This is a genomic window from Streptomyces sp. NPDC087270, from assembly GCF_044744625.1.
Lineage (GTDB): Bacteria > Actinomycetota > Actinomycetes > Streptomycetales > Streptomycetaceae > Actinacidiphila.
Genome location: NZ_JBIUYR010000008.1, coordinates 226767 through 342109 on the forward strand (window position 1 = coordinate 226767; position 115343 = coordinate 342109).

Here is a 115343-nt window from a genome sequence, read left to right on the forward strand (position 1 = left end):
GCCGCTCCCGGTCGGCCGCGGACACGCCCTCGGCGCCGGCGCAGAAGGACGCCGCCGCGGCGAGCGAGGCGATGGTGGCGTTCTCGCCCTGCCACCAGTAGCCGGTCTCGTTGGCGTGCGGGAAGAAGAACGCGTCACGGTCGGTGCCGCCCGAAGGGCGCACCCGCTGCCGCGGATAGCCGAACGGGTTCGGCACCGCGGAGGTCCGGGCGAGCGTGTCGAGCATCGCCCGCACCGCCAGCGAACGGGCCTCGCCGGCCTCGGGGGAGTCGGGGAGGACGGCCGCGAAACGGAGCAGGGCGAGGACGGGCAGGCCGGCCTCCACCGCGTGGAAGAAGGGCCGCCCCTCCGCGTCGGCGGTGAACCAGCCGGGCCCGTCGCCGTCCGGCCGTACGTACCGGCGCACCAGCAGCCGCGCCCGGCGCCGGGCCGCCGCGACCACCGGGGCGCCGGCCGCGACCAGTTCGCAGGCCGCCAGCAGCGCCGCGTAGTCGTCGACCACCGTCTCGGTGCCGTCGTCGAGGTACTCCAGGTTGTGCGCTTCGAGGTGCGCGAAGCCGCCCAGCGCCGCGTCCAGGTACTGCGCGCCGGTGAAGTCGCCGTGGTCGTCGAGGGTGGAGGCGCGGGCCAGCGCGGCGATCGCGAGGCCGCCGCCCTGCCGGTACGCGGCCTGGTAGTCGTCGGTACGGACGCACTCCGCCAGCGGCGCCGTCACGAACCGCTCGTCCAGCCGCTTGGTGAGCGCGTCGAAGACGCCGGTGTAGAAGTAGCCCTCGGGGGCGCGGAAGCGGACCAGGAAGTCGGCGCCCCACAGGGCCTCGTCGCGCAGCCGGGCGCCGAGCGAGCGGACCAGCTCGGGATGCCGCTCGGCGAGCACGTCCCCGGCCGCCGCCAACGCCCAGGCGCACAGCGGGATCTGTTGCGGGCTCATGGTGCGGGTGTAGGTGAGGTGGCTGAGGAACTTGCTCGGGTCGCCGCTCGCGTCCAGCCAGCCGCCGCTCGCGTCCACCTCGCGCCCGCTGTCGTCGGCCCACAGCCGCGCGTGCCGGTCCTTGCGGTCGATCTCGCCGCTGGAGCGCATCGCCCGGAAGTACGCGAGCACGTCGGACATCGTCTGCCGCTGGAGCCGGTCCGGGGCGATCTCGAACGGCTCCGAGACCGTCTCGCGCCCGTCGCCGTCCACGATCCGCACGGTGTACGTGCCGGCGGGCAGGTCCCGGGGGAGCGGGACGCGGGCGAAGGGCCCCGCCCGCCAGCCCGGGACGGCACCGACCGGGCCTGCGGTGAGCGGGCGGGGGCCGCCGGGGCCCAGGAGTTCGGCCACGCGCGGCGCGCGGCCGTCGGGCAGCACGGCGACCACGGCCTTGGCGGCGGCGAGGCCGTGGCCCAGGTGCGCGGTCAGGATCGTCGCGGAGTCATCGGTCGAACGCACCCTCGGGTACCGCCCCTTCCCTCGTGCCGCCCGGACGTTCCGGGCGGCGGTGGTTGTCACACGTACGCAGTTGCGCCGTCAGGCGACCATCGCCGCCATCGCGACGATCATCGCGGCACTGCCCGCCTCGTGCAGCAGCGCCGCGGCCGGCCCGCGCCCGGCCCGGCCGGGATCGGCCGGCCCACGCGCGGGGGCCGGGCCCGCGCCGGAGCCCGCCAGCGCGGCGACGTGGACGCCCGTCCGCGCCACCAGCCAGCAGGCGACGACGAACACGAAGAACCGCACGTCGTACGCCCCCTCGCCGCCGGGCATCCGCATTCCGGGGCGGTGGCCCGCCGCCCCGGTGAGCCCGGTCAGCCCGGCGTGCCCGGCGGACCCGGGCCGGGCGACCGCCGCGGTCAGCAGCGCCATCGTGGCCAGGTCCACGACGGCCGCGGTCCGGCCGCGGCACGGGCCGGCCAGCGCCGTCCACACCCCGGCCCCCGCGACGGCGCAGGCCCCCGCCACCAGCGGCGTGCCGCACACCCCGCAGGCCATCAGCGCCATCACCACCGCGACGACCGCGGCCGGCCCCCAGGCCCGGGCCCGGGCGGCGAGCCGCTCGGCCAGGCACATCCCGGCTCCCACGAGCCCGACGGCCATCGCCACTTCACTCATCGTGCCTTCCGCTGGGTGGGAGGGACCGGCTGCGCGGACGGCGGACCGCCCGCGCACGCGGAACGTCGGAACCGTCGACGTCGTGACTGTTGACGTCGCGGTGGCCCGGAACTCACCGGTGCCCGACCGACGGCGGGCCCACGCCTGACCTACGGCGGGCCCACGCCTGACCTACGGCGGGCCTCCGGGTGGGCCCGTGCCCGTGGTGGTGCGAAGGGCCGGGCCCGGACGACGCGTCGGCCGGGCCCGGCACTAGGCCGTGGTGTGGAAAGCCCTCCCCCCTGCCTTCGGCGGGTGAGGTGCCCCCATCCCGTGGTGCCTGGCACGCACGCTCGCTTCGTTGTCGGGCTGGTCCGAGCAGGCCCACTACGAGGACGCCCTCCGCCGTGCGATCTGGGGGCACCTCCCGCGCCGAAGGCTGTGGGGGAGCACCAGACGTCACGGGCCCCGCCCTTCGGGCGGACGGCGCTCCTTCCACAACACGGCCTAGTACGGGTAGTGGACCGGTTCGCTCGCGACCGTGCGCCAGCGGCGCTCGGTGAACTCCTCCAGGTTCGCGTCGCCGCCGGCCCGGCCGCCCAGTCCGGAGTGGCCGATCCCGCCGAAGGGGGCGAGCGGTTCGTCCTGGGGCGTCGCGTCGTTGACGTGGACCATCGCGGAGTTCAGGCGGCGGGCGACCTCGGTGGCCCGGTGGATGTCGGAGCCGACGACCGAGGAGACCAGGCCGTAGCGGGTGTCGTTGGCGAGTTCGACCGCCTGCTCGGCGCCGTCGACGACCGCGACCGGCGCGATGGGCGCGAAGATCTCCTCGGTCCACAGCGCGGAGGCCGGATCGACGTCCACCACGACGGTCGGGCGGAAGAACCGGCCCTCGTTCGTGCCGCCGGTCAGCACCCGGGCACCGCCGGCCACCGCCTCGTCGAGCAGCCGCCTGGCGCGCGCCAGTTGGACGTCGTTGATGATCGGACCCAGACCGGTCCGGTCCCGGAAGGTGTCGCCCACGGTGATGGCCGCGGCGCGCTCCGACAGGTTGCGCAGGTAGGCGTCGGCGACCGCGCGATCGACGATGTGCCGCCCCGCGCTGATGCAGGTCTGCCCCTGGTAGTGGAAGCTCGACCACGCCCCGATCATCGCGGCCTGATCGGCGTCGGCGTCGGCCAGGACGACGAGGGCGTTGTTGCCGCCGAGTTCCAGCGAGGTCTTCTTGAGCAGGGACCCGGCGGTGCTCGCGATCTGCCGGCCGACCGTCGTCGAACCGGTGAAGTGCACCATCGCCACGTCCGGGTGCTCGACCAGCCTCCGCCCGACCTCCTCGCCGCCGGGCAGCACCTGGAAGACGCCGGCCGGCGCCCCCGCCTGCTCGAACAGCTCCGCTATCGCCAGGCCGCCGGACAGCGGCGTCTCCGGCGAGGGCTTGAGCAGCACGGTGTTGCCGAGCGCGAGCGCGGGTGCGATGACCCGCATCCCCAGCACCAGCGGGAAGTTCCACGGCGTGATCGCGGCGACCAGGCCGACCGGCACGCGCTCGCCCACCGAGAAGCGGCCCGGGTGCCCGGTCTGCAGCACCTCGCCGACCGGCCGGGAGGCCAGCGCCGCCGCCTCGGTCAGCTCGCCGACCGCGGAGGCGATCTCGTAGTCGGCCTTGCCGGCGATGCTGCCGGTCTCCCGCACGATCAACTCGCGGAAGCTGTCGGCGTGTTCGAGAGCCGTTGCGACGCCGCGGAGGATCGCCGCACGCTCGGTGTACGGGAGCGCCGCCCAGGCGCGTTGCGCGGTCACCGATGACGCCACGGCGGCGTCGACGTCGGAGGTGGCGGCGTCGCCGGCGACCCCGAGCAGCTCACCGGAGGACTTGTCACGGACCTGGAGGGTGCCTCCGGCGGCGGGCGGGTGGAATCGTCCGTCCGTGTAAATGGCTTTCGACCATGGGGGGTTGTGCGTTGCCATGTTCAGCTCCATTCAGGATTCCTAGGTGCTCCGGGGGGCGGGTGCCGTGACGTCCTGGGGTGCCCCTGACCCTCCGGGGCGCCCCCTTCTGTCGGTTCCGGGACCTTGCGCCCGGCGGGTGGCTCGTCGCGCGGCTCTCCCCCTGCCTTCGCCGGGAGGTGCCCCAGCGCCCCTGGTGAGTGAGGCTTCCTCCGCGAGCGGTCCTGGAACCGACAGCACGGGCACGCACCTGGGGTCAGGGGGCCGTCAGCCGGGACTTGGCCAGCGCCACCGCGCCGGCGACCGGGGGGACTTCCAGCAGGCGTAGCGTCAGATCGGGTTGGGCCGCGGCGAGGTGGGAGCGCAGGCCGTCGGCGAGGAGGGGTTGGGCGAGGACCACGCCGCCGGCGGCCACGACGGTGCGGCCGGTGGCGCCGCGCGCACGCAAGCGGTAAACGAGCGCGGCCAGTTCGGCCGCGGCCGCGTCCACCACCTCGGCGGCGAGCGAGGAACCCGCGGCGGCCGCGGCGAAGACCGCGGGCGCCGCCGGGCCCCAAGTGGCGGGCGTGGGGGAGTCGTTGACCGCGCGGGCGAGCCCGGGGGCGTCGGCCACACCGTAGTGGGCGAGGAGCGCGGAGAGCAGCCCGTCGTCGGGCAGGCCCATGTCGTGTGCGGCCAGCGCCGCCTTCGCCGCCTCCCGTACGATCGCCGGCGCGCTGCCCTCGTCGCCGAGCACCCAGCCCCAGCCGCCGGCGAACAGCACGGTGCCGTCGGCGCCGGTGCCCACCGCGATGGAGCCGGTGCCGGCGATGACGCCGATCCCCTGCGCCAGACCGGCGGCCGGCACCAGCAGCGCGGCGTCGTTGACGACGCTCGCGGGCACCGCGAGCGCTTCGAGGGCCGCGCCGAGGTGCGCGCAGTGCTCCTGCGTGTCGCAGCCCTGCGCGCCGACGCCGAGGGCGGCGACCTCGTCGCCCGCGGGCAGTACGGTGCGCACCCGGTCCAGCAGCCAGCGCGCGGCGTGCCGGACCGGGGCGGCCTCCCACCCCGTGGAGGGCAGTTCGACGTCGGCGCGGACCGTGCCGTCCGGAGCCGCGACCCGGATCGCGACCTTGGTGCCGCCGATGTCGGCGCCGACCAGGACCCTCATACCGTCGGCCCCCCGGTCACCTTGATGTCGGCGTTGTGGAACACGAACTCCTCGATGTCCACGGCGCGGACCTCGGCGACGGCCTCGACGAGGATCTGCGCGACCAGGATCTCCAGCACCGCGCGCTGCGCCGCCGGCAGCCGCGGCACCCGCACCGGGTGCAGCATCGGCCGCTTCTCGGGCGGCGCCGAGGTGACCAGCACCACCGGGTGCCCCGCGGCCGCGAGGGTGTCGGCCACGGTGTGCTCGCGCTCGTCGCCGAAGACCACGTGCACCCCGCCGCCGGCCGACTCCATCGCGCCGTGCAGGTACTGGCGGGTGCTCATCCCGGTCGACGGGATGCGGACGACCTCGCGGAAGAGCAGCGCGGACGCCTCGGCGGAGCCCACCGCGGGGCCGGCGCCGACGAAGTCCGCGGAGGTGGCGGTCGCGAAGAGCGGGGCCAGGGCCCGCACCTGCTCGCGCAGTTCCTTCTCCGTCGCGGCGAACAGCGCGCCGAGCCGGGCCCAGCCCTCGTCCGGCGCGCCGCCGTCCCACGCGTCGGCGAGCATGCCGAGCGCGGCGACGGTCGCGGTGTAGCCGATGGTGGAGGCGTAGCTGTCGGGCACGCTGCCGATGTCGAGCACGCCGGTGGCGATGTCCGCGATCGGCGAGGGGGTCATGTTGACCACGGCGTGCCGCAGCGACGGGTCGACGGATTCGAGCACGGCGAGCGTCTCGGAACTGCGGCCGCTCTGCGAGACGCCGAACACCGGGTGCCGGCTGGCGGGGAACGGCAGCGGGTGGTCGCCGGCGCCCAGCCGCCAGGAGTGCACGCCCCGGCTGCGCAGCGACCACACCGGCGCGCAGGCGGCCGCCAGGCTGGCGCCGATCCCGACGAACACCGGTCCCGGGCCGGTGAGCAGCCCGGCCGTGGCGAGCGAGGCCACCGACGGGGCCAGCCGGGCGATCGCGGCTTCCAGTTCCTCGGCCTGGGTCGCGCGGGCCGTGGCGTAGGGGAGGTATCCCTCGCTCATGTCTGCTCCGTTCCGTCGTAGGTCCGTGTGGTGGGGTCCCACTGCGGTGGGATCGGGGGCACCTCTGGTGCGCTGCTCGCCACCCGGACGGGTGCGCCGAGGTCGACGGACTCCTCGACCGCGAGCATCACGTCGAGCACGTGGTACGCCAACTCGCCGCTGGCGCGCGGGCGGGTGCCGGACCGCAGGGCGCGGGCCAGTTCGAGGACGCCGACGCCCCGGCCGCTCGGGACGCCGACGGCGGGCACCGTGGTCCACGGCGCGCCGGGCGTGGTGTCGGTCAGCAGCCGGGTGTCGCCGTCGAAGCCGCTCACCGGCACCTCCATGACACCGTCGGAGCCGGTGATCTCGAAGAGCTGGCGGCGCAGCGGCGAGTCGAAGCTGTAGACGGAGGTGCCGACCGCCCCGGAGGCGAAGGTGGTCACCACGCTCACGTGGGTGGGCACCTCCACCGGGAACGCGGCGCCGGCGTCCGGCCCCGCGCCGATGATCCGCTGCGGGCGCGGGCTCTGGCCGCTCGCGCTCACCGACACGACCGGGCCCAGCAGTTGGACCAGGGCGGTCACGTAGTAGGGGCCGATGTCGAAGAGCGGGCCCGCGCCCTTGGCGAAGAGGAACTGCGGCCGCGGGTGCCACAGATCGGGCCCGGGGCCCTGCATCAGGGTGAGCACCGTCCTGGGCGTGCCGATCGCGCCCTCGGCCAGCAGCCGGTGGGAGGTCTGCACGCCGGGGCCGAGCACGGTGTCGGGGGCGTTGCCGACCACGACGCCCGCGGCGGCCGCGGCGTCCAGGACGGCGCGGGCGCTCGCCCGGTCCAGGGCCAGCGGCTTCTCGCCCCACACGTGCTTGCCGGCCGCGATCGCGGCCAGCGCGACCTCGGCGTGGGCGGCGGGGACGGTCAGGTTGACCACCAGGTCCACGTCGTCGCGGCGCAGGACCTCGTCGGTGGTGCCCCAGGCCGGCACGCCGTACGCCTCGGCCTGCGCGCGGGCGCGGGCGGGCACCAGGTCGGCCACGGCGGTGACGGCGAGGTCGGGGTAGCCGGTGAAGGCGTCGAGGTACTGGGCGGAGATGTCGCCGGCGCCGACCACCGCGACCCGCACGGGCGCGCTCATGCGGCACCCCCGGCCAGGAAGTACGCGGCGTTGCGTTCGACGAGCGGCCAGACGTCGCTGTGGTGGGCGACCACCTCGACGACGGGCAGCTCCACGTGCGCCGCGGTCAGCGCCAGCACCTCGTCCATCCGGCCGGCCGTGTCGACGCCCAGCACCGGGCGGTCGTTGCCGGGCTCCCGCTCGTGCACCACGTGCAGATGGCGCACCCGGTCGCCCAGGCGCGGCAGCAGCTCGAACACGTCGGCGCCGCCCACCCCTGCCCAGTAGACGTCGACCTCCAGCACCACCGCGGGATCGAGCAGCGCGGTGAGCACGTCGTAGGCGGGCACCCCGTCGATACGCTGGGCGAACTCGAAGTCGTGGTTGTGGTAGCCGATCCGGATGCCGCGCGCGGCGGCGCTCTCGGCCGCGGCGTTGAGCGCGTCGGCGAGGCGTTCCACCCCCGCCCGGTCGGCGATGCTGCCCGGGTCGACGTACGGCGTGATGACGCAGCCGATGCCGAGCGCCTGCGCGGCGTCCAGGATGTCCGCCACGTCGTGCCGGAGCACCGACGCGTGGGCGGTCGCGGCGCTCAGCCCGGCGTCCCGCAGCGCGGCGCCGAGCCGCTCGGTGTCCCCGAGGATGTCGTACGGCTCCGCGTGGGTGAAACCGAAGCCCGCCAGTCGCGCGAGGGTACGGTCGAGGTCCGCGGGTCCGATGTCGTCACGCACGCTGTAGAGCTGGATTCCCAGCGGCTGCGCGGTCGTCATGCGCCGGCCTTTCCGTGGTCGTGGTCATGGTCGTGCTCGTGGTCGTCGTGGTGGGTTCCGCGGTCGTGGTGCGGGTCGTGCCGCTGGCCCGGACCGCCTTCCCCGGGCGGGTGGTGGCCGCCGGCGTGGCAGTGCGCGGCGGTGGGGGCCGGGATGTCCAGCGTCGGGTTGCGGTCGAAGAAGCCGTACGGCTTGAGCGCGAACCCGGCGGAGTCGACGGGCATCACCGGCCAGTCCTCGGGCCGCGGGAAGTGGGTCAGGCCGAAGGTGTGCCACAGCACGATGTCGGTGTCGTCCACCGACCGGTCGGCGGCGGTCCACGCGGGCAGCCCGCCACCGCCCTGGTGCATGTTGACCAGGTCGCCCGCCGGGTACCGCTCGTCCGGCGCGTACGGCGTCACCCACAGGTGCCGGGTGGCGTACGTGGCCCGCCGGTGGATGTCGGAGTCGGCGTCGGCGAGCAGCACCGGCCGTCCCTCCGGGTGGAGTTGGTAGCCCACCGGGTTGCCCAGCCGGTTGGTGACCGAGGGGTTGGTGACCACCCAGGACCGGTTGCGGGTGTTGTCGGCCAGGCGCTGCGCGCCGGACTCGGTGCGCAGCCGGGTGACGGTCTGGGTGAAGCCGGTGCCGGTGGGGTTGCCCGGCCCGCGCGGCACCGCGGCGGACTCCACCTCGTCCACGGCGTTGCCGGTGCCGTCGACCGCCATGTCCAGCCGGGCGCTGAACAGGTGCTGGTGGTACGGCGCGCCGAGGCCGGGGGCGAGTTCGGAGGCGTAGGCGTAGCCGGGGCCGGGATAGCCGGAGGTGAAGACGACACCGGTCGCCTTGACCTCCAGCTCGATGGCGCCGTCGAGCGAGAAGTACCAGTAGAAGCCGTAGTCGTAGTTGCCGACGGTGACGAAGAAGGAGATCACCAGGCGCCGGCCGCGCCGGGACTGGGTGGAGCCGTTCCAGTTGTCGGAGTGCTTCCACAGGATGCCGGTGTCCTCCTCGTGGATGCAGATCGCCTGCGGGACGACGTGGACGCCGCCCTCGCTGTCGGCGAGCACCGCGTCGAGGTAGGTGATGTCGCCGACGCAGTCGCAGCCCAGTTCCAGGGAGTTGGCGAACCCGCCGAGCAGGTACTCGCCGCAGTCGAAGAAGTTCTGGAACCAGCGCTGCGGGCTCGGGTCGCCGTAGGGGACGACCATCTCGGCCAGGGAGGCGCGGTAGAGCACGGGACGGCGGCGGCCGGCGTCGTCGATGCCGATGTTGTGCAGCACCAGGCCCTCGCGCTGGTCGAAGCCGACCTGGAGGGACCAGCCGAGCCAGTCGATGACGCCGTTCTCGTCGATGGTGAAGCTCGGGCCCTCGGGCTGGGTGATCTCGATCGGCTTCAGCCCGGCGCGCGGCGGCTGCCCGACCCACCGCGGGTCGTGGTAGTTGCCGTCCTCCTGCGGTACCGGCAGGTGCGCGACGTCCAGCACGTCGAGGACCTCGCGGGTGACCACGTCCACGACGACGGTGACGCCGTCGACCGGGTGCGCCCAGCCGAGGTCGTCCGGCGTCTTCTGCACGAAGGTGAAGCAGCGCTGGAGGCGGCGGCCCTCCTCACCCGCGCCGGGCACGCCCGCGGACAGCGGGTTGACCCGCAGTCGCGTCACGTCGGTCAGGCCGCGCCTGCGCATCGCCGCGAGCCAGCGCTCGTCGCGGTGCACGATCTCCTCCACGAGCGGGAACTCGGCGAGCACCACCGGGACATGGCCGTCGGTGGCGGTGTCCAGCACGCGGGCCGACACGATCCGGTCCTCGCCGGGGCAGGCGACGACGTCGTGCGACAGGCCGGTGCGCAGGTCGATCAGCATGGCGCGGAAGCGGCGCGGGGCGATCGCGCCGGAGAGCAGCTCGCGCTTGTCCTGCTCGGCGAGGCCGAAGTAGGACACGTGGGTGTCGGGGCCGATCAGGCCCTCGCGCCGGAGCAGCGCGGTGCAGGCGGTGATCTCGTCGGGGCGCGGCGAGGCGAGGGCGACGGCCAGGGCGGGCGCGTCGTAGGCGTCGGCGCGGCCGGTGGCGCCGGCGGCGGCACTGCCGTCGTCGCCGCCGTGCGCGGGCGGTGGTGTTGCTGTGGTCACGGGGGCTCCGCTTCTGCGAAGGGGGTTCGGGGGGCGCCGGGTCATTGGCCGGCGTTCCGCATGAAGGAGGTGCGCAGGCGGTAGCGGTCGCCGGCGTAGCGGATCGACGAGGACAGCAGCGGCCGCTGGGCGCGGTCGCGGACGATCTGCCGCATGTCGAGGACGGGGGTGCCCGCCGCGATGGCGAGGTGGCCGGCGAGCGCGGCGTCGGCGGGCCGGGCCTCGATGGTGGTGTCGGCCTGGGCGAGCTCGAAGCCCGCGTCGGCGATCGTGTCGTAGAGGGACCGGACGGTGAAGTCGACCGTGTCGAAGCCCGCGGCGACGTCGGTGGGGACCAGCGAGTGGTCGACCGCGATGGGTACGCCGTCGAGCATGCGGACCCGCTCCAGCCGGTACAGCGGGGTGCCGGGGGCGATCTGGAACGCCTCCGCCTCGTCGAAGCTGGCCGGACCGGTCTCTCGGCGCAGCACCTGCGAGGTGGCCAGCAGGCCCATCCGGCGGGCGGTCTCGGAGAACGACTCCAGGGTGTTGGGCCACTCCTTGCGCTCCGCCGCGGAGACGTACCAGCCGCGGCCCTGCGCGGCGCGCAGCACTCCCTCCTCCACCAGCGCGGTGAGCGCCTTGCGCAGCGTGACCCGCGAGATGCCGAGCATCCGGCACAACTCGCGTTCCGGGGGCAGCCGGGAGCCGGGCTTGACCTCGCCGACGGCGATCCGGTTCTCCAGCGCCTCCTTCGCCTGCATCCACAGCGGCTCCGGGTAGCCGCCGGTCAGCGCGGCCGGCACCGCAGGCAGCTCCGGTACCGCCGGCGCCGGTGTTCGCGGTGCCGGTGCCTGGCCCGCCGGTGTCCGCGGTGCCGCCGCGGGGTCCGGCCGGCGCGCGCTCATGTGATCCGTGCTCATGCCGGCGCCTGGACCTTCGGCTCCTGGACCTTCTCCCACGTGCCCGAGCGCATCGAGGCGTAGCAGGCGTCCAGCACGTGGTTGACGACGACGCCGTCCTCGAAGGTCTCGCGGGGCACCTCGCCGCGGGCGAAGCAGTCCACGAAGTGCCGCATCTGCTGGCTGAACCCGTAGGCGCGGGCCTCCTCCGGCACCGGGTAGACCCAGCCGGTGTCGGCGTCGGCCTTCTCCACCAGGTAGCCGGCCGGGCGCTCGATGAAGCCCCACACCGGTGTCGCGGAGGTGTCGGTGACCAGGCGGCCGGCGCTGCCGACGAGTTCGTGCCGCAGTTGCATGCCGCCCTTCTCGATCCACGACGACTCCACGGTGGCCAGCTGGCCGCCCGCGAACTTCAGCAGCGCGATCGCGGTGTCCTCGCCGGTGGTCCGGTCCGCGTGGGCGAGGGTGGCGCCCCACGCGAAGACCTCGGTGATCGGGTTGTCCTTGCCGAAGAAGTGCCGGGCGGACTCCACCGTGTGGCACCCCATGTCGAGCAGGGCGCCGCCGCCGGCGGTCTGCGCGTCCCAGAAGTGCGGGGCGTGCGGCCCGGAGTGGGCCTCGCGGGCCCGCATGGTGAGCAGATCGCCGATCGCGCCGGCCGCGACCATGTCGTGCGCCTTGGCGATGTTGGGCGAGAAGACCGAGCTCTCGGCGTAGCCGTGCCAGACGCCCGCCTCGCGGACCACGTCCAGGATCTGTGCCGCCTCCGCGCCGGTGCGGGCCAGCGGCTTGGTGCACACCACGCCCTTGCCGGCGGCGGCGACGGTCCGTACCGCGTCCAGATGCGCCTCGTTGGGCACCGCGACGACCACCAGGTCGACAGCCGGATCGGCGCACAGGGCGGCCATGTCGTCGTAAGCGCGGGCCTCCGGGGCCCACTTGGCGGCCAGCGCGGTGGCGCGCGCGAGGTCGCGCGAACAGGCTGCCACCAGCGTCGCGTTCCTCACGTCCTGGAGCGCGTCCGCGTATGTGTCGCCGATGAATCCCGAACCTATGAGACCGACGCCGATCACGCGTTCCTCTTCCCTCGTCCTGCGGTGGCCGGCCGCGGGCGGTGCCCGCAGCCGGACTCTCACGTTAGTTCTTTGGTCTGCTTATGGTATGTCAGGGGTCCACTAAATATAGACCACGCAATACCACTGGGGGAAAGCGGGCGGTCCCCATCAGCCCTCCAGCAGTACGTCGAAGGCCCGGGACAGCTCCTCGTCGACCGACTTCAGCTCCGGGTGGGCGTCGTAGTGCGCCAGCACCTCCCGGGCGCCCTGCGAGAACGACACCTCGGGTGCGAACCCCGGTACCAGCGCGCGCAGTTTGGAGGTGTCGAAGAGCATCGAGTGCCGGAAGTCGTGCTCCAGCACCTCGCCCCAGCCCGGCACCCGCTCGGCGATCGACTCGCTGGCCCGGTGCCGCAGCAGGGGGTCGCGCACCCCGGCCGCCGTGGCCAGGGTGAGATGGATCTGGTCCCAGGTGAGGATGTCGCCGCTGACCACGTTGACGCTCTCGCCGACCGCGTGGTCCAGGCCGAGCAGCGCCACGAAGGCCCGCGCGAAGTCCCGGGCGTGGGTGAGGGACCACAGCGACGTGCCGTCGCCGTGCACCACCACCGGCCGCCCCGCGCGCATCCGCTCGATCGCCGTCCACCCGGCGAGCACCGGGACCACCGTGCGGTCGTAGGTGTGGAAGGGCCGTACGATCGTCAGCGGGAAGCCGGTGTCGCGGTAGGCGTCCTCCAGCAGCAGCTCGCAGGCGATCTTGTCCCGCGCGTAGCCGAAGACCGGCTGGCGGCGCGGGCTGGACTCGGTGATCGGCAGGTGCGGCACCGGCCGGCCGAAGACCGAGCAGGTGCTGATGAAGACGTACTGCCCGGTCCGGCCGGTGAACAGCTCCGGATGCGCCCGCACGTCGTCGGGCGTGAAGCCGACCCAGTTGACGACCGCGTCGAACTCCTCGTCGCGCAGCACCGCCTTCAGCGCCGCCGGGTCGCGGACGTCCGCCCGCAACTGCCGTACGCCGTCGGCGACCGCCCGCACCGGCTCCGAGCGCGTCACGATCGTCACGTCCGCGCCCTGGGCCGCGGCCCGCGCGGCCGCCGCCGAACCGATCATCCCGGCACCGCCGAGGAACAGCACCCTCATGCCTGCTCCTCGGTCGGCGCCGGGACGACCGCGCCACGGGACAGCCCGTGGCCGACCAGATGGGCGTAGGAACGGCGCAGCGCCTCGAACGTGTCGATGTGCAGCCGCTCCAGCTCGACGATGTGCCAGCGCGGACCCGACGGCGTCGTCAGGGTGCGGGTCCAGTCGATCCGGCCCTCCCCGATCGGCACCATCACGTCGTCCTCGTAGGAGAGCGCCGGGCCGTCCTTGACGTGCACGAAGCGCGCCCGCTCGCCGAGCCCGGCCAGCACCTGCGCCGGGTCGGCGCCGCCCATCACCGTCCAGTAGGCGTCGAGTTCGACCAGCACCCGGTCGTCGAGCAGTTCCAGCAGCAGGTCGTACGCCGACCGGCCGCCGAACTCCTGGCTGAACTCGGCGAAGTGGTTGTGGTAGGCGATCCGCATGCCGCGGCCGGCCGCGCGCTCGGCGGCCTCGTTGACCCGCGCCACGCCGTGCCGGATCGCGTCGGGGGAGTCGAACTCCTCGCGCTCCATGCTCCACACCAGGACCTCGGCGCCGAGCTCCTGGTTCTGGTCCAGCAGCCGCTCGGCGTCCGCCCCGGCCGGGAACGGGGTGTGCGCGCTGGTGAGGGTGAGCCCGGCCGCCGCGACGGCGTCCCTGACCCGGGCCGGCCCGAAGTGCTCCACCAGCCCGTAGGTCTCGATGCCCAGGTAGCCCAGCTCCGCCAGCCGGGCCAGGGTGCCCTCCAGGTCGGCGCGTGCCTGGTCCAGCACCGTGTACATCATGACGCCGATACCGGCTGCCATGTCTCCTCCTCCGGCCGGCCGCGCGGGGCCGGCGCTCGTCGTCTCAGTCACGGCCGGCCGCCCACAGCAGCGCCTGCCGGACCAGGGCGCGCACCGGCGGCTCGCCCCAGGAACGCATGTCGTGGCCGAGCGCCAGGTAGACCACCCGGCCGGCCCCGACCTCGCGGGCGTACAGCACCGGGATGACCGCGCCGTCCGCCCGGTGCCGCTGCGCGAGCACCGTCACGTCCTCGTCGGCGAGCTCGAACTCGTAGTACTCGTCGAAGAGTTCGAAGTCCGTGACGCCCTCGGTGATCGGGTGCTCCGCGACGATCTCGATGGTGTGCCGGCCCTCGTGGTGGCCCGGCCCGTGCGAGAGGTAGCGGTTGCCGAGCAGCTCGAACATCGGGCGGTCGGCCGGGTCCAGGCCGTCGCCCTGCCAGCCGAGGATGTTGGCGCCGTGCACCCCGACCAGCCCCTTGCCGGCCCGCACCGCGTCGGCCAGCGCCTGCTGCTGGCCGGTCGCGAAGTGCCCGCCCGCGGTGTAGAAGAGGTAGACGTCCGCCTCGGCCGTCTCCGGCCGCGGATCGGTGAACCGGCTGGTGCCCATGGCCTTGCGGGTGGCGAACCCGGCCTCGACACCGAGCTGCTGGAAGACTCCGGCGGCACTGAGCAGGTCGTGGTGGGTGTCGTCGCCGTTCACGACGACCATGGCTCTCGGCGTCGTCAGGTGGGACATGGCTCTCCTCGCGGGGGTGCGGCAGAAAACGGGATCGGGGTGCCCGGCGCCAGCGCACGGGGCGGGTGGATCGGACCGGGCGCGGGGTGCGGGCCGGGTGGGCGGTGCGGACCGGGCGCGCGGTGGGGGTGCGCGGCCCGCGGTGCGGTGCGCGGGCCGCGGCGGATCAGACCGGCTTCAGCCGCAGCGCGACCACCGGGTTGGGCACCGGGCTGAAGTAGGGGTCCTGCGGCGTGGGGAAGCCGGTCGCCTTCGCGGTGCTCCAGTTGCCGTAGCTGCCCCAGTAGAACATCGGTATCCACGGCAGGTTCTCCACGAAGATCTTCTCGATCCCGTCCAGGATCTGCTGCCGCTGGGCGTCCGTGGTCGCCTTCGGGTACTCCTTGAACAGCTCCGCCGCCTCCGCGTTCCGGAACCGCTCGATGTTCTGGTACGTCGGCGTCGCCTTGCCGAGCGGGAAGTACAGATTCGGGTTGATGGTGTCGTAGTAGTAGGAGAACGCCCGCGGCGCGGAGTTCACCGGGTAGCCCATCGTGGAGTCGAAGTCACCCTTGGCGGTGCGGGTGTTGATGTCGTTCACCGTGGTGGTGTCGATGGTGAGCTTGATGCCGATGTCCTTGAGCTGGGAGATCAGCACCTGCACCCGGGAGGCGATGTCGGTGTACGCCGACGGGAAGGTGATCGAGAACTCCAGCCGCTTCCCGCCCTTGCGGTAGTAGCCGTCGCCGCCCTTGGTGTAGCCGGCGTCGGTCAGCGTCTGGTGCGCCTTGCCCACGTCCTGGGTGAAGTCGAGGCCCTTGTACTGCGGCGCGATCGACGAGGTGTACGCGGGCATCGGCAGCCCGGTGACGCTGGTGGCCGGCGGCGAGGCGGTGGCCGCGCCGACCTGCTTGCGGTTCACCCCGAGGCTGATCGCCTTGCGCACCGCGATGTCGCTCAGCGGCCAGCGCTCCAGGTTGGGGATCAGGCCGTCGGTCCCGGCCAGCGGCGCCCAGTAGTTGTTGTGCTTGCTGCGGCTGAGGTACGTCCGGTCGGCGTTGGCGATGTACGTGCCGCCCCAGTCCGCCAGACCCTGGACGAGCGCGTTCGTCATGCTCTCGTTGTCCTTGTACGCGACGAACCGCAGCGACTTGATCTGCGCCTTCGGCTGCCAGTAATCCTCGTTGCGCACCAGCGTGAAGCTCTGCGGGGAGAACTGGTCGAGCTTGTACGGGCCGGTGCCGACCGGGTTCTTGTCGGTGTACGTGACCGGGTTCTTCACCGTCGACCAGATGTGCTTGCTGACGATCGGGACCGACACCACTTCGGTGAAGAACTGCTCGGAAGGCACGTCGAAGGTGAAGACGATCTGCGTGGGGCTCGGCGAGGTGACCGTGCTGAACTTGACGCCGCCCAGGTTGAGCGCCCCGTTCTGCTTCAGCAGGGTGTAGGTGAAGATCACGTCGTCGGCGGAGAACGCCGTGCCGTCCGTCCACTTCACACCGGTCTGCAACTCCAGCGTCAGCGTCTTGTTGCTGTTCGACCAGCGCCAGGACTTCGCCAGCCAGGGCAGGTCATGGCCGATGTTGACGGTGTTGATCTGGACGAGCGGCTCGTAGATGAAGCCGCCGGACCCGGGGCTGGTGTAGGTCAGTCCCTGGGCGGTGTTCTCCAGGAACGGGTTGAAGACCTGCGTGAGGTTGTCGGCTTGGGCGGCCACGGTGAGCGTGTCGCTGCCGCCCGAGCTGCCGCCGCCGGACGGCTGGCAGGCGGACAGCGCGAGGGTGCCGGCGCCTGCCAGCGCACCTGCGAGGACGCCGCGTCTGGTCATGCCGGACGCGAGGGGCGACTGTGAAGTGGTCACGTGCGTCTGCTCCTTGGAAGTAGGGACAGCGGATGAGCTACGTGCGGGCCGGCGGGGTGCGGCCCTGGGGAGATCAGGAGGCGGGTGCGTCCGGAGTGTCGGATGCGTCCGGCGAATCGGGCGTGGCGGCGGTCGCCGGCGCCGGTGCGGTGGCGGGGGTGGGCGCGGTGGCGGTGGCGGTCGCGGTGGCGACCTCGGCCACGGGTGCGGTGAGGTTCGCGACGGCCTCCGCGTTGTCCGCGCGCCTGGCGCGGGCCTCGGGGTCGTCGGCGTACAGCCAGCACCGGGCGGTGTGGCCGGGGGAGAGCTCGAACGGCTCCGGCACCTGGCCGGCGCACCGCTCCATCGCGTACGGGCAGCGCGGGTGGAACCGGCAGCCGGACGGCGGGTTGATGAGGCTGGGCGGCTGCCCGATGTCCCGGACCCGGTCCGCCCCGACCCGCGACGGGTCAGGCGCGGACGCGATCAGCAACTGCGTGTACGGGTGCGCCGCCTGCTGCGTCACCGCCTCCGACGGGCCGGACTCGACCACCTGGCCGGCGTACATCACCGCGGTGTCGGTGGCGAAGTAGCGGGCGGAGGCGATGTCGTGGGTGACGTAGAGCATCGCCGCGTTGCGTTCCTCGGTGAGGCGGCGCAGCAGGTTGAGGATGCCCAGCCGGATGGAGACGTCGAGGCTGGAGACCGGCTCGTCGGCAAGGAACACCTCGGGGTCGGCTGCCAGCGCGCGGGCGATGGACAGCCGCTGCAACTGCCCGCCGGACAGCTCGTGCGGGTACTTCGCGGTGAACTGCCGCGGCGGCACCAGGTTGATCTGGGTCAGCAGGTCGTCGATGACCGCGGTCCGGTCCTTGCCGTGCTTGCCCGGGTGGTGCAGCGCGACCGCCCGCTTCAGGGTGCCGGCGATCGTCGCGACCGGATTGAACGAGCCGAACGGGTCCTGGAGGATCAGCTGGACCTTGCGCACGTGGTCGCGGAAGGCCCGGCCGCGCAGCGCCCGGACCGGCTCGCCGTGCAGCCGCACCTCCCCGCTGGTGAGCGGGTAGAGCTGGGCGAGCAGCCGGGCGAGGGTGGACTTGCCCGAGCCGGACTCGCCGACCAGCGCGGTGATCCGGCCCGCGTACAGCCGCAAGGACACGTCCTCGACGGCGTGCACCACCTTGCGCTCGGCGCCGCGCACCGGCAGTCCGCCGCGGACCGGGAAGTGCTTCGTCACGTGGACGGCTTCCAGCACGGGCCGCTCGGCGGCGGTGCCGCCGGTGCCGCCGGCGCCGGTGGCCGCCGTGGCCGTGGTCTCAGCGCTCATCGGGTCTCACCTGTCGCCAGTTCGTTCGGGGTCGTCTCGGGGTGCGCGGGCCGCGCCGTGCCGGGGCCGGCGGCACCGGGTTCCGCGCCGGCCTTCGCCCCGGGTGCGGCGTCGGCGTGCAGCAGGCAGGCCGCCAGCCCGGTGCCGCCGCCGGGTCCGCCCACCTGGTACAGCGGCGGCACCTGCGTGGCGCAGGCGTCGAACGCGTGCGGGCAGCGCGGCCGGAAGGCGCACCCGGTCGGCAGCCGGCGCAGGTCGGGCGGGGAGCCGGGGATGCCGGTCAGCTCCCGCTTGGGCCCGCCGAGGGTGGGGAAGGACGCCAGCAGCCCGCGGCTGTAGGGGTGTTGCGGACGGCGGTAGAAGTCGTCGGCCGGCGCCATCTCGACGACCTTGCCGCCGTACATCACCGCGATGGTGTCGGAGAGTTCGATCAGCAGCGACAGGTCGTGGGTGATGAAGACGACCGAGAAGCCGAGCCGGTCCTTGAGCTCCATGATCTTCTCGATGATCTGGCGCTGGATCACCACGTCGAGCGCGGTGGTCGGCTCGTCCATCACGATGATCTCGGGGTCCAGTGCCAGCCCGACGGCGATCATCGCGCGCTGCCGCATCCCGCCGGACAGTTCGTGCGGGTAGGAGTTGGCGCGGTCGGCCGGGATGCCGACGATGCCGAGCAGCTCGATCACCCGGGCGGCGCGCTCGGGCGCGTTCATCTTCGGCCGGTGGGCGACGATGACGTCCTCGATCTGCGCGCCGATCCGCAGCACCGGGTTGAGCGCGTGCATCGCGGACTGGAAGACGATGGACAGCTCCTCCCAGCGGAATCCGCGCAGTTCGGCGTCGTCCATGGCCAGCACGTCGACGGTGTCGCCGTCCGGGCCGGTGTAGTGGACCTCGCCCTGGCTGATCTCGGCCGGCGGCTTGTGCAGCCGGGTGATGGCGTAGGCGAGGGTGGACTTGCCGGAGCCGGACTCGCCCGCGATGCCGAGCACCTCGCCGCGGCGCAGCCGGAACGACACGTCGCTGACCGCCGGGGTGCGGCTGCCGCCCTCGCCGACGTACTCCACCCGCAGGTTGCGCACGTCCAGCACGACGTCGGTGCTGTCCTGGGTGAACGGGGTGGGGGCCGGCCGGCTCACCCGCGGGCCCTGGTGCTTGACGCGGCGGGTCCGCTTCGCCGACACCTGGCCGCGCTGGGCCTTCTTGGTGCCGATGCCGGCCTGCCGCAGCCGGGGGTTGATGAACTCGTCGATGCCGAAGTTGACCAGGGACAGCGCGGTGCCGAGCACCGCGATCGCCAGCCCGGCGGGCACGAACCACCACCAGGCACCGGTCAGCAGCGCGCTGCCGGTCTGCGCCCAGTACAGGATCGTCCCCCACGACCACTGGGTGACGTCGGCCAGGCCCAGGAACGCCAGGCTGGCCTGGGTGAGGATGGCCATCGTCACCGTGCCCAGGAAGGACGCGGCGATCACCGCCACCTGGTTGGGCAGGATGTCCTTGACGATGATCCGCCAGGTGGGCTCGCCGGTGGCGCGCGCGGCCTCCACGAAGTCCCGTTTGCGCAGCGACAGGGTCTGCGCGCGCAGCACCCTGGCGCCCCAGGCCCAGCCGGTCACGGTGATGACCAGGATGATGCCGAGCGAGCCGCTGTGCGGCAGGTACGCGGCCAGGATGATGGTCAGCGGCAGGCTCGGCAGCACCAGGAACACGTTGGCCAGCAGCGACAGCACCTCGTCGCCGAGGCCGCCGACGTAGCCGGCGGTCACGCCGACCGCCACCGACAGCACGGTGGTGAGCACGGCGGCGCCGATGCCGACCAGCATCGAGGCGCGGGCGCCGTAGAGCATCTGCGACAGGACGTCCTGGCCGTTCTGCGTGGTGCCCAGCCAGTGCGAGCCGGACGGCCCGGCGAGGGTGGTGTCGCTCACCGACGACGGGTCGTACGGCGAGATCCACGGCGCGACGATGGCCAGCACCACGAAGATCAGCACGATCACCAGACCGGTCAGGGTCAGCGGTGAGCGCAGCAGGCGCAGCCAGAGACGGTCGGGACCGGCGGAGGACTCGGCCGCGGGGCCGGTGCCGGCGGTGTCGGGGACAGCGGCGTCGGACTCGGCCAGGGCAGCGGGTTGCAGGGCCATGATCAGCTCTCCCTTGTCCTCGGGTCGAGGAAGACGTACGCGATGTCCGCGACGAGGTTGGCGACGAGTACCAGCACGGTGATCAGCAGGAAGATCGCCGACATCAGCGGGTAGTCGGCCGCCTGGGCGGCCTTGAAGAGCACCGATCCGATGCCGGGGTAGTTGAAGACGACCTCGGTGACGATGGAGCCGCCGATGACGAAGCCCAGGGACATCGCGAAGCCCGACAGCGACGGCAGCATCGCGTTGCGCGCCGCGTAGGTGTACATCACCCGCCGCTTCGACAGGCCCTTGGCCTCGGCGAGCCGGACGTAGTCCTCGCTGAGCGTGGTGACCATCATGTTGCGCATGCCGATCAGCCAGCCGCCGATCGACGCCACGGTGATGGTCACGGCCGGCAGCACCGCGTAGTTGATCGCGCTGCCGATGAAGCCGCTGTTCAGTCCGATGTGCTGGTCGAGCGCGTAACCGCCGGACAGCGGGAACCACTTGAAGGTGATCGCGAAGAGATAGACCATGATGATCGCGAACCAGAAGTACGGGATCGACGACAGGAACGTCGTGATCGGCACCAGCGAGTCCAGCCAGCTGCCCCGCTTCCAGCCGGCCAGCATGCCCAGCGCGGTGCCGATGACGAAGCCGAGCACCGTGCAGATCGTCACCAGGATCAGCGTCCAGTACATGCTCTGCCCGAGCACCGTGCTGACCTTCGACGGGTAGTAGGCGTAGGAGGTGCCGAAGTCACCGGTGAAGACGCTGTGCCAGTAACTGACGTACTGCTGCCAGAGGTTCTGGTCGGACTGGCCGAACAGCACCCGCAGCGCGTGCACCGCGGAGGGGCTGAGCTTGCCGTGGAACTGCTGGATCAGGTTGTCGGCCGGGTTGCCCGGCATGATCCGCGGGATGAGGAAGTTGAGGCTGATCGCCGCCCAGGCGGTGAGCAGGTAGAAGGCGATCTTCCGTAGCAGCGTGCGCACCGGTCACTCGCCTTCACGATCGGGTCGACAGGCCCAGCGGGCGGCGCGCCGCACCAGCTCGCGCATCGCGGGCTCGCCCCAGATCCGCATGTCGTGGCCGAGTTGGAGGTAGCAGACCCGGCCCTGGCCGTACTGCCGGGTGTGCAGCAGGGGTTCGGTGCCGGTGGCGGTCCCCCGCCAGGCGACCACCTGAGCGTCGTCCGCCGTCGCCAGTTCGTAGTGCTCGTGGGTCACCTCGAACGGCGGTATGCCCGCGGTCAGTTCGTGGTCCGGGTCGAGCCGCACCTCGAACCGGCTCTCGTGCGGCAGCGGCCCGTGTGAGAGGTAGCGGCCGCCGATCAGCTCGGCGAGCAGCCGGTCGCCCGCGTCCAGCCGGTCCGGCGGCGAGGCGAGGACCGTGGTGGAGTGCAGCGCGACCAGGCCGCAGCCGCCGTGCACCGCCCGCGCCAGCGCCTGGCGCTGCCCGGTGGTGAAACGGCCCAGCGCGGTGTACAGGACGATCACGTCGGCGTCGGCCGCGCCGTCCAGCGGGGCGGTGCCGAGCCCGGTGCGGGTCGCGAAGCCCTCCTCGGTCAGCGTGCTCTGCAGCACGGAGGCCGCGGTGAACAGGTCCTCGTACACGTCGTCGCCGCTGATCACGGCGAGGGCGGACGGCCCTGCGGGGCGGCCGGCCGGGGCCGCGGCACGGGCGCGGTGCCCGGCGGCCCGGGCGGCGGGCCTCGCGGGGTGGCCGGCCCGGACATGGCGGGGCTGGGATATCTGCATGCGCAGGCTCGATTCAGTAGGTGGAGCGCAATTCACCGGTAGGGCTCCAGAAGCCCTCTGCGCGCCCGCTGGTCAGGGCGTTGTCCATCCGGTCCAGCGGCAGCACCACGCGCCGCCTGGACCTGCTGCTCTCATAGGTGGCGAAGATCAACTCGGCGCCGCGCAGCGCGTGTTCGGCGTGCAGCGCCGGCCGGCTGCCGGTCCGCAGCGAGGCGACCAGGTCGCGTATCGCGTCGGCGGTGCCGGCCACGATCGCGGGGTCCACACCGCGGTCCCAGGTACGGGAGTCGGTGTCGAACGGCGACTCGCGCAGCAGGTCGTCCTTGCCGAAGCGCCGCAGCAGGGTGCGGGCGCCGCGGATGTCGGCCCGCCCCCGGGTGCCCTGGACGATCAGTCCGAGGCCGTTCTCCAGGTTGAGCGCGGAGGTGTGCGGTTCGCGGCCGGTGGAGACCACCGCCCGTACCCCGTCCGCCCAGCCCACCTGGGTCAGTGAGGCGGTCTCGGTGAAGACGCCGTACACGTAGCGGTTCACCGAGACGTCGATCTGGCCCAGCACCCACTCCGGGGCGGCGTCCTGCCGGTGGAAGAGGATGAGGTCGAGGATGTGGGTGCCCCAGTCGAAGAGGTTGGGGCAGTACCCCTCGACGGTCACCACGTCGCCGATCTCGCCCTGCGCGATCCACTCCCGGGCCTGCCGCTGCACCGCCTCGAAGCGCCGCTGGAGGTTGAAGGTGAGCTGCACCCCGGCGTCGGCGGCGGCGGTCACCATGGCGACGGCGTCGCCGTAGCTGAGCGCCATGGGCTTCTCGCAGTGGATCGCCCGGGCGCCCGCCGCGATCGCCGCCCGCACCACGTCGAGGTGGAGCGCCGGCGGCGTGCAGACGCTGACCAGGTCCGGCCGGGTGGCCGCGAGCAGCTCGCGGAAGTCGCGGTGGACGGCGGGCACTTCGAGTTCTGCGGCCAGCGCCTCGGCGGACGCGGTGTCCACGTCGGCGAGACCGGTCAGCGCCACCCCGGGGGTGGCGAGATAGCCGAGGGCATGCACCCTGCCCTGCGAGCCGGCCCCGACGACAACCGCCGACAGGTCCGCACTGGAGACCCGCATGGAGTCGTCCATGCATACCTCACCTTCTCCGGACGCTAGTGATGGTGTGCCAAACGCATACCACTTGGCGACATCTTATTCCGAAGAGCGGCTCTGTCTAGGGGTCGAACAGCAGGTAGCGCGGCGGAAACTCGACCCATAATCATGATGTTTGGTCGAAAAACCGGACAAGTGGGATGGTGGATTCGGCCATGATCGCCTTGCATGGGGGCTTACCACTTAGAACCAGATGGCTACACTGACCCGCACCACTCAGACAGGAGACTCGTATGAAGTTCAGTCAACTGATCGGCCCCCGCACCTCCGAGGTCGTCACCGCCGACGACCCGGCCCCCGGCGACGGTCAGGTGCTGGTGGACGTACTGGCCTGCGGAGTGTGCACCTCGGACATCGGGCCGTGGCTCACCCACGACCCGGCCGCGCCGCCGGTGCGGCTCGGCCACGAGATGGTCGGCAGGGTCGTCGCCACGGGACGCGACGCCGCCCGCTGGCAGCCCGGCGACCTGGTGACCGGGCTGGGCGGCGACGGATTCGCGACCCGCGCGGTGCTGGACGCGAACGCGGTCCTGCCGGTGCCGGCGGGCATCGAACCGGCGCACGCCATCGGCGAACCCGTCGCGACCCTCGAAGAGGCCCTGTCCCGCACCCCGATCGCCCCCGGCGCGCGCGTCGCCGTGGTCGGCCTCGGCTTCATGGGGCTCGGCCTCGTCCAGCTCGCCAAACGGCACGCCCCCGGCCTGCTCGTCGGCGTGGACCCCGACCCGGCCCGCCGCCGGCGCGCGCTCGCCCTCGGCGCCGACCTGGTCTTCGCCCCCGACGAACTGCCGGCGGAATACCGCACCGATACCAGCCGTGCCACCGACGCGCGGCCGGACATCGTCCTGGAGGCGACCGGGGCCACCGGCGGGCTGAAGACCGCGGGCAGCCTGGTCCGCCCGTTCGGCACCCTGTGCGTCGTCGGCTACCACCACACCGGCGACGCGAAGATGGACATGGACCTCTGGTACAAGGCCGTCACCGTCGTCAACGGCTTCTGCCCCGACCGCACCCGCCTGCTCGCCGCGATGCGCCAGGCCCTCGACCTGGTCGCCGAGCGCCGCTTCAGCTACGAACCGCTGATCACCCACCGGTTCGGGCTCGATGACGTGGACGAGGCGTTCCGGATGATGGAGGAGGCCGGGCCCGACTTCGTCAAGGGCGTCGTGCTGTTCTGACCCCGGCAGCCGTGGCCGGGCCGCGCCGGCGGCCGCGCGGACGACGTACGTGTGACGGCCGCGCGCACGACGTACGCGGCCACGTCCTCGTGGCCGAGGCGCGCGCGGCGGGCGCCGTTACGACCGGGCGAACGACGTGCGCAGCCGGTAGCGGTCGCCCGCGTACTGGATCGTGGAGACGAACAGCGGCTCCTGCTGCGCGCTCAGCGCCAGTTGCCGCATCACGAGCACCGGGTCGCCGGGCGCCAGATCGAGGTGCTCGGCCGCCCGCTCGTCGGCCTTCGTCGCCTCGATCGTGCTGTCCGCCCGCACCGGCTCCACCCCGGCCGCCGACAGCGTCGAGTACAGCGACCGGTCCTGGAAGTCGACCTCCTCGATGTCCGGCACCAGCGCCCGCCGCAGCCGGGTCAGGTCCAGCGCTATCGGCACGCCCTCCAGGAACCGCACCCGCTCCAGCCGGAACAGCGGAGTGCCCGGGGCGATGCCCAACTGCTCCGCCTCGTCGATGCTGGCCGGACTGGTCTCGGCGCGCAGCACCTTCGAGTGCGGGGTGAGGCCCATCCGGGTCGCCGTCTCGCTGAACGACTCCAGGCTGTTGGGCCACTCCTTCTTCTGCGCGTTCCGGGCGACGTACCAGCCGCGCCCGTGCGACGGGTTCAGCACACCGGCCTCGACCAGGCTGCCCAGCGCCTTGCGCAACGTCACCCGGCTGATACCCAACTGGCGGCACAGCTCGCGCTCGGGCGGCAGCCGGCCGCCGGGTTGCAGCACCCCGCGGTCGATCTCGCCGCGGATCACGTTGACCGCCTGAATCCACAACGGCTCGGGATAGCCGGGCAGTACGGCGCCGGAGACCTCAGGCGAGTCAGTCATACGGTGAAGCCCCCATGGTGATCTGCTCCGGTGAACAAGCGCGGATCACCTTAGCTTCACCGGCCACTCTCTGGCCAGAAGCCACCACGCGGGGTGGCGAAGCCGGTCCGGCACCCTTCGGCGGTCGGCGCCGTCCGGATCGCCGCCCCGCGCCGCGGCTACGACAAGGTCGCGGACGTCCCGGCGAGGTGCCCGCGCAGCAGGCCGAGGATCGGCTCGATGTGCCGGGTCAGGAAGAAGTGCCCGCCCGGGTACACCTCGAACTCGAACCCGCCGGTGGTGTGCCGCGCCCACTGGCGCGCCTCGTCGAGCGTGACCTTGGGGTCCTGGTCACCGGTGAGCACCGTGATGGGGCAGTTGACGCTCGCCGCCGTATCGCAGGTGTAGCACTCGACGGCCTGGTAGTCGGCGCGCAGCGCCGGCAGCGCGGCCCGCATCAGCTCCTCGTCGTCGAGCAGGACGGACAGGGTGCCGCTGGTCGCGCGCAGCTCGGCGATCAGCCCGGCGTCGTCGAGCAGGTGCAGCGCCTCGTCCCGGTGCGTGCACGGCCCGCGGCGCCCGGACAGGACGATCCGCGCCACCGGCCGGCCCTCGGCCTCCAGCCGGCGGGCGGTCTCGAAGGCGAGGACGGCGCCGAGGCTGTGCCCGAACAAGGTCAGCGGGAGCCCGTCGTCCGCACGCAGGATCTCGGCCATCCGGTCGGCGAGCACGGACATGTCGGTGATCGGCGGCTCGGTACGGCGGTCCTGGCGGCCCGGGTACTGCACCGCCACCACGTCCACCTCGCGGCCGAGCGCCGTCGCCACCGGGTGGAAGAAGGGCGCCGATCCGCCGGCGTGCGGAAGGCAGACGAGGCGCGCGGTCGGGTTCTGTGCGGGGACATAGCGGCGGCACCATTGACTTTCCACGGAAGACATGCTGCTCCAACGTCGAGTTCGGCTTCCGCCGAACATAACAAGACGGTCCTCGGTCGCACACTGGGCAGTTGACTGGACATTGCCGCGGCGCTCCGGCGTGGTCTCACCGTGGTCTACCCCCTCACCACCGGACCCTGGGGCATCCGGCGCTTCTTCGTCCGAGCAGCGGACGGAGCCGTCATCAACGTCCACGGCCACGCGTGAGCCGGAGCCGGAGCGTGGGCCGGAGCCCCACCTGGACCCGGCGGCCTCATGCGCGGGTGCGGACCTACGTACGCTCGGTGGCATGTTGCGATGCGGCGTGTGCGGGGCGGGGGAACTGGGGCCGCTCGGTGAGTTGATGACGGACAACAGGGTCGGCGACCAGCGCCACCCCACCTTGCGGTTCCGGCGGCCCGGGGTGCTCAGGCGGCGCCCGGAGTACACGGCGCGCCGGGGCCGGGCCTGCCTGTCCTGCGGTGCCCTGACCGCCTTCCTCGATCCGGAGGACCTCAGGAGCTACCGGGCGGAGGCGGATCGGCTCATCGAGCCGGAGCGACCGGAGTGACCGGAGGGGCCGGGGTGGCCGCGGCCCGCTCGTCGGATTTCCGCTGCCCGCCGCCGTGTTGGGCCGCGTCGGTGAAGTGGCGGACGTGCGGTCGGGAACTCGCCTAGTGTGTCGGGCGGGACACCGGTGGAATCTCGGTCATGGGGGGCAGAGGATGGCTGTCGGTCGGGTGATCCGGTTCGACGGGACGCGCGGGTACGGCTTCATCGCCCCGGACCGCGGTGGCGACGACGTCTTCCTGCATGTGAACGACCTGCTGATTCCGGAGTCGTCCGTGCACTCGGGGCTCGCCGTGGAGTTCGAGGTCGAGGACGGCGAGCGCGGGCCGAAGGCTTCCGAGGTGCGGCTCGCGCGGGAGGCGGGGAGCCCGCCGGTGCGGGCACTCGTGCCGGGGCAGCGGACGTCGCCCGCGCAGGCGAGCGCGGCGACCGCCTCGCCGGCCGAGGACGGCGAGGACGGCGAGGAGAAGACCTGCGACGTGCTGGGCGCGACCGAGTACGGCGCTGAGCTGACCGAGCTTCTGCTGGGCTGCGTACCGGAGTTGACGGGACGTCAGATCGTCGCGGTGCGGGAGAGCCTGGTGCGGTTCGGCAAGCGGCAGGGCTGGGTCGAGGGCTGACCGTACGACCGCCCGACCTTCCGCCGACCGGCCGCTCGACCGGCTGACCTTCCGTCGACCGCTCGACCCGGTGGCCGGCACGTTCGTCCCGCTCGGGCGGTCGACCCACCGACTGCCGGCGCAGCTCCAGCGCGTGCTGGAACCCGAAACCGGCGACGGGGGCCGACCCGGCGACGGGGACGGACCCGGCGCGAGCAGCGTGGCCAGGGTCGTGCGCGCGGTGCTCGCGCCCCGGCTCCGCCGGTGGACCAGGTGGCCGGCCGGCACCCGGCGGCGGATCTCGACCGAGGCGGAAAACGGGATGCGGTCGGTCCTGGCGGGCGCGGACACTGGACCATGCTGATGGACCACTGGCCCCTGCTGGGCCTGCGTCTGACCACTCCCCGGCTGGAATTGCGGCTGCCCTCCGAGGAAGAGCTCGGTGAACTGGCCGACCTGGCGGCCGGGGGCATCCACGAGCCTGACAGGATGCCGTTCATCGTGCCTTGGACGGATCTGCCGCCTGCCGAGAGGGCGCGTTCGGTAGTGCAGCACCACTGGCTGCGGCGGGGGAACTGGACCGGGGACAACTGGGATCTGAACCTCTCCGTCTTCAAAGACGGCCGCGTCGTCGGCCTTCAGGCCATCGCCGCCCGTGACTTCGCCGCGCTGAGGCAGGTCAGCACCGCCTCCTGGCTGGGCATCCGCCATCAGCGGCAGGGAATCGGCACCGAGATGCGTGCCGCCGCGCTGCATCTGGCATTCGTCGGGCTGGGTGCTGCCGACGCGCTGTCGGGGGCTTTCGAGGACAACGCCTCCTCGTTCGCCGTGTCCGGGAAGCTGGGATACGAACCCGACGGCGTTGACCAGCTGGCGGTTCGAGGTCGCCGCGTGACGATGCGCCGCCTGCGGCTGAGCCGGGCCAGGTGGGAGACACACCAGCATGTCTCTGTCACCGTCGCCGGTCTCCGGCCCTGCTTGCCGCTCTTCGGCCTGCCGGACAAGGCAACGGCCTGAGCGCTGGACCTGGGGTTCGTGGCAGGCGGAGTGGGCCGGCGAGTCGAGATGCCGAGCGCCCCACCCACGGCACGCCCCTTTTCGCCGCCGCACGGACCCATGGGGGCGCCCTGGCTCGGTCGGGGGCGGATCTTCGGCGGCCGCTGAGCGATTCGGACGCGATCCGGTGTGCGGTGTGGCTAGGGTGGGCGCGGAGGTGAGTCCTGTGCCCACGGAGAACGAGCTGTTCAGCGCGGTCGACGCGCTGCTGGAGCGTGTCCCCTCGGACGATCTGCCGCCGCCCGCCGAGCGGAAGCGGCTGCGGGAGGCGGCCGGGCTGAGCCAGGCACAGATCGCCGGGGCGGTGGACACCCGGCGTGAAGCGGTGGGCCGTTGGGAGGCCGGGCTGAGCGAGCCCCGGCCGCCGCAACGTGCCGCGTACGCCCGGCTGCTGGAGGGCCTCGCGGCTCGTTTCCCCGCACCCGCGCCGTCGGGCGACGCGGAGGCGTCCGCAGGCGCGGAGGTCGCGGCCCCGCCGCCCACCCCGTCGCCCGCGCCGGCACCTGCCCCGGCCCCCGCCGCCCCCGCCCCCGCGCCGCGTACTCCCATGGCGCGGTCGGCGCCCGCGCGGCGCCCCGCGCCGAAACGGCCACCCGCCACCCCCGCGGCGGCCCCGGCCCGGGCCGCCGCCGACCCCCGCTTCGCGCACGGCCCGCTCGGCGTCCTGGACGGCGACGGCCAGTTGTACTGCGCCGGCGGCCTGGTGCTGCAGTGCCCTGCGGGCACGCTGCCCGAACTGGTCGAGTGGACCCTCGCGGAGGCCAGGCTCGGCGCGGCCCGACTGCACCACTCGGGCAAGGACTCCGACCCGCTGGTCGTGCTCACCACCGAGGCGGCCGGTCGACTGGGCCTGCCCGAGCGGCTGGAGGACCGGCGCTCGATGCGGCTGCCGGAGGACCACCAGGTCGTACGGCAGATCGGCAAGGCGAAGTGGCGGCTCACCCAGCGCGGCTTCGGGCCGTGGGCACGCATCTACCGGCCGGCCGTGGGCGGGCAACGGCAGTGCGTGCAGTTCGCGGTGCTGCCGTGGGGCGCGCTCGACGCGCGTGCCTGGGGCGAGGCCGACCAGTTGCCGCCGGCGGAACTCGCCCGGGCGCTCTCGGCGTACGCGGCCCGCGTGCTGACCCCGCGCGGGTCCACCGCGGTCGCCGGCCTCGAACTGATGGCGGCGCTGCGGCCGCCGACGCGGGCGGTCCGCGACGACGCGACCGGCACATGGGTGTCGGGTCCGGTACCGGGCTCGCTGACCGTGGCGGTGGACCCGGCGCCGCCGGAGGCCCCGGACGAACACCCGGTCGTCGCGGCGCTCCACCCCCGTACCCACGAGCGCACCCCGGCCGAGGTCCTCGACGAGGAGGCGTACGACTGGGTCCGCGCCACCGAACTGCTCACCGACGCCGAGTGCGCGCGGCAGTTCGCGGTCGGCATCGACGTGAACACCGCGTTCCTCGCCGCCGCCAACCGCCTGGTCGTGGGCCTGTCCGGACCCGAGTACGTACGCTCGCCGCGGTTCGACAAGACGGTGCCCGGCTGCTGGCTGGTGGACCTGTCCGGGATCGAGCTGGACCCGCGGCTGCCGTCACCGTTCACCCCGCACGGCCGGCGCCCCGAGGGCCCTGCCTGGTACGCCACCCCGACGGTGGCGTACGCGCAGGAGCTGATCGACACGTACCGGCTGCCGGTGCGGCTCGACCCCGTCGAGGCGTGGCTACGGCGCGCGGCGGGCCCGTACCTCGACCCCTGGTACAAGCACCTGGCGGAGGCGTACAAGGCGACGATGGCAGACCTCGGGGTGACCGCCGACCTGGCGCCCGGCGACTTCCTCGCCGCGATGGCGACCCACAAGGCGGGCGACCCGGGGATGGCGGCGGTGCTGTCCGCGATCAAGTCGACGGTCAAGGGCGGCATCGGCAAGCTCCGCGAACGCCCCCAGGGCGCGAAGTACCGGCCCGGCGAGCGCTGGCCGGCGCTGGAACGCCCGAGCTGGCGGCCCGACATCCGGGCCGCGGTCATCTCCACCGCCCGCGTCAACATGCACCGCAAGCTCGTCAGGACCGCGCTGGCCACGAGCGGCGGCCCGCCGCCGTCGGGGGCGGTGGTGTTCGGCGCGGACGCGGTGCTGCCGATCGCGGTGCTGTCGGACTGCGCCGTCTACCCGTCGGCCGGGCCGTCGCCCCTGGACGTGCTGTCCTACGATCCTGCGGGCAAGCCCGCGCCGGGCACCTTCCGGCTCGGGGTGTCCCCGGGGATGGTCAAGCACGAGGGCACCCAACCGCTGTACTGGGCAGTGGAGTTGCTGGAGCAGCAGCACAACCCGGCCCGGCACGTCAAGGGCGGGGACGCGGTCCTGGACGAGGGGGAGTAGCCGGTGGGCGTCATCCAGGACAGCCTGGACCGGGCGAGCGCGGCCACCGCGACCCGCCCGCTGCCGAAGAGCGCGGGCGCGCGGATGCGGTTCCTGCTCAGGACGGAGAAGGGCTCCACCCGCGCGGTCGCCGCCCGGCTCGGGATCTCCCAGCGCACGGTGGAGCGCTACGTCAAGGGCACGCTGCGCCGGCCGCGCAAGGACCTCGCGGCGCGGCTGGAGCAGGAGGTCCGCAAGGACTGGCAGCCCCGCGTGCGGCAGCGGGCGCGGAAACGGGCCGCCACGTCGGGCGGCATCGTGATCGAGACCCGTGCCCGGTTCGGGTTCACCGCGGCCCCCGGCTCGACCGACGACGGCCGGATGCGCCGCCTCACCCAGCACCTGCCCCCCGCCTACGCGGCCCGCCTGTTCGACGCGCAGTCCGCCGGCGCCACCGAGCAGCAGCTCCAGGCGATCGCCGCCGAGGGTCTCCAGGAGGTCTACTTCAAGGACCGCGGCCGCCGCGCCCACGACCTGGAGGTCGAGTTCACCGACATCGACTACGTCGAACTGGACTTCTGAGCCCCCGTCCGGTCAGGGCGCGGGCGTGGGCGCGTGTTGAGCCGAAGCACGATGGTTGTCATATAGGCGGGATTGCTATCACCGGCGGGCTGTGAGTGCATGGAGGGTTGATCCGCCGTTTGCGGCTTCACTTTCCGGCCTGGCGGGCGCAGTGGCGGGCGACGGTGTCGGCGAAGGCGCGGGCCAGTGGGGAGAGGGCGTCCCAGCGGCGGACGGCCCAGCCCGCGGTGAGCGCGGGGAGGGCGGGGATCGGGATCAGCCGCAGGTCGGGGTGGCCGGGGCCGGTCCACTCGGGCAGGGTCGGGACGAGCGCGTGGCCGAGCCCGAGTTCGGCCAGCAGGATCGCGGTGTCCCAGTCGGTGACGCTGGTGTCGAAGATCGGCCGGATGCCCGATTCGGCGAGCCATGAGCCGAGTTGGATACGCGCGGTCGAGTTTTCTGGCAGGCCGATGAGCCGGGCATCTTGCAGGTCAGCGGGTTCGATGAAGGATTTTGCGGCGAGGGGGTCGCCGGCCGCGACGGCGAGTGACCAGGGCAGGTGGACGACGGGGCGCTGCTCCACGGCGCTGCCTGCCGACCGCAGGGTGATCCAGGCGAGGTCCACCGCGCCGACGGTGAGCGCGTCGAAGCAGCCGCGGCTGGAGGTCTCGGTCTGGAACTCGAGACTGGCTCGGGGGAAGCGCCGGCGGAAGTCGACCACCGCGGCGGCCATGAAGTGCCGGACGGTCGTGGCGCCGGTGGTGACCCGTACTGATCCGCCCTCTGCGCGGGCGAGTTCCTCGATCCGGCGCACTGCCTGGTCGATGCGCCCCAGGCCCTCGGTCACCGCCGTGTGCAGCAGCCGCCCTGCCGAGGTCGGCGCAATCCCGCGCGGGTGGCGTTCGAGCAGGCTGAGTCCCAGTTCCCGCTCGAGTCGCTTCACATGCTGGCTGACGGCCGACTGCGTACAGCCCAGGTCACGGGCGGCACCGCTGAGCGAACCGGTTCGGCAGGCGGCGGCAAAGGCACGGAGATCGTCAATTGTCACGGGACCCAAGTTATTGCTTGGGTATGCCCTAGCAAACCCGTGGATTGACTTGGGTCCCGGCAGGTTTGATCATCGTTCCGGGCCCAGGGCGGCAACCCGCCCGCTGTCTCTTCCGCGATCCGGACGCGGTCCTGCATGCGGGCGGGTGCCGACCCACCACGGGCCCGACCGGCTTCCCGGCCCCCGCCGCCCCACCTCTCGACTCATTGACTTCCCGGATAGGAGCACACATGAGCACCAGCAGGACGACCGTGGCGGTTCTCGGCCCAGGCGGCGTCGGCGGGCTGGTCGGCGCGCTGCTCGCCCGTGCCGGACACCGCGTCGTGTGCCTGGCGGGGGAACAGACCGTTGCCGTGCTGCGCCAGGACGGGCTGCGCGTCGACAGCAACCGGTACGGGGAGTTCACCGCGGCGGTGGAGTCCGACACCGAGTTGCGCGAGCCGGTAGACGCCGTCTTCGTGACGGTCAAGCAGACCGCGCTCGCCGAGGCGCTCGACCGCATCCCGGCCGAGGTGCTCGGCACGGCGGCCGTGGTACCGCTGCTCAACGGCCTCGACCATCTCGCCGTACTGCGCAAGCGCTTCCCCTCTGCCCAGGTCGTCGCGGGCACCATCCGGGTCGAGGCCACCCGCACGGCGCCTGGCCGCATCGCCCACACCAGCCCTTTCGCCGACCTTGAACTCGCCGCCCCCCTGGAGGACTTGGTGGAGCTGCTGCGACAGGCCGGTCTGGGCGTGACCGTACGCGAGGACGAGAGCGCGATGCTCTGGGACAAGCTGGCCTTCCTCGCTCCGTTCGCCCTGCTGACCACCCGCCACCAGTCCGACGTCGGTGCCGTCCGTGACCGGCACCGGCCCGAGCTGCTCACCGTCCTCGACGAGATCGCGGCCGTAGCCCTCGCCGCCGGCACGCCGGTGAGCGCCGAGGGGCTGCTCTCCTTCTTCGACCGCGTCCCCGCGACGATGAGGTCCTCGATGCAGCGCGACGCCGAGGCCGGCCGTCCGCTCGAACTCGACGCCATCGGCGGAGCCGTCCTGCGCGCCGGAGCCGCTCACGGCATCGCGGTCCCGGCCACCGCCCGACTGGTCGCCGAGGTGGCGCAGTCCGCACAGCGGGTGGCCTGATGAGGCGGCCCGCCCCGGCACGACGGCCCCGGGCCGAGGAGTTCCTGGCCGCCCGCGGCGCCGCCCGGACAGCCCATCCGGGCGGAACGCTCCTGGACCACCTGCACCGCGTCGCCCGCTTGCTCTCCGCCTGGGACGCCGACCCGGACGTCCAGCTCGCGGGGCTGTGCCACGCCACCTACGGAACGGACGGATTCGACGGGTCGCTCCTGGGCATCACCGAGCGCGGGGTGCTCGCCGAACTGATCGGCGATCGCGCGGAGGCCCTGGTGTACCTGTACGCAAGCTGCGACCGGTCGGCCGTCTATCCGCTCCTGGGCACCGGACTTCCGGTGGTCTTCCATGACCGCTTCACGGGCCGGGAACACACTCCGGCCGAGGCGGACCTGCGCGCCATCGTGGAGATCACGGCCGCCAACGAACTCGACGTGCTGGCCCACCACGTCGGGCTGGCCGAACGCCACGGCCCGGCCCTCTACCGCCTGTTCGCCCGCTCACGCGATCTGCTGTCCGCGCCCGCGTGGAACGCCTGCGCCGAACATCTGGCCCGGTACGCCCCCGAGCCGGGGTCGTGATCAGCGGCCTGGACCACCTGGTGCCGACCGTCACCGACGTCGAGCGGACCACCGCCTTCTACCTTCTACCAGCAGGTCCTCGGCATACGGCCCGTCACCTTCGGGGAGGGGCGCCGCGCGCCGAGCTTCGGCGGCAGCAGGATCAACCTCCACCGGGCAGGCCGCGAACACCTTTCCCACGCCGCCCGACCCACCCCCGGCAGCGCCGACCTCTGCCTGGTCACCAAGACCCCGCAGGAACAAGTGCTGGCCCATCCGGCCGCCTGCGGGGTACCCGTGGAATTCGGCGCAGCGCGGCCTCGGTGCGCCGAAGCTCAGGAGTCGTCACCGGAGACGCCGGATGAGCCCGCGCTCCCGGGCACCTTGGCCGTGCCCTGCTCAGGGCTGAGCCCTTCCACCGCGAGGCGGAAGAGGCGGCCGGCCTGGGCATCGGGGTCCTGGTGGTGCTCGGTGGCCAGGGCGATGCCGACGGACAAGGTCAGCAGGTCGTGGAAGGTGACGTGCGGCGCGACCGCCTTGTCGCGAATGGCCCGCTGGAGCAGGGGAGTTCCGGCCGCTTCGATCCTGCTGCCACAGCTGCTCGGGGCGGGATTCTCGGTGGGGGGCTCGTAGCTGAGGATATGGGCGAAGCCGCGGGCCGAGACGGCGTAGAGGACGAAGGAGTGGAGCCACTCCAGGAGTGCGGTCCGGCCGTCCTCGGTCGCACTCAGCCGCTGGGCGCGCTCGCACAGCCCCTCGATGCGCTCCTGGAAGACCGCTTCGAGAAGGGCACGGCGGGTGGGGAAGTGACGGCGCACGGTCGCCGAACCGACGCCTGCGGTGCGGGCGATCTGCTCCTGGGATGCCTCGGCCCCGTGCGCGGCGACCTCGGCCTCGGCGACGGCGAGGATGCGCTGGTAGTTGCGTCGGGCGTCCGAGCGCTGTCCGGTCATGATCCCTCATTGCTAAACGGCGGGCCACGCCATATCTTAGCGGTACGCGAAACGGCGGGCCCCGCCGTTTTCTCTCTCCGGTCCGCGAGGAGCACCTCCATGCCCAGCAGCAGCGAAATCGTCCTGGTCACCGGCGCCACCGGCCAGCAAGGCGGGGCCACGGCCCGCGCACTTCTGGCCGCCGACGTGCCGGTACGTGCGCTCGTACGCGATCCGGGGTCGCGGCCCGCCCAGGCGATCGAGGCGCTGGGTGCCGAACTGGTGCGGGCGGATCTTTCCGACCGGGCCTCCCTCGGCCCGGCGGTCGAGGGGGTCCGCGCGGTGTTCTCGGTGCAGATGCCGCCCATGACCGAGACCAGCGTGGACTTCGCGGGCGAACTCGCCCAGGCCACCAACCTGGTGGACGCGGCGAAGGCCGGAGGAGTACGGCAGTTCGTACAGTCCTCGACCAGTGGGGTCGGTGAGCACACCCGGGTCGCCGGCTGGGCCGAGGGCCGCTGGGCGGCGATGGCGGACTACTTCGACACCAAGCAGGCGATCATGGAGGCGGTACGGGGTGCGGGTTTCGCCCGCTGGACGGTGATCAAGCCCGCCTTCTTCATGGAGAACCTGCCCATGCTGGCGCCCAAGGGGCCCCGCGGCGGACTGCTGACGGTACTGAAGCCGGACACCGAACTGGCCCTGGTGGCCGTGCGGGACATCGGCACGGCCGCGGCGCACGCCCTCCGGTACCCCGACCGCTTCCACCAGGTGGAGCTGGAACTGGCCGGTGACTTGCGCACGATGGAGCAGATCGCGCAGACCTTGTCCGCGGCCTGGGGCGTGCCCGTGACCGCGCCTTCCATGACCGTGGAAGAGGCCCTCGACGCGGGCATGCCGAAGTGGGGAGCCGGACACGAGTGGAACAACGCGGTCCTGCAGCCCGCCCGGCCCGCATTCGCCCAGGAGTTGGGCATCCCGCTCACCACCTTCGCCGAGTGGGCGGATGAGCAGTTGGCACCCGTGGCCGGCTAGGGACCTGCCGGTCGTCACCCCGGAGTCGGTGACGACCGACCACGGATGCGTCCACCGCAACCGCCACCAGGTCGAAGCCCGCGGTGACGGCGAGCCTGCCTCTGTGGCAGACAACGTGCCTCGGCGCAGTCCGTGAGGGACGTCCACTGCCGTACGGTCCCCTGGTGGGAACCGGTCGCCGTGCTCGCGGCCACGGCCTCGGCGTCCGCGTGGGAACACGGCGCCCGGTCGCGGGTCAACAGGATGAGCGGCCACTCGGGGCCCGCTCCGGTCGGCGCGCCGTCGAAGGCGAGCCGGTTCCAGGGTCCCTCGAAGCGCCAGGCTCGCCCTGCCGTGTCGGCGACCTCGTCGCCGAGCGAGAGGGCCGCGGGCGGCCGCCCACGGCATGGAGTGGCCGGCGCCCTTCAGCCGGAGTCGCGCCCAGCTCGTGGCCGGCAACGAAGGGGCACCGCGGGCTCGGTGCGGGCTCGGTGCGGGGCTCGGGCTCCGTGCCGCTGGAATACGCGCACCCGGTGGCCGGTTGGGGCAGGACGTGAAGGGACCTCTCCAGCCGAGCGGGGGCATACACCCGCTGCTTGCCGGGCGCTTCAGCCCCTACGGGTTCGACCCCTCGGCTGCCGTCGACGACCACGCTCTCGGGCTGCTGCTGGAAGCCGCGCGGTGGGCGCCGTCGGCGGGGAACTCCCAGCCGTGGGGGTTCTTCACCGGCAGGCCGGGTGAAGCGGAGCACGACCGGATCGTTCCGCACCTCGCGCCGAGTTCCGCACGGTGGGCGACGGACGCGGGCCTGCTCGTCGTCACCTTGACGCGCCGCCACGTGGACGCCACGCAGCAACTGCTCTACTCCGAGTTCGCGGACTACGACCTGGGCCAGGCGGTGGCGCACATGACCATCCAGGCCCAGGCTCTGGGGCTGGACTCGCACCAGTTCCGGGCCTTCGACCTGGAGGGGCTCAGCAAGGAGCTGGACCCGCAACCGGGCTGGGCGATCGTCTCGATGGTCGCGGTGGGCAAGGCCGCCGGCGGGGCGCCGGAGGGCCGCGAGCGGCGAAGCGTCGCGGAGCTGCGTTCCGGTCCGTGGTCGGCGGCGCGGTAGCCGAGCGCGGGAGCGGGGTGGCAGGCGGGGCAGGCGCACCGGGCCGGGGGCGGTGGGCGCCGGTCCGGCGGGGCCGTGCCCGCGGCCGTCCGCGCGTGGACCGTGGATAGGATCGCCGGATGGCGCTGCGACCTGTGCAGGTGAACTTCAAGGCCCTTGACGCCTCGGCGGTCGGCCGGTTCTGGGCGGAGGCGCTCGGCTGGAGCGCCCACAGCGGCGGCGTGACCACGTACGCCGGACCGTCCGGCGACCTGGTCTGGCCGGACCCGGTCGTGCTCGGTGTCGAGGTCGTGCCCGTGCCGGAACCCAAGACGCCGACGAAGAACCGCGTGCACCTCGATCTCGCCAGCACCTCCTGGGCCCATCAGGCGGAGCTGGTCGCGCGGCTGCGGGCGCTCGGGGCGACGCCCGCCGACGTGGGCCAGGGCGAGGTGCCGTGGACGGTCCTCGCCGACCCGGAGGGCAACGAGTTCTGCGTGCTGGAGCCCCGGGAGGTCTACCGGGACACCGGCCCGATCGCCGCGGTGGTGGTCGACTGCGTCGATGCGCGGGCCATGGCCGGGTTCTGGGGCGCGGCGACGGACTGGACCGTGCACGAGGTGGACGACGACCACGCGGTGCTGCGTTCGGCCCGGGGCGGCGGACCGTATCTGGAGTTCCTGCGCGGGCCCGACGCCAAGACCGTGCCGGACCGCGTCCACCTCGACCTGCTGCCGTACCCCGGTGACGACAAGGCCGCGGAGGTGGCCCGGCTGCGGGCGCTCGGCGCCACCGACCTCGACCTCGGGCAGGGCGACGTCCCGTGGACGTGCCTGGCCGACCCGGAGGGGCACGAGTTCTGCGTCCTCGCCCTGCCGGACGCGGACGCGGAGTCGTGACGGCGCCGGGTACGCGGGAGCCCCGACACCCGGGCGTCCCGGCACGTCGGCGGGTGCACGCGTGGCGGGGTCCGTTCGGCCCGGACGGTTTGACCTTGACACGGTGACAAGGTCTTCACTCCTTGCCGAGGAGGTGGTCGCGGTGACGATCACGGCAGGGGACGCGGATGTCGTACGAGCCATCGAGGCGCTGGCGGACGGGCGTTCGTCGGTGCGGCTGCGCGCCGCTCTCGCGGCCGGCACGGCGCCGGACCCGCGCTTCGTCGGCCCGCTCGTCGAGCGGTGCGCGGTCGAGCCCGAGTTCTTCGTCCGCGACACGCTGACCTGGGCGCTCACCCGGCACCCGGTGTCCCTGACGCTTCCCGGGCTGCTCCGCGAGCTCCGCTCGAAGCGTGCGCAGGCGCGGAGCCAGGCGCTGCACACGCTGTCCAAGATCGGCGACCGGCGGGCGTGGCCGGCCATCACCCGCGAGCTGCTGTCCGACGCCGACGACGAGGTGGCGCGGTGCGCCTGGCGGACCGCGGTCGTGCTGGTGCCGGAAGGCGAGGAGGCCGCGCTGGCCGCGGTGTTGGTGACGCAGTTGGGGCGCGGCGGGCGGGAGACCCGGCTGAGCCTGAGCCGGGCGCTGGTCGCGCTGGTCGCGCTGGACGAAGCGGTGCTGCCGGCGCTGCGCGTCGCAAGCGCGGACCCCGACCCGCGCACGCGTACGCACGCCCTCGCCACGGAGGGGCTGCTGCGTGACCCGGAATCGGGGTTCGAGTTCGCGGTCGAGGAGGCGAAGCGCGCGGTGGCGCTCGGCGAGGCGGGGCAGGCCGGTCAGGCGGGCGAGGCGGGTCCGTCGGGTCGGTCGGGTCCGTCCGGTGATTCCGGCGACCCCGGCGTCTCGGGTCGGGCCGGCCAGGAGGGACCGTAGGACGTGCTGATCGGTGAGGTGGCGCGGCGCTCCGGGGTGAGCGCCCGCATGCTGCGGCACTACGAGTCGCTCGGGCTGCTGCGCCCGACGGGCCGCACCGGCGCCGGTTACCGGGAGTACTCCCGGGAGGACGTCCGGCGGGTCCTCGACATCGAGAGCCTGCGCTCGCTGGGCCTGCCGCTGCGCGAGGTCGGCCGCGCGCTCGACGACCCCGGCCTGACCCCCTCCGCGCTCGTCGGCGACCTCATCCGCCAGACCCGCGAACGCATCGCGGCGGAGACCGAACTGCTCACGCGGCTGCGCCGGATCGATGCCGCGGAGCCCGCCGGCTGGGACGACGTCCTGCGGGTCATCGCGCTCCTGCGGTCCCTGGGCTCGAAGAGCGCCGACGCACGCCAACGCGCGGCGCTCTCCTCGGCCGGCGAGGTCCAGGTGCCGGTGGAGGCCCTGGTCCAGGCGGTACTGAGCGAGACGGACCCGAACGTCGCGGGGGCCCTTCGATGGGCGCTGGCGCGATCGGACGACGGCGCTCCCGCGCTGCTGGCGGAAGGGCTCGATTCGCCGCTGGCCGCGGTGCGGGAACGCGCGGTCCGGGCGCTCGCCGAGCTGACCGGCGCGGAGGCCACCGACCGGCTGCGGGAGGCGCTGGCGAGTCCCGACCCGGCGGTCCGCGGGCACGCGGCGCTGGAACTCGGCACACGTGGTGAGGCCGACGCCGTCCCGACGCTCGTCGACATGATCGTGGCGGGTCGCAACGACACCGACGCGGCCGACGCGCTGAGCAGGTTGAGCACATCGGGCACGGGCACGGGCGACACCGCGACGGCCGACCGGATCGCGACCGGCCTCGTCGACCGCCTCGCCCCGGGCGCCGAGCAGGCACCCGCACGCGGACGGCTGACCCAGGCGCTCGCGGGCATCCCCGGGACGACGGTGACCGCGGCCTTGAGGGAGCTGTCGCATGACGCGGACCGCGCCGTCGCGCTGACCGCGGTGTACCTCCTCCAACGGCGCGACGCGCCATGACGGTTCGCGCCGAGCTATCGGGTCTGCGCTGAGCTGCCGGGTCCCCGCTGAGCTGCCGGGTCCCCGCCGAACTGCCGGCTCCCCGTCGGGCTGATGGGTCCCCGCTGAACCGGCCTGGGGCGACGGGCTGTTGCGCGCGCTTGAGCCGTGGCGCGGTGACCGCCGACCGGGCTCGACCCTCGGGACCGCCGCGGGCGTCGAGGACTCCGGTTCCGCCCGGGAACGGGTCGGCCTCGCCTCGGACACCTGATCGAAGGCCACCCGGTTCGGCGACCTCACCGCCACCGCGATACGCCGGGCGCCGCAGCCGCCACGCGCGAGCGCCAACCGGCGCTCCGCGATTCCGCTTTGGGCCCCGCGTTCCGCGGACGACTCCGGTTCGACCGCCGGTTCCGCCTCCGGTTATCGGTCGGGTGGCTTGCTCCGCTCTTCGGCGTCCGCCCACAATTCCGGTGACCATCCGCGATCGCGCGGTCGCCGTGCGGTCGGCGAATTGCCGCCGCCCGACCAAACGTCCGGTCGTCAGGAAAGTCGGTTGACGGTACACGCTCCTCACCGCCCGCCCGGCGCAGAACAATTGGTACGGACCCCGCGCCGGACGGCGGCCTTACGAGCGGGCGTGGCCGCGGTGGAGCGAGGCGGCGCCCGGGCGCGCGGTCCGATACCGGCCGGTACGCCGCTGCCTGCGAGGACGCCCGAGCTCTGCCGTTCCGCCGCGCGGTGACGGTTCCCGAGAAGCGGCATCTCGGCGGGCGGTGGCCGGCACCGTGAAATCCCGGCATTGACGGCGGCCGAATCCCGTACGCAACGCGGAATGTACGGGGGAGGCGGGAGGAATCCATCGCCGACCCTGACGGCCTTTCGGAAAGGAAAAGCGCGTTGTTCCGGAAATGGTGACCTCCCGGCCGTCGTGGCGTTTCCCCGATGGTGTCCTGTTGGGGCGTTCCGGCATTCGGCGAAGGGGAATTCGAGGTGCGCGGGGGCGACGGCGCCGTTCGCCGCGCGGGGCGGCCGGGGCGCGGACGGCGGGGCGCTGCCATGTAACGGCGCTCGGCTCCGATCGCGTAGCGCCGCCCGCCCCCGGTGCGAGCGGCGCCCCGGCGGGCCCCGCCGCCGTGCGGCCCTACGCGGGCCCGCCCCGACGGCTCGGGGCTGCTCGGGCCGCTCCGACCGCTTCGACACCGATCGCGCGGACCGCCCCTCTTTGTCCTGGCTGCGGCCTTGGTCGCGGAACATGCCGTTCGGCGGATCTTCCCGCGTACGCGAGAGGCGGGGGAGCGCGGGGGAGCGGTGACGGGGGCTCGGCAGATCCCACCCGATTCGGACCCGGGGTTGCCCGTTCCGCTCCTCCCGGCTGACCGGTTGCAGGATGAAACGGTCGATGAAACGGCGGGCGCCGACGGGCCGCGTGGCGGCGGGCATTGGCCGTCGCGGTGTCCTCGCCGGCCCTCGCGGCGCCGTGCGGGCGCGGGGCCCGCGCCGCCGTGCTCGCCGTGCCATGCCCGTCACCTGCGGCAATGCGTCGGGCGGGAACGCGGACGATGCCGGGCGCGGCGGATCGTGTCCGCTTCGTTACCGGGAGGCTCCGAGAAAACCGACGCGTGAAGGACTAAAGATGAATTGGCGGGGAATAATGGACCGCCGCAAACAGCGGGTCTTCACCTACGGGACCGTAGGAAATGGCGTTCCTTCGGCCCGATGTCCCTGTGCCGGTGCGGCTCGCACGATCGGGGAAGCGGTGCCGCGACCGGTTACCGTGGCCGGGCGCTGCGAACGGAAAGGAAAATGGGGGCTGTTGCAAGGCGGGGAGGATTCCCTATAGTCGCTGCGGTAACGAGTGACATGCACACTGCATCGGGAGTCACCGCTTTGAGCATTAAGCCGGTGAAGCGCTCACCTCGCCGCGACGGGCCGCCGATGCCCGACGGGCAGGTGGAGTTGGCCGAGCCGCCGGTACTGGGTGAACCCGCCGGCGTGGACTTCGGTTCCGCGCTGCTGTACCTGCCGATGGGGCTGGGTGCCGGTGCGATGGTGCTCATGTTCAGCGTCCGCAGCATGGGCCCGACCACCTACATGATGTCCGGGATGATGGGCGTCGCCATGATCAGCATGACGCTGACCCAGGTGGGCCGCAGCAGCTCGGAGCGCCGCCGCCGGATGAAGGCCGAACGCCGCGACTACCTGCGGTACCTGGCGCAGCGTCGGCGCCAGGCCCGGACCGCCGCGGCCGAGCAGCGCGCCGCCCTGCTGTGGGACAACCCCGACCCGCGCGCGCTGTGGGCGTTCGCGATGGGGCCGCGGCTGTGGGAACGCCGCCCCAGCCACGAGGACTTCGGCCGGGTCCGGATCGGCATGGGCATCCGCCGCGCCGAACTGGTCTTCCTGCCGCCGCAGACCAAGCCCGTCGAGGACCTCGAACCGCTCACCGCGATCTCGCTGCGCCGCTTCACCAAGGCCCACCAGACCGTTCCCGACCTGCCCATCCCGGTGGCGCTGCGCCGCTTCACCCGGGTGGAGTTCGCCGGCGACGGCCAGGAGGCGCTGGCCCTGATGCGGGCGATGGTCGCCCAACTCGCCGTGCTGCACGCCCCCGACGAGCTGCGCGTCGCGGTGCTCGGCAACCCGGCCGCCCGCGCCGAGTGGGACTGGGTCAAGTGGCTGCCGCACAACGCCCACCCCGACGAGCAGGACGACGCCGGCGCGCTCCGGCTGGCCGCCGGCGACCACGACGAGCTGATGGCGCTGCTGGGCCCCGAGGTGCGCGACCGCCCCGACCACGACCCGGACGCCTCCCCGAACGTCACCGAGCCCTACCTGGTGGTCATCGCCCAGGGTGCCCATCTGCCGGACGGCTCACGGCTGTTGGGGGAGGGGATGCGCAACACCCTGCTGCTCGACGCCACCGGCGCCCTGCGCGGCGGCGACGACGTCCTGCGGCTGACCGTCCGCGACGGCACCGTCAGCTTCCCGGCCGGCGACGACGCCTCCGCGTCCGCGACCGCCGACGCGCTCAGCGCCACCGCCGCCGAGACCCTCGCCCGGGGCCTGGCGCCGCTGCGCACCGGCGGCAGCGTGGACCTGACCGAACGCCCGCTGGAGTCCGACTTCGACCTGACGTCCCTGCTGAGCATCCGCGACCCCCGCACCTTCGACGTGGCCGCCAAGTGGCGCCCCCGGCAGACCCAGTCGGCCCGGCTGCGCGTTCCGCTCGGCGTCACCGACGAGGGCGAGGTCGTCGAACTGGACCTCAAGGAGTCCGCGCAGGGCGGCATGGGCCCGCACGGCCTGCTGATCGGCGCCACCGGCTCCGGCAAGAGCGAACTGCTGCGCACCCTGGTGATGGGACTGGCCGCCACCCACTCCTCCGAGGTCCTCAACCTCGTGCTGGTGGACTTCAAGGGCGGCGCGACCTTCCTCAACATGGACCGGCTGCCGCACACCTCGGCCGTCATCACCAACCTCGCCGACGAGATCCACCTGGTGGACCGGATGCGGGACTCCATCAACGGCGAGATGATCCGCCGCCAGGAACTCCTGCGCGAGTCCGGCCACTCCTCGCTCTTCGACTACGAGAAGGCGCGTGTCGCGGGCGCCACCCTCGCCCCGCTTCCCTCGCTGCTCATCATCGTCGACGAGTTCTCCGAACTGCTCGCCAGCAAGCCGGAGTTCGTCGACCTGTTCGTCTCCGTCGGCCGGCTCGGCCGAAGCCTGGGCGTCCACCTGCTGCTCGCCTCGCAGCGGCTGGACGAGAGCCGTATCCACAAGGTCGAGGGCCACCTGTCCTACCGGCTGGCCCTGCGCACCTTCTCCTCGATGGAGTCCCGCAGCGTCATCGGCGTCTCGCACGCCTACGAGCTGCCGTCGGCACCCGGCAACGGCTACCTGAAGGTCGACACCACCAACCTGGTCCGCTTCAAGGCCGCCTACGTCTCCGGCCCGGCCCCCGAACCCGCCGCCGAGAACGACCCGGCCCAGCAGCAGCGCGCCGCCCAGGAGGTCACCGTCTTCGGGCTCGACCGCAGCGGCGAACTGCTCTCCGCGCGCGCCGAGGAGACCGCGGCGCTCGCCGAGGCGGCCCGGGCCGCGCAGGCGGCCCGCGGCGCGGCCGCCACCATCGGCCCCGACGGTGAACCCCTCAGCGAGGAGAGTCTGTTGGAGGTGCTCGTCGGCCGGCTGGAGGACGCCGGCCCGCCGGCCCGCCAGGTGTGGCTGCCGCCGCTGGACTCCTCCGTCAGCCTCGACCAGGTGCTGCCCGCCATCGTGCCGGACCCCGACCGGGGCATGAGCGCGGCCGACTACCCCCGGCTCGCCTCGCTGCGCTTCCCGCTCGGCATGGTGGACAAGCCCTACGAGCAGTCCCGCGACCTGCTCACCGCGGACCTGTCCGGCGCCGACGGGCACATCGGCCTGGTCGGCGCGCCGCGCACCGGCAAGTCCACGATGCTGCGCACCTTGATGCTGTCCCTCGCGCTGACCCACACCCCGCAGGAGATCCAGTTCTACTGCCTGGACTTCGGCGGCGGCGGCCTGGTGTCCACCTCCGGGCTCCCGCACGTCGGATCGGTCGCCACCCGGCTCGACCGGGACCGGGTACAGCGCACCGTCGCCGAACTGACCCAGCTCCTGGAGCGTCGCGAGGCCGAGTTCGGCGCGCGCGGACTGGAGTCCATGGCCGGCTACCGCGCGCAGCGCGCCACCGGCGAACTGGACGACCCGTACGGCGACGTGTTCCTCGTCGTGGACGGCTGGGGCACGCTGCGGCAGGACTACGAGGACATCGAACCGCGCGTCATCGACCTGGCCGCCCGCGGACTGTCCTTCGGCATCCACGTCATCGGCTCCGCGGTGCGCTGGTCGGAGTTCCGGCCGCGGCTGCGGGACCTGCTGGGCACCAAGTTCGAACTGCGGCTCGGCGACACGCTGGAGTCCGAGGTCGGCGCGCGGGCCGCGGCGGCCGTGCCGCACCAGCCCGGCCGCGGCCTGACCTCCGCCGGCCACCACTTCCTGGCGGCACTGCCCCGGCTGGACAGCTCCCCGCACACCGAGGACCTCACCGCGGCGACCAAGGAGGCCGTCGCGGAGATCGACACCTTCTGGACCGGCCGCCCCGCGCCCGGCGTGCGGCTGCTGCCCGGCCGGCTGTCGACCGCCCAACTCCCGCCGGCCGAGGGCGACCTGCGGGTCTGCCTGGGCTGGGACGAGCAGCGCCTGGAACCCGCCTGGCACGACTTCTCCGTCAACCCGCACCTGATGGTGTTCGGCGACAACGAGACCGGCAAGACCAACATGCTGCGGCTGATGGTCGCCGCCATCACCTCCCGCTACACCCCCGAGGAAGCCCGCATCATGGTCGCCGACCCCGGCCGCGGCCTGCTCACCGCGGTCCCCGAGGCGTACCGGGTCGGCTACGTCGTGGACAGCGACGCGCTCGGCCAACTGGCCGCCAGCGCCGCGGTGTCGGTCGGCAAACGGGTGCCCGGCGCCGACATCTCGCCGGAGAACCTGGCCCGCCGCGACTGGTGGAGCGGCCCGCTGCTGTTCGTGCTCATCGACGACTTCGACCTGTTCTCCGGCGCACCGGGCTCGCCGTCCCCGATGACGCCCCTGGTGCCGCTGCTGGCCCAGGCCCCGCACATCGGACTCCACCTGGTCCTGTCCCGCAGCACCTCGGGCGCGATGCGGGCGATGATGGACCCGGTGCTGCGGCGCCTGTGGGAGCTGGGCAACCCGGCCCTGCTCTTCTCCTACCCCAAGGAGGAGGGCAAGTTCATCGGCGAGGCGAAGCCGCGCACCCTGCCGCCCGGCCGCGCCCAGCTCGTCACCCGGCGCTCGGTCAAGCTCATGCAGACCGGACTGGTGGCCGCGGAATGAGCCGATCCCGTCCCGCCGCCGCCGAGTTCCACGCCGCCACCGGACGTACGACCGGTCAACGTACGACGGGCGAACGTACGGCCGCTGCCCGTGCGATCACCGTTCGCGCGATCACCGTCCGTACGACCGGCGCCCGAACCACCGCTGCCCGTACCACCGTTGGGCGCGCCGGCGGCGGCCGTACCGCCGCCGCGCGCGACCGAGCCCCCCACCGCACAGGAGCGACCCGATGACCACTGCCTCCGTGGTTCCCGGAGCCGGGACCGGCACCGAGGTGTGCCGGATGACCGTCGTCGGCCCCGGCGGACAGGCCGACCTCGCGATCCCGGTCACGCTGCCGGTGTCGGCGCTGCTGCCCGTCCTCGTCGAGCACGTGGTCTCCGACGTGCGCGACCGCGGCGCGCCGTGGGCGCTGCAACGCCTCGGCGAGGCACCGCTCGACCCGGACGGCACCCCCGCCGGACTCGGCCTGCGGCACGGCGACGTGCTCCACCTGCGCCCGGCCGACGACCCGCTGCCCACCCTGCACTTCGACGACGTCGCCGACGGCGTCGCGCACGTCGTCGGCTCGCTGCCCGGCCGCTGGCGGCCCGAGCTGACCCGCGCGCTGTCCCTGACCATGGCCGCCCTGGCCGTCGTCATGCTCGCGCTGGCCCTGCTGAGCGCCGGCCCCGGCGACTTCGCGGGGGCCGGCGCGGGCATCGCCGCGGTGCTGTTCGCCGCGGCCTGCGCCACCGGCGCCCGGCTGGCCGCCGACCGGGCCGCGGTGGTGACCGCGGGAATCGCGGCGATGGCCATGGGCGGACTGGCCGGACTCGCCTTCCGCGCCGGCCCGCACGGCGGCTTCGACCCCGGCGTGCCGGGCCTGCTGGTCGCCGCCGGCTGCGTCACCGCCGTCGCCGTCGCGCTGGTCGCCCTGCGCGCCATGCCGTTCCTGCTGCCCGGCACCGCGGTCGTCGTCGCCGCGGCCGCGGCCGCCGCCATCGGGCTGCGCGCCGCCTTCGACTGGCGGGCCGGCCAGGCCGTCGCCGTGGTCGGGGTCGGACTGTTCGTCCTCGGCCACTTCGCCCCCCGGCTCTCGCTGCGCGTCGCCCGGCTGCGGGTACCCCAACTCCCGCACAACGCGGAAGAGTTGCAGGAGGACGTCGACCCCGAGCCGCAGGAGCGGGTGGAGCGCCGGGTACGGGCCGCCACCTCCTACCTGGACGCGCTCAGCCTCGGGTTCTCGCTCGCCTTCGCCGTCGTCTTCTGGTTCATGATCCGCGAACACGGCTGGATCGGCTGGGCGTTGCCGCTCGTCCTCGGCGCCGCGGTGCTGCTGCGCGCCCGCGGCCTGGCCGGCACCCTCCAGCGGGTGCCCACCGTCATCGCCGGCGGCGTCGGCCTGGCCCTGCTGCTCCTGCAGCAGTGGACCACCGGCGGCCCCGGCGAGCGCGGCATCGCCGCCGCGCTCCTGGTGCTCACCGCCGTCGCCCTGCTGGCCGGCGCCTGGCGGCTGCCCTCCAGCCGCCTGCTGCCGGTCTGGGGCCACAGCGGCGACATCACCGAGATGCTCGTCGCGATGTCGCTGCTGCCCCTGCTCCTCCAACTCCTGCACGTCTACTCGCATGTGCGCGGACTGACGAGCTGACGGACCGGAACCGAGAGGAGGACCCCCATGCAGACCCGACGGGACCACGTCCAGGCGTACCAGTTCGCCGTCGGCCGGCTGGCCACCGCACTCGTCAGCGGCGACCCCGGCCGCGGCGACAGCCCCACCCGCCGCGCCTCGCTCGGCACCTTCTTCGGCGTGGGCATCGTCATCCTGCTGTGCGTGGGCTTCGGCGTCTACGGCCTGATCGCGCCGGCCCCCGACCACTCCTGGCGCGCCTCGGGCGCGTACATCGTGGAGAAGGAGACCGGCAACCGCTACCTGTACGTCGACGGCGAGCTGCGCCCGGTCCGCAACTACTCCTCGGTGCTGCTGCTCGCCCGCAACCCCACCGCGCACACCGTCTCCCGCCAGGACCTCGAAGGCATCCCGCACGGCACCGCGGTCGGCATCCCCGGCGCGCCCGACGAGGTCCCCGCCCCCTCCCAGGTGATCGGCGACGCCTGGACCCGCTGCCTGCGGCCGCAGTTCGCCGGCGGGCAGAGCATCGACTTCAGCCCCGCCGGCCGGACCACGGCCTTCCCCGCCGACCGGCAGACGCTGCTCGTCGCCGCCGACGGCACCCGCTACCTGCTGTGGAAGGGCACCAAGTACCGCGTCCCGGACCAGGCGACGCTGGTCGCGCTCGGCCTGGACACCGACCAGCCGACCGCCGCCCCCGGCGACTGGCTCGCCGCGGTGCCCACCGGCCGCGCGCTGACCGCGGTCCGCCCCGCCGGACAGGGCAAGCCCGCCGGCACGGTCGCCGGACACGCCGTCACCGTCGGCCAGCTGTTCACCACCACCACCACGGCCGGCGAGCGGCACTACTACGTGATGACCCGCGGCGGGGTGTCCCGTACCAACGCCACCGAGTCCGCGCTGCTGGCCGCCGAGCCGCACGTTCCCCCACCCCTCCAGGTGCCCTCCTCCGCGCTGGCCGCCGTCCGCCTCACCGACGACCCCGAGATGGCCGGCGCGCTGCCGGACGTGGCCGGCGCCCCCGCGGTGTCCGCCGACGGCCAGACGGTGTGCCTGGCCCAGCACGTCGACGGCAGCGCCCTGGGCACGCAGGTCGTCCTCGAACGCGGGGACGCCGCCACCGGCAGCCGCGCCGTCCTCGTCCCGCCCGGCCACGGCCTGGTGGTCAGCAGCCGCGAGCAGACGCTCAGGAAGGCCACCCACCCCAGGACCTACCTCGTCACCGACGACGGCACCGCCTACCGGCTGGCGAGCGACGACGTCACCGCCGCCCTCGGACTGTCGGGACTGGTCTCCCTGCTCCCCGACGACATGATCGCCCTGCTGCCGACCGGCCCCCTCCTGACCATGCCCGGCTCGACGAGCGCGGGAGGCGGCCGTGTTTAAGGGCATCCGCGCGCTGCTGCCGCCCGGCCCCTCGCTCCAGTGCCGCGCCGTCGGCGACGCCCTGCTGATCCAGCCCAAGGGCAGGACCGACCAGTCCGCCTGGCGGTTCGCCAACGCCCTGGCCCACGACGACCAGCACACCGTCGTGGTCGTGGACGTCCCCGGCGTCGCCCCCGACACCGCTGCCGACGCGATGGCCCGGGCACTGGCCGACAGCACCGGCAGCCTGCGCCTGGTCTTCGGCAGCGGCACCTCCGCGGAGATCCGCAGGGCCGGGCAGCGGATCGCCGAGGAACTCGGCACGGTCGTGGTGGTCCCCGACGGCGAGGTGCTGCCCACCGCGGGCGGCGGCCTCTACATCCCCGGCGGCCACGGCTCCGGCTGGCTGCGGCTGCGGCCCGGCCGCCCCTTCGAACACGACTCCATGGGATTCCCCAAGCCCCGCTGGCAGTTCTCGATGATGGACCGGCCCTGGGTGACCAGCCCGTACGCCGTCGTCGAGCCGCTGCCCTGCGGAGTGTGGGTGCGCGGCGCGCTGCCGGACGCGGCGGAGGACAACCGCCGCCGGCTCTTCGGCCGCCTCGCCATCGACCCCGACGTCATGACCGTCGTCCTGGGCTGCCCCGGCGGCCCGGCGGTACCGCTGGCGGACGTCGTACGGTTCTGGGACACCGTGATGCCGACGACCCGCTCGCGCATCCGCTTCGTGCACTTCGGCCCCGTCGCCCTGCCCCAGGAGGGCGAGGCGCTCGGCCAGCAGCTCGCCGACGCGCTGGAGCACCAGGTCGTCCTCTACACCGGCATGACCGACGACGACCGCGCGCCGTCCGACCCGGCCGGCCCCTCCGACCAGTCGGGCACCTCGCCGAACGGTGCCGCGCCGGACGGTGCCGCGCCGGACGGCGCCGAACGCACCGGCGGGCGCTCCGCCTTCGTCCGCGAACTCCTCTACAGCCCGCGCGGCACCGAAGGCGCGCCGCCGCCCGCACTGGTCGGAGTGCGCGAACCGCTGCCCGGCTTCCCACCGGTCGCCCCCGGTGTCTACGAGTACGCCTTCGACGCCGTGCTGGAGGTCGTCCAGAGCGGGCTGTGGATGCGCCCGCACACCGAACCCGACGACGGCGACGACGTCCGCAGGATCGCCGCCGCCCCCGGCGACCGGCTCTTCCTCTACCACCGCGGCTCCCCGGACATGGCCGCGCGCATGCGGGCGCTGGCCGAGGACGCGCTGTGGCGGCTCGGCGCCGACGCCCGCGGCGACTTCGTCCTGCGGCCCGCCGACGACCCGGCCGTCGACACCGGCGCCTGGTACGCCGAGCCGATCGCCGTGTCCGACCCGCACGAAGCGGTGACGGCGGCGATCCCGCCGACCACCCGGCCCGCCGGCAGCGCGCCCTGGGCGGCGCCTGGCACGGCGGCAACCGGTGCGGAGGGCAGTGCGGTTGATAACGTTGTCGGGGGTGGCGGCGGGCTCGGGGGCGGGGTAGGGGTCGGGGCCGGGGTCGGCGAGAGCGTTCCTGGGGCTGTGGCGAACGGGTCCGCCGCGGGTCCGGCCGCCGAGCCGCGGCACGCTCCGGTCGCTCCGGCCACTCCCTTCCAGGCGGAGGTGTGGGCGTCCGCTGCCGAGGATCTGTCCGCACCTGCGTCCGTACCCGCACCCGCACCCGTGTCCGCCTCCGTGTCCCGGTCCGTCGCCGAGGAGCCGTCGAGTCCGCGGCCGTTGAGCGGCCTGACCGCCGAACTCGCCCTGCCCGACGGCTGGGTCACCTCGACCGCCACCGGGTCGGCCACGGCCGAGGCGGCGATCCCGGCGATGCCCTCCGCGCCTCCCGTCGCGGCGGGCCCCGAGGCGACGGTGACGGCCGGGGCCGCCGCGACCTCTTCGGGTGCCGCAACCGCCGACGGGGCTCTTCAGACGGCCACTTCCGTGTCGGCTGACCCAACGGGCAATGGGGTCGCGGGCGTTGGGGCTCCGCAGCAGGCTGCCGCTGCTCCCGTTCCTACGGTCACGCGGCCGGAAGCTTCGGTGACGCCTCTGCTTGCGGGGCACACGGGTTCGGGCGTGGCGGGCGCCTCGGTGGGTGGAGTTGGTGGTGGCGGTTGGGGTGTGCCTGGGGGTGTGGGGGTTTCGCGTTCCGGTGCGACGGAGTCGGGGTCGGGTGCGCACGCGGGGGTTGGTGCGGATTCGGAGCGTGGGTCGCTTGCGGGTGGGGGTGCTGGGCCCGAGGGGTTTGCGGGCGGGGCTGCTGGTGCTGTCGCGGTTCCGCGGTCGTCGGGCTCGGAACAGGGGCCGCGTATGGAGGGGAGCGCTGGGCCCGAGGGGCCAGCCCACCCGGCCACCGGACCCGCCGCTGTACCGCCGGCACCGGTGCCGTTGCCGGACCCGTTGCCCGCTGCATCCGGGGCGGACGGTCACCCGTCGGTGCGCCGGCTCGCTCTTCCGCTGGCCCACCCGACCACGATCTTCCCGCCGTCGAGCGACAGCCCGGCGCTCGCCGCCGCCGGACCCATGCCTCCGGCGATGCCCTCGGCGACGCAGCCGGCGCCGGCCCCGCGGCACGCACCCGTCCCCCCTGTAGCGCCCTCGACTTCCGGTGCGCTGCCCGCGCCTGGCGCCGCACCCGTGCCCCCGGCCTCGGGCCCGTCCGTGAGTACGTCCCGGGGCGCAGTGCCCGCGCCGGGAGCCGCGCCCGGGTTCGTACCGCCGCCGGAGCCCACCCCGCCGGGTACACCAACTGCCGTGCTGCCAGGTGCTGCTGGGTCCCCTCCGGTGGCGCCGGAGGCCGCGGCACCTGTGCCGGTCGCTTCGAACGTCGGTGGGTCGGGGTCGTCAGCGCCTGTGCCGTCACGTGCGTCAACTGCGTTGCCGCCGACCGCTGCCGGCCCGGAGTCCCGGGTGGCGCCGTCGGTGCCGCCCGCCGCGGCACCCGTGCCGTCCGCTCCCTACGCCGGTGAGCCCACGCCGGGGTCCGCCGTACCGCCTGGGACGTCAACCGCTCTGCCACCAGCCGCTGCTGGGCTGCCCCCGCGGCCCGGGGCGACTGGACCGGGCGCCGTGCCTCCATCCGTGGCGGCGCCTTTGCCGCCGGGGTTGCCGCAGCCCGTGTCCGGTGCGCCGTCGCGGGTCCCGGCGGCGCCGGGAGCATCGCAGCCCGCGGGGACCGCGCCGTCCACCTCGGGCGCGCCGACTCCGCAGCCGTCGGGCGCCGTTGGGCCCGCACTCGTACCGCCGCCTGCCGCGCCGCCGCCTGCCGCGCCGCCGCCTGCCGCGCCGCGGCCGGTCGGGCTGCGGTTGGAGTCCGCTGGGGTGTACCCGGCGGCTCCGGTGGTGGCCGAACCCCCGCCCGCCGTCAGCGAGTTGGCGCCGCGGGTGACCGTCGCGGCCGCCCCCGTACAACCGCCCGCCGCGCAGGCGCCCGTGGGGGTTCGCGTGCAGCCCGTGCCGAAGGGGGCCGCGTGTGCGGTGCCGCCGGAGCGGGGGATCGAGCGGGAGCGGGACTGGGTGCGCAAGACGTTCCGGGCGCAGTACGACGTGGCCGCGGGAACGGTGGCGCGGGTGATGTCGGAGGTGCCCGGGCTGCGCAGCGCGAGCCGGGAGAAGGCGTCGGACGCGCTGATCGACCTGGTCGCGGTGCGCCTGTACCTGACCGGGAACAGCGCGGGTGTGGACGAGTCCGTGCGGTCCGCGCGGGTCGGGCCGCATGTGCCGCTGGCGCGCTGCGTGGCCTCGGGGCTGCGCAGGCTGCCGTCGTACCGGGGCGCGGCCGTGCTGGGCGCGGAGCTGACCGACGCGGAACGGGACTGGTACCGGGACGGGCGGCTGGTGACGGAGTGGTCGTTCTGCCCGGCGTTCGCGCTGCCGACGGCGGACCTTCCGGCGGAGCCGCGGTTCGTGATCTGGTCGATGACCGCGCGGCGCACCGGCCTGCTGGACGCCGCGGTGCCCGACCGGGTGGTGTTCCTGCCCGGCACGACGTTCAAGGTGCTGCGCCCGGCCGGCACCGCGGGCGACCCGGTCCTGATCCGGGAGATGGCGGCGACCGAGATCGGCGCGGACGGACGGGTGAAGCCCGGGCGCTCGGCGCTGGACGACCTCGCCCTGGAGAGCCTGGAGCGAGCCGCCGCCGCGCTGGCGAAGGCAACGGCGAGTACGCCGGCGGGAGCATCGGCGAAGTCTCCGGCCGAGGCGGGCCGGGCCCCGGGGCCGCGGACCCCGCAGCCGCAGACCCCGCCCGGCCTGATGGCCACCGCGCCCCGGCCGCGCGCCGGGGCCGGCCCGCACGCACCCGCGCAGGGCGCGACTCACGAGGGAGCGACGCTGTGAACCGGCAAGTGCTAGTGGTCTCCCCGGACCGGCCGGGCGCGTACCGGTCGCTGACCGAGGCGCTCGCGGACGCCGCGGAGGGCGCGCTGATCACGGTGGGCCCCGGCCGCTACGAGGAGGCCCTGCACCTGGTGCGCACGGTCACCCTGGCCGCCGACGGCGCCGGCGGCACGGCCCAGGTGCACGCCCCCGCCGGCAGCACCGTCGTCGTGGACGCGGAGGCCGTGCAGATCTCCGGGCTGCTGCTCAGCGGCGCCGACCCGGAGGCGCCGGTGCTCGACGTGCGCCGCGGGCAGGCCGCGCTGGACGGCTGCCGGGTGGCGGGTCAGGCGTGGACGGCGGTGCTGGCGTGGGACGCGGGCACGGTGGCGCTGCGCGACTGCCAGGTCACCAACTCCCGTGGCGCCGGAGTGGTGTTGACGTCCGGTGGCGGCAACGTCGTGGAGCGGACCACCATCTCCGAGGCCGGCTCGTCGGCCGTGGTCGTCGCCGAGCAGGGCCGGCTCACGCTGCGCTCGTCCACCCTGGACCGCGCCGCGGGCAACGGCCTGTGCGTCAACGGCCGCGGCGCCGTCGTCGTCGAGGCCACCCGGATCACCGGCAGCGGCAAGCCCGCGCTCGCCGTCGAGCAGGACGGTCGGGCCGAGTTGAGCCGCGTGGAGGTGACCGGCAGCGCCGGCCTGGACGCGTACCTCGCCAGCACCGCCGACGTCACCTTGGCCGACTGCGTGTTCACCGGGTCCCGGGGCGAGTCGGTGTACATCAAGGAGTGCGCGCCCGTCCTGCGCGACTGCGTGATCACCGGAGCGGCCCAGGTCGCCCTGCACGCGGCGGACGGCGCCCGGCCGGTGCTGGAGCGCTGCCGGATCGACGACACCCCGGTGGGCGTGCTCACGGAGGACGGCGCCGAGGTCACCGCGACCGAACTGGCCGTGCGGAACGCCGCGACGGCCGCGGTGCGGCTGGGCGGCGGCGCGGCCCGGCTGACCCGGCTGTCGGTCGCCGACGGAGGCCCCGCGGTGCAGGCGCTCGGCGGCGCCCGGCTGGACGTCGACGAGGCCGACGCCACCGCGAGCGGGACCGTGGGCATCGAGTTGGGGCAGGGAGTACGGGCCCGGCTGTCCGAGGTGCGGCTGCGCGTGGGCGGCGGCTGCGCGCTCGCCCTGGCGGACTCCGCCCACGCCGAACTGGACGGCTCGACCGTCGAGGGGGGCGGCGTCGTCATCGGCGCGGACAGCGAACTGACGGCCCGGGACAGCGAGTTCAGCGGCTCCGACGGCGACGGCCTGCGGGTCGCAGGCGGCACGCTCACCGCCGTCGGCTGCCGGGTGCACGGCGCTCGCGGTCACGGCGTGCACCTCGCCGCCGCCTCCCGCGCGGAGCTGAGCAACTGCACCGTCTTCGACAACACCGGCGAGGGCATCCGCTCGGAGACCGCCGAGCCGGTCGGCGTCCACGACTGCGAGGTGCGCGACAACTCCGGTGCGGGCGGACGCCGTTCGGCCGCCGGGCGCGGTGGCGGCAGCGGACCGGACGCGGGCGGCAAGGAGCTGACGGCCACGTCGGCCGCCGGCGGCGGCGCCGCGGGCCCGGGTCCGGCCGTGACGGCCACCGGCGGCACGGGCGCCGGCCCGCTCGCCGAACTCCAGTCGCTGGTCGGCCTGGAGAGCGTCAAGCGCGAGGTCACCGGCCTGATCGACCTCAACAAGATGACCAAGCGGCGGATGGAGATGGGCCTGCCCATGCCGCCGATGAGCCGGCACCTGGTCTTCGCCGGCCCGCCCGGCACCGGCAAGACCACGGTGGCCCGCCTCTACGGCGCGGTGCTGGCCGAGTTGGGCATCCTGCGGCAGGGCCACATCGTGGAGGTGGCCCGCGCCGACCTGGTCGCGCAGATCATCGGCGGCACCGCCATCAAGACCACCGAGGTCTTCATCAAGGCACTCGGCGGCGTGCTCTTCATCGACGAGGCATACACCCTGACCAACCAGTCCCGCGGCTCGGGACCGGACTTCGGCCAGGAAGCCGTCGAGACGCTGATGAAGCTGATGGAGGACCACCGCGACGAGATCGTGGTCATCGTCGCCGGCTACTCGGCGCAGATGGACCAGTTCCTCGCCTCCAACCCCGGCATGGCGTCCCGCTTCGCGCGGACCATCGAGTTCCCCAACTACGAACCGGACGAACTCGTCACCATCGTGCGGGGGTTGTGCGGCAAGCACTACTACGAACTCGACGACGGCGCCCTGGAGGCGCTGAACCGCTACTTCGTGGACGTGCCCAAGGGCGACACCTTCGGCAACGGCCGGGTGGCCCGCAAGATCTTCGAGGAGATGATCGGCCGCCAGGCCACCCGGCTGTCCGCCCAACCCCACCAGGACGACAGCGCGTTGAGCGTCCTGACCGGCGAGGACGTGACCGAGCTGCCCGGCACCCCGACCGCCGCCGACAGCGACCCCGAACTGCCCGAGCTGCCCGGACTGCGCCGGCTGGCCGCCATCACCGGCCTGGACACCGCCCGTTCGGCGCTGCGCACCCGGCTGCGCGCCCTGTCGGCCGCGCAGCAGCGGCCCGGCACGCGCCCCGAACCGCTGTCCGCCCGGGCCAACGTCGTGCTCGAAGGCCCGCCCGGCAGCGGCCGCCGCGCCCTCGCCGCGCTCTACGGGCGCTGCCTGGCCGAGCTGGGGCTGCTGCCCACCGGCGCCACCCGGCACATCCGGCTCTCCTCGCTGCCCGCCCGCTGGGCCGAACAGCCCCTGCTGCGGCTGGCGTCGGCGCTGGAGGAGAACGCCGGCGGGGTGCTCGTACTGGAGTGGACCGAGGCGTTCGAGCAGCGCAGCCCGCAGTCCCGCGAGGCCGTGCTCAACGCGCTCGCCCGGATCGTCACCGTGCCCGGCGACACCGTGCTGGCGCTCATCGGCACCCCCGAGCACCTGATCGGCCTGATGCGCGAACGCACCGACGTCGCCCAGGGGTTCGCCGAATACGCCCGCCTGGAGCCGTACACCCCGGAGCAGACCGTGGAACTGGTGCGGCGCCGGCTGCGCGGCTACGGCTTCCAGATGGACGAGGACGTCGCCCAGGCACTGGCCGAGACCTTCGCCCGCTCGCCCGAACAAGCCGGCGCCTACCGCGCGCACCGGCTCGCCGAGAGCCTCGCCGCGAGCGCGCGGGCGCGCACCGTCACCCCGGCCGACCTGCCCCGCCAGGCCCCCGAGCAGGCGGCGGTGCTCGCCCCGGACGAGAGCGCCCGGGACGAGAGCGCCCCGCCCCCGGCCGCGCCCCCCGAACCCCCCGAACCCCCCGAACCCCCCGAACCCCCGTACCAGCGGCCGGAACCGCTGGCCCGGCTGTGAGCTTCCGGCCCGCCGTGACCACGAGCGGCACCCGCGGCGGACCGGGACGGAAGAGCAGACGCACACCGACGAGAGGACAGCCCGACCATGGCACTGACATCAGTCGAACTGCAGGGAATGACCGCCGCCCAGGGCACCTTCCAGACCGCCCTCGACGACGGCGCCACCTCCTACGCCCAGATGGCCGGCCAGATCGACGGCCTGCGCGGGAGCTGGACCGGTGACGCCTCGACGATCTACGGCAACGCCATGCAGGCGTGGCTGGACGACTTCAACAAGGTGAACCAGGCGCTGCGGACGATGCTGGAGAAGCTCCAGCAGAACACGCAGGTCTACGCCAACACCCACGAGGAGACCCAGCAGACCGCCCACACGGTCGCCCAGAACATCGCCTCCGGCGTCACCAGCCTCCCGGGCTTCTGACCCGCACCGGCCGCACCGCACCACCGCCCGTTCCCCCTCTTTCCTCCAAGGAGCCCCCCGTGGCGACGTACACCGTCCAGATGGAGCAGGTCGACGTCATCGTCGGCGAGATGAACGCCATCACGCAGCGGATCAACCAGGCCCTGGCCGACCTCGACAACCAGGCCAGGATCAACCTGAGCGAGTGGACCAGCGACGCGCAGGCCACCTACGCCGAGGTCAAGGCGCAGTGGGACGCCGCTGCCGCGGACATGACCCAGAAGGCCGCCCTGGCCACCCAGCAGCTCGGCAACATCAACGAGTACTACTCCCTGGGCGAGCGCGCAGGCGTCCAACTCTGGGGCTGACCCGCCATGACCTACGGAACCCTCGACGGCACCCTGCCCCCGTCGCCCCCGGCGCCGAAGCACACCGCCCAGGCGTACGACGGCGGTACGACGCTGCCGGCCGGGCAGGGCACGTACAGCAACGACACGCCGTTCACCCCGCCGTCGGTGCCGGGCGGCACCGACGGCGGCAAGGGGACGAGCGTGGACACCCCGTCGATGGACGTGTTCGCTGACAACATCGACAAGCTCATCGCGCCCACGCAGGCCGCCGCGAAGAAGCTGGACCCGGTCAGCACGGCTCCGGGCGCCTTCTACCACGCCGACCAGATCCGCTCGAAGGTCAACGGGCTCAATGCCGACTCCGGGCTGAAGGCCCAGTACGGCAAGGTCCTGGCGGATCTGGTGCAGGGGCTCGGCGACCTGCGGGACGGAGTCAGGCAACTGGCGTCGCGCTACTCCACGTTGGAGGACGCCAACAAGATGACGTCCCAGGATCTGCAGACCGCCATGCAGTCGGCGGACGGCGACTTCTCCGTCCTGCTGACCGACTCGGGCGGGGCGTCGTCCGGCGGGGGCGCGTAACCGCGCGCGGCAGCAGCCGCGTTCACCGTACGCGGTGGCTCACGCGGCAGCACACGCGTCACCCAGCGGATGGCACGGCGGGTCGAGGACGACAGGTCGTGCGTAAGTGTGCTGTCCGGCGGGGCGGTTCGGATCACCGGACGCCCCGCCGGCCAGGACCGGCGACCAGCGACGGCGCAATGACGGAGGACTTGCTCACATGGGCACCGACTACGACAGCAACGGATTCTCGCAGGGCGACGACGGCGCCATCTACGGCGACCCGTCCGACACCGGCCAGATCTCCGACTACGACAGTTGGGACTGGAAGCAGATCGAGGCCGCGATCCGTGGCATGTCCGCCGGCACGGACGACCCCGACAACGTCGACCGTGCCGCGGCCGTCGCGTCGCCGCAGAGCCTCCAGGACGCGGCGAACGTCTTCTACCACGTCCAGGTGGTGCTGTCGGGCGTCGCCCAGGCCCTCCAGGACCAGGCCAAGGCGCTCGCCGGTGACGACGGCCCGTGGAAGGGCGACGCCGCCGACGCCTTCTACGACATGATGAGCACCTTCTCCAAACAGGTCGCCGCGACCGCCGACGTGCTGTCCGGCGGCCAGACCGCCGACGGCGGCAGCGGTTCGGGCAACTCCGTCCCGCAGCAGCTCGCGGACAACTCCGTCAACCTCCTCAACGCGCAGAACAAGATCGGCGAGATCGACGCCTGGTACGCCAACCAGGCCACGCTGATGGGCGTCACGCCGATGAGCAACGGCCTGATCCCGGTGAGCAAGAAGCCCGAACTGGTCAAGATGCTCAACCACGACATGCGCGCGGTGCTGAAGAGCCTGGCCGCCGACTACCAGGTCACCATCGACTCGGTCCGCCCGCCCGGCACCATCACCGGGCCCGCCGCGACCGACCCGCCGCCGGTCGACGAGCCGCCCGCGGACGCCCCGCCGGACGACTACCAGCCCGCCGACTACGCCCCGTCCGATCCCGCGGACCTGTCGAACTCCGATGGCGGCGGCCTCGACACGCTCGCGCCCGACGCCGCGCTGACCAGTGCCGCCGGATACGACCCCGCCCAGGACGCGATGCCCAGCCCGTACTCCGGCAGCCTGGACACCAACGGGCCCGGCTCCGGCCTCGGCGGGGACAGCGACCTGGGCGGGCAGGGCGGCCTGGGCGGCCTGGGACCGGACGGCGGCCTCGGCACGGACAACAGCACGCTGGACCCGAACACCTTCGACCGGATGCTCAACCCCACGGCGTTCAGCGGCGGAACGGGCGTCGACGGGAGCGGCGGCCTGGGCGGTGACACCGGCCTGGGCGGCGACAGCGGCCTGGGGAGCGACACCGGCCTCGGCGGCGACAGCGGCGGCCTCGGCGGCCTGCCCCTGGCGAACCCGTCCGCGTTCGGCGGCGGCACCGGACTGGGCGGCACCGGCACCCTGCCCGAGTCCGACCTCGCCGAGGACCCCAGCACCTGGAAGGACGGCGCGACCGCGGCCGACTTCCCCGGCGACACCGGCATCGGCGGGACCTCGGGCCTCGGCGACGGTTCCGGACTCGGCGACGGTTCCGGGCTCGGCGGCCTCGGCGACACCAAGGGCCTCTCGCCGTCCGCCTTCCCGGGCAGCACCACCACGGGCGGCTCGGCGCCCAACGCCGCCGACCTCGGCCTGGAGACGGACACTCCCGGCTTCTCCCCCTCCGCCTTCCCCGGCTCCACCGGCCTGTCCGCGAACGGCGGCGGCCTCACCGGCGGCACCAGAAGCGGGACGCCGTTCACGCCGGGGATGGGTGGGGGCGCGCAGTCGGCAGCGGGTGGGTTGGATCGTAGTGATGCGTCGGGGTTGTTGGAGGGGGATGCTGAGCCGTGGTCGGGGGATGCGGGGACGGCGGGGGAGGGGTTTTTGCCGTCGGGTGGTGTTCCGGTGGGTGCGGGTGGTGGGTTGGATCTGCCGGGGTTTGAGCCGTCGGAGTTTCCGGGTTCGTCGGGGTTGGGTGGTGCTGGTGGCGGGACGCCGTTCATGCCGGGGATGGGTGGGGGTGCGCAGTCGGCTGCGGGTGGGTTGGATCGTAGTGACGCGTCGGGGTTGTTGGAGGGGGACGGTGAGCCGTGGTCGGGGGATGTGGGGACGGCGGGGGAGGGGTTTTTGCCGTCGGGTGGTGTCCCGGTCGGTGCTGATGGTGGGTTGGATCTGCCCGAATCCGAGGCGGCGGCCTTCCCGGGTGCGTCGGAGTTGGGTGGCACCGGAGGCGGGACGCCGTTCATGCCGGGGATGGGTGGGGGTGCGCAGTCGGCTGCCGGTGGGGCGGACCGCAGCGACGCGTCGGGGTTGCTCGATCCGACAGCCGAGCCGTGGACCGGGGCGGACGACCCCGCGTCCGGTGAGGTCGCGGCGGCCGGGACCGTACCCGGCGGGCAGGAAGGGCTCGACCTGGCCGGCGCCCTGCCCGAGGAGCAGGAGACGGCCGCGCAGGGTGGAATGCCCGGGATGATGATGCCGGGGATGGGGGGAGCGCCGGGTGGGGCGGCGGGTCGGGAGGAGGGTGCGTCCTCCGACGCGTCGGGGCTGCTCGCGCCGAGCGCCGAGCCGTGGACGGAACCGGGAGTGCCGGTGGCCGAGGTGTCCGGATCGGCGCCGGCCGGTACCGGAGCGGCCACGCTGTCCGGGCTGCCGAACGGCACGGAGGCGGGTGTCGGAGCCGCGCCCGTACCGGCCGCGGCCGAGGAAAGCGGGGCCGACGGGACCACGGAAGGGTTCGCGGTGCCCGCCGCGGCCGAGGCGTCCGCCGTACCCGCGGCGACCCCGTTCCTGCCGATGGGCGGCATGAGCGCGGCCGGTGCTCCCGGCCGCCGGGACGAGGACGACCACGGCACCCTCGTGGAGCCGACCGGCGAGGCGTTCGCGGAACCGGCGGCCCCCGAGGCCCTGGCCGCCGACGCGCTGGCGGCCGGCGTCACCGCGCCGGCTGCCCCGGCCGTACCGGAGGGCCCGGCGCACGGCGGCGACCCGCAGTACGCGGCGTACGACGGGTACGACCCCTCGGGCGGCGGCGAACTCGGCGACCCGCTGGTGGTGTTGCGGCCGGCCGACGACGACCTGTCGGAGGAGGACACCGCGGCCTGGGGTGTGGCGGGAGCGTCGTTCGCACCGCTGCTGTGGGCGGCGCGGCCCGAGGAGGAGGCGGAGATCTCCGCGCCCGGGTACGCGACCGCCGACGAGGGGACCTGGGGCACGAGCCCCGGGGGCGCTCCGCGCGGGGCGGACGGTGCCGCGCAGGCGGAGGGCGAGGACCGGCCGCTGGCCACCTGGCGGCCCAACCGGCCCGCGGCGAACGGTGAGTCGGCGGTTCTCGCACCGGCCGAACAGCCGCTGTCCTGCGCACCCGCGTCCGCGGACGACGAGTGGGACGAGGAGGAACCGGAGGGGGCCCAGGACGAGTCCGCCGACGAGGAGCCCGCCGCGCGCGGCATCGCCGACCTGCTGGTGCAGGAGGGCGACACGTGGGGCTCGCCGCCGGTCGCCGACGGCCCGAACGGGGTGTTCTGAATGGCCCCCGCCGGGAGGAGCGCGCACGCGGCCCGGTGGGGTACGGAGCCGTACGACGGTGGTCGCCACCGCCACCGCCACCGCCACTGCCATCGAAACCGCCACCGCGACCGCGCGGCAACACGAGGGCGACGTGAGGAGAGGAAGCCGTGAGCACGCCGTACGACCGGGACATCGAAGGACTGCTGGAGCTCTACCGCAAGCAGCGGGAGGAGGCCGTCGAAACGCGGCGGCGGATCAACGAGGTGACGGGCACGGCGACCGCCCCGCGCCAGACGGTGAAGGTGACCGTGGGCGCGCAGGGCGACGTGACGGCCATCGACTTCCCGACCGGCGCCTATCACCGCATGGCGCCCAAGGAGCTGTCGGACGTCCTGCTGGCCACGATCCGCGAGGCGCGGGCCGAAGCCATGGAGAAGGTCGCGGAACTGACGTCGCTGGCGCTGCCGCCTGGCGTGACCGTGGGTGATCTGCTGCGCGGCGAGGTGGACCCGGCGGCGATCCTGCCCGACGACCCGCCCATGCCGGACGCGGTGCGGGACTACCTCGACAACGGCCGGCCTGAGGGAGCCGCGCGTCGCCCGTAGCCGCCACCCGTTCCGCCGCGCTCTGCCCCAACAGCCTTTCCACGTAGGTCCGTTCACGTCCGCTCGGGTCCATCCGCTCGGGTCCATCCGCCCAGGTCCATCCGCTCACGCGTCAGCGCCGTGCCCACCCCAGGGGGTTCCCATGTCAGGCGAGTCGTTCTCGGTCGACACCGACGGTCTCCAGGCCCAGATGCCGTACATGCAGGAACTGGCCCAGCGGTTCCGGAACGTTCACGAGGCGCTGGAGGCGCGGCTGGGCGCGCTCGGCGAGTGCTGGGGCGACGACGCGTCCGGCGAGGCGTTCCTGCGGCAGTACACCAAGCCCAAGGGGCAGATCCTCGAGGCGGCCCAGGACGCCGGCGACGTGCTGCGCAGCACCGGCGACGGCCTGCGGACCATGGCCCGGGGCTACCAGAACATCGAGTCCCAGAACTCGGAGTCCGCCCGGAAGCTCGGGACGTCGCTGGAACCGGGCTCGGTCCCCGGCGGCGAGAGCGGTGGACAGGGCGGAGGAGAGGGCGGCGACGGCAGCCACAAGGGGTCCGGCCGCCCGTGAGCATCAACCTGCCCCCCGAACTCGGCTGGGTCGCCCGCCTCGCCGTCGGCCAGTCATGGCCCAAGGGCGACGAGGACAAGATGCACAGCCTCGGCCTGGCCTGGGAGGAGGCCGCGCAGGCGCTCGCGGCCATCAGCCGGGAGATCACCCCCGCCACCCGGGGCGTGCTCAACAGCGTCGGCGGCTCGGTCGCGGACGAGTTCGCCTCGTTCGTCCGCCAACTCCAGTCCAACGTGCCGGACATGGCCGAGGCGTCGGGCCAACTCGGCAAGCTCGGCCGGAACACCGGGGTGCAGCTGGAGTACGCGAAGTACATGATCCTGGCCCAACTCGTCTGGCTGGCCTTCGAGATCGCCCAGATGGCGTTCTGGGCACCGGAGGCCATCCCCGCGCTGATCACCTCCGCGCGGCTGATCGTCCGGATGCTGCTGCGCCGCCTGCTCACCTCGATCGCCACCGGCATCGGCATGATGGTGGGGATGGACGCGGTCATCCAGGGCATCCAGATGCTCAAGGGCGACCGCACGTCGTGGAGCGTGGAGAACACGATCTCCGCCATCGAGAGCGGGGCGATCGGCGGTGCCATCGGCGGCCTCACCTTCGGGCTGGGCGACGCGTTCGTCCCGAAGTTCGCCGGTTCGCTGATCGGCAAGGGGCTCCTCGGCGGGGCCTCCGGGGTGGCGAGCACCACGGCCATGAACGCGCTGTTCGGCAGCGGCGAGCCCTCGGACCTCGGATTCGGCGGCGCGGCCGGTGCGATAGGTGCGATCGCCGGGGGCGGCGGCAAGCGGCGCGGGGGCGGCGGCGACGAGACGAAGGTCGACGACTTCGACTTCCACCTGCCGGACGTCCCGGATCTTCCCGACCTGCACGGCCCCGGCAAGCTGCCGGAGGAAGGCATGGGCGGCGGTCTGGGCGACGGTCTGGGCGGCTTGGGCGGCCTTGAAGGTGACAGGGGCAGCGGTGGCGGTAGTGGTGGCAGCGGCGGATTCGGCTCCGGCGGCCACGGCAGCACGGGTACGCCCGCGGGCGGCTCGCACGGTACGCCCGTGCGCACGACGGGCGGGGACCACCAGGTATCGGGCAGTACGTCCGGCGTACGGCCGCCCGTCGAGCCGGGGACGGGCCACGCGCCCCCGGCGGAGGGCGACTCCCACGAGGCGGCGGTGTCCTCGCCGGTGAGCGTGCCCGCGCCCGAGGTCCGTACGAACGGGTCCCCGTCCGGAGTTGGCGGTCACGGGGTCGGCACCGGCGGCAGCACCAGTACGTCCGCCTCGCACAGCGCCCCGCCGATCACGACCACGAACCACCCGGCGGCCACGGGCGACGGGCACGTCAGCGAGCCGATCGTCCACGAGAACGCGCTGCGGAACGCCGAACTCCCCGGCTTCACCACGGCGTTCCCCTCCGGCAACGACCACGCGGCAGGCGGAGCGGGGGACACCGGGGCGCGTGAGTCGGCCGCGCCGCCGCCGGTCCGTGGGGCGTCGGGCAGTGCCGGAACAGGTTCCGCCCCGCCGGTCCGGTCCGGCAGCGGGCAGGGCGGATCGTCGTCCGGTGGGCCGTCCGAGGTCGCGCCTCGTGCGCCACGGCCGCCCACGTCCGTCAGTACGGAGGGCGGTGGCCTCGGGGCGGGCGCGGGCGCGGGCGCGGGCAACGGCGCTGGCGGCGGCGCGCAGCACGCGGGCGCCACCCCGCCGGCGCACCAGTCCCCGGCCGTGGTCGCGGAACCCGGCGGCAGCGGCGACTCCCACCCCGTCCTTCCGGACGCTCCCACGCAGACCCCGGGCACGTCGACCACGTCGCTCGCGTCGGGCGGGCCGGGGGAGGGCGGTGGCAGCAGCCACGCGTTCCCGGACGTGCCGACGCATGCGCCGGGCGCGCCGCCGGTCGAGCAGGTCGCGCCGGTGGACCCCGCCTCCTCGGCGGGCCGGGGCGCCGGTCAGGTGCACACGTTCCCCGATGTGCCCACGCACACCCCCGGCACCGTGACGTCCCCCGCCCCGGGCGCGGGCGCGTCCCCGGCCCACTCCGCCGGCGGCGGGCCCTCGACGGAGCCGCTGCCGGGCGGGGGCGACAGCAAGCACGGTGACAGCCTCCACGGCGGTGACTCCCACGGCGGTGACCCGGCCCTGGCGTCCCTGAACCACCTCACGGTGCCCACCCACCCGGTGGGGCACAGCGGCGGCTCCACGCACCCGATCCATGACGCGCCGGACGCGCCGGCCACCCCGCCGGCCTCGCCGACCGCGCACGTCGGTCCCCGGCTCGACGCGCTCGACCGGGCCGGCCGGGACGCGGGCATGTCGCCGTCGGACCGGCAGGCGTACCGCGAGGCCGTCGACCAGGCGGTGCGGTCGGGGAACCTGAGCGAGACGACCCGCCAACTCCAGGCGTTCCGCGCACACGTGGAGACGCGGGCGCTCGACCAGCACTACGACGCGTTCCGTCAGCACGCGGAGGGGGGATTCGCCCACACCCGGGCGCCGCAGTCCGAACGGTCCACCTGGGACCACCTGGTGGACGGGGTCGAACAGGCCCGCCGCGGGGGAGATTCGGACCTGCTGGACAGCCAACTGCGCGCGTACACCGCCTTCGTGGAGCGCCATGCCCCCTCGGAGGCGCTCACCGGCCCGGACACCCCGCAGCCGTACCACCCGGACGTCGAGAACGTACGGCGCCAACTGGCTACCGCCACCGGGCCGGAGGCGGACCGGCTGCGTACCCGACTCGCGGACCTGCGGCGGACCGCCGAGCTGCGCGACCGGTTCGACCGACTCAACAGCCGCCCGGGCGGCCCCGATCCGCAGGAGGCGGCGCTCCAGCGGGCCGTCGACCAGGCCGACGGCCCGGACACGGCGGCTCAGGCCCTCGCCCAACTCCACGACCACCGCGCCGACCAGGCCCTCCAGCAGCGCCTGGACCAGCTCGACTCCGACCACGTCCCCGGCAGCGATGCGGGCACCGGCGGGGGGCACGGCGGACACGACGGCCTCGACGACCTGCGGCAGCGCCTCGACACGCTGCGCGGCGACACCGACCCCCACGAGCAGGAACTGCTCCGGCAACTCGACCACGCGCCGGGCCCCGACGAGGCCGCCGACGCGTTGGACGCGCTGCACGACCACCGCGACCAGCAGGACCTGGCACGCCTCCAGCAGCGGTTCGACCAGCTGCACACCGAGCCGGCCCCGCCGACCGGCGCCGCCACCGAGGCACACACCGCCACCGAGGCACACACCGCGACCGACGGCCCCAGCACGGACACCCCGACCCGCAGCGGCCGCGACGACCCGCCGACCGACGACGAACTGCGGCAGCGCCTCGACGCATTGGACGACGGCGACCCCACCGCCCGGAACCTCCGGCACCAGGCGCACGACGCGAACTCCCCGGAGGAGGCGCAGCGCGCCCTGGACGAGCGCGCGGCCCGGCAGGCGCAACTGGACCAGCAGCGCCAGGACGAGGCGGACCGGCTGCGCCGGGAACTCGACCGCGCCGAGGAACAGCACACCCGGGACCTGCTGTCGGGGCGACAGGACGCCGCCGACAAGTCCGCCCGTACCGTCGCGGATCTGCGCGACCAGCTCGACCAGGCGCTCCCGCACGACCAGCGGACCTCCGACCTGCACCGGGAGATCGGCCAGGCGCTGGGCGGGCAGCAGGACCCCGGACACCTCGGCCGGATCGGGACCGACCCGCAGCCGGCCAGCGGCCACGAGTCCCCGTCGACCGACGACACCGCGCCCACGCGGCAGCCCCAGCCCGTGGTCGACCGGCCGCTCGGCACTTCCCCCAGCGTGCCGGACACGACCAGCATGTCCGGGTCCGGCGCGGACCACGACACGAGCCACGGCACGAGCGACACCGCGTACGACACGCCGCTCCGGCAGCAGCCCACGGACAACGCCGCCCCGCCCGCGACCGTGCACACCGCGCCCCACCCCGGCACGGACCAACTCCCGCTCCAGGAACGCCCCCAGCCGTCCGAGCAGCAGACCTCCCCGGCCACCAGCACCGACCAGGCCCGCGGTCCCGTACCGGACACCAACGGCCTGGACGAGTTGCTACACAGCCCGGGGACGGAGGGCGACCTCACGGCCGGCGACCACACGAACGACCACCCCGCCGGCCGCACCGGTGACCACCCGTCCTCGGACACGGCGGTGACCACGCCTGCGGACACCTCCACGTCCACCGACACATCGACGTCCACCGCCACCTACACGTCCACCGCCACCCCCGCGCCTGCCGTCCGGCCGCCGGCCCGGCTGAACCACGCGCCGCGGTTCGTCGTGCGCTCGTCCTTCGACCAGCGCCGGTTCGGCGTCGGCGGGCAGAGGTACACCGACCTGACGGTGAAGGTCGCGCTGCACCCCGGCGACACGGACCCGCGGAGCGTCGCCGACACGCGGAACCGCGTGCAGGAGGGCGTCGAGACCTACTTCAACGCCCCCGGCTACCGGCTGCCCAACGGCGACCTGCTGCACGTCACGGTCGAGCACGTGGCCCCGGGCGAACAGGCCCACCTGAACGTCGACATGACGCACGGCGACGGCAACGGGCACGCCGACCAGCGGACATGGCCGGCGGGAGCGCCCCCGATCACCTATGCCCACGAGATCGGGCACCAACTCGGCCTGCGGGACGAGTACCACGACACCGGCGACCCGGAACACGCGGGCGTCACCGGCGGGTTGATGGGGAACTACCACGTGCCGTCCGAACACGGTCTGCCGCAGGGCGGGTTGGGCGGGCGACATCTGTCACTGCTGGGCGCGCTCACCGGCGGGGACACCGCCGAGACCCCGCATCCGGGTACGGACACGGGTACGGGCGCGGGCGCGGCTGCGGACACGGGTGCCGGACCGCGCACCGACGTGAGCGACGATCCCGCCTGGCAGGCCGCCCGGTCCCAGGTCCCGCCGGTCACCCGCGACCACGTCCACGTGGACCCGGTCACCGACCCCTTCGCTCACCCCGCCACCACCCCGGTGGACCCGCCGGTCGACACCGGCGCGGGCACCGACTCCGGCACCGTTCCGGGGACGGACACCACCGGGCGGCCCGAGGGGGACCCGGCGCCGCAGCTGACGGACGGCTGGCACAGCTCCTCGCTCGCCGGCAAGCGCATCGTGGAGGCGCCGGGACCGGAGGCCGTACGGCAGCGGGTCGAGGCGCTGCTCGGGGACCACGCGAACGACCCGCTGGTGGTGCAGCGGTTGAACGGCCGGTTCGACCCCGCCCACTTCCGCAAGCAGTACCCGCGGATGATCAACGGTGGCTGGCGCTTCCCGATCCACGTCGGCGGCCACCCGTACGAGGTGCGGGTGGGGGCGGACACGACGCCCTGGCAGCTGGACCCGACGCGCGACGCGGGCAAGGACAACGACGGCGACGGGCTGGACGTGAAGTCGGAGGGCGAGTTCACGCCGCCCAAGGTGAAGACGGAGCTGTCGAGTTCGCAGTCCGGGCTCGACTACAACCCGTCGTTCGTGCAACCGGTGAACCCCAACCTGAGCGTCCTGGTGAGCGGTTCGGCCAAGGCCGGGGGCGCCGGTCACGGTACGGAGACGACCAGCACGACGTCGACGAAGACGGCCGGCGAGGTCAAGCTGACCGGAAAGACGGACAGTTACACCTCGCAGGCCACGTTCGACATCCAGGTGGTGGACCACCACGGCGAGCCGCTCACCGTGGGCGGCGAAGGCGGCGCGCCGCCGCAGCCCGCCCCGCCGATCGGCGGACAGCTCAGAGCGGACGTACCGCGATCGAGCCCTCGGTCCGACACGCAGCCGCACACCTGGCAGGGGTGGAATCCGCCACCGCGTACGACGGGCGGCGACCACACGGCACCCGCGCCGACCCCTGACATGGCGACGGCCCCCACGCCCAAGAGCGCCACCGGCCATCCGCTGACGATCACCGGTCTGGACGGCGTCCGCGACGCCGTGTTCGACGCGCTGCCGAAGGACGCGCGACCGGGCGGCACCGCCCACCAGGACATCGTGGACTTCCTCGATCCGGACCACGTCACCGAGCAGTTCGAGCAGGTGTCGGGCGGCGGCCTGATCTCCAAGCCGCTGACGCTGTCCGACGGCGGCACCGGCTTCCTGCGGCTGACCGCGGAGCCGGGGACGTCCACCGTGCTGCACACGACGGACACGACCACCAGTTCGGGGGCCACCACCAGCGGCGAGCAGGCCCGTAACCACTCGCAGAGCAGCGGATGGGCGCTGGGCGCGGGCGGCGGCGCCTCGGGCGAGGTCTGGCACAACCCGGCCACCGACGAGACGAAGTGGCTGACGGGGACGGCCGGTTACACCTACGGGCAGTCAACGGCCCACGGCTCCAAGGGCACGCATGGGGTCGAGGAGGGCATCACCCTCGAACGCAAGGGCCCCGCCGACGTGGTGAGCACCCCCACCCGGTACCGCGTGTGGCTGACCCGGCAGCACCTGTCGCCGGGCACCGACGGCCTGCACGGCACCACGACGCAGGAGATCACCGACCACACCCCGCCGCCGGCCCCCGCGCCGGGCACGCACGTCGTCCAGGTCGAGCCGCCCCTGCGGGCGCCGACCGGCGAGGTCGTACGCGTGGTACCACGGCCACCGGAGCAGACGGAGCAGACCGGCCACGAGATGGCGACGGCGCAGGCGACCGGCTCCGACAGCACCGCGACACCGCAACCCGCCGTGCGGCAGCCGCCTTCCGGGCAGCAGTTGAGCGGTCCCACGCTCGTCCAGCGCACGACCTACTCCGACTTCCCGGGCTCGGAGCAGTTGGAGCGCCACATCGTGCAGACGATGTGGGAGACGGCCCCCGGTGTGCTGCCGCCCCCGGAGGTCGTCCACCCCCCGCAGGGGGCGGTCGTGGGGGAGCACCAGCCGGTCCGCGTCTCGCCCAAGGCGTTCACCAACCTGGCCGACCTGCGCCGGCAGATCGCGCCGTCCCAACTCGGCGGCGGTGGACACCGGTTGCTGGACGGCACGTTCCGGGTCAGCCTGGACAGCTCGCACCTGCCGTTGCTGAACGCCAAGACCTACGACGTGCTGGTGAAGGCGAACCTCGGCCCCGGCACCCACGAGGGGACGCACACCGCGACGGCGAAGAACACGCTGACGCAGGCCGCCGGCACGGAACGGTCGGTCACGCAGGGCAGTTCGCACACGGTGGCGGGCAGCGGCAACCTGCGCAGCTCGCTGGACCACACGGACTACCAGCGCGGCTTCCTCAACGTGAACGCCGACGGCGGGTACGCGCCCACCCACGGCACGACGGTCGGCGACACCACCGAGGTGAAGCGGACCCTGACCGTCTCCGGCGACCGCGACCGCTTCTCGTATCCGGTCTCCTTCGACATCCTGACGACCCGTCAGGACGCGGATCATCCAGTGGTGCGGGTGCCCACGCTCCCGATCGAGCCGCACCACCAGTCGGTACGGCACGTGGAGACCGGTGGCGGGCAGGTCACCGTCGACGTGGGGCGGACCGAGACACCCACCGACGCGCCGCCGCGGCAGGTGACGGTCGACCACCTGCCGGACCACCACCTCGTGGACCACGTCGGCGACGAGGACGCCTACCGCGACCACGCCCGCCAGGCCGTCGAGAGCGCCTTCACCACCCGCCACGACAAGGGGAGTTCGCCGCTGCCGGTGCACGTCCCGGCGCTCCACGACCTGCTCGGCCCGCTCGCCACGCAGTCCCAACTGCGCGCGAGTGTCTCGGCGTCGCACGGAGGGTGGACCAACACCGCCGACCAGCATGTGGGTTCGGGCCGCAACCGCGACACCGCCGGGCTGTCCCAACGCACCCACCTGCATCATCTCACGTACCGCGAGACGCTGGCCGGCGACGGGAAGCTGGACGTCGAGACCAAGACCGAGACATCCGTGAAGGTGCAGGACAAGGCGGCCGCGACAGGCAAGGGCGGCCTCGGCGGCGACTTCGGCCGCTTCCCGGGCACGCCGGAGGACCCGCACGCCTCGACGTACCAACTGCGCGGTGGTGTAAGGGGAAAGGGGTCGTACGGCGGCAGCAGCACCGACGCCGTCAAGCACTCCTTCACGACGAACCGCAAGACCTCCCAGGGCGGCCCCTGGCACGTGTACGAGGGCGACGCGCGCATCACCTTGCAGGGCAAGGTCACCAGCTCCACGGGCGACGTCACGTACGGCGAACCCGTGACCCACGACCACCGGGTGCGCGTCCTGCTCTCGGACGCCGACGTCCGCGCGCTGGCCCAGGGCGCGCACCCCCATCAGGCCACGAGTACGGTCACCGGCACCCACTCCGGCAGCGACACCCACTCCGGCGCCGATTCGGACACCACGCAGCAACCGCCGCGCCGCTCCGTACCGTTGGAGAGCGGCGTGAGCGGCGGGAGCCGGATCGAGATCCCGTCGACCGACGAGATCCTGCGCGAGATCGACCGGCAGATCCGCAGCGGCTCGCTTCCCCCGGGCGACCTGGAGGCCGGCAACGGTCTGGGCGAAGTCCCGCTGTCGGCACTGCCGTTCGCGGATCTGGTGACGCCGGACCATCTCGGGGCGCACTACGACGACCTGGTCGGGCCGGGCCTGCTGGTCCACACGGTGGACAACCACCACGGTGTCCGCACGGTGACGCAGGTGCTGATCAAGGCGACCCCTGGCGGGTGGCAGCACGACGGACGGCAGACGGACGGCGGTTCGACCCGCAAGGTCACCGTCAGCGAGGCTGTGACGGGGGACCGCGGCCGGAGCTGGTCGGCCGGCGGCGACGGCAACGTCCGCGCGTCGTACCGCGCCCCGACCGCCGAGAACCACCTCAACAACGTGACGTACTCGGGCACGGCCGGAGCGGAGACGAAGGGCAACACGTCGCACGCGTCCAGCCAGACCACCAAGGTCGAGCACAAGACCACCGCGGCCGGCAACCTGCACAAGTTCAGCACGCAGATGCGGTTCGACGTGACGGTCACCCGGCGCAACGCCACGCAGCGGTTCGTCCACCTGCCCGCGCCCGAACCGGTGCGGCCGGACTGGCGGGCGACCGCCTGGGTGCCCGAGTCCCTGACGACCACCGATCCGGTCGCCGACACCGCGGGCGGCACGACGACCACGCATCAGCCCGGCACCGGGCAGGAGCCGGCCGACCAGCTCGCGCCGGGCGGCCAACACCCGCCCGGTGAACAGCACATGCCCGGTGATCCGCGCGTCGGCGGTATCGAGATGCGGCCGGTGAACGGCACACCCGAGCAACGCCTCCAGTGGCGTACTGACTTCGACTCCGGCCACGACCTGGTCGGCCTGGACCACCCCGAGCAGTTGATCAATGCGGCGCACACCGCGTTGAACGCGCCGCGCCCGTGGGGAAACAGCGTCCTCGGCCGCACCGGGTCGGCCGCGTCCCAGGCGTGGAGCGCGACGACCGGTGCGCTCGGCAGCGCCGCGTGGTCGATGACACCCGACGCCGCCCGTCGTGTCGTCGAGTCGTTCGTGCACGACCCGCGGGTGGGGCCGGACCATCAGCTCCACACCGAGCAGACCACGCCGCTGCCGCAGCAGATCTCCACCCGGCAGGCGCTGTCGGGCCAGGCGCTGTCCACGGTCTTCCCGCAGCTGAAGGACCCGGCCGGCGGCTACCACACGGTGCCGCTCGGCCAGGACGGCCGGACCGGCCTGAAGGTCTCCATGGAACCGACCGGCCAGGCCCAGGAGGTCGGCCGCCGCGACGACGCGAAGGACGAGGTCACCGTCTCGACCGAGGACGACCTGTCCACGTCGGCCGGGCGGGGCGTGTCCTACAGCGTCGCCCCCGCCGACGTCGTCTTCCTCACCCGCAACCCCGGGCTCTCGGTGCCGCTGCCCGGCCTCAACTCCGTACAGATCAGCCGCGACCAGTCGCTCGCCGCCGACTCCGCGGTCACCCTCCCGCCCGGCACCCCCGGCCGCCGGCCGGCCCCCGCGACGGTCCCGTACGGCCTCACCGGCGACAAGCCAGGCCAGGGCACGACCGAGGGCACCCAGCGCCTCCTGCGCCAACCCGTCCGCATCACCCTGCGGAAGTACGACGGGAACGGCGCCTACGGTGACCCCGTCACCACCACCCACCACGCCTACTACTGGTCCACGGCCGCGCCTACGTCCACGGTTGCGGTTGCGTCTACGACCACGGTTGCGTCTACGTCCGCGGCTACGACCACGGGCGCGGGAGACGACGAGGTCGAGGCGGTGCCGCCGCCGGCGGTGACGGTCCCGACGATCGAGATCACCGCACCGGACACCCCCCTCGTCACGGCCCCGGCGCACCCCGTCGCCACCGTCACGTCCCCGCTCCCGTCCCCGCACGCGTCGTCGTCGTTGCAGGTGCCGCCGCACCTCCCCGCCCCCGTCCACGCCCCCGCCCCCGTACACACCCCGGCGCCCGTCGACGAGCCCGCCCCCGTCCACGCGCCCGCGCCCACCTCGACCGGTTCGCCGTCGGCGTGGGAGGTGCCGTACGACGGGAACGAGGGCGGCGGGCAAGGGCAGTTGACCGAGGTGCAGCGGGCCTGGGTGGTTCGCAGCGCGCAGGAGGCGGCGACCCGGATCGCCGCCGCGGTGGCCGGGGGAGGGCCGGTGCCGGTGATCCGGATCGAGGGCAGCGCGGTGGTGCCGGTCGACGGCGTGCCGCACTTCGGCCGGTCCCTCCAACTCGCCGACGCCCGCGCGCGGAACGTCGCCGCCGCGTACGGGGCCGCGCTGCGAGCCGCGATGGCCGACCTGTGTGCCTCGGGTCAGGCGCTGCCCCCGGCGGAGGACGTCTCGATCACCTTCGGCCCCTCCGTCCCGTGGCCACCGGCCGTCGGCGCGGACCCGGCGACCGGCTCCGTGACCGTGGTCCTCGGCCCGCCGCGCACCGCGACCGTCTGACGCGGGCGCCCGCGGCCGGACCGGGCGGAGAGGGCAGCGGTCAGGCCATGGCGCGGCCCGCGGCGGCCACGAGGGTGTCGGTCGCGGTGATCGCGTTCTCCCGTCGCGCGGCCAGGGTGGCGCGGTCGGGGGCGTCGCGCAGGTCGAACGCGGCCTCCGCGGCCTGCCGTGCGGTCTGCGCGAGGGCGGGCTCGATGACGGAGACCGAGACCAGCGGGGCGGTGACCGCCGAGCGGGTGGCGCGCGAGGCGTTACGGGCCGCCTCGAACCCCTCGGGGTCCGTGCCGTCCAGCCGCAGCACCTCGCGGTGCCACATGGCGCGCCGGTGGTCGCCGAGCGCGGCGACCAGTTCGCCGAGAGCCGCACGGAGCGCCTGCGCCTTCTCGTCGGCGCGGGCGGCCTGCCGGGCCCGCCGGTCGCCGCGGCTTTGCAGCAGCCCGGTGAGCGCCCCGCCGAGCAGGGTGCCGGCCACGGCTATGACGCTGGACCACATCAGGACTCTCCCTCGCTACGACGCCGCATCACCCGAGGATTCTCCCGGGCGGAGCCGGCTGCGCGGCCCCGGCAACGCCCCCCGGACCGCCACCAGTTGGGCGTGGCGCCTCGCAATACCCCGTGACCTGGGGGTACCGCCCGCCACCCGAGTCCCAAGAGCAGGTAAAAACCGCACACCTGAACGAGCGGTCGCCCGGTCATAGCTGATACAAAGCAACTCCGGCTTCTCGCGCGCGCGGGCGACCCGTCCGTGCCGCCGCGACACCGTCACAGCGGGGGCTTTCCGCAACCCCGGCCCGGGACCTGTCAGGTCCCGCGCCGGGTCGCGACCGGGGGGGATACCGATCGCACGGTCCCGGACGTCCGACGACGTCCGGCGCTGCCGCCTGTGGTGGGGAACCAACGTGCCCGCACGGCCGGCTGCGGCGCACAGGAGGAGTGCTCGTTCATGGGGATTGGCACGGGTCCGGACATCCGGGCACGGCAGGGGAGTTGGCGTCGGGGGGTGCTCGGCCCGGTGGTGGCCGTCGCGGCTCTGGCGGTGGTGGCCGCGGGAGCGCCCGCGGCCGTCGCGGACGGCGGAAGCGGCGGGGCGTCCGCCGCGCCGAAGCGGGTCGGCACGGCGCCGCACCTGCCGCGGGGGGCGGTGAAGATGGCGGCGCCCGCCGGGGACACCCCGATCGAGTTGGGCGTCGAGCTGGCGCCGCGGGACCCGGCCGGCCTGCGCACGTTCATCACGGACGTGTCCACGCCCGGCTCGCCGCTGTACCACCATTACCTGAAGACCGGCCAGTTCAAGACGGCGTTCGGGCCGACCGGCGCGACCGTGGACCGGGTGCGCGCGGCCCTGAAGGCCCAGGGCCTGACCGCCGGGAAGCTGTCCGCCGACGGCATGACGCTGCCGGTGCACACCACCATGGCCGCGGCCGCCAAGTCGCTGCACACCGGCTTCACCGGCTTCCGCGCCCCTGACGGCCGCCGCGGCATCCTCAACACGGCCGCGCCCGCGCTGCCCGCCGACGCGGCGCCCGCCGTGGCCGGGATCACCGGCCTGGACACGCTCGCGCACCTCAGCCCGCACCTGTCGCCGAAGGTGCGGAAGGTGGCCGCGTCCACCGCCAATGCCCGCGCGGTCACCCCGAACGTGACCGGCCACACCCCGAGCCTGTGCTCGTCGGTGAAGTCGGGCCTGGCCTCGGGCGGCAACATCGACACCCAGCAGTACTGGAGTGCCCGTTCGCTGGCGACCGCCTACGGCATGGCCGACCAGCCGGACGTCGGCACCGGCGTGTCCGTCGGGATCTTCGAGCTGGAGAACTACGGCACGAAGGACATCGCCGCCTACCAGTCCTGCTACGGCACAAAGGTCTCCGTCAGCGCCGTCAAGGTGGACGGCGGCCCGAAGCTCGCCGCCGACACGCTCGACGCCTCCGGCTCCCAGGTGGGCGTGGAGTCGGCGCTCGACATCGAGGACCTGATCGGCCTCGTCCCGCAGGCGTCCCTGGTCGTCTACCAGGGCCCCGACGCGGCGGACGCGAGCGACCAGGACGTCCTGGACGTGTACCAGAAGATGGTCACGGACAACAAGGTCAAGGTCATATCCACCAGTTGGGGTGCCTGCACCGCCGACCAGAGCGGCGCGTTCCTCGACGCCGAGAACAGCATCTTCGCCGAGGCCGCCGCCCAGGGCCAGACCGTGACGGCCGCCTCCGGTGACGACGGTTCCGGCGACTGCTGGTACGACGCGGACGGCGACGGCGTCAACGACGACCCGAACGGCGGGCAGGTCTCCGTCGACGACCCGGCCGGGCAGCCCTACGTCCTGGGCGTCGGCGGCACCTCCATGACGGGCTCGAACGCCACGCAGAGCGCCTGGAACAGCGAGGGCGACGCCACCGGCGGCGGTGTCTCCTCGTACTTCGACCTCGACTCCGCCACCGGCTACCAGGCCGGCCGGCAGGGCCCCGGGTACTTCGACGCCTGCGCGGCCGCCGCGGGCCGGACCTGCCGGCAGGTCCCGGACGTCGCCGCGCTGGCCGACCCCGACCAGGGCTACCTGGTCGAGTGGGGGGAAGCCTCCAAGAACCAGGAGTACGCGGGCTGGTACCTCGTCGGCGGCACCAGCGGCGCCTCGCCGACCTGGGCGGCCGTCGCCGCGCAGGCCGACCTCGACCTCGGCTGCGCCGCGGACGGGCCGATCGGCTTCGCCAACCCCGCGCTCTACCAGCTCCCGTCGAGCGCCTTCCACGACATCACCAGCGGTGACAACGTCGTCCCCGGCCAGAACGTCCAGCCGTCCGGCCTCTTCACCGCCGGGTCCGGCTACGACATGACGACCGGCCTGGGCACCCCGAAGAACGCGCGCAACGCGATCACCGCGCTGTGCAAGGCCGTTCCGGCCTCCCCGGGCGGCACCTTCACCCCGGTCAACCCGGCCCGGGTGCTCGACACCCGGGCGAAGATCGGCGTCACCACGACGACCCCGGTCAAGGCCAACGGCAAGGTCGTCCTCCAGGTCGCCGGCAGCGCCGGCGGCGCGGTCCCGTCCTCCGGCGTGACCTCCGTCGTGCTCAACGTCACCGCGACCGCGGAGACCACCGGCGGCCACCTGATCGCCTACCCCGACGGCGGCACCCAGCCCACCTCGTCCAACCTCAACTGGACGCCCGGCCGCAACATCCCCAACCTGGTGATCGTGCCCGTCGGCGCGAACGGCAAGGTCGACCTGCTCAACGCCTCGTCGGGCACGGTGCACTTCGTGGCCGACGTCTTCGGCTACTTCTCCGCCGCCGCCTCCGGCGCCACGTACTACCCCGTGGGCCCCGCCCGGGTGCTCGACACCCGGGCGAAGATCGGCGTCACCACGACCACCCCGGTCAAGGCCGACGGCACCGTGGCGCTCACCGTCGCCGGGGCCGGCGGGGTGCCCGCCACCGGGGCCACCGCCGTGGTGCTCAACGTGACGGCCACCGCCGAGCAGTCCTCCGGGCACCTCATCGCCTACCCGGGCGGCACCACCCGGCCCGACTCCTCGAACCTCAACTGGATCGCGGGCAAGTCGGTGCCGAACCTGGTGATCGTGCCGGTCGGCGCCGACGGCACGGTGGACCTGTACAACGCCAGTTCCGGCACGACGCACTTCGTGGCCGACGTCTTCGGCTACTACCAGGCCGACGCCGGCGGCGCGCTGTTCCACCCGGCCGGCCCGGTCCGGCTGCTCGACACCCGCAACGGCACCGGCGCGCCCAGCGCCGGGCAGCTCAGCTCCAGCGGGTCGCTCTCGCTGAGCCTGGCCGACGACGGCTCCCTGGCCTCCGCCAAGGCCGTCGTGCTCAACGTGACCGTCGTCAACGGCACCAAGGGCGGCGTGCTCACCGTGTGGCCCGACGGGCAGGCCCAGCCGACCTCGTCCAACCTCAACTGGTCGGCGGGGCAGACGATCGCGAACCTCGTGACCGTCCCGGTGGTCGACGGCAAGGTCGACTTCCACGCCAGCGCCGGCTCCGTCGACGTCGTCGCCGACCTGTTCGGCTACTACGCCTGACCCGCGGCTGACCCCCGTCTCGACCCGCGGCTGACCGCCCGGGGCCACGCCGGCCCCGGGCACCAGCCCACCCCGCGCCTCCCGGCCCACCCGGCCGGGAGGCGCACCCCGTCCTGCGGCGGTTTCGTACGCACCGCGGCTACGGCTGCGAAGGCTGCCGCCGCCTCGGGCGGCGCGCGGACGGCCCGGCGGTCCACAGCCACGGGTGAGCGCGGGTACGCCCCGCGATGTCCGTGCTGTGCCGGGCGGCCACGATCGCCATCACCGGCCACGTGAGCACCGTCACGACCATCTCCACCGGGCCCACCCCGGTGGCCAGCGCCACGACCAGCAGCTCCGCAGGGAACGTCACGGCCGCCGCCAGCGCGCCCAACAAGGCCAGGCGCCGTGCGCTCGTACCGGTCCGTCGTGAGGCGAGGGTCAGCCCGCCACCGACGCAGATCCCCATGAGCACGCCCGCCGCCGAACTGCCGGCCACGAGTTCCCCGCAACGGGACAAGGCGCTCAGCGCGTCCTGCGTCCTGCCCCGTGCGAGGCAGGAGAGCCCGGCCCCCAACGCGAGCGTGGCCCAAAGCCCCCCGGGCACGCCCGCCATCAAGAGGCCGACCCTGACGCCGCGCCCCGGCCCACCCCGTCCGCTCATGGACCCCATCTTCCACCGGCGCGGCGGCCACGCGCCCGGATACGGTCGCACCGCCTCGTCGACTCGCCCGGCACCGGCACGTGTCGACAGCGCTCGTGCTCCATACGGCTAAGGCGCGGACGACGCGGGCGGCTGCGTGCCGGCCGGCAGCCAGGCGTCGATGACCTCGACCAGCTCGTCGAGCCCGGTGAACACGTGCCCGGACATGCCGAGGGCCCGCGCGGCGCGGACGTTCTCCTCGCGGTCGTCGACGAAGAGGAAGCCGGCGGGCGGGGTGCGCAGGGCGCTGACGCAGTGGTGGAACGCGGCCGGGTCCGGCTTGGCCGCGCGGATCTTCCCGGAGAGGGCGAGATGGTCCAGGTTCCGCAGCCAGGGCTGGGCCGCGAGGAAGGCATCCGCGTGGTCCGCGGGAATGTTGGAGAGCACGGCCACCCCGGCCCGGCCGCGCAGGGACTGCGTGAAGGAGACCATGCGCCCGTCGACGCGCGACCAGCTGTCGATGTCGGTGAGCCGCAACTCCTCCACCGTACGGGGATCGGCAGGACGGGACAGCCGCCGGAGCACCGCGGCCCAGTACTCCGGCGCGGTCTGCCGTCCGGCGTCGTACGGCGGGCGCAGGTCCCAGTACGCCTCGGCGAAGGCGTCGGCGGGCGCGTCGCAGGAGGCGGCCATCCGCGTAAGGGCACCGGGGCGCTGGTGCAGGGCGATGACCCCGTAGAGGTCGAACAGCACGATCCGCCGGTCGGCGGGCATGGCACTCCTTCCGGTCGCGGCGACGAACGTGTCCAAGGGCGCTGCCCAGGCCCGCGCTCGGCCTCGGGTCCGGGCGGGCGCTCGGCTCCGGGGCGCGGGAGCGGTGTCCCATCCGCACAACGAACATCGATCATGAGCGTACAGGAATCAATCAAACAGGTTTGATGTTCCTTTCGTTCGAAGATACGGTGTGTGATCTCTTGTGCCTGATCCCCCGGGGGGACCGTCTTGTCACCTGTACTGGCCGCGGCAGATGTCGTGCCCGCCCCTTCCGCGGTGCGCTCGGTGTGGGACTCGCCGCTGTACCGCGGGGCGACCGTCGCGCTGTTCCTGTCCGGGCTCGGAACCTCGGCCGCGGCCCCGCAGATCACCCTGTTCCTCGTCGACGACCTGCATGTCTCGCTGACCACGGCGGGGCTCTACTACCTGACGAGCGTCACCGCCCCGGTCGCCGGCTATCTCGTCGGCGCCCGCTCGGACCGCACCGGAAGGCGGCTCGGGCTGTTCCGGCTGTGCGCCGTCCTCGGGGCTCTCGGCTGGTGCGCCATGGCCTTCGCGCACCAGGTGTGGATGCCGTTCGTGATCAGCGCCGTGGTCCTGGCGTTCGCCGGCGGCGCCGGGTCGCAGTTGTTCGCCGCGGTCCACGACGACCTGCAGGCCACGGCCAGCCCGATCGGGGACGGGGTGGTCTCGGTCGTGCGCATGGCGCTGACCGCCGGGTGGATCGTGGGCCCGGTCGCGGGCTCGCTGCTGGCCATGACGTCCGGCCCGCGCGTGATGCTGATGGCCACCGGGGTGTGCACCCTGGCGCAGATCCTCCCGATGGGCTTCGCGCGCGCCCGCTCGGCCCCACACGCCGATCAGGCCGCCGGCGCAGAGGCGGACGCAGAGGTGCCCGGGTCCCAGGCGCCGGCCCGACCGCACGTCGGCATACGGACGATGCTGCCCCTGCTGACCTTCACCGGGCTGTACGTGCTCGTCTACGCGGGCGAGCCGATCAAGTACGGCTATCTGACGATCTACATGCACGACGACCTGCACCTGCCGACGACGGTCAGTGGCGCGGTCATCGCCATCCAGCCCCTGATCGAGCTGGCCCTGATGCCGGTGGCGGTCGTCGTGGCCCGCCGGACCGGGATGATGCGCCTGATGGTCCTCGGCGCTGCCTTCGGCGTCGGCGCGAACCTGTGCTTCGCCCTCACCGCGGGCGCGGCCGGCATGTTCGCCGGCCAGATCCTCATGGGCGGGGTCTGGGGGGTGTTCGCGGGCCTCGGCATCATCGTCGCCCAGCGCCTGCTGCCCCAGGCCGTCGCGACCGCCTCGGCCGTCTTCATGAGCTCGACCGCGATCGCCAGCGCCCTCGGCGGGCTGACCGGCAGCCTCGGCGTGAGCCTGCTGGGACTGCCGCACGTGTTCCTCGCACCGGCCCTGTACGGCACGGTGGCGACCGTCGGCATCGCCGTCATGAGCCGCTCCCGGCACGCCGCGGGCTGACCGGCCGACCCCCCGACCTGCGACCAACCCGAGCGCCCTGTCCGCCCGTCCGCAGGCACGGCCCGCGCGCCACAGCCCGGGTGCCACCGCCCGCGTGCTGCCTCTGGAGCGCTACACCGGTTCGGCCTGCGTGGCGGGGGCGGCGGCGGACAGCAGTTGGGACGCGTCGGCCAGGATCAGGCCCGCGGCGCCGCGGACCTCCGCGCCGTCGCCCAGGTGCCCGGTGACGATGTCGACGCTCCTGACGGCGGAGGGCAGTGCGTGGCGGTGGACGCCTGCCCGCAGCGGTTCGAGGAGGTCCTCGCCCGCGGCCGCCAGGTCCCCGCCGACCACGATGAGGCGGGGGTTGAGGAGGGTGACCAGGTTGGACAGCGCGCGGCCGACCGCGTCGCCCGCGTCGCGGACGGAGCGCAGGGCGCCCGCGTTGCGCTGCTCGATGAGGCCGGGCAGGTCCTGGGCGGCGACGTGTTGGCCCCAGCTGTCGGAGAGGAGGCGGGCGATGGCGACGGGGCTGGCGACGGTCTCCAGGCAGCCGCGGTTGCCGCAGCGGCAGATCAGGCCGTCCGCGGTGAGCGGCAGGTGCCCGATCTCCCCGGCCAGGCCCCGCGCGCCCAGCAGCAGTTTGCCGTTGCTGACGATGCCCGCGCCGATCCCCGCGGACAGCCGGACGTAGACCATGTCGCGGGTGTGCCGCCCGGCGCCGTACATCCGCTCCGCGAGTGCGCCCGCGTTCGCGTCGTTGGTGACCCGCACCGGCAAGGATGTGCGGCGGTGCAGCTCGTCGATCAGGCGCATGCCGACCCAGCCGGGCATGATGCCCTCCGCGCCCAGGGCGCCGCTGCCCTTCTCGACCGGGGAGGCGATCCCGACCCCGATGCCGAGCACCCGGTCCCGGTCCACCCCGGTCTCCTGGAGGGCCCGGTCGACCAGCACGGCGACCAGGTCGAGGGTTTCCTCGGGGGCCCGGTCCACCTCCTTGGCCACCCAGTGCTCCCACACCACCGCGCCGAACAGGTCGCAGAGGATGGCCCGGACATGCTGGTGCCCGATGTCCGCACCGAACGCGTACCCCGCGGTCGGCACCAGGGACAGGGACTGCGCGGGGCGGCCGGTGCGGCGCGGCTCCGGGTCCTCGGGCCCCTCGTCCTCGGTCACCAGACCGACCGCGATCAGGTCGGTGATCAGCGAGGAGACCGTGGCCCTGGACAGCCCGGTGACCCGCACCAGTTCCGGACGGCTGCTGCGCACGGTGGTGTGCAGGGCCTCCAGGACCCGTAGCCTTCCTACCTCGCGCAGGTTGACTGGAGTTTCGATCGTGACCCCCAGGGGTGATTGCGTGGTCGGCGCCGAGGCGGGCCCTTCGAGCTTCCGCAGGCCGCATCGGTGGCGTGCCATTTTGTGCAAAGGTCGATAGAACTCTCGGCGAAACATCGGCCCGTCCGGCGGTTTCTTGCCAGCATTGTGGCATGGCCGAACCGCGGACGGGCCTTCTGGGCGCCATTTTGATCGTACCCGACAAAACATGCCGGTCGCGCCCTACCGGATCGGCCGGCGGGTCGGCGGGACCGTGCCGCGGCTCACCGGCCCCCGTGCGGCGGCGCCCGCGGCCACCGCTCCGACGGGCAGCGTGCGCTGGTCGACTGGTCAGCGCGTCTTTGTTCGAAGTTGATCGGAACTCTGGCGGACTCTCGCTGCCAAAGGGCTTGACGCGCCTAGGTGTTCGCAACAAACTCCCTCACGAGGCGCACGCTGGGCCGCAGTTCATCCGAGTTAGAGCCAAAGTCGTCCGCCGGCCCGGGATGTCGCCCCACGTACGCGGCACCGCGCCGGAGCGGCGCCGCACCCGTACCCGCTCCGGTGCTCCGTCCTGGTCAGGCGGAACGGAGCACCGGAGCGATCGTCCGGTGACGCGTCGCCCCCCACCGCGACCGCCGCCAACTCACCCACCCCCCCACAGCCGGTGGCGGCCGGGAAGGTCCGGGCCGGCAAGGAAGGACGTGCGACGACATGGCACACGCGAAAAGAGGCCCCCGCGGCAGGCGGTGGCTGCCGATCGGTGCGGCCGTGGCAGCCGCGGCCCTGTGGTGGTCGGTTCCCACCACCGGCTGGGGCGCCGGCGCCACGGCCGCCGCGCCGGCCGCGTCGGTCGTGGACACCGGAGGTTCGGTCCTGTCGCACCGCGACTCCGCCGACACCGGCGCCCTGGGCGTCACCTTCGGCTTCGAGGACCGGACCATCGCGGGCGGCCCGTACGTCAACCAGAGCAACCAGATCTACAACCTCCCCATGTACGACGCCACCACAGGCTCGTCCGAGGACTTCTGGCTCAACTATGTGGAGGAACTGGTCTCCTCCGGCGTCGACTTCGTCGCGGTGGACACCCGCGGGTACGTGCCCGGCAGTTCCGTGCCCAACGAGGGCGGCGACCCGCGCGCGCTGACCGGGCTGGTCGCCGCGATCAACAAGGCCGGAGACGCGGGCAAGCTCAAGATCGCCGCGTTCGACGACACCCCCGCCTCGATGACGGACAAGAAGAACCAGATCAAGCACAAGACCGGCGGCTACTCCCCGACCTTCGACATGAGCGACACGACGGGTGCGGGGGAGGGCGGTCACCAGTACCTGTGGGACAACGACCTGAAGGCGTTCTACCAGGCCGTCCCCGACAACCTGCTCTACAAGGTGAACGGGCAGCCGCTGGTCTACCTGTGGTCGGACAACGACTTCGCCTTCGCCAACCAGGGCAACGGCAACTCCGCCAACCTGCTGAAGTACGTCCGCTCGCAGGCCCAGTCGCAGTTCAACGAGAATCCCTACTTCGTCACCGACCAGTCGTGGATCACGAACGACTCGGCTGTCTCCCAGGTCGCCAACGGCCAGGACGGCTGGTTCGGCGTCCCGGACCCCAAGTACACCAACATGACGCTGAACGGGGCGAGTTTCGGTGCCACCGTGCCGAGCTTCCACTTCGTCAGCGGCTCCAGCAACATGGTCATCGACCCCGACCACGGGCAGACGTTCGTCAACGGCCTCGCGAACACGGTCGGCAAGAACGACCTCATCACCCTGGTCGAGGGCTTCAGCGACTGGTCGGAGAACGCGGCCCTGTGGCGTACCAAGAGCGCCGACTACGCCACCACCCAGCGCGACTATCCCAACCAGAACATCAACATCCTGCGGCGCTACTCCAAGACGCCGTTCCCGGCCACGCTGACCGTGCAGGCCGAGAGCGCCGACAGCGTCAGCGACACCACGCCGACCAACACCCTCGGCAAGTACCGGGACGACGCGCTCGACGTCGAGACGACCGGCGACTCGGGCGGCGGCTGGGACGTGGGCGCCATCGCCACCGGTGAATGGGAGCAGTGGAACGAGCTCCCGATGCAGGGCACCGAGGACCTGAAGGTGCGGGTCGCCACGCCGCTGACCGGCGCGCAACTGCGCTTCGTGGTCGACGGCGTGACCGGACCGACGATCAACGTGCCCACCACCGGCGGCTGGCAGACCTGGCAGACCATCGACGCCGGCACGTTCCAGTTCACCGCGGGCACCTCCCACACGGTCAAGCTCGAATACGTCAACGGCGGCCTCAACGCGAACTGGTGGCAGGCGACCGCCTCGTAGGGCGGGCGGTCGGCGAAGGGCGGGGCATGGGCCGGTCGCCGTGCCCCGCTCCGGCGTGCGCGGGAACATCCGGAAAGGCGTCGCGAACGTGCGGATAATTGGCTGGATCACGCACATTTCGGTGTTGCCATGAGCATGTAGTCCAGACCATTGTGGATCGCGTCGCGACCCCAGGGGGCCGTGGTGAACGGACCGGACCGCGTGCCGCGACGAGGCGGGCGCGGACACAAGCGGCGTCACGACGGCCACGGCAGCCACACGATCCGTTCCCCGTCGCGACGCCTTGCCCAGACGGGTAGGTGACGCTGATCGTGTTCCGTCCCCGATGCACAAACCGCCGACATGGACCCGGACGTCGCTCGCGCCGGGCGCTGGTCCTGCTGAGTGCGGCGGGCCTGCTGTCGCTCGGCGCCGCCGGAAACGCGCTGGGAGCGCCGTCCGGCACCTCGTCCGCCCGAACCCCGGCGGCGAGCGCCGCCTCGTCCGCGTCCGCCCGGCCCGGCGGCTCGACGCCCGTCACCCTGGGCTCGGGCGACCGCGTCGATGTGGCCGCCGGGCCAGGCGGCAGCAGCTACCTGGTGCCCCGGACGCCCGGCGGAAGCACGATGCTCACGTCGTTCCAGTTCGGCACGGGTGACGCCTACGTGTTGCCGTTCACCTCGACACCCCAGGTCGGCGGCTCGCTGGACCTGTCCCGGTACGACGTGACCGCGCTGGCCCGCGGCGGCGTCACGGCCGGCGTCACGGCCGGTGCCTCGGACAACGCCTCGGACGCTTCCACGCAGGGACCGGACACCCAGGTCGCGCCGCACTATCCGATGTACCGCCTCCAGATCAACGCCACCGACCTCACCGGAGCGCTGTCCGACCCGCTCGTGATGCTGGTCAACACCGACGACATGACCAGGATGGCCACCTACGTCCAGCTCCAGGGCGGCGTGGCCAGAGTCGCGGTCCCCGCCGGGAACTACAGCCTGGCCGGCGAGTTCGGTGAGTACGACGCCCAGGGCAACCTCACCACCGCCCGCCTGGTCACGGTCACCGACCTCGCCGTGGGGGCCGACGGCACCAGCGTGACGCTGGACGAGAAGACCGCCTCCTCGCGGGTGTCGGCGACCACGCCCCGCCCGAGCACGCAGGACGGCGGCACCTTCAGCTGGACGCGCCGCGACGCCACCGGCGATCCCACCCACGCGGTCAAGGTGTGGTTCGGCGAGCAGAACGGCGACGTCCCCTTCTACGTCAACCCGCAACCCGCCGCGAAGGTCGGCGCGCTGCACTTCATGTGGCAGTGGGACGCGGCCGGCACGGACACCACGAACTCCCCGACCCCGTACCGCTACGACCTGACGTACGCATCGTCCGACGTGCCCGCGGACAACACCGAGGCAGCCACCGACACCCAACTCGCCACGGTCAAGCACGACTTCTCCACCGACCCGGCCGGCACCGGGACCGGGAGCCTCATGACCAACGCCGACGACGCCTGGACATCCGGCGTGGGGTGGGAGGCGGACTACGCGATGCCGGGCACCGTTACGCAGTATCTGCGCAGCGCGCCCGGCGTCAGCTGGGAGCACAACGTGTGGTCCCCGTCGCCGGCGCAGTCCTGGCAGTCCACCCCGCACACGTTCGCCGCGCGGCACGCGTACCTCGAACCCTGGGCGCACGGGCCGCTGGCCGGCGGGATGGGCCAGTACACCGGACCGGGGTGGACCTGCCTGGGGTGCGTCGCGGACGGCACGCTCGGCCTGCGGGACCTCACCCTCGTCGACAGCGTGCCCGACCACATCGGCTACGGCTACGCCGACGGCACCTTCACCCTCTACCAGAACGGGCAACAGGTGGTCAGCCAGGCCGGCGGCAGCGCCCAGCTCACCGGTGTCCCGGCCGCGACCACGACCTACCGGGCCGTGTACGACCAGGACTTCTCCCCGGTGATCATGACCAGCCAGTCCACCCACGTCACCACCGACGTCACGTTCGTGTACCGGCCAGGTCAGGCGGACACCGCGCTGCCGGCGGGGGACAAGTGCACCGGGCAGAGCGCGACCACTCCCTGCCAGATCCTCCCGGCGCTCACCGTGAACTACCAGCTGGCCGCGGACCTGACCAACACCAGCGCGAGCGCCGTGCAGACGATGGGCGTCAACGTCGGGCACCTCGCCTACGACGGGCACGGCTCGCACGCGGCGATCACCTCGGCCCATGTGTCGGTGTCCTTCGACGGCGGCGGCACCTGGCAGCCCGCGGCCGTCGCCGGATACGCGGGCCACTACGTCGCGGTGTGGCACAACCCAGCCTCCGCGGCGGGCACCGACCCGAGCCTCAAGATCACGGCGACGGACAACGCGGGCGGGTCCCTCACCCAGACCATCGCCCACGCGTACACCATCGCCGCGGCCACCAGCTGAGCCGACCCCTCAAGCAGCCGGCGGGCCCGGGTGACCGGGCCCGCCGCGGACCCGGAGAACCCTTCATGCGACACCTCCACGCCCGCTACGGGCGCACACTCCTCGTCTCCCTGGCGGCCCTGGCGACAGCGGTGTTACCCGTCGGCGCCGCGAGCGCCCACGCCCGTGCCGCAGGCGCCTCCGCCGACCGGCCGGCGGCTTCCGCCGCCGCCCCGGTCCGGCAGGTGTGCGGGCCGGCCGGGCCGGGACAAGCACGTTGCCTGGCGCAGATCCGGACCGACGTCCACACCGGCACCGGTGTGCGCGGACCGGCCGCGCACGCGTCGGCGGGCAGCGCGGCCGCCGCGCTGCCCCCGGGCTACGGCCCCGCGGACCTGCGCGACGCCTACCAACTGCCGTCCACCGGCGGCGCGGACCAGACCGTCGCCGTGGTCGACGCCGGCGGCGACCCGTCCGCCGAAGCCGACCTGGCCGTCTACCGCTCCACCTACGGACTGCCGCCCTGCACCGTCGCGAACGGCTGCCTGAGCATCCTCAACCAGCGCGGCCAGACCAGCCCGCTCCCCGCGGACCTGCGGTGGAGCGTGGAGATCTCCCTCGACCTGGACGCCGCCTCCGCGGCCTGCCCGGCGTGCCACGTCATGCTCGTCGAGGGCGACGACGCCGGCATCCCCAGCCTGGCCGCCGCCGTGGACACCGCTGTCACCGCCGGCGCCACCGAAGTGTCCAACAGCTACGGCGCGACCGAGCAGAACGGCATGCAACCGTACGCCGCCTCCTACTCCCACCCGGGCGTGGCGATCCTGGCCTCCTCGGGTGACAGCGGCTACGGCATCCCGAACACCCCGGCGGTGTATCCCACCGTGATCGCCGCGGGCGGCACCACCCTGACCCGTGCCCCGGGCACCGCGCGCGGCTGGACGGAGTCGGCCTGGCAGGGCGCCGGAAGCGGCTGCTCGGCCTGGGTGGACAAACCGGCCTGGCAGCACGACGCCAACTGCCCCGGCCGGATGGTCGCCGACATCTCCTCCGTGGCCGACCCGAACCCCGGGCTGGCCGTCTACGACACCGACAACAAGACCGGCGGCTGGGTCGTGGTCGGGGGCACCAGCGCCGCGTCGCCGTTCCTCGCCGGAGCGATAGCCGTGGCAGGGAACCCCGCCGCCTTCCCCGACGCCTCCTCGTTCTACACCGCCACCACCGGTCTGAACGACGTGACCACCGGCAGCAACGTCACCTCCACCGACTGCGGCGGGGACTACCAGTGCACGGCCGGGCCCGGCTACGACGGACCCACCGGCAACGGCACCCCGCTGGGAACCGCGGCCCTCTGACCGGCCCTCTGACGCCCCGTGCGCTCCCGCGGCCCCCGGCCGAACCGGCCACCGGCCGCGGGAGCGCGCCACGACCGGTGCCGCACGCGCCCCCGCCCCCGCACCCCAGTGGGGTCACTGGGCCAGAACGAGCAGATCGTCGTCGGTGCCGGAGAACATCCCGGTCCACTGGACGGCCACCACGCCGTCGACGGCCTGCCAGGGCGTCAGCGCGGCGAAGGTGTCACCGGTCTCGCCCGACGCGGGCCGGACCGGAGGCAGCCGCGTGGAGTGGAGCTGCCGCCCGGTCCGGGCGTCGAGGACCAGCAGGTCCGAGGCCACGGCCTTGGGTGTCCCGCTCCTCGGCAGCAGGGGCTGCTGGACGACGTACACGCGGCCGTCCTCGATCAGCGGCGGGCCGAGCCGGGTGTCCTTCGCCGGGCGGCGTGTCCAGTGCTTCGTACGGTCGGCGACGTCGTAGGCCACCAGCGTGCCGTCGGAGGACCCGGCGGTGTTGTCGGCGCACAGCATGATCCCGTCGCCGGCCGCCTCCGTGGGGTGGAGCGCGGGGACCGGCCAGGTGGTGACCCGCGGCGTGCGGCCCGAGACGTCCACCACCGCGCCGATCCCGTCCCGGGTCCACAGCGACGTCACCAGGGTGTGGTCGTCGACCGGTCGCAGCCGGTTCAGCCCGCTGTCCACCTTCCAGCGCACCGTGCCGCGGCGGGTGTCGAACGCGATCAGCGGCAGGTCGTCGCCGGCCTTGCCCGTTCCGGCGCACTCCGCCCGAGCCACCACCGCGCCGCGCATCGCGAACACCCCGCCCGAGCTGAGCCGGCAGCCCTTCGGGACGGCGCCGCGCCACACCCGCTTCCCGCTGTCCTCGGCGAACGCCGTGATCGCGTCCCTGCTCTCCACGACCACCAGCCCGCTCACCACATCGAGCGCGGCGAACGTGTCGGAGGACCCGGCGGGTTTGCCGTAGGTCACCTTCGCATGCCAGCGCGGCTTCCCGGTCCTGACGTCGGTCCCGACGACCGTCCCGTCCTTCCACCAGGTGGCGACGGTGCCACCGCTGCCGGTGAGGCCGACGGTGCCCAACTCGGTGCCGGAACGGCCGTAGTGCCAGTACTCCTTGCCGGTGCGCAGGTCGTGCGCGGCGACGCCGTCGTCCGTCTCGTCGACGGACAGCCCGCCGTCGACGCCGTACGACTGCGAGGTCCGCCGCAGCACCCGGTCCGGCGCGGCCGGTGCCCCGCTGCCCAGCGCCGTCGGGAACGCCCCCTGCGCGCCGCCGACATGCTCGTGATACGGGTTCCCCGCACGCAACGCCAGCCAGCCGCCCACGGCCAGCGCGGCCACCACCGCGGCCACGACCGTGCCCAGAGCTCTCCTGTCCATCCTGCCCCCCTCGTCCCGACGAATCCGGCCAGCCTACGAGACCGGCCCCGTGCCCGGGCCCCGACCTCGCCGTCCGCGGCGGCCCGCGCGGTTCGGCTCCGCCGTGAATGCGCCGCCGGGCGACCGGCCTTGCCCAGGACGCCGCCGTACCGGCCGCTAACGCACGTGCCCGGAGCGGCGGTTGCCGCCCTGCCGGACCGTCTTCGCGTCGTCCCGGAGCACCCGCTGGTACTGGCCGGGTGTCTGCCCGACGAGCGCGGTGAACGCGTTGATGAAGGCGCTCGGGTTCGCCCATCCGCAGGCGGTCGCGGTGTGGATGACCGAGACGTCGGCGGCGAGCAGCAGAAGCGCGTGGTGCACGCGGAGCTGGGTGCGCCACTGGGGGAAGCTCATCCCGGTCTCCTGCTGGAAGAGCCGGCTGAGCGTGCGTTCGCTGGCGCCGACCCGGTGCCCGAGCTCGCCGAGCGTCAGGGGGCTCGACATCCCCTCCTCCACGAGGGCGACGACGGCGCGGAGCCGGTCGTCGTGCGGCTCGGGAAGGTGCAGCGGTTGTTCGGGCGCGGTGGCGACGTCGTCGATGATGACCCGGCGCAGCCGCGAGCGCGCCCCCGCGGAACGCTGCTCGGAGCCGGTCAGCGCCAAGGCGGCCTCACGTGCCAGCGGTGTCATGACCAGTACCGCGGGATGCGCCGGCAGCAGGGCGGCCAGGCTCGGCGCCAGGAAGACGATCCGCATGTCGGTCTGGCCGTGCGCCCGGTGCTGGTGCGCGAAGGCCGCGGGAATCCAGACCACCCGGTTCGACGGGGCGATCCACGAACCCACCGAGGTGACGAGCGAGAGCACGCCCGTCGCGGGATACACCAGGTGCCCGCGGGTGTGGGTGTGCTCGGGGGTGCGCTCGTCGTGGCCGAGCAGGAGGGCGTGTTCGCGCAGGACCTGGTCGAGCGGCATCGGCGCGTGGCGGGTTTTGGGCATCTTTCGTCAGGTTATCAGTTGGTCGCCCTGGGGGCGCTCGGATGGACTGGAGCCGTAGCCCAGCGCCACCCACGTGGCGGCCGACCTCGGGCTACGCCCAGGAGCGCCCCGGCCGGCCGGGGACCGAAAGGACAGCCCAGATGACCCGTCTCCTCCAAGAACCGCCGCCCCGGACCCGGCCCGGCACCAGCGCCCGCGGCAGGCTCGGCGCCGTCCTGTCGGCCGTGGGCCTGCTGACGGCCGCGTTGAACCTGCGCATCGGTGTCGCCTCGGTCAGCCCGGTGCTGTCGGACATCAAGGCGGACCTCGGCCTGTCCGAGGTCGTCGTCAGTCTCCTCACCACCATCCCCGTCGTCGCCTTCGGCGCCTTCGCCTTCGTCACCCCGGCGCTGAGCCGCCGACTGGGCCTGCACCGGCTGCTCGGAGCGACGATGGTCGCGCTGGCCGCCGGGATCGCGCTGCGGCTCCAGCCCGGCCTCGCCGGGCTCTTCGCCGGCACCGTCGTCATCGGTGCGGCGATCGCGATCGCCAACGTGATCATGCCGGCCGTGATCAAGCGGGACTTCTCGCACCGCCTCGGCCTGATGATGGGCCTGTACTCGACGGCGCTGTCCGCCGGCGCCGCCCTCGCCTCGGGCGTCACGGTGCCGCTGCTCTCCCTGGTCGGCGGCGGCTGGCGCCCCACCCTGGGGCTGTGGGCGATCCCCGCCCTGCTCGCCTTCCTCGTCCTCGTCCCGCAGTTGCGGCACGCCCCCGTCCGCGATTCCCGGACCCGCGACGTCGCCGATGCCCCGTCGGCCGCAGGCGAGCCCTCCGTCCGCGTCCTGCTCCGCGATCCGGTCGCCCTCGCCGTGACCGCGCTCATGGGTTTGCAGAGCATGAGCTACTACGCGGCCCTGACCTGGGTCCCCACCCTGTTCCAGGACTCGGGCATGGACGCGCACACGGCCGGCTGGATGCTGTCGTACTCGGCCTTCCCCGCCATCGCCGTCTCGCTCGTGACGCCCGCGATCGCCCGGTGGGCACGTCCGACGTGGCTTCCGGTCGCGGTCGCCGCCGTGTTGACCGGGGCCGCCTTCGGCGGGCTCGCGGTGGCCCCGCTGCCGGCGGCGTACCTGTGGATGACCATGCTCGGGCTCGGCCAGGGGGCTTCCCTCAGCCTCGCCCTCACCTACATCGTCCGGCGCTCGCCCGACGCCCGGCACACCGGCCACGTCTCGATGATGGCCCAGGGGCTCGGCTACCTCCTGGCCGGCCTGGGCCCCGTCGGCCTCGGCGCACTGCACTCCGCGACCGGGGGGTGGGGCATCCCGCTCATGGCGCTCATCGGCCTGCTCGTCCTGCAGTTGGGGGCCGGAGTGCTCGCGAGCCGCGAACGCCACGTGCTGGAACGCTCCGTGCCCGAACGCTCCGTGCCGGAGGGCCGGGTGCCCGGCGGCCGCGCGCCCGGCGGTCGCGGCTGACTGCAAGACCCGCCGAGGCGGCCCGCGTTCAGCTGCCCGGCGGCGGCTCGAAGGCGGTCGCGAGCGAACCCGGGGTCACCGGAGTGCGCTGGCCGCTGCCGGTGACGGGGAGGCGGGCGCCGTCGAGGGCGGGGTCGACGTAGCGGGCGAACCACTCGTCCAGGCGGGCCGCCAGCTCCGCGCGGGTCCGCGCGTGCTCGGGCGAGTCGGCGAGGTTGCGCTCCTCGCCGGGGTCGGCGGCGAGGTCGTACAACTCGTGCGGGCCGTGCGGGTAGCGGTGCACGTACTTCCGGTCCCTGGTGCGGATCATCCGGACGGGACCGTACTCGTCGTAGACGACCACGCGGTCATGGCCGGAGACGTGGTCGGCGTCGCCGAGCAGGCGGGCGAAGGAACGGCCCGGCAGCTGGGGGTCGGGGGTGTGGTCCAGGCCGAGGTGGTCGACGAGGGTGGGCAGGACGTCGTACTGCGACAGCAGGGCGTCGCAGACGCGCCCGCCGGGGATGCGGCCGGGCTGCGCCGCGATGAAGGGCACCAGCACCGAACTGTCGTACATGTTCTGGGGGAAGGTGCCGTTGCCCTTCCCCCAGATGCCGTGGTGGCCGGCGTTGAAGCCGTTGTCGCTGGTGAAGACCACCAGCGTCGAACCGGTGAGGTCGAGCGCGTCGAGCCGGTCCAGGACCCGGCCGATGGCGGCGTCCATCGCGGTGGTCGCCGCGAAGTAGCCGATGAGCGCCTGCCGGGTATCGCTCTCGCCGCCGACCGGGGCGCCGTCCTCGTCGAGCGGCTGCCAGGGGTGCGGCGGGCCCTGAGGGCAGGTCTCGAAGGCGCAGTCCTCGTACAACTCGGTGTACTGGCTGGGGTGTTGACCCTTCCAGGGCTTGTGCGGCGCGGTGAAGTGCAGCGAGAGGTGGAAGGGTTCGGGGCGCTCCGCCTCGGCGACGAGGAACCGTTCGGCGTCCGCGGCGAGGGCGTCGGTGAGGTAGTCGGGCTCCTCGGTGCGGACCCCGTCGCGGTACATCGGCGCCCCGCGGTACGGGCCGCCGCCGCTCTCGTGGGCGTACCAGTGGACGAAGCCGGGGCGGGGCTTGTCGTTGGCGCCGAGGTGCCATTTTCCGCTGAGGCCGAGCCGGTAGCCGGCGTCGGCGAGCAGGTCGGTGAAGAGGGTCCGGCCGGCCAGGAAGTCGACGCCCGTGCGGCCGGCGTGATGGTAGGAGAGCCAGTCGTGGACGCCGTGCTGGGAGGGCAGTTGGCCGGTGAACAGGGAGGCGCGGGCCGGTGAGCAGACCGGCGAGGTGCAGAAGAAGCGGTCGAGGAGAACGCCGCTCGCCGCCAGGGCGTCCAGCCGCGGGGTGTGGATCTCGTGGTTGCCGGCGCAGCCCATGGCCCAGGGGCCCTGATCGTCGGAGAGGATCAGCAGCACGTTGGGGCGGTCCGGATCGTGGCTTGCCATGGGTCTCCCTGGGCGTGATGCGAGATACGTGGGTGCGAGTGCGGGTGCGGGTGCGGGTGTGGCCGCGGCTGAGGCCGCGAGATGGAACCGGCCCGCGGGTGCCTCACATGCTCGGTGCCGACGTCCTGACGAGTCAATCGCTCTGAGGATATGAATCACCGATGACTTTCCCGGGGGTTCACTCGGTGGGGCGACACATTGCGGCAACAATTCCGCTGAACCGCTGAGTCATCCGTAATTCATATCCTCAAAGACCGCTTGATCCGTCCGATGACTTGCGGCAATCATATGGCCACGCCTTCCCCGACCCAGGGTCACCGCCACCCGAGGAGTGCAGGTATGTCCGCTGTCCGACAGTCCACGGCCGCCGCAGAGTCCGGCCGTCCACTCTCCCGCCGTGCCGTTCTCGGCGCGGCGCTCGCCGCGGCGGCCGGACTGACCGCCGCCTGCGGGTCGAACTCGTCGTCGGGCGGGGGCGGCGCGTCCTCGTTCACCTACTGGTCGATGTGGAAGCAGAACGAACCCCAGGCCAAGGTGCTCCAGGCCGCGATCGCGCAGTTCACCAAGGACACCGGGATCAAGGTGAGCGTCCAGTGGAAGGGCCGCCAGGTCGTCCAGCAACTGGCGCCCACGCTCAACACCGGGAACGTCCCCGCCGACCTCGTCGACTCCGCCGACCGCTTCGCCTACGCCCAGCTCCAGGCCACCGGCCAGGCCCTCGACCTCACCCCGGTCCTGGACCTGCCGATCCCCGGCGAGAGCGGCCACACCGTCGGCAGCGTCGTCCCCGCCAAGTACCACGGCCTCAGCACCACCGCCGGCACCCTGTGGCAGATCCCCTACGAGATCATCACCACCCAGATCTGGTACGACGGCCACGCCCTGCCCGACGTCGCCGCCCGGCCCCCCGCCACCTGGGCGGAGTTCAGCGAACTGCTGGCCACCCGCAAGTCCGCGCGCGGCGGCGGCCCCCTCGCCCTCGACGCCGACGTCCCCGACTACGCCGCCTACTGGACGTACTACGCCGTCCTGCGCGGCCTGGGCCCCGGCGCCTTCGGCAAGGCCGCCGCCGACAAGAGCGGCGCGCTGCTGAAGGCGGACGGTTTCGTGGCCGCGCTGCGCCACGTCGAGGACCTCGTCTCCGCGGACGACTTCACCAAGGGGTACGACGGCTCCAAGTGGCCCGCCGTGCAGCAGAAGTGGGCCAAGGGCAAGTCCGACTTCCTGCTCCTGGGCACCTTCGCGCCCAGCGAGACGTCGACCTTCGCCTCCTCCGACTTCCGCTACCGCTCCTTCCCCTTCCCGGCCTTCGCCCAGGGCGGCGACACCTCCCAGGACATCTCCCTCATCGGCTTCTCCATACCGAAGAAGGCCAGGCACGCCGCCGCCGCGCAGAAGTTCATCGCGTACTTCCTCGCCAAGGAACACCTCCAGGGCATCGCCACCCAGGCCAAGAACATCACCCCGCGCGCGGACATCGACGCCCCCGCCGAACTGGCCGACGCGCAGAAGGCGCTCACCGCGGGCAACGCCGTCAAGACCCTGGACGGAGTGAAGGAGACCGCCGCCGAGTGGTACACCAAGGTGTTCCTGCCGCTGAACACCAGCTTCCTCACCGGCCACCTCACCGCGACGTCCTTCGCCTCCAAGCTGGCCTCGAACTCCGCCTCCTACTGGAAGACGGCCTCGTGACGGCCGCCGACACGCTCCGCCCCGAGCCGCCCGGCAGCGCCTCGGCGCGGCGCCGGTCCACCACCGGGCGGCGCCGGTCCACCACCGCCCGGCGGCGGCCCGCTGCCCCGGGGCCGGGGGAGACCCGGCACAGCCCGCTCACCGCCCGCCGCAAGAAGCTCTTCTGGCCGCTGCTGCTGCCCGCCGCGCTGGTCTACGTCGTCTTCTTCGCCGGCCCGTCGCTGTTCACCCTCTGGCTGAGCCTCAACAAGTGGGCCGGCGCGGGCCCGATGAGCTTCACCGGCCTGGACAACTACCGCCGGCTGTTCCAGGACCCGACGTTCCGGCACTCCTTCACCAACACCCTCTGGATCATCTTCGGTGCGGGCGGGCTGACCTTCCTGGTCTCCTTCGGGCTGACGATGGTGCTGCGCGAGATGCAGGGCCGCAAGGCCGCCCGCTCCATCCTCTTCTTCCCCAACATCGTGCCCAGCGTGGTCATCGCGATCCTGTGGGGCTTCCTCTTCCAGCAGGGCGGGCTCGTCGACTCCGTCACGAAGGCCACCGGCCTGCCCTCGCCCAACTGGCTCGGCCAGGGGAACCTGTTCAAGGTCATCATGATCGGCCTGGTGTGGACCTCCACCGGCTTCTACACCACCATCCTGATGGCCGCCGTCGACCAGATCCCGCCGGAGCTGTACGAGGACTGCGACCTGGCCGGCGCCAACACCCTGCAGAAGTTCCGGCACGTCACCCTCCCGCTGATGTGGGACGTGGTCGGGATGTGCGCGGTGCTGTGGACCATCTCGGCGGTGAAGGTCTTCGAGTTCATCTACGCCTTCGCCGGTGCCGCCGGGCAGATGCCCGACACCGGTGTGTGGAACACCGCGCTGTACACCTACGGCGAGGCGTTCGCGTCCGGCGGCGTACCCCGCTACGGCTCCGCCGCCGCGAGCGCCGTGGTCATGCTCGCCCTCGTCGGGGTGCTCGTCGTCCTGATCCGCCGCTTCATGCGCCGCGACTCCGTGCAGTACTGAGCAGCGCCGGCCGGTACCGCGCGGTGCCGAGCAGCGCTGGTCCGGCTCCACCGGACACCACCCGGCCGCACCGCAACACCCGCCGGCTCCACCGGACACCACCCGGCCCCGACCGTTCCACACCCCCGTCACGGAGGTCATCCCCGATGGCTGTCGCCAGTCCCGGCCGCTCACCCGGCCCGATCGCCCGCCGGCTGCGCCGGCTCACCGCCGGCCGGGTGCTCGGCGTACCCCTGGTCTGGCTGTTCGCCGCCTTCAACATCTTCGTCGCGCTCTGGCTGCTGCTGTCGTCCCTGAAGACCTCCGACGCGATCTTCAGCTCGCCCTGGCGGTTCCCGCACACCCCGAACTGGGGGAACTACGCCCGGGCCTGGAACGAGGGGCAGTTCGGCCAGGCCGCCCTCAACACGGTCGTCGTCGTGGGCGGCACCGCGGTGGTCACCGTGCTGCTGGCCGCGCCCGCCGCCTACGCCCTGAGCCGGATCACCACACGGCTCAACTCCGGGCTCACCCTCTTCTTCGCCCTGGGACTCGGCATCCCCGCCCAGATGGTGATGCTGCCGCTGTTCGTGTTCATGAACCAACTCCAGCTGGTGAACAGCCTGTTCGGCCTGATCGTGGTGTACGTGGCGACCTCGCTGCCGTTCGCCGTGTTCTTCCTCACCGGCTTCTTCGCCACCCTCCCGGTGGAGTTGGAGGAGGCGGCCGCACTCGACGGAGCCACGCCGCTGCGCACCTTCTGGCAGATCATGCTGCCGATGGCGCGCGGCGGGCTGATCACCGTGCTGATCCTCAACATCATCCAGCACTGGGGAGAGACGGTCTTCGCCCTCGTCTTCGTGCAGACCACCGACCACCAGACCCTGTCCCTGGCCCTGCTCGGCTTCCTCCAGCAGATGCAGTACAACGGTGCCGACTGGGGCGGCCTGTTCGCCGGCGTGGCCCTGGTCGTCCTTCCCGTGCTCGCCTGCTACGTATGGCTGGGCCGCCGGATCATCGAAGGAATGACCGTCGGCTCAGTCAAGTGAGCCGAACCGCAGGGGGATTGAGGACCACCATGACCGGAGCCCGCGACCTGAAGTTCCGTCAACTCGCCACCGAGCTGCGGCAGCGCGTACGCCAGGGCGTCTGGCCGCCCGACGGCCGGCTGCCCACCGAGAAGGAACTCGCGCACAGCAGCGGCACCTCGGTGAGCACGGTGCGCCGCGCCGTGGACGAGCTCGTCGCCGAGGGGCTCGTCGTACGGCGGCAGGGCTCGGGCACCTTCGTCGTACCGCCGAGCGCCCCGGGACCCGGCCGCGCACTGGTCGGCGTCAGCGTCCCCGACACGGCCTTCTACTACCCGAAGGTGCTGCGGGGCATCGAGGAGACCCTCTCCGCCGCCGGCGCCCGGCTGCTGTTCGCCTGCTCGGGCTACGACCAGCAACGCGAGGCCAAGGACGTGGCGGACATGCTGGAGGCCGGAGTCGACGGCCTGCTGCTCGTCCCCACCCTGGGCGGACCCGAACCGGCCCGGGAGTACCTCGCGCGGCTGGCGGCGCTGCCCGTGCCGACCGTCCTGGTCGAACGGCGCGACGCCGCCCTGGAGGGCACCAACGAGTACGTCTGCACCCATCACGAGGCCGGCGCCTACGACGCGGTCCGCCACCTCGCCGGCCTCGGCCACCGGGCGATCGGCCTCGTCCTGCGCGACCCCAGCCCCACCTCCGGCCCGGTGGCCGAGGGCTTCCACCAGGCGGCCGGCGAACGGGGCCTGGCCACCGTGGAGTTCCGCGCCGCCCGCCAGGAGTGGAGCCCGGCGGCCGCCGACCGGTGCCTCGCCGCGCTGCGCGACGCCGAGGTGACCGCCGCCGTCTGCTTCGGCGACCGGCAGGCCGCGCTGCTGCTCGGCGCCGCCCGCCGCGCCGGCCTCACCGTGCCCGGCGATCTCGCCCTGGTCGCCTACGACGACGAGATCGCCGACATGGCCGACATCCCGCTGACCGCGGTGGCGCCCCCCAAACGACAGCTCGGCAAGGCCGCGGCGGCCACGCTGCTGCGCCGGCTCGACGACCCGGAACTGCCCCGCAGCCGGGTCCTGCTGCGCCCCACCATCATCGTCCGGCAGTCCTGCGGAGCCGCGCAGGACAGCGCGACCACGACCACCGAAACCACGACCACCGTGACCACGACACCCGAGGAGAGCACCACGTGACCGACACAAGGCTCGGCCTGATCGGCGCCGGCGCCGTGGGAGTGCTGCACGCCGAGGCCGCCACCGCCACCCCGGGCGTACGGGTGACGGCCGTCTGCGACCTCCTCGCCGAGACCGCGCACCGCGTCGCCGGGCCGCTGGGCGCCGCGGTCTTCACCGACCACCGCGACCTCATCGCCTCCGGCACGGTGGACGCCGTCGTCGTCAACACCCCGCACGCCCTGCACACCGACATCGTCACCGGCAGCGCGGCGGCAGGCCTGCACGTGCTGGTCGAAAAGCCCATGGCCACGCGCTCCGAGGACTGCGCCGTCATGGAAGCCGCCTGCGCGGACAACGGTGTCGTGCTGTTCGTCGGGCACATCCAGCACTTCCTGCCCCCGGTCGCCGCGGCCAAGGCCGCCCTCGACGCGGGCACCGTCGGGGAAGTGCTCGCCGTCCACGACTGGCGCAGCACCGACTACCGCCGCGGCAGCCGGCCGTCGTGGTTCTTCGACCCGGCGATCTCCGGCGGCGGCGTGTTCATCAACATCGGCACCCACTGCGTGGACCGGCTGCTGTGGCTCACCGGCCGGCGCCCGGTGGCGGTGGCCGCGACCGCCGTCCGCCGCGGAGACCTGCCGGTGGAGACCGACGTCCTGGCCCGGCTCGACCTCGGGGACGGGGTGGTCGGCCACATCACCGTCACCAGCACCCTGCTTCCCGCCCGCGACGAGCTGACCGTCATCGGCGAACGCGGCACCATCCGGGTGGCCCGCGGCACCGGCGCGGTGCTCCATCCCGACGACGGCACCGGCCCGGTGCTCCTGGCCGAGGACCGCGCCGACGACGTGCCCACCGCCTTCCTCGACCAACTGGCCGCGTTCGCCGCGGCGGTCCGGGGGGAACAGCCCCCCGCGGTCCCCGCCGCCCACGGCCGGCAGGTCGTCGAGACCATCGAAGCCGTCTACGCCTCCTGCGCCGACGGCGGCCGGGCCGTCCGGACGGCCCCCGCGCATACCCCCGTCGGCTGAGCCCGCACGGCGGGCCGGCCCGCCGCCGAGGCCGCCGCGGCGGCCACTCGGCGCGGCCCCGGTGCCGGCCCGCCGCCCACCACCTTCCCCACCCCGCGGTTCTCCCGCGGCTCTCCCCTGCGCGCGGCGGTCCCGCGCGTCCCTCGCCATGTCCCTCGCCACCCCATCACGCAGCGGAGGAACACCATGCACGAGAACACCACTCCACCCGTCAGCCGCCGCGGCTTCCTGACCGCGGCCGCGGTCGCGCTCGGCGGTCTGACCGGCGCGCTCCAACTCGGCCCCGGCGCCGCGTCTTCCACGGCCGCGTCCGCCACGGCGACGTCCGCCACGACCGACGACGCCTACGCCACCTTGCGCTCGCTGTGGGCCGAGATCCTCACCGGCGGCGCGATCGACCCCACCGACGACGCGTACGCCACCGCCCTGTCCGACCTGTCCACCACCGCCACCGGCCTGTGGAACACCCTGGCCGCCGACACCTCCGCGAACTCGCTCTGGCCGGGACAGACCCTCACCGTCCCGGCCAACATCACCGACGGCCACAAGCAGTTGGCGACCATGGCGACCGCGTACGCCACCCCCGGCACCACCGCCACCGACGGCAGCGGGCGCACCCTGCACGGCGACCCCGCGCTCGGCGCGGCGATCGTCGACGGTCTCGACTTCCTCCACACGCAGGCGTACAACGCCGACACCGAAGAGTTCGGCAACTGGTGGGAGTGGGAGATCGGTGTGCCCGCCGCCCTGACCAGCGCGGCCATCCTGGTGTACCCCCTGCTGTCACCGGCGCAGCTCGCGAACCACCTCGCCGCCGTCGACCACTTCGTCCCCGACCCCAAGTTCAACAAGTACGGCAGCACCCGGTCGACCTCCACCGGAGCCAACCGGGTCGACCTGTGCCAGGTCGTCGCCGTGCGCGGCATCCTCGGCGGCAGCAGCGAACGCCTCACCACGGCGGTCGCCGCCCTCTCCGACGTGTTCCCGTACGTCACCTCCGGGGACGGCCTGTACGCCGACGGCTCGTTCGTCCAGCACACCTACATCCCTTACACCGGCACCTACGGCATGGTCCTGCTGCGCGACCTCGCCGCCCTCTTCCAGCTCCTCACCGGCTCCGGCTGGGCGATCACCGACCCGTCGGCGGCGAACGTGTACACCTCGGTCGACAACGCCTTCCGGCCGTGGATATGGAACGGGCTGTGCATGGACGCCGTCCGCGGCAGAGCCGTCAGCCGCCCGGCCGAAACGGACTTCGCCGACGGCAACCTCGTCATCCAGTCCGTCCTGCGAGCCGCCGCGTCCGCCCCGACCCCCGCGCAGGCCGACCACTTCAAGAGCCTGGCGAAGGGCTGGATCACCCGAGGCGAGGCCTACGCGCCGTTCGCCGACACCGCGACCGTGCCGGCCATCGCGCTGGCACAGCCGGTCCTCGACGACGCCTCCCTCGCTCCCGCCGCGGAACTCCCCGGGCACGTCCAGTTCCCCGCCATGGACCGGGCCGTGCACCGCCGCGAGGGCTGGGCGCACGCCCTCGCGATGTCCTCGGCCCGGGTGGCCCGGTACGAGTCGATGAACGGCGAGAACCTGCACGGCTGGCACACCGGCGACGGCATGGGCTACCTCTACCTGGCCGCCGACCCGAGCCACTACACCGACGCCTACTGGCCGACCGTCGACCCGACCCGGCTGCCCGGCACCACCGTCGACACCCTCACCCTCGCCGACGCGGCCGGCACCGGGACCCGGCCCACCGCCACCTGGGTCGGAGGAGCGAGCCCGGCGGGCGGGTACGGCTGCGCGGGGATGGACTTCCAGCAGTACGGCTCCACCCTGACCGCCAAGAAGTCCTGGTTCTTCCTGGACGACTCCGTGGTCTGCCTCGGCGCCGGCATCAGCGGCGGAAGCGGAGCCGAGGTGGTCACCACCGTGGAGAACCGCAACCTGCACGAGAACGGCACCAACGTCCTCACGATCGACGGCGTCGCCCAGCCGGGCACGGCCGGATGGACGAGCACCCGGTCCGTGAGGTCCTGGGCCCATCTGGCGGACGTCGGCGGCTACCTGTTCCCGGGCGGCGCCACCGTGCAGGCGGCCCGCACGTCCCGCGTCGGCGCCTGGAGCGACATCAACACGGTGTCCGGCACGCCCGATTCGCTGACCCGCCGGTACGTCTCCTTGTGCCTGCCGCACGGCACCGCGCCGGCCTCGGCCTCGTACGCCTACGTCCTGCTGCCCGGTGCGAGCGCGGCGGCGACGGCGAGGCGCGCCGCGAGGCCCACCGTCACCGTGCTGTCCAACACCGCCTCCGTCCAGGCGGTCCGGGACAGCGCGAGCGGCGTGACCGCGGCGAACTTCTTCGCCGCGGGCTCCGCCGGCGGCATCACGGTCTCCGCGCCCTGCTCCGTCCTCACCCGGCAGGCCGGCGGTCACCTGCTCGTGGGAGTCTCCGACCCCTCCCGCGCGGCCTCCACCGTCACGGTCCAACTCGCCCTGGGCGGAACCCTGGTGAGCGGCGACGACGCGGTCACCGTGGCCCGGTCGGCACCGGGCCTGACCCTCGTCGTCGACCTCTCCGGCGCGGCCGGCGCCACCCGGGAGGCCACCTTCACCCTTCACCGGCACCCCGGCCGCCCTGACGCCCAGGCGAAGCCGGCCGGCTCCTCACCCGGCTCGCACCCCTCCCAGCGAAGCGCGCGGTAGCGGCACCGGCCCCGGCCCCCGTTTCGACCGGCGATCGCTTTCAGCCACAGCCGAGCAGACTCCAACGCAAACCGACACCCCTTGACGGGACGACAGTCCTACGATGTGGTCTAGTCCACATCCCCGTCAAGGGGTGTGCGGGTGCGGGTGAAGGCCCTCCCTGACGATGCGCACGGTGCGCGATGCCGGGCGGGAATCGACGATCGCGGGCGCCGGTTTGCGCGAAGCTGATCGTTCGGCCGAGTTTTCGCGCGTGTGTTGACACCGGATGATCCTTGCGCTGCACTATCGGCGATCGGATCTGCTGCCGTGGTCCGTAGGCGGGAACGGAGTCCTCGCTCCCGCGCGGAACTCCGTCCGCGATGTTCGTTCCTGTTCGATCTCGATCTCGGTCGCGTGACGCGAACCGTCAGGCGCACAGATGCACCCCCCAACTGCAGCTCCCTCTACCTCCTGTGAGGACCACATGAGAACGCTCAGGCATCTGGTGGCGCTGGTCGCCTCCCTGGCGTGCGCGCTGGCGGTGCTCGTGGTGCCGTCGCTGACCGGCGCGGACCACGCGCAGGCCGCCACCGGGGCGCCGCACACCATCCCGGCGCTGCGCCAGTGGACGGCCGGGACCGGTGCGTACACCTTCGGTGCCACCTCGCGGATCGTCGTCGCATCCGCCTACGCCACCCAACTCGCGGGCGAGGCGGCCACGTTCGCCGACGACCTGGGCAAGCTGGCCGGCCGCACCGTAACCGTGGCGACCGGCACCGCCGCCGCCGGCGACATCGCACTGACCCTCGGCGACTCCTCGCTGCCCGCCGAGGGCTACCGGATGACCGTCGGCGCGACGGTCAGCCTGCAGGGCTCCACCGGCACGGGCGTGTTCTACGGCACCCGCACCGTGCTGCAACTGCTGCACCAGTCCTCGACGATCCCGGCGGGCACCGCGCTGGACTCGCCGACCAAGCCCGAACGCGGCCTGATGATCGACGCGGGACGGAAGTTCTTCACCGTCGGCTGGATCGAGCAGCACATCAAGGACATGGCCTACCTGAAACTCAACTACTTCCACTTCCACCTGTCGGACACCTACGGGTTCCGGCTGGAGAGCAGCACCCACCCGGAGATCGTCGCGCCCGACCACTACAGCAAGCAGGACATCAGGGACATCCTCGCGGTGGCCGCCGAGTACCACGTCACGGTCGTGCCCGAGATCGACGCCCCCGGCCACATGAACACCATCCTGGCCGCCCATCCGGAACTGCGGCTCACCAGCAGCACCGGTGTCGCGAGCAACGAGTTCATCGACCTGTCCCTGCCGGGCACCTACGCCCTCATGCGGGATCTGATCAACGAGTACCTGCCGCTGTTCCCCGGGCCCTACTGGCACATCGGCGCCGACGAGTACGTCACGGACTACAGCCAGTACCCCCAACTGCTGACCTACGCCCGCGCCCACTACGGTGCCACCGCCACCGCCAAGGACGCCTACTACGGCTATGTGAACTGGGCCGACTCCCTGGTCCGGGCCGGCGGCAAGACCGCTCGCATGTGGAACGACGGCATCAAGTCGGGCGACGGGACGGTCACGCCGAACGCCGACATCATCGTGGAGTACTGGTACGACTACGGCCTGACCCCGCAGCAGTTGGTCGACGCGGGCCACACCGTCGCCAACGACTCCTGGACGCCCACCTACTACGTGCTGGGCGGCGACAAGCCCGACACCCAGTGGATGTACGAGAACTGGACCCCCGACACCTTCCAGGGCTCGAACACCGTCAGCGACCCTGCCCGCAACCGCGGTTCGCTGCTCCACGTCTGGTGTGACAACCCCACGGCCGAGACCGAGGACCAGATCGCCTCGGGCATCATGTACCCGCTACGGGCCCTCGCCCAGCAGACCTGGGGGTCGCCCGAACCCGTCAGCACCTATGCCGGGTTCACCGCGATCATCGCCGCGGTCGGCCACAACCCGGCCTGGCCGGCAGCCACCGAGAGCGACCTCGCGCTGGGCAGGCCGACCACCGCGTCCAGCACCGAGACCAGCGCCTTCCCGGCGAGCGCGGCGACCGACGGCGACGCCGGCACCCGCTGGTCGAGCGCCTACAGCGACCCGCAGTGGCTCCAGGTCGACCTGGGCTCCCCGACGGCCGTCAGCCGCGTCGTGCTGCGCTGGGAGAGCGCCTACGGCAAGGCGTTCCAGATCCAGGTCTCCGACGACGCGACCACCTGGCGGACCGTCTACTCCACCACCACCGGCACCGGCGGGGTCCAGGACCTGACCGGTCTGACCGGCTCAGGACGCTACGTGCGCGTGTACGGCACCGCGCGCGGGTCCGCATACGGCTACTCGCTCTACTCCTTCGAGGTGTACGGCGGCCAGTTCAGCGGCACCCACGTCCTCACCACGGCGGGCAAGGCGATGGACGACCCCGGCAGTTCGGCTGCCGCCGGCACCCGGCTGATCACGTGGACACCGGGCGGCACGGCCAACCAGCAGTGGCAGCTGACCTACCACACCGACGGCAGCTACTCCCTGGTCAACGGCTCCTCCCACCTGTGCGCCGACGTCGACGGCGGATCGACGGCGGCCGGCGCGGCCGTCCTGCAGTGGACGTGCACCGACGCCGACAACCAGCACTGGACCGTGACCCCGCGCAGCGGCGGCTACGCCCTGGTCGCCAAGAAGAGCGGTCTGCTGCTGACCACCGCCTCCACGTCGGACGGCGCCCTGCTGACCCAGGAGGCGGACACCGGTTCACCGCTCCAGCTCTGGCAGATCGCCTAGGGCCGGTCGAGGCGGGGGCGGCGGGGGCGAGACGAGGAAGAGACGGACGACGAGGACGGCACCGCCGGACCGATCACGCCGGGCGGTGCCGTCCGTGCCCCGAGGCCGGGATCAACGGTCCTTGAACTCCTCGATGGCCGCGCGGACCGTCGCCCCCAACGCGTCGCTGCCGGCGTGCCCGGAGTCCTCGATGATGTGCAGCCGCGCGTCCGGCCAGACCTTCGCCAGCTCCCACGCCGTCTGCACCGGACTGCCCGCGTCGTGCCGGCCGTGCACGAGCACCGCCGGGATGCCGGCCAACTTGTGGGCGTCGCGCAGGATCTGGTCCTCCTCCAGCCACGCGCCGTGGCTGAAGAAGTGGGCGCAGATACGGACGAACGCGATCTGCGCGTCGATCTCCCGGTCGCTGTACATGCCGGGTTTGCCGTTGGGCTCGTCGGAGACGATCGCGTCCTCCCAGGCGAGCCAGCCGGCGGCGGCCTTCTCCCGTACCGCCCGGTCGGGGTTCTCCATCAGCCGCGCGTAGGCCGCCGTCAGGTCGCCGTCGCGCTCGTCCTCGGGGACGCCGTCGCGGAACCGGTCCCACGCCTCGGGGCGGAACCGGCCGGCTCCCCGGTAGAGCCAGTCGATCTCGGCGTGGCGGGTCGTGGTCACCGCGGGGATGACCATCTCGGTGACCCGGTGCGGATGTTGCTGGGCGTAGGCCAGGACGAGGGTCGCGCCCCAGGAGGCGCCGTTCAGCAACCACCGCTCGATGCCGAGGTGTTCGCGCAGCCGCTCCATGTCGTCGATGAGGTGCTGGGTGGTGTTCAGGCTCATGTCCGCCGCGGGGTCGCTGGCGTGCGGGGTGCTGCGCCCGCAGTTGCGCTGGTCGAAGCGGATGACGCGGTAGCGTTCCGGGTCCCAGGCCCGGGTCGGCCGCCGCATCGCGCCCGACCCCGGGCCGCCGTGGACGACGAGGGCGGGCTTGCCGTCGGGGTTGCCGAGCTGCTCGTAGTAGAAGCGGTTGCCGTCCCCGGTGTCGAGAAAGCCGTGTTCGTACGGATCGGTCGGAGGATAGAGATCAACCATGGCCGCTGATCCTAGGCGCGCGACCGCCGGCCCGTCCCGGGCATTGCCCGATACGGACCGGCGGTCAGCGGCGGTCAGCGGAGGTCAGCGGAGGTGGGCAGCGGTCACCAGGGGATGACGCCGTCGTCCTCGAAGAAGGAACCGGTCGGTCCGCCGTCGGGCAGGGTGGCGAGCCGGATCGGCGTGGCCGCGCCCTGCGCGGGGGTACGGGGGCCCGCGAAGCCGGTGAAGTCGGTCGCGACCAGGCCCGGGGAGGTGGCGTTGATCAGGATGCCGGTGCCGGCGAAGTGCCGGGCGTACTGCACGGTGACGGCGTTGAGGTACGACTTCGACGGCGCGTAGGCGGCCATGATCGGGCCGACGTCGATGTCCGGGTCCGCCTGCAAGGTCAGGGAGCCGACGCTGCTGGAGACGTTGACGATGCGCGGAGACGTCGAGCGCCGCAGCAGCGGCAGCATCGCGTTGGTCACGCGGATGACGCCGATGACGTTGGTCTCCACGACCGCGCGGACCGTGTCGAGGTCGAGCGTGGTCGGGTCCTGCACCCACCCCGGCCCGGTCTCTCCCGAGATCCCGGCGTTGTTGACCAGCGCGTCCAGATGCCCCGCCTGCCGTTCGACCAGCCGTACGGCGTCGCCGACGCTCCGGTCAGCGGTCACGTCCAGCGGCACCCCGAACGCGTCCACCCCCGCGGCGCGCAGCTTCGCGACGGCGGCCTCGCCCCGGGCCGCGTCGCGCGCCCCCACGCCCACCCGGTATCCGAGGGCGCCGAGCCCGGCCGCGATCTCGTACCCGATTCCCTTGTTCGCGCCGGTCACCAGCGCGATCCTCGTTTCGCTCATGCCGCCGATGCTCGCTCCAGGAGGTCTCGCGCGGCCAACACCGATACGGTGCTCTGTCATACCTGGTAGGTATCACCGGAGGTACGGTGGGGGACATGGACACTTCCGAGACCGGGGCCACCGTGGAGATCCGGGACACCTTGGAGACCCGCGAGTTGAGGTACTTCACGGTCGTCGCCGAGGAACTGCACTTCGGCCGCGCCGCCGAGCGGCTCGGCATGGCCCAGCCGCCGCTGTCCCGGGCGATCCAGCAACTGGAGCGGCGCGTCGGCGTCACCCTGCTCCAGCGCAACCGCCGCGGTGTCCGCCTGACCGGCGCCGGCGAGGTGCTGCTCGCCGAGAGCCGCGCCGCCCTCGACGCGGTCAGCGCCGCCACCCGCCGCACCCGTCGCGCCGGCGGCGCCGACCGTCCCGGCGGCCCGCGCACCCGCCTGGTGCTGGCGCTGAAGGCCGCCGGGTCCCACGAACTGCTGCAGAGACTCCTCGACGCCTACGCGGCCGAGCCCGACGCCGCCGAGATCGAGGTGCTGCCCTGCGGGATGTGCGAGCAGGCGGAGCTGCTGCGCGACGGCCGCGCCGACGTGGCGCTCATGCACACGCCGTTCAACTCCCTCGCCGGGTTCGACAGCGAGGAAGTGCTCACGGAGGGGCAGATCGCCATCCTGCCGGCCAGACACCCCCTCGCCGCACGCACGACGCTGACCCTCGCCGACGTGAGCGACATCCCCGACCTCCCGCTCGCCCGCTGGCCCCGGCACGGCAGCTACCCGCCCGGGCCCGGCCCCGAGATCCACGACCAGACGCAGCTGGCCCAACTGATCGCCCTCGGGCGGACGACGGCCGTCTTCCCCGACTCCGCCCGCGCCTGGCTGTGGGCCGAGCACGCCGCCGTCCCGCTGTCCGACGCGCCTCCCGTCGTCACCCACCTCGCGTGGCCCGCGCACAGCCGCTCCCTCGCCCTCGCCGGGCTGGTCCGCACGGCCACACAGCTGTGACCGGTCCCGGCGCCGGCGACCCCCGTCCGACGAACAGCGCCGGCCCGCCCGTCAGGTGCCCCGGCGCCACGCAGCGGCGGAGGCGAGCCGGGCCCGGCGATCCGCTGGTCGGCCCGGTGCTCGAACCGTTGCTGCCGGTGCGGATCGGCTTGCCGGGCTTGCGTGACTGTCCCGGCGTCCGAAGGTGGCGTGTAGCGCCCGCGCATCCTGTCGTGGGCATGGCGGGCTCTCGCCGGTGGGCTCGCCGCGTGCCTGGTGCTCGAACCGTTGCTGCCCGTGCCGGATTAACCACCTCGTGGCCGTCTCGACGGCGACCCTGGAGCGCGAGCCGGCGGCCGTGCGCGGGCACGTACGCGCTGCTGTGCCGGGCGGAGAAGGCCCTCGCCGGGGTCGCGTGACTGTCCCGGCGCCCGGAGGTGGCGTATGGCGCCCGCGCACCCTGTCGCGTGCGTGGCGGGCCCTACCCGGTGGGCTCGCCGCGTGCCCGGCACCGGCGGCAGCCGTTCAGTCGAGCTGGTAGTCGAACCAGATGCGATGCGTGCCGTCGGCGTCGACGGCCAGCCCACCGGCGCCGGCGATCCCGGTCAACTCGCCCGTACCGCTGGCGGGCACGAGGGTGAAGAACTCCGCCGTGCGGTCGCTGCCGGACGTCGAGGCCGAGTGCACGAAGTTGAAGGAGCCCTGCTTGCCGTGCAGCGAGCCTTCGAACGACTCCATGGCCACGTAGGTGCCGACGCCCGCCGCCTGGTCGAACGCGGCAGTGAACAAAGTCGCCGAGCGGCCGGCGACCTCGCCTTCGAACTGCTTCTCCATCGTCGCCACACTGACCGGAAGCCCGGTGGACACGGCCGGGTCGGGCTCCAGCCCGGTCGGGACGAACGCTTTGACGGTGAAGGTTCCCTTGGCTCTCATGCGCCGACCGTACCGGGGCGGTCCGACAATCCGGGCCGGACCCGAGGCGGCGTCGTCGGCCGCCGCCGTCATGGACCGTCCCGCCCGGCAGGACCGTCGCCGGCCCACGGGTCCTTGCCGGTCCGGCCCTCGGCCGTGTTTTCGGCCATGTCCTCGGCCGCGGCGGCGAGTTCGCCGAGGGGTACCGGGACCGCGGGGGTGCGCCCGGAGAGCGGGAGCAGGTCCTGCGCGGTGGTCCGGCGCCCGTCGAGGCAGGCCGCGATGCCTGCGGTCGCGAAGCCGCAGACCCGGCCCTGGCACCAGCCCATTCCCGGCCTGGCCAGCATCTTCAGGGTGCGCGCGTCCGTCGCGCCGAGGTCGTCGTGGGCCTGCCGCAACTCGCCGTAGGTGACCTCCTCGCAGCGGCACACCACGGTCGAGTCCGCCAGCCACCGCGGCCAGGAGGCCGGCACCGGATAGGTGCGGTGCATGGCGCCGGCGAACCGCCGGCCCCGCCGGACCCGGGCCTGGAGGCGCCGGATCGCGGCCGTACCGAGGGTGCCGCCCAGCGGGCGGCCGAGCGAGGCGGCCAGCGCGAGCGCGCCCAGCCGGCCCTCGCAGACCGACAGCGCGGCCCCGCCCACTCCGGTGGCCTCGCCGGCCACGTACACGTTCCCGACGCTGCTGCGTTGCAGGGCGTCGACCTCCACGACCAGCGAGCCGTCGACGTCCTGGCGGGTCGACGCGCCGAGCATGAGCGGCAGTTCGAGCGAGGGCGTGAAGCCCCAGCCGAACGCCACCAGATCCGCGGCGGTCTCCCGTCCGGGTCCGGCCGGCCGGCCGTGGCGGTCCACCCGCACGGTCCGCACCGCCTCGACCCTGCCATCGCCGAGGACCTCCTGCACGACGGTCCTGCTCCGGTAGGGGATACGGCGCCGCGCCAGGGTCGCGGCGTACTGCGCGGCCTCGACTCCCTTGCCCGGCGCGGACACCGCGCCGAGCGGGTCGCGCAGCCAGCCGAGCGTGGCGTTGGCCTCCACGACGGCCGCGACCCGGGCGCCGGCGTGCGCGAGACCGGTGGCCACCGGCAGGAGGAACGGCCCGGTGCCGGCCACGACAGCGCGCCTGCCGGCGAGGGTGCGGTGCCCCTTGAGCAGCGCCTGGACCCCGCCGGCCGCCATCACCCCGGGCAGATCCCAGCCGGGGACGGGCAGTTGGCGGTCGTAGCCGCCCGGGCACAGGATCAACGCGCGGGCGACGACGCTCCCCCGCCCGGCAGCCGTATCCGCGGCCCTCGCCTCGGTCGGCACGGTGGGGGACAGGTGCAGGGTGAACGCCCCGCCGGTGCCGGTGCCGGTGCCGGTGCCGGTGCCGGTGCCATCGCCGTCGCCGTCGCGGGTGGCGAGCCAGACCTGACGGCCCGGCAGGTAGCGCACGCGCCCGGTGTCCCTCAGCGCGTACAGGCGTTCGCGCAGGTCGGTGAAGACCGGCCAGCCGTGGTGCCCTTCGCGGTCCTCCGGCCGGGCCCACCGCTCGTCGAAGTGCCGCCAGTACTGGCCGCCCGGCTGTCCCGCCGCGTCGACCAGGGCCACGTCCAGCCCCGCTTCCGCCGCCTGGACGGCGGCGGCGAGACCGGCGGGGCCGGCGCCGACCACGGCCACGTCATGGGTGTGCGGCATCGCCGTTCTCCTCCCCGTCCGCGTCGTCGCTTGCGTCGTCGCGTTCGCCGTCGCCATCCCGGCCGGGAGGGTCGTCCTCGCCGGGCTCCAGGGCGTCGCCCAGCCGCATGCCGTCGGCCGCCGGGATCAGGCAGGCGCGTTCGGCGCGGGCACCGTCGATGGTGATCAGGCAGTCGAAGCAGACGCCGATGCCGCAGAACAGGCCGCGCGGACGGCCCGCCCCGCGGGTGGTGCGCCAGTCGAGGATGCCGGCGGCGACCAGTGCGGCGGCGACGCTCTGGCCCGGCTCGGCCGGAACGGAGGTGCCGCGGAAGGTCATCCGGTAGGTCACGGGGAAACCCCCTCGGAGTGCCGGGGTTGCTCGGGGAAGCGGTCGGGGGCGAACGGCGCCAGGTCCAGGTCCGGTCGGGTACCCGTGAGGGCCTGCGCGATCAGCTTGCCGGTGCCGGCCGCGAGGCCGATGCCGGCGCCTTCGTGGCCGCAGGCGTGCCACAGCCCGGGCGCCCGCGGGTCGGCGCCGATCACCGGGAGGTGGTCGGGGCAGTACGGGCGGAAGCCGTGGTAGGTCCGCATCAGCCGGACCTCGCGCAGCATCGGGAACAGCGCGACGGCCTTGGCTGCGAGCGTGCTGATCGCGGGCAGGGACACCGTGCGGTCGAAGCCGACCCGCTCGCGCGACGCGCCGATCAGGATGGTGCCGCTGCCGGTGCCCTCCACCACCGGCGAGGTCTGCAGGGCGGCGTCGGAACTGGCGACGTCGCCGACGTACTCCGCCGCGTAGACCTTGTGCCGGATCGTCCGCGGCGGCATGGGCTCGGTGACGAGCACGAACCCGCGCCGGGGGCGGACCGGCACGGACACGCGGGCCAGCGCGGCGACCTCGCCCGCCCAGGTGCCCGCCGCGTTGAGGACGGCGCCCGCGGGGAGGTCGCCCGCGGTGGTACGCACCCCGGTGATCCGGTCGCCCGCGCGCAGGAACCCGGTCACCTCGATGCCGGTGCGTACCCGGGCGCCCAGGTCGCGGGCCAGCCGCAGCAGGTGCGCCACCACCAGCATCGGCTGCACCTGGGCGTCCTGCGGGTAGAACGCGGCGCCGGCGAGACCGTCGGACAGGTGCGGCTCGTAGTCGTGCAGGTGGGCGCGACCGACATCCCGTACCTCGACCCCGCGGGCGCGCTGGTGGGCGCCGAGTTCCCGCAGCGAGGCAAGGCCCTGGCCGGTCGCGGCCACGACGAGACCTCCCTTGGCCTCGAACTCCCAGCGGCCGGCGTGCTCGGCCAGGTCCTCCCGCCAGACGCGCTGCGAGTGCAGCGCCAGGTCGAGTTCGGGCCCGGCCTCCTTGTCGGAGACCAGCAGGTTGCCTTCGCCCGCGCTGGAGGTGCCGCCCGCGAGGGCGCCGCGCTCCACGACGACGACCCGCAGCCCGGCGAGCGCCGCGAAGTACGCGGCCGCCGCTCCGACCACCCCGGCCCCGATGACAAGCAGGTCCGGGCTTCCGGAGCCCGCCGCCGCGTGGACGGCCGTGGCGGGGACGGCCTTCACGTGGACGGCCGTGGCGGGGACGGTGCCTCGGGAGGCGGCGCTCACGACTCCTCCGCTCCGCTCGCCCACAGCCCCCGGACATGGCCGATGTGACGGAGCATCAGCTCCTCGGCGGCCGGCGCGTCGCGCGCCTCCACGAGGTCCATCAACGCGTGGTGCTCCGCCGCCGACGCGCTCAGCCGGCCGCTGCGCAGCAGCGGTGCGAGGCCGAGCAACCGGGTCCGGGTCCGCAGGTCGGACACCACGTCCACCAGGTGCCGGTTGCCGCTGTAGCCGAGCAGGGCCAGGTGGAAGACGTGGTCCGCCCGGACGTAGCCGACCAGGTCGCCGCGGTCGACCGCGTCCACGATGGCCTGGGCCAGCTCCCGCAGTGCGGCGAAGTCCGCCTCGGGGATCACCGGGACGCAGGCGCGTACCGTCGGCGGCTCGATGAGCAGCCGCACCGCCGCCAGGTTGTCGAGGTCCTGCTCGGACACCTCGGTGATCCGGAAGCCCTTGTTCGGCTGGGCCACGACCAGACCCTCCTTGGCCAGGTCCAGCATCGCCTCCCGGACGGGCGTGGACGACACGCCGAAGCGCGCGCCGAGGGTGGGCGCGGAGTAGACCGCGCCCGGTTCCAGCTCGCCGGAGATGACCGCGGCGCGCAGCGCGTCGCGGACGCGTTCGCGCAGCGTCTCGCGCTGGCCGAGGCTCCGCAGGTTCGGGGAGGACGGCAGGTTCACAGCAGGAACCCCGCGGGGAAGGGATCGCTCGGGTCGAGGTGGAACTGCGAGGTGCCGGTGACCCAGGCGCGTCCGGTGATGGCGGGCAGCACCGCGGGGTGCGGCCCGACGGTGGTCTCGCCGAGCAGGCGCCCGGTGAAGCGGGTACCGATGAAGGACTCGTTCACGAACTCCTGCCCGACGACGAGTTCGCCGCGGGCGTGCAGCTGCGCCATCCGCGCGCTGGTGCCGGTGCCGCACGGCGAGCGGTCGAACCAGCCCGGGTGGATGGCCATGGCGTGCCGCGACAGCTCGGCGGTCGAGCCGGGGGCCTTGAGGTAGACGTGGTGGCAGCCGGAGATGTCGTCGCGTTCCGGGTGCACCGGCCGGTCGGCGTCGTTCACGGCGGCCATGACCGCCAGCCCGGCATCGAGCAGGTCGCCGGCCCTGGCCCGGTCGAACGGCAGCCCGAGGTCGGCGAGTTCGACGATCGCGTAGAAGTTGCCGCCGAAGGCGAGGTCGTAGCGCACCTCGCCGTAGCCGGGCACCCGCACGGTGGCGTCCAGCGCGTGGGCGTACGACGGCACGTTCTCGATGGTGACCGCCGTGGCCGCGCCGTCCTCGACCGCCACGGAGGCGGTGACGAGGCCGGCGGGGGTGTCCAGCCGGATGGTGGTCACCGGCTCGACCACCGGCACCATCCCGGTCTCGACCAGGACGGTGGCCACGCCGATGGTGCCGTGGCCGCACATCGGCAGCAGGCCGGAGACCTCGATGAACAGCACGCCGTAGTCCGCGTCCGGGCGGGTCGGCGGCTGGAGGATCGCCCCGCTCATCGCGCCGTGCCCGCGCGGCTCGTACATCAGCAGCGTGCGGACGTCGTCGCTGTTGGCCATGAACCAGCGCCGCCGCTCGGCCATGGTGGCCCCGGGGATCGTGCCGACGCCGCCGACGACGACCCGCGTGGGCATGCCCTCGGTGTGCGAGTCGACGGCGTGGAAGGTGCGGCGGGACCTCACTTGTAGCCCTTGGCGAGGACCGCCTCGGTGTCGGCGGTGATCCGGGCGATCAGCTCGGGCGCCAGCGGCAGCCGCGGCGGCCGGCAGGCGCCGCCCTTGAGACCCGCGATGTCCATCGACAGCTTGATCGACTGCACGAACTCGATCTTGGAGTCCCAGCGCAGCAGCGGATGCAGGTCGCGGTAGACCGGCAGCGCCCGGGCGAGGTCGGCGGGGTCGCCGGAGGTGGCGAGCCGGTAGAGCTCGACGGTGTCCTGCGGGATCAGGTTGGGGTAGCCGGCGATCCAGCCGACCGCGCCGGCCATGCCCAGTTCGAGCAGCACGTCGTCGGCGCCGACGAGGATGTCCAGGCCCGGCGCCAGCTCGTTGATCTGGTAGGCCCGGCGGACGTCACCGGTGAACTCCTTGACCCCCACGATCGTGCCCTCGGCGTGCAACTCGGCGAGCAGTTCGGGGGTGAGGTCGACCTTGGTGTCGATCGGGTTGTTGTACGCCACCACCGGCAGACCGACCTTGGCGACCTCGCGGTAGTGCTGCACCACCGCCTCCCGCTCCGCCCGGTAGGCGTTGGGCGGCAGCAGCAGCAGGGAGGTGGCCCCGGCGGCGGCGGCCTGCTCGGCCCAGCGGCGCGCCTCCAGCGCGCCGTACGCCGCCACCCCCGGCATGACCCCGAACCCGTCGGGCGCGGCCGCGACCGCGGTCTCGACGACGCGGGCCCGCTCCTCCGGGGTCAGCGTCTGGTACTCGCCCAGCGAACCGTTGGGCGTCACCCCGTCGCAGCCGCCGGCCGCCAGGAAGCGGACGTGCTCGGCGTAGGCGTCGTAGTCCACCGACAGGTCGGCGTGGAAGGGCAGGGCCGTGGCGACGTGGACTCCGTGCCAGGGCTTCGTGGAACCGGTCATGCGGTGACTCCTCCTCCTGCGTCGCGCACCATCTGGCCGAGCCGGGTGAACACCCGCTCGTCTTCGCGGACGCCGTCGTGTTCGTACTCGTTGGTGATCCAGGTCTGGAGGTTGCCGACCCGGGCCGCGGTCTCCAGTTGCAGTCCGGCGTCCACGTACATGTCGTCGTGGTAGACGGCGGCGGCGACCGGGACTTCGTTGGCGGCCAGCCGCTTTGGGTCGTACAGCGGCGGCCAGCTCTCCCGCTCGGCCAGCAGCTCCACCGCCCCGCGGAACGGGCGCAGTTCGCTGATCTCCTCGAACATCCAGGGGTAGATCATCTCGCCGGTGAACAGCAGCGGCCTGGCGTCCTCGGCGAACCGCGGGTGCCGCGGCAGCTCGGCCTGCGCCGCCCATCCGGTCGGGCCGGGCCCGTGGGCGTAGACGCTCTCCTGGAGGGCCGCGTAGAGCGGGTTGTCGCTGTAGGAGGTCCTGGCCAGCACCTGGTGCAGGAAGGTCGCCGACAACTCGTCGCCGCTCCATGCCTCGTCGAGCAGCCAGTGCAGACGTTCGTGGCCGGGCTTCATCCCGAGGTCGACGCCCAGCGACTGCATCCGCCGGACGGTCAGCACGTCGCCGTCGGGCAGCCGCGCCCCGCCCTCGGCCAGCCGGTCGGCGATCCGGGCGACCCGCTCGGCCGCGTGCGGGTAACGCCGGTGGAAGATCGCGTTCTTGGCCTCCACCCGCGGATAGGTGCGCCGGTAGACCTCGGCCGCCGACGGGTCGAGGGCCGGCAGCCCGCCGGTGACGTAGCAACTGCTCAGCCCCTCGGGGGCCCGCGACAGGTACGTCATGGTGAGGAAGCCGCCGTAGGACTGGCCGAGCGTGGACCAGCGCCGGCCGCCGTAGAGGGTCCGGCGCAGGTGCTCGTGGTCGGCCACGATGGCGTCGGCCCGGAAGCAGGCGAGGAAGTCCGCGCCCTCGCGGGCGGTCGCGAACGCGCTCATCCGGCGGCCGTCGATCCGGGTGCTGCGGCCGGTGCCGCGCTGGTCGGCCAGCACCACCCGGTGCGTCCCCAGCGCCGCGCCGAGCCAGCCGCTCCGGTCCAGCGGGCGCGGTGCCTTCCCGCCCGGGCCGCCCTGGAGGTAGACGAGGCAGGGCAGGTCCTCGCCGGCCCGAGCCGGATCGACGAGCTCGCGGACGAACAACTGGATCGTGCCGCGCCCGGGGTCGGACCAGTCCAGCGGCACGTCGACGAACTGCTCGCGCACCCGCATGCCGGGAATGGTGTACGTGATGGCGCCGCTCATGCGGTGGCAGCCCTCCTTCGGCGTTCCCGTCCGGGATGACGGCTCTGACCTGCGCAGACGTCATACGATGCACAAGTAGTATGTGGTATTGCACTGACCATAGAGCCTCCACCCGGCTCGTGGCAACGGTCAGGGCGACGGCGAGGCGTACGGCGGATGCCGCGGCGGGCGGAACCCCCCGGGCCAACGGTGCGCGGTTGCCGGTGCGCGGTTGCCGGGCCCACGCGGCGGGTACGGCGCGGGTGCGCATCGGACGAAGGTGCACAGCGAACGCAACGGGGTGGGGCGATGAAGGACCGGCCTTCCCGGAAGGGCGGCCGGCTGCTGGACGTGTTCTCGCAGCGGCGGAGGATGGCGAAGTACACCGACCCGGGGGCG

At 73.5% G+C, this 115343-nt stretch carries 80 protein-coding genes and 1 pseudogene (2 of these 81 cut by a window edge); 40 read left to right on the forward strand and 41 right to left on the reverse strand.

Going from position 1 to position 115343, the window contains the following annotated elements; all coding sequences use genetic code 11:
- From ACIPAE_RS18385 to ACIPAE_RS18480, 20 genes and pseudogenes are all read right to left on the reverse strand, one after another.
- Window positions 1-1432, reverse strand: partial view of a glycoside hydrolase family 9 protein gene (locus tag ACIPAE_RS18385; protein WP_402446267.1) — the 5' portion only. It extends 278 nt beyond the left edge of the window; 1432 of the gene's 1710 nt are visible here — the first part of the coding sequence; its start codon is at window positions 1430-1432; the stop codon falls past the left edge of the window.
- 78 nt (window positions 1433-1510) lie between these two features.
- On the reverse strand, window positions 1511-2089 hold the full coding sequence (locus tag ACIPAE_RS18390) for a hypothetical protein (RefSeq protein ID WP_402446270.1): 579 nt from the start codon (window positions 2087-2089) through the stop codon (window positions 1511-1513).
- A 486-nt stretch (window positions 2090-2575) separates the two neighbouring features.
- Window positions 2576-4036: an aldehyde dehydrogenase family protein gene (locus ACIPAE_RS18395; RefSeq protein WP_402446273.1), complete on the reverse strand. Its 1461-nt coding sequence runs from the start codon at window positions 4034-4036 to the stop codon at window positions 2576-2578.
- 235 nt (window positions 4037-4271) lie between these two features.
- Window positions 4272-5165 (reverse strand): BadF/BadG/BcrA/BcrD ATPase family protein, encoded by an 894-nt coding sequence (locus ACIPAE_RS18400; RefSeq protein WP_366411968.1) that lies wholly within the window; start codon window positions 5163-5165, stop codon window positions 4272-4274.
- Window positions 5162-6181, reverse strand: coding sequence for an SIS domain-containing protein (locus ACIPAE_RS18405; RefSeq protein WP_402446276.1), 1020 nt, complete (start codon window positions 6179-6181; stop codon window positions 5162-5164). The genes ACIPAE_RS18400 and ACIPAE_RS18405 overlap by 4 nt, the downstream gene beginning before the upstream one ends.
- On the reverse strand, window positions 6178-7296 hold the full coding sequence (locus ACIPAE_RS18410) for a Gfo/Idh/MocA family protein (RefSeq protein WP_402446279.1): 1119 nt from the start codon (window positions 7294-7296) through the stop codon (window positions 6178-6180). Before ACIPAE_RS18410 ends, ACIPAE_RS18405 begins: the two co-directional genes overlap by 4 nt.
- Entirely contained in the window at window positions 7293-8045 is a 753-nt protein-coding gene (locus tag ACIPAE_RS18415) for a sugar phosphate isomerase/epimerase family protein (protein ID WP_402446281.1), read from the reverse strand. The genes ACIPAE_RS18410 and ACIPAE_RS18415 overlap by 4 nt, the downstream gene beginning before the upstream one ends.
- Complete coding sequence (locus ACIPAE_RS18420) at window positions 8042-10156, reverse strand: primary-amine oxidase (RefSeq protein WP_402446284.1); 2115 nt, start codon at window positions 10154-10156, stop codon at window positions 8042-8044. The genes ACIPAE_RS18415 and ACIPAE_RS18420 overlap by 4 nt, the downstream gene beginning before the upstream one ends.
- Window positions 10157-10197: 41 nt before the next feature.
- On the reverse strand, window positions 10198-11058 hold the full coding sequence (locus ACIPAE_RS18425) for a GntR family transcriptional regulator (protein WP_366411971.1): 861 nt from the start codon (window positions 11056-11058) through the stop codon (window positions 10198-10200).
- Window positions 11055-12110, reverse strand: a complete 1056-nt coding sequence (locus ACIPAE_RS18430) for a Gfo/Idh/MocA family protein (protein WP_402446286.1) — start codon at window positions 12108-12110, stop codon at window positions 11055-11057. Before ACIPAE_RS18430 ends, ACIPAE_RS18425 begins: the two co-directional genes overlap by 4 nt.
- A gap of 150 nt (window positions 12111-12260) precedes the next feature.
- Window positions 12261-13232, reverse strand: a complete 972-nt coding sequence (locus tag ACIPAE_RS18435; protein WP_402446289.1) for an NAD-dependent epimerase/dehydratase family protein — start codon at window positions 13230-13232, stop codon at window positions 12261-12263.
- Window positions 13229-14020, reverse strand: coding sequence for a sugar phosphate isomerase/epimerase family protein (locus ACIPAE_RS18440; protein WP_402446291.1), 792 nt, complete (start codon window positions 14018-14020; stop codon window positions 13229-13231). Before ACIPAE_RS18440 ends, ACIPAE_RS18435 begins: the two co-directional genes overlap by 4 nt.
- A gap of 43 nt (window positions 14021-14063) precedes the next feature.
- Window positions 14064-14738 carry a ThuA domain-containing protein gene (locus ACIPAE_RS18445; RefSeq protein ID WP_329361327.1) on the reverse strand — a complete coding sequence of 225 codons (675 nt, stop codon included), beginning with the start codon at window positions 14736-14738 and terminating at the stop codon, window positions 14064-14066.
- 166 nt (window positions 14739-14904) lie between these two features.
- Window positions 14905-16581: an ABC transporter substrate-binding protein gene (locus tag ACIPAE_RS18450; RefSeq protein WP_402446295.1), complete on the reverse strand. Its 1677-nt coding sequence runs from the start codon at window positions 16579-16581 to the stop codon at window positions 14905-14907.
- Between the two features lie 73 nt (window positions 16582-16654).
- Window positions 16655-17887, reverse strand: a complete 1233-nt coding sequence (locus ACIPAE_RS18455; protein ID WP_402446297.1) for an ABC transporter ATP-binding protein — start codon at window positions 17885-17887, stop codon at window positions 16655-16657.
- The gene (locus ACIPAE_RS18460) at window positions 17884-19026 is read right to left on the reverse strand and encodes an ABC transporter ATP-binding protein (protein WP_402446503.1); all 1143 of its coding nucleotides are present in this window, start codon (window positions 19024-19026) and stop codon (window positions 17884-17886) included. Before ACIPAE_RS18460 ends, ACIPAE_RS18455 begins: the two co-directional genes overlap by 4 nt.
- Window positions 19027-20031, reverse strand: a pseudogene (locus ACIPAE_RS18465) (ABC transporter permease); the annotation flags it as partial. It lies immediately after the preceding gene.
- A 2-nt stretch (window positions 20032-20033) separates the two neighbouring features.
- Complete coding sequence (locus ACIPAE_RS18470; protein WP_329361323.1) at window positions 20034-21008, reverse strand: ABC transporter permease; 975 nt, start codon at window positions 21006-21008, stop codon at window positions 20034-20036.
- 3 nt (window positions 21009-21011) lie between these two features.
- Window positions 21012-21773: a ThuA domain-containing protein gene (locus ACIPAE_RS18475; protein WP_402446299.1), complete on the reverse strand. Its 762-nt coding sequence runs from the start codon at window positions 21771-21773 to the stop codon at window positions 21012-21014.
- Window positions 21774-21786: 13 nt separating this feature from the next.
- A complete protein-coding gene (locus ACIPAE_RS18480) occupies window positions 21787-22890 on the reverse strand; it encodes a Gfo/Idh/MocA family oxidoreductase (protein WP_366411979.1) in 1104 nt (367 codons plus the stop codon).
- 257 nt (window positions 22891-23147) lie between these two features.
- Here ACIPAE_RS18480 and ACIPAE_RS18485 point away from each other — a divergent pair, with 257 nt between their 5' ends.
- Window positions 23148-24092 (forward strand): zinc-binding dehydrogenase, encoded by a 945-nt coding sequence (locus ACIPAE_RS18485; protein WP_366411980.1) that lies wholly within the window; start codon window positions 23148-23150, stop codon window positions 24090-24092.
- Between the two features lie 117 nt (window positions 24093-24209).
- Here the strand turns inward: ACIPAE_RS18485 and ACIPAE_RS18490 are convergent, their stop codons facing one another.
- The gene (locus ACIPAE_RS18490; protein WP_328473481.1) at window positions 24210-24965 is read right to left on the reverse strand and encodes a GntR family transcriptional regulator; all 756 of its coding nucleotides are present in this window, start codon (window positions 24963-24965) and stop codon (window positions 24210-24212) included.
- Window positions 24966-25123: 158 nt separating this feature from the next.
- The gene (locus ACIPAE_RS18495; protein WP_402446304.1) at window positions 25124-25882 is read right to left on the reverse strand and encodes a thioesterase II family protein; all 759 of its coding nucleotides are present in this window, start codon (window positions 25880-25882) and stop codon (window positions 25124-25126) included.
- Window positions 25883-26168: 286 nt separating this feature from the next.
- Here ACIPAE_RS18495 and ACIPAE_RS18500 point away from each other — a divergent pair, with 286 nt between their 5' ends.
- The 5 genes from ACIPAE_RS18500 to tpg all read left to right on the forward strand — a co-directional run bounded on the left by ACIPAE_RS18500 (window position 26169) and on the right by tpg (window position 31009).
- Window positions 26169-26429 carry a hypothetical protein gene (locus ACIPAE_RS18500; protein ID WP_402446306.1) on the forward strand — a complete coding sequence of 87 codons (261 nt, stop codon included), beginning with the start codon at window positions 26169-26171 and terminating at the stop codon, window positions 26427-26429.
- A gap of 154 nt (window positions 26430-26583) precedes the next feature.
- On the forward strand, window positions 26584-27048 hold the full coding sequence (locus ACIPAE_RS18505) for a cold-shock protein (RefSeq protein WP_402446309.1): 465 nt from the start codon (window positions 26584-26586) through the stop codon (window positions 27046-27048).
- A gap of 243 nt (window positions 27049-27291) precedes the next feature.
- Window positions 27292-28044 (forward strand): GNAT family N-acetyltransferase, encoded by a 753-nt coding sequence (locus tag ACIPAE_RS18510; protein WP_402446312.1) that lies wholly within the window; start codon window positions 27292-27294, stop codon window positions 28042-28044.
- Window positions 28045-28249: 205 nt separating this feature from the next.
- A complete protein-coding gene (gene tap, locus ACIPAE_RS18515; RefSeq protein WP_402446314.1) occupies window positions 28250-30448 on the forward strand; it encodes a telomere-associated protein Tap in 2199 nt (732 codons plus the stop codon).
- Window positions 30449-30451: 3 nt separating this feature from the next.
- On the forward strand, window positions 30452-31009 hold the full coding sequence (gene tpg, locus ACIPAE_RS18520; RefSeq protein WP_366411986.1) for a telomere-protecting terminal protein Tpg: 558 nt from the start codon (window positions 30452-30454) through the stop codon (window positions 31007-31009).
- A 127-nt stretch (window positions 31010-31136) separates the two neighbouring features.
- Here tpg and ACIPAE_RS18525 read toward each other — a convergent pair whose 3' ends face one another.
- Complete coding sequence (locus ACIPAE_RS18525) at window positions 31137-32036, reverse strand: LysR family transcriptional regulator (protein ID WP_402446317.1); 900 nt, start codon at window positions 32034-32036, stop codon at window positions 31137-31139.
- 230 nt (window positions 32037-32266) lie between these two features.
- Between ACIPAE_RS18525 and ACIPAE_RS18530 the strand changes: the two genes are divergently transcribed.
- Together ACIPAE_RS18530 and ACIPAE_RS18535 are read left to right on the forward strand one after the other, a co-directional pair.
- On the forward strand, window positions 32267-33160 hold the full coding sequence (locus tag ACIPAE_RS18530; protein WP_402446320.1) for a ketopantoate reductase family protein: 894 nt from the start codon (window positions 32267-32269) through the stop codon (window positions 33158-33160).
- Window positions 33160-33735 carry a DUF6817 domain-containing protein gene (locus tag ACIPAE_RS18535; protein ID WP_329361299.1) on the forward strand — a complete coding sequence of 192 codons (576 nt, stop codon included), beginning with the start codon at window positions 33160-33162 and terminating at the stop codon, window positions 33733-33735. Before ACIPAE_RS18530 ends, ACIPAE_RS18535 begins: the two co-directional genes overlap by 1 nt.
- Before the next feature lie 314 nt (window positions 33736-34049).
- Here the strand turns inward: ACIPAE_RS18535 and ACIPAE_RS18540 are convergent, their stop codons facing one another.
- Window positions 34050-34667: a TetR/AcrR family transcriptional regulator gene (locus ACIPAE_RS18540; protein ID WP_402446323.1), complete on the reverse strand. Its 618-nt coding sequence runs from the start codon at window positions 34665-34667 to the stop codon at window positions 34050-34052.
- 99 nt (window positions 34668-34766) lie between these two features.
- On the opposite strand from ACIPAE_RS18540, the gene ACIPAE_RS18545 reads away from it, so the two are divergent.
- The 17 genes from ACIPAE_RS18545 (at window position 34767) to ACIPAE_RS18625 (ending at window position 73062) form a co-directional block, all read left to right on the forward strand.
- Window positions 34767-35681, forward strand: coding sequence for an NmrA/HSCARG family protein (locus tag ACIPAE_RS18545; protein ID WP_402446326.1), 915 nt, complete (start codon window positions 34767-34769; stop codon window positions 35679-35681).
- 532 nt (window positions 35682-36213) lie between these two features.
- On the forward strand, window positions 36214-36777 hold the full coding sequence (locus ACIPAE_RS18550; protein ID WP_329361291.1) for a nitroreductase family protein: 564 nt from the start codon (window positions 36214-36216) through the stop codon (window positions 36775-36777).
- Window positions 36778-36896: 119 nt separating this feature from the next.
- Window positions 36897-37655, forward strand: coding sequence for a VOC family protein (locus ACIPAE_RS18555; protein WP_402446329.1), 759 nt, complete (start codon window positions 36897-36899; stop codon window positions 37653-37655).
- Window positions 37656-37758: 103 nt separating this feature from the next.
- Window positions 37759-38568: a HEAT repeat domain-containing protein gene (locus ACIPAE_RS18560; RefSeq protein WP_402446332.1), complete on the forward strand. Its 810-nt coding sequence runs from the start codon at window positions 37759-37761 to the stop codon at window positions 38566-38568.
- Window positions 38569-38571: 3 nt separating this feature from the next.
- Window positions 38572-39594, forward strand: coding sequence for a MerR family transcriptional regulator (locus ACIPAE_RS18565; protein ID WP_402446334.1), 1023 nt, complete (start codon window positions 38572-38574; stop codon window positions 39592-39594).
- A 1884-nt stretch (window positions 39595-41478) separates the two neighbouring features.
- Window positions 41479-45465: a type VII secretion protein EccCa gene (gene eccCa / locus ACIPAE_RS18570; protein ID WP_402446337.1), complete on the forward strand. Its 3987-nt coding sequence runs from the start codon at window positions 41479-41481 to the stop codon at window positions 45463-45465.
- A 229-nt stretch (window positions 45466-45694) separates the two neighbouring features.
- Entirely contained in the window at window positions 45695-47095 is a 1401-nt protein-coding gene (gene eccD, locus ACIPAE_RS18575) for a type VII secretion integral membrane protein EccD (RefSeq protein ID WP_402446340.1), read from the forward strand.
- Window positions 47096-47122: 27 nt separating this feature from the next.
- Window positions 47123-48463, forward strand: coding sequence for a type VII secretion protein EccB (gene eccB / locus ACIPAE_RS18580; protein ID WP_402446343.1), 1341 nt, complete (start codon window positions 47123-47125; stop codon window positions 48461-48463).
- Window positions 48456-52787: a hypothetical protein gene (locus ACIPAE_RS18585; protein WP_402446346.1), complete on the forward strand. Its 4332-nt coding sequence runs from the start codon at window positions 48456-48458 to the stop codon at window positions 52785-52787. Before eccB ends, ACIPAE_RS18585 begins: the two co-directional genes overlap by 8 nt.
- Window positions 52784-56143: a right-handed parallel beta-helix repeat-containing protein gene (locus tag ACIPAE_RS18590; RefSeq protein WP_402446349.1), complete on the forward strand. Its 3360-nt coding sequence runs from the start codon at window positions 52784-52786 to the stop codon at window positions 56141-56143. The genes ACIPAE_RS18585 and ACIPAE_RS18590 overlap by 4 nt, the downstream gene beginning before the upstream one ends.
- Before the next feature lie 87 nt (window positions 56144-56230).
- Window positions 56231-56566, forward strand: coding sequence for a WXG100 family type VII secretion target (locus ACIPAE_RS18595; protein WP_329361273.1), 336 nt, complete (start codon window positions 56231-56233; stop codon window positions 56564-56566).
- A 59-nt stretch (window positions 56567-56625) separates the two neighbouring features.
- Window positions 56626-56913 (forward strand): WXG100 family type VII secretion target, encoded by a 288-nt coding sequence (locus ACIPAE_RS18600; RefSeq protein WP_329361270.1) that lies wholly within the window; start codon window positions 56626-56628, stop codon window positions 56911-56913.
- A 6-nt stretch (window positions 56914-56919) separates the two neighbouring features.
- Window positions 56920-57477 carry a hypothetical protein gene (locus ACIPAE_RS18605; protein WP_328473519.1) on the forward strand — a complete coding sequence of 186 codons (558 nt, stop codon included), beginning with the start codon at window positions 56920-56922 and terminating at the stop codon, window positions 57475-57477.
- A gap of 199 nt (window positions 57478-57676) precedes the next feature.
- Entirely contained in the window at window positions 57677-61018 is a 3342-nt protein-coding gene (locus ACIPAE_RS18610) for a hypothetical protein (protein ID WP_402446353.1), read from the forward strand.
- Window positions 61019-61167: 149 nt separating this feature from the next.
- Window positions 61168-61605: a YbaB/EbfC family nucleoid-associated protein gene (locus ACIPAE_RS18615; protein WP_366412001.1), complete on the forward strand. Its 438-nt coding sequence runs from the start codon at window positions 61168-61170 to the stop codon at window positions 61603-61605.
- 142 nt (window positions 61606-61747) lie between these two features.
- Window positions 61748-62161 (forward strand): WXG100 family type VII secretion target, encoded by a 414-nt coding sequence (locus ACIPAE_RS18620; RefSeq protein ID WP_402446357.1) that lies wholly within the window; start codon window positions 61748-61750, stop codon window positions 62159-62161.
- A complete protein-coding gene (locus ACIPAE_RS18625) occupies window positions 62158-73062 on the forward strand; it encodes a hypothetical protein (protein WP_402446360.1) in 10905 nt (3634 codons plus the stop codon). The genes ACIPAE_RS18620 and ACIPAE_RS18625 overlap by 4 nt, the downstream gene beginning before the upstream one ends.
- Before the next feature lie 40 nt (window positions 73063-73102).
- Here ACIPAE_RS18625 and ACIPAE_RS18630 read toward each other — a convergent pair whose 3' ends face one another.
- Window positions 73103-73555, reverse strand: a complete 453-nt coding sequence (locus ACIPAE_RS18630; protein WP_366412004.1) for a protein kilB — start codon at window positions 73553-73555, stop codon at window positions 73103-73105.
- A 450-nt stretch (window positions 73556-74005) separates the two neighbouring features.
- On the opposite strand from ACIPAE_RS18630, the gene ACIPAE_RS18635 reads away from it, so the two are divergent.
- Window positions 74006-77101, forward strand: coding sequence for a protease pro-enzyme activation domain-containing protein (locus tag ACIPAE_RS18635; RefSeq protein ID WP_402446363.1), 3096 nt, complete (start codon window positions 74006-74008; stop codon window positions 77099-77101).
- A 139-nt stretch (window positions 77102-77240) separates the two neighbouring features.
- On the opposite strand, the gene ACIPAE_RS18640 is transcribed toward ACIPAE_RS18635, so the two are convergent.
- Together ACIPAE_RS18640 and ACIPAE_RS18645 are read right to left on the reverse strand one after the other, a co-directional pair.
- Window positions 77241-77687: a hypothetical protein gene (locus tag ACIPAE_RS18640; protein ID WP_402446367.1), complete on the reverse strand. Its 447-nt coding sequence runs from the start codon at window positions 77685-77687 to the stop codon at window positions 77241-77243.
- A gap of 165 nt (window positions 77688-77852) precedes the next feature.
- Window positions 77853-78497 carry an HAD family hydrolase gene (locus ACIPAE_RS18645; protein WP_402446369.1) on the reverse strand — a complete coding sequence of 215 codons (645 nt, stop codon included), beginning with the start codon at window positions 78495-78497 and terminating at the stop codon, window positions 77853-77855.
- Window positions 78498-78725: 228 nt separating this feature from the next.
- Between ACIPAE_RS18645 and ACIPAE_RS18650 the strand changes: the two genes are divergently transcribed.
- On the forward strand, window positions 78726-79991 hold the full coding sequence (locus ACIPAE_RS18650) for an MFS transporter (protein WP_402446371.1): 1266 nt from the start codon (window positions 78726-78728) through the stop codon (window positions 79989-79991).
- Between the two features lie 111 nt (window positions 79992-80102).
- Here ACIPAE_RS18650 and ACIPAE_RS18655 read toward each other — a convergent pair whose 3' ends face one another.
- Window positions 80103-81386: an ROK family transcriptional regulator gene (locus tag ACIPAE_RS18655; RefSeq protein ID WP_402446374.1), complete on the reverse strand. Its 1284-nt coding sequence runs from the start codon at window positions 81384-81386 to the stop codon at window positions 80103-80105.
- A gap of 669 nt (window positions 81387-82055) precedes the next feature.
- Here ACIPAE_RS18655 and ACIPAE_RS18660 point away from each other — a divergent pair.
- The 3 genes from ACIPAE_RS18660 to ACIPAE_RS18670 all read left to right on the forward strand — a co-directional run bounded on the left by ACIPAE_RS18660 (window position 82056) and on the right by ACIPAE_RS18670 (window position 87363).
- On the forward strand, window positions 82056-83615 hold the full coding sequence (locus ACIPAE_RS18660; RefSeq protein ID WP_402446377.1) for a DUF5010 domain-containing protein: 1560 nt from the start codon (window positions 82056-82058) through the stop codon (window positions 83613-83615).
- A 311-nt stretch (window positions 83616-83926) separates the two neighbouring features.
- A complete protein-coding gene (locus ACIPAE_RS18665) occupies window positions 83927-86029 on the forward strand; it encodes a hypothetical protein (protein ID WP_402446380.1) in 2103 nt (700 codons plus the stop codon).
- A 65-nt stretch (window positions 86030-86094) separates the two neighbouring features.
- Window positions 86095-87363 (forward strand): peptidase S8, encoded by a 1269-nt coding sequence (locus ACIPAE_RS18670; protein WP_402446382.1) that lies wholly within the window; start codon window positions 86095-86097, stop codon window positions 87361-87363.
- A 114-nt stretch (window positions 87364-87477) separates the two neighbouring features.
- Here ACIPAE_RS18670 and ACIPAE_RS18675 read toward each other — a convergent pair whose 3' ends face one another.
- Together ACIPAE_RS18675 and ACIPAE_RS18680 are read right to left on the reverse strand one after the other, a co-directional pair.
- Window positions 87478-88743, reverse strand: a complete 1266-nt coding sequence (locus ACIPAE_RS18675; RefSeq protein WP_366414472.1) for a PQQ-binding-like beta-propeller repeat protein — start codon at window positions 88741-88743, stop codon at window positions 87478-87480.
- Window positions 88744-88899: 156 nt separating this feature from the next.
- Complete coding sequence (locus ACIPAE_RS18680; protein WP_402446385.1) at window positions 88900-89718, reverse strand: AraC family transcriptional regulator; 819 nt, start codon at window positions 89716-89718, stop codon at window positions 88900-88902.
- A gap of 140 nt (window positions 89719-89858) precedes the next feature.
- Here ACIPAE_RS18680 and ACIPAE_RS18685 point away from each other — a divergent pair, with 140 nt between their 5' ends.
- Complete coding sequence (locus tag ACIPAE_RS18685; RefSeq protein WP_402446388.1) at window positions 89859-91181, forward strand: CynX/NimT family MFS transporter; 1323 nt, start codon at window positions 89859-89861, stop codon at window positions 91179-91181.
- A 28-nt stretch (window positions 91182-91209) separates the two neighbouring features.
- On the opposite strand, the gene ACIPAE_RS18690 is transcribed toward ACIPAE_RS18685, so the two are convergent.
- The gene (locus ACIPAE_RS18690; RefSeq protein ID WP_402446391.1) at window positions 91210-92634 is read right to left on the reverse strand and encodes a sulfatase-like hydrolase/transferase; all 1425 of its coding nucleotides are present in this window, start codon (window positions 92632-92634) and stop codon (window positions 91210-91212) included.
- Window positions 92635-92973: 339 nt separating this feature from the next.
- On the opposite strand from ACIPAE_RS18690, the gene ACIPAE_RS18695 reads away from it, so the two are divergent.
- The 7 genes from ACIPAE_RS18695 (at window position 92974) to ACIPAE_RS18725 (ending at window position 104034) form a co-directional block, all read left to right on the forward strand.
- The gene (locus tag ACIPAE_RS18695) at window positions 92974-94326 is read left to right on the forward strand and encodes an ABC transporter substrate-binding protein (protein ID WP_329361235.1); all 1353 of its coding nucleotides are present in this window, start codon (window positions 92974-92976) and stop codon (window positions 94324-94326) included.
- Window positions 94323-95342, forward strand: coding sequence for a sugar ABC transporter permease (locus tag ACIPAE_RS18700; protein WP_329361233.1), 1020 nt, complete (start codon window positions 94323-94325; stop codon window positions 95340-95342). The genes ACIPAE_RS18695 and ACIPAE_RS18700 overlap by 4 nt, the downstream gene beginning before the upstream one ends.
- Before the next feature lie 146 nt (window positions 95343-95488).
- Entirely contained in the window at window positions 95489-96370 is an 882-nt protein-coding gene (locus tag ACIPAE_RS18705) for a carbohydrate ABC transporter permease (RefSeq protein WP_329361231.1), read from the forward strand.
- Window positions 96371-96399: 29 nt separating this feature from the next.
- The gene (locus tag ACIPAE_RS18710; protein ID WP_402446393.1) at window positions 96400-97536 is read left to right on the forward strand and encodes a LacI family DNA-binding transcriptional regulator; all 1137 of its coding nucleotides are present in this window, start codon (window positions 96400-96402) and stop codon (window positions 97534-97536) included.
- Complete coding sequence (locus ACIPAE_RS18715; RefSeq protein ID WP_402446397.1) at window positions 97533-98549, forward strand: Gfo/Idh/MocA family protein; 1017 nt, start codon at window positions 97533-97535, stop codon at window positions 98547-98549. The genes ACIPAE_RS18710 and ACIPAE_RS18715 overlap by 4 nt, the downstream gene beginning before the upstream one ends.
- Window positions 98550-98735: 186 nt before the next feature.
- Window positions 98736-101252 carry a polysaccharide lyase 8 family protein gene (locus tag ACIPAE_RS18720; protein WP_402446399.1) on the forward strand — a complete coding sequence of 839 codons (2517 nt, stop codon included), beginning with the start codon at window positions 98736-98738 and terminating at the stop codon, window positions 101250-101252.
- 466 nt (window positions 101253-101718) lie between these two features.
- A complete protein-coding gene (locus ACIPAE_RS18725; RefSeq protein ID WP_402446401.1) occupies window positions 101719-104034 on the forward strand; it encodes a family 20 glycosylhydrolase in 2316 nt (771 codons plus the stop codon).
- A 111-nt stretch (window positions 104035-104145) separates the two neighbouring features.
- Here the strand turns inward: ACIPAE_RS18725 and pip are convergent, their stop codons facing one another.
- On the reverse strand, window positions 104146-105105 hold the full coding sequence (gene pip, locus ACIPAE_RS18730; RefSeq protein WP_329361221.1) for a prolyl aminopeptidase: 960 nt from the start codon (window positions 105103-105105) through the stop codon (window positions 104146-104148).
- A 104-nt stretch (window positions 105106-105209) separates the two neighbouring features.
- On the reverse strand, window positions 105210-105947 hold the full coding sequence (locus ACIPAE_RS18735; RefSeq protein WP_402446404.1) for an SDR family oxidoreductase: 738 nt from the start codon (window positions 105945-105947) through the stop codon (window positions 105210-105212).
- Window positions 105948-106042: 95 nt separating this feature from the next.
- Here ACIPAE_RS18735 and ACIPAE_RS18740 point away from each other — a divergent pair, with 95 nt between their 5' ends.
- Complete coding sequence (locus ACIPAE_RS18740; RefSeq protein WP_402446407.1) at window positions 106043-106942, forward strand: LysR family transcriptional regulator; 900 nt, start codon at window positions 106043-106045, stop codon at window positions 106940-106942.
- Window positions 106943-107446: 504 nt separating this feature from the next.
- Here the strand turns inward: ACIPAE_RS18740 and ACIPAE_RS18745 are convergent.
- From ACIPAE_RS18745 to ACIPAE_RS18780, 8 genes are all read right to left on the reverse strand, one after another.
- Window positions 107447-107854, reverse strand: a complete 408-nt coding sequence (locus ACIPAE_RS18745) for a DUF3224 domain-containing protein (protein WP_402446409.1) — start codon at window positions 107852-107854, stop codon at window positions 107447-107449.
- A gap of 68 nt (window positions 107855-107922) precedes the next feature.
- On the reverse strand, window positions 107923-109512 hold the full coding sequence (locus ACIPAE_RS18750; RefSeq protein WP_402446412.1) for an FAD-dependent oxidoreductase: 1590 nt from the start codon (window positions 109510-109512) through the stop codon (window positions 107923-107925).
- Window positions 109496-109843: a (2Fe-2S)-binding protein gene (locus ACIPAE_RS18755; RefSeq protein WP_402446415.1), complete on the reverse strand. Its 348-nt coding sequence runs from the start codon at window positions 109841-109843 to the stop codon at window positions 109496-109498. The genes ACIPAE_RS18750 and ACIPAE_RS18755 overlap by 17 nt, the downstream gene beginning before the upstream one ends.
- Window positions 109840-111054: an NAD(P)/FAD-dependent oxidoreductase gene (locus tag ACIPAE_RS18760; protein WP_402446506.1), complete on the reverse strand. Its 1215-nt coding sequence runs from the start codon at window positions 111052-111054 to the stop codon at window positions 109840-109842. The genes ACIPAE_RS18755 and ACIPAE_RS18760 overlap by 4 nt, the downstream gene beginning before the upstream one ends.
- 41 nt (window positions 111055-111095) lie before the next feature.
- Entirely contained in the window at window positions 111096-111776 is a 681-nt protein-coding gene (locus tag ACIPAE_RS18765) for a GntR family transcriptional regulator (protein WP_402446418.1), read from the reverse strand.
- A complete protein-coding gene (locus tag ACIPAE_RS18770) occupies window positions 111773-112774 on the reverse strand; it encodes a proline racemase family protein (protein WP_366413550.1) in 1002 nt (333 codons plus the stop codon). Before ACIPAE_RS18770 ends, ACIPAE_RS18765 begins: the two co-directional genes overlap by 4 nt.
- Complete coding sequence (locus ACIPAE_RS18775) at window positions 112771-113676, reverse strand: dihydrodipicolinate synthase family protein (protein ID WP_329361208.1); 906 nt, start codon at window positions 113674-113676, stop codon at window positions 112771-112773. Before ACIPAE_RS18775 ends, ACIPAE_RS18770 begins: the two co-directional genes overlap by 4 nt.
- Window positions 113673-114965, reverse strand: coding sequence for an alpha/beta fold hydrolase (locus ACIPAE_RS18780; RefSeq protein ID WP_402446423.1), 1293 nt, complete (start codon window positions 114963-114965; stop codon window positions 113673-113675). Before ACIPAE_RS18780 ends, ACIPAE_RS18775 begins: the two co-directional genes overlap by 4 nt.
- A 288-nt stretch (window positions 114966-115253) precedes the next feature.
- On the opposite strand from ACIPAE_RS18780, the gene ACIPAE_RS18785 reads away from it, so the two are divergent.
- Window positions 115254-115343, forward strand: the start of a protein-coding gene (locus ACIPAE_RS18785; RefSeq protein WP_402446427.1) for a hypothetical protein. Its footprint extends 90 nt past the window's final position; only the first 90 of its 180 coding nucleotides appear in the window; the start codon lies at window positions 115254-115256; the stop codon falls past the right edge of the window.

Coding starts and splice junctions, on each gene's coding strand:
- ACIPAE_RS18435 (WP_402446289.1), bottom strand. CDS start 13,232: ATGAGGGTGCTGTTCCTCGGCGGTGCCGGGATGATCGGTTCGGCGGCG.
- ACIPAE_RS18745 (WP_402446409.1), bottom strand. CDS start 107,854: ATGAGAGCCAAGGGAACCTTCACCGTCAAAGCGTTCGTCCCGACCGGG.
- ACIPAE_RS18475 (WP_402446299.1), bottom strand. CDS start 21,773: ATGCAGATATCCCAGCCCCGCCATGTCCGGGCCGGCCACCCCGCGAGG.
- ACIPAE_RS18455 (WP_402446297.1), bottom strand. CDS start 17,887: ATGAGCGCTGAGACCACGGCCACGGCGGCCACCGGCGCCGGCGGCACC.
- ACIPAE_RS18630 (WP_366412004.1), bottom strand. CDS start 73,555: ATGTGGTCCAGCGTCATAGCCGTGGCCGGCACCCTGCTCGGCGGGGCG.
- ACIPAE_RS18505 (WP_402446309.1), top strand. CDS start 26,584: ATGGCTGTCGGTCGGGTGATCCGGTTCGACGGGACGCGCGGGTACGGC.
- ACIPAE_RS18415 (WP_402446281.1), bottom strand. CDS start 8,045: ATGACGACCGCGCAGCCGCTGGGAATCCAGCTCTACAGCGTGCGTGAC.
- eccD (WP_402446340.1), top strand. CDS start 45,695: ATGACCACTGCCTCCGTGGTTCCCGGAGCCGGGACCGGCACCGAGGTG.
- ACIPAE_RS18645 (WP_402446369.1), bottom strand. CDS start 78,497: ATGCCCGCCGACCGGCGGATCGTGCTGTTCGACCTCTACGGGGTCATC.
- ACIPAE_RS18495 (WP_402446304.1), bottom strand. CDS start 25,882: ATGTCTTCCGTGGAAAGTCAATGGTGCCGCCGCTATGTCCCCGCACAG.
- ACIPAE_RS18725 (WP_402446401.1), top strand. CDS start 101,719: ATGAGAACGCTCAGGCATCTGGTGGCGCTGGTCGCCTCCCTGGCGTGC.
- ACIPAE_RS18545 (WP_402446326.1), top strand. CDS start 34,767: ATGCCCAGCAGCAGCGAAATCGTCCTGGTCACCGGCGCCACCGGCCAG.
- ACIPAE_RS18555 (WP_402446329.1), top strand. CDS start 36,897: ATGGCGCTGCGACCTGTGCAGGTGAACTTCAAGGCCCTTGACGCCTCG.
- ACIPAE_RS18535 (WP_329361299.1), top strand. CDS start 33,160: ATGAGGCGGCCCGCCCCGGCACGACGGCCCCGGGCCGAGGAGTTCCTG.
- ACIPAE_RS18740 (WP_402446407.1), top strand. CDS start 106,043: ATGGACACTTCCGAGACCGGGGCCACCGTGGAGATCCGGGACACCTTG.
- ACIPAE_RS18405 (WP_402446276.1), bottom strand. CDS start 6,181: ATGAGCGAGGGATACCTCCCCTACGCCACGGCCCGCGCGACCCAGGCC.
- ACIPAE_RS18635 (WP_402446363.1), top strand. CDS start 74,006: ATGGGGATTGGCACGGGTCCGGACATCCGGGCACGGCAGGGGAGTTGG.
- ACIPAE_RS18395 (WP_402446273.1), bottom strand. CDS start 4,036: ATGGCAACGCACAACCCCCCATGGTCGAAAGCCATTTACACGGACGGA.
- ACIPAE_RS18400 (WP_366411968.1), bottom strand. CDS start 5,165: ATGAGGGTCCTGGTCGGCGCCGACATCGGCGGCACCAAGGTCGCGATC.
- ACIPAE_RS18425 (WP_366411971.1), bottom strand. CDS start 11,058: ATGAGCACGGATCACATGAGCGCGCGCCGGCCGGACCCCGCGGCGGCA.
- ACIPAE_RS18680 (WP_402446385.1), bottom strand. CDS start 89,718: ATGCCCAAAACCCGCCACGCGCCGATGCCGCTCGACCAGGTCCTGCGC.
- ACIPAE_RS18735 (WP_402446404.1), bottom strand. CDS start 105,947: ATGAGCGAAACGAGGATCGCGCTGGTGACCGGCGCGAACAAGGGAATC.
- eccB (WP_402446343.1), top strand. CDS start 47,123: ATGCAGACCCGACGGGACCACGTCCAGGCGTACCAGTTCGCCGTCGGC.
- ACIPAE_RS18595 (WP_329361273.1), top strand. CDS start 56,231: ATGGCACTGACATCAGTCGAACTGCAGGGAATGACCGCCGCCCAGGGC.
- ACIPAE_RS18605 (WP_328473519.1), top strand. CDS start 56,920: ATGACCTACGGAACCCTCGACGGCACCCTGCCCCCGTCGCCCCCGGCG.
- ACIPAE_RS18695 (WP_329361235.1), top strand. CDS start 92,974: ATGTCCGCTGTCCGACAGTCCACGGCCGCCGCAGAGTCCGGCCGTCCA.
- ACIPAE_RS18490 (WP_328473481.1), bottom strand. CDS start 24,965: ATGACTGACTCGCCTGAGGTCTCCGGCGCCGTACTGCCCGGCTATCCC.
- ACIPAE_RS18775 (WP_329361208.1), bottom strand. CDS start 113,676: ATGACCGGTTCCACGAAGCCCTGGCACGGAGTCCACGTCGCCACGGCC.
- ACIPAE_RS18670 (WP_402446382.1), top strand. CDS start 86,095: ATGCGACACCTCCACGCCCGCTACGGGCGCACACTCCTCGTCTCCCTG.
- ACIPAE_RS18440 (WP_402446291.1), bottom strand. CDS start 14,020: ATGGCAGCCGGTATCGGCGTCATGATGTACACGGTGCTGGACCAGGCA.
- ACIPAE_RS18500 (WP_402446306.1), top strand. CDS start 26,169: ATGTTGCGATGCGGCGTGTGCGGGGCGGGGGAACTGGGGCCGCTCGGT.
- ACIPAE_RS18540 (WP_402446323.1), bottom strand. CDS start 34,667: ATGACCGGACAGCGCTCGGACGCCCGACGCAACTACCAGCGCATCCTC.
- ACIPAE_RS18610 (WP_402446353.1), top strand. CDS start 57,677: ATGGGCACCGACTACGACAGCAACGGATTCTCGCAGGGCGACGACGGC.
- ACIPAE_RS18530 (WP_402446320.1), top strand. CDS start 32,267: ATGAGCACCAGCAGGACGACCGTGGCGGTTCTCGGCCCAGGCGGCGTC.
- ACIPAE_RS18690 (WP_402446391.1), bottom strand. CDS start 92,634: ATGGCAAGCCACGATCCGGACCGCCCCAACGTGCTGCTGATCCTCTCC.
- ACIPAE_RS18780 (WP_402446423.1), bottom strand. CDS start 114,965: ATGAGCGGCGCCATCACGTACACCATTCCCGGCATGCGGGTGCGCGAG.
- pip (WP_329361221.1), bottom strand. CDS start 105,105: ATGGTTGATCTCTATCCTCCGACCGATCCGTACGAACACGGCTTTCTC.
- ACIPAE_RS18445 (WP_329361327.1), bottom strand. CDS start 14,738: ATGTCCCACCTGACGACGCCGAGAGCCATGGTCGTCGTGAACGGCGAC.
- ACIPAE_RS18720 (WP_402446399.1), top strand. CDS start 98,736: ATGCACGAGAACACCACTCCACCCGTCAGCCGCCGCGGCTTCCTGACC.
- ACIPAE_RS18480 (WP_366411979.1), bottom strand. CDS start 22,890: ATGGACGACTCCATGCGGGTCTCCAGTGCGGACCTGTCGGCGGTTGTC.
- ACIPAE_RS18390 (WP_402446270.1), bottom strand. CDS start 2,089: ATGAGTGAAGTGGCGATGGCCGTCGGGCTCGTGGGAGCCGGGATGTGC.
- ACIPAE_RS18750 (WP_402446412.1), bottom strand. CDS start 109,512: ATGCCGCACACCCATGACGTGGCCGTGGTCGGCGCCGGCCCCGCCGGT.
- ACIPAE_RS18410 (WP_402446279.1), bottom strand. CDS start 7,296: ATGAGCGCGCCCGTGCGGGTCGCGGTGGTCGGCGCCGGCGACATCTCC.
- ACIPAE_RS18705 (WP_329361231.1), top strand. CDS start 95,489: ATGGCTGTCGCCAGTCCCGGCCGCTCACCCGGCCCGATCGCCCGCCGG.
- ACIPAE_RS18485 (WP_366411980.1), top strand. CDS start 23,148: ATGAAGTTCAGTCAACTGATCGGCCCCCGCACCTCCGAGGTCGTCACC.
- ACIPAE_RS18655 (WP_402446374.1), bottom strand. CDS start 81,386: ATGGCACGCCACCGATGCGGCCTGCGGAAGCTCGAAGGGCCCGCCTCG.
- ACIPAE_RS18710 (WP_402446393.1), top strand. CDS start 96,400: ATGACCGGAGCCCGCGACCTGAAGTTCCGTCAACTCGCCACCGAGCTG.
- ACIPAE_RS18685 (WP_402446388.1), top strand. CDS start 89,859: ATGACCCGTCTCCTCCAAGAACCGCCGCCCCGGACCCGGCCCGGCACC.
- ACIPAE_RS18675 (WP_366414472.1), bottom strand. CDS start 88,743: ATGGACAGGAGAGCTCTGGGCACGGTCGTGGCCGCGGTGGTGGCCGCG.
- ACIPAE_RS18620 (WP_402446357.1), top strand. CDS start 61,748: ATGTCAGGCGAGTCGTTCTCGGTCGACACCGACGGTCTCCAGGCCCAG.